The sequence below is a fragment of the Nostoc sp. DedQUE04 genome, from assembly GCF_034530995.1.
In the GTDB taxonomy this organism is placed as follows: Bacteria; Cyanobacteriota; Cyanobacteriia; order Cyanobacteriales; family Nostocaceae; genus Nostoc.
The window spans coordinates 29,823-145,165 of the sequence record NZ_JAVRCA010000004.1 but is presented as its reverse complement, the minus strand read 5'-3'; the positions used below and the strand labels follow the sequence as shown (position 1 = coordinate 145,165).

The window sequence follows — 115,343 nt, the reverse complement described above, 5'->3', positions numbered from 1 at the left end:
CGATTCGGTTGGGTAATAAAATCTTAGCTGCGCTCGAATTTTTCAGCGCTCAAATTTTAGAACCTGACACCAATTTACTCCAAATGATGAGTGCGATCGCCACTCAAATTGGTCAGTTCATTGAGCAGCAGCGAAGCTCGTCATTACTGCAAGAAAGTGAGAAAAAATATGTCAGATTTTTGAAATTCCAGGTGTCTCGATTGGAGAGGAAAATTCTACCATTGTTAAATAGGTGGGTGGGAAAATTTATCGTTGAGATCGAGCAGGAGGGAAAAGAGTTTTAGCCTAGTTAATTTTTCTTTACATAGTTTGGTTTTATTGTGCCGACTTACTTAAAAATTTAATTGATAACCTGAAAGCTCGAGAGGTTACAGATTTGCGACAATATTTGGATGAACAGCAGCAAATAGAAGAAAATCTGCGTCATAGTGAAGCACGCTACCGCTCACTGGCAGAAGCAAGCGCATCCATCGTTTGGAGCGCCGGGCCTTGGGGCAACGTTGTTGACGAGATTCCGACTTGGGAGGCGTTCACTGGGCAAAGTCCCGAACAATACAAAGGATGGGGTTGGGTTGACGCACTACACCCAAATGACCGGACATCTGTAGCTGCCATTTGGAGACAGGCCTTTTTTGGACGCAGCGTTGCAGTTGCTGAGTATCGCGTTCTGCGGCATGACGGCGAATACCGTGACATGGCTATACGTGGTGTGCCTATACTTGACGAATCAGGCGAAATCCAGGAATGGGTGGGAATGTGTGTGGATATCAGCGAACGCAAGCAAGCTGAGGCAGAACGCGAGCAACTGTTGGCGCTACTGAAAACAGAACAGACTCGCTTGGTTGAAGCTAACGTTCTACTTGATACCCTCTTTAATAACGCCCCTGTAGGTATTGGTCTATGGGATGAGAAATTGAGATACGTTCGCTTGAATGACGCTTTAGCTGAGATTAACGGTTTTCCTCAAGAAGCGCATATCGGAAAGACCGTCGCTCAAGTGCTACCTGGGGTAGATCCTGCGGTGATGGAAGCTTTACACCATGCGATCGAGACGGGAGAATCTATTACCCAAGAGACCAGTGGAGAGACACCCGCCGCACCTGGAAAGCAGCGGCACTGGTTGGTAAATTATTATCCGATTAAACTACCAAGTGATATTACTTGGGTGGGTGCAATCTGCCAAGAAATCACGGAGCGCAAGCAAGCAGAAGTCGAGCGGGAACATCTGTTTGAGCGAGAGCAAGCGGCTCGTGTTGAGGCTGAAACTGCCAAAGAGCAAGTTACCAAGATTTTAGAGAGCATAACTGACGGCTTTCTTGCCTTTGATCGTGAGTGGCGCTTTACCTATCTCAATCATGAGGGAAGCAGAACTCTGGGGCGTTCCTGCGAGGATCTGCTCGGAAAAAATTTGTGGTCAGAGTTTCCAGAACTGGCTAATACTAGCTTTGGTCAACTTTATCTCAGCGCAGTTGCTCTAGGAATGCCGCTTGAGCTTGAAGATTATTACCCACCCTTTGATGCATGGTTTGCGGTTCGCGCTTATCCTTCAGCCACAGGGTTATCACTTCATTTCCGTAACGTTAATGTACGCAAGCAGGCAGAAGCAAAACTGCGCGAGAGTGAGGCGTGTTTTCGGCTGCTGGCTGAGAATTCAACTGATATTATTTCCCGCCAGACAGTAGATGGAATTCTTCTGTACATTTCACCAGCTTGCTACACAGTATTGGGGTATCAACCAGAGCAACTAGTCGGTCATCCCAGCCAGGAGTTAGTTCACCCAGACGATTTGGCAGAGATTGCCAGGAATTACCCAGTCAATGCCGATTTACCAGATATTTATACCGTTACTCACCGCGCTCGTCACAAAGACGGGCATTATATCTGGTTGGAAGCAACTATTCGAGCTATTTGCGATCGCCAAACTCAAGAAATTTTAGAGATACAAGCGTCTTCGCGAGATATCACTAAGCGCAAACAAGTGGAAAAGGAGCAGCGTTTCTTAGCTGAAGCTAGTGGGATTTTGGCTAGATCGTTGGACTACGAAACAACCCTAGCAGGTTTGGCGCGTTTAGCAGTGCCGGAAATCGCTGATTGGTGCTTAGTTGATATTATTTGTGACAATCAATTAGTCCGCCGGCTTGCAACAGCCCATGCCAATCCAGAGAAACAAGAATTGGTCGAACAGTTACAAAATTATCCGCCTGATTTGGCACAAACAGCAGGAGTTGCGAAGGTAATACGGACAGGCAAATCACAAATTACTCATTTTATTTCTGAGGAACAGCTCCAAGGGTTAACCCACAACGCCAGTCACTTCAAAATCCTGCAAGAACTAAATCCAACATCTGGTATGAGTGTACCGCTAATCGTTCGAGGACGAGTGCTGGGAGCGATGACTTTGGCATCTTCTTCAGGTCGTTTCTACGATAACAAAAGCCTGATGTTAGCTGAGGAGTTAGCTGGCCGAGCAGCGATCGCAGTTGATAATGCCCGACTCTACAGAGAAGCCCAGCAATCTCAACAGGCGGCTTTACGCGCAGCATCTCGCACTACCCGTCTGCAAGCAATTACCGCTGCCCTTTCTGAATCTTTAACTGCAACACAAGTTGTTGAAGTAATTGTGGAGCAAGGTATAGCAGCTTTGGGAGCTAGTTTTGTTTTTGTCGCACTACTGACTGAAAGCGGTACTGAATTAGAACTTGTCCGAACTGTTGGCGGACAACAAGAAATAGTAGATTCATGGCGTCGATTCTCGATTAATGCATCCGCGCCACTGGCAGAAGCAGTCAGAACTAAGCAGCCTATTTGGGAAGAGCCAACAACAGCGAGGATTGCTCGTTACTCAAATCTTGCCAAGGAGTATGCTCAGTCCAACTACAACGCTTGGATTTCGATTCCATTGCTCATCGAGGGACAAGCTATCGGTGGAATGTCTCTAGCTTTTACCGAAATTCAAAAGTTTAATCAAGACGATCGAGCCTTTATGCTGGCACTAGCACAGCAGTGCGCACAAGCGATGGAACGTGCCCGTCTATACGAGGCAGAACAAACCGCCCGGAAAGTAGCAGAAAACGCCAACCGGATAAAAGATGAGTTTCTGGCAGTACTTTCTCATGAATTGCGATCGCCACTCAACCCAATTTTAGGTTGGTCAAAGCTACTTCAAACCAAAAAGCTTGATGAAAAGACAATTCCTCAAGCGCTGAAGACTATTGAGCGAAATGCGAAGTTACAGGCTCAACTGATTGAAGATTTACTGGATATCTCCCGGATTTTACAAGGTAAAATCAGCTTGAATATCTACCCAGTCGATCTGACATCTGTGATTTCGGCAGCAATGGAGACAGTGCGGCTATCAGCAGAAGCTAAATCAATTGAGATGCACATTAGTCTGGAACCAAATTTGGGACAAGTTTTGGGAGACTCCAACCGATTGCAGCAAATTGTTTGGAACCTGCTTTCAAATGCGGTTAAGTTTACACCAGAAGGCGGACGGGTTGATATTCGACTATCATCATGTTCTAATGTCAACTCAGCACCCAGCACTCATAACTCAGCACTGATTCAAGTCAGCGACACAGGAAAAGGCATCGACCCCAATTTTCTGCCTTACGTGTTTGAATATTTTCGTCAAGAGAATAGCAGCACCACCAGAAAATTTGGTGGATTGGGGTTAGGATTAGCGATCGTCCGTCACTTAGTCGAATTGCATGGCGGGACAGTCCAAGTAGAAAGTGAGGGCGAAGATCGGGGGGCAACTTTTACTGTGAGACTACCGTTAATCCAAAATCAATTAGAAATTAAACAGGAGAGTAGCAATTCTGAGCCATCTTCAAATTTGAATGGCATCAAAATTTTAGTAGTGGATGATGATACAGATACGCGAGAATTTATTGTCTTCTTACTAGAGCAGTATGGGGCAAATGTGACAGCAGTAACATCAGCAAATGAAGCCCTAGCTACTTTAGCCCAATCCTTACCAGATATACTTTTAAGCGATATTGGGATGCCAGAAGTGGATGGCTGTATGTTCATGCGACAGTTGAGAACACTGCCACCAGAGCAGGGAGGAAAAATTCGAGCGATCGCCCTTACCGCCTATGCTGGAGAAATGAACGCTCAACAAGTGCTAAAAGCCGGATTTAACAAGCATATAGCCAAACCAGTAGAGCCAGCCGAATTAGTAGATGCGATCGCTAACTTAATCGCTGAATAAACCTGCCTCTACCTGTTCGCCATTACTTGATATAGTTAAAACTATTTGTCAGGTTTAAATCATATCTGTAAGAATATTTGCGATCGCTTGTTCCTTTCTTGGTTTTTACTTAACCAAACAATAGGCTTAACAAGTTAGTTGAGCAACTTGTTAAGCCCCTTGTTCAAGTTAGGCAAACTTCCGCTACAGTGTAATAGCTAGCCAAGTTAATAGCTGAATAAACCACAAATGACAAATGTGTAATAGCTGAATAAACCTGTCTCTACCTGTTTACCATTACTTGATATTATCAGGTATGCTCGCTTTATATTCTAGATCGGAAAGAATCCCTTGTTTGATATCAATCTTACGCGAGATGACTTTTTCATCAAAATAAAAATCAGCAACGCGCTGCTGTTCGGCAACGATCGCAGGTGTAATTTTTCTCAATTTATAAGTACGACGGCTTGCCACCTTTAGCGCAACTGCTGGATCTAATTTCTGTTCATCAACTAAAATTTTGGCATAATCGCTTGGTTTTTTTTCAGCCGCTTCTCCTACTTTCTGTGCTTCCTCTAAAAACACTCGCACCAATTGCGGATTTTGGGTGACAAATGCACGCCTGCCAATATAAAACCCGCCGAGAGTATTAATTCCTTTTGCATTTCTCAGATTACGAATCGGGGTAGTACTTTCTACAGCAGCTAAAAGCGGATCGCCACCCACCCAGGCGTCAGCCTTGCCTTGAATAAAGGCATCGCGGGCCTCAGTTGGAGTCAAAGCAACGATTTGAATATCGCTAATTTTTAATCCTACTTCTTTCAACGCTTTTGTTAGTAAATACTGTGCATTGGAACCTACCTGAAAAGCAATTTTCTTCCCTTTAAGATCGGCTACTTTCTTAATAGGAGAATTAGCTTTCACCACAATACCTTGGTTTGTACCATCGCTGGGCGTGCGTCCAGTAAGATAGACAACTTCAGGGATGAGGCCTGGGCGTGCGGCTTGGTCAAATATTGGAGGTGTCTCTCCCACATTACCGATATCCACTTTACCTTCATTCAGCGCTTTGATCAATTGCGGCCCTGCTGCGAATGGCCCAACCCAATTCACGGTTATACCCAATGCTTTGAAACGTGGCTCAACAGCTTTTTTAGACTTGACAATATCACCAGAACTTTGATAAGCCAAGTTAATTACTTTAGCAGGCACTGCTTGGGTGGTTTGTATAAGGCTACCAGCCAAGGGAGATAATAAAGTAAACAGTCCCAATGCAGAATATTGGACAACACGCTTTAAGACTGTACGGCGTTGTGGTTGAAATGATTTGTTCATCAGTTGTGATTTTCCTTGTAAGTTTTAACTTTTACGTTGTCAGTCTTACTTTCAAAAGCAAGTAAGATCATAGGAAGTTATTATTTAAACCTCCTAGAACACCAACTTATGGCAAAAGATTGAGATTCTGCTACTTAAACAAATCCCCTTGTACATTTAGTAAATTGGTATTCTAGTTTGTTTAAAAAAACAAACTTCATATCTGATTATTCTCTACTTTTCACTTATCAGTGTTGGTGGAGTAATAGCTGCATATTCTTGAGGCGTAAGTAATGCTTCTTTGACATCAATTTTTTTGGGTAAGATTTTTTCGTTATAGAACAAATCAGCAACATTTTGTTGAGCTTGCATTAGTTCTGGAGTAATTCCTTTTAGCCGATAAGTAGCACGGCTAGAAATTACTTCCTGAATAGGTAGATCAATTTTGAGTACAGGTGCTATGAGTTTCGCTACCTCTTTACGATTCGCTTCTGCCCATTCACCATTTTTCTCAATTTCTTCTAAAATGATCCGAACTAATTCGGGATTTTCCTTAGCAAATTCTCGTGTTCCTACATAGTATCCGCCTGGAGTACCTATATTGGTTGCATCTCTGAGCACACGCGCACCGTGGAGTTTTTCTACCAAAGCTAAATGAGGATCGCCAGTTACCCAAACTGGAATAGTGCCTTGAATAAATGCGCCACGGGCTTCGACATTGGGCATACTTAAGACTTGAATATCACTATATTTTAAACCTACTTCTTTTAAGGCTTGGATGATAAAATAGTGAGAAGCAGAGCCTTTTTGAAAGACTACTTTTTGACCTTTAATATCCGCTAATTTTTTAATTTGAGAGTTTTTCGGAACTGCGATCGCACTACCTTTACCAGAATTAGGGCCAAGTCTTCTCCCAGCTAAATAAATGATTCTTGCACCCGCAGCTTGGGCAAAGATGGGAGGCGTTTCTCCAACAGAGCCAATATCAATTTTGCCCACATTCATTGCTTCCATAAGTTGTGGCCCTTGAGCAAATTGTGACCACTCTACTTTCAAGCCCAAAGGCTCCAAACGTTTTTCTAAAACTCCTCTGACTCTAACTAAATCACCAGAGCTTTGATACCCTATTCGCAGTAGCTTTGTTTTAAAAGTTATAGTCTTAGCCCCTGCTGGCTCTGCTTTCGTAACGCTTCCTGCATTTGTGTTAGATACAGTTGATGTACAACTGATTAAAGTAGTAGATACTACAAAACCAGGTATTATAAATAAGGCTAATTGTTTGATTATTGTTGTCTTAGTTTTCACGAAAATATTAAACATTTTTGCACCTTAATTTTTGATTAACTACTGATTTAAAAGCATTAGCTAATAACGTAAATTTTTCAGTTTATTAAACTTGATTACAGTTATTTACTTATTAGATTTAATTGAATCCGGTGTAAATGCTGCATATTCTTCTGGAGAAAGTACTCCATCTTTGACATTAACCTTTTTTGGTAAAAGCCCTTGTACATACCATAAATCAGCTATTTGTTGTTGTTTTTTAACAACTTCATCAGTAATTGGTAGCAGACCATATACTGCTTTACTATGAATTGTTTTGAGAGTGGGTACATCGATACCAACGTCACTCGTTTCAAGTTCTGCTAACTTATCAATATTTTTCTGCGACCAATCTTCAGCTTTGATAAACTCCTCTAGAAAAACTTTGAGAATATCAGGATGCTCTTTAGCAAATTTACGTGAGCTAGTATAAAAAATACCAATATTCTGAAGTCCTTGCCCATCTATTAATACACGACCAAGATTTTTTTGGACATTTCTAGTAATGTAAGGTTCCCAAATTACCCAAACATCGATTCCTCCCTGACTAAAAGCTACATTTGCATCTGGAGGTGGGAGAAAAAGAGATTTTACATCACTCAGTTTTAGTCCCTCTTTTTGTAATGCTTTTAATAAGACATAGTGAGCAATAGAGGCTTTTTGAAAAGAAACTTTTTTGCCTTTAAAGTCAGCAACACTTTTAATCGGAGAGTTTTTTGGTACTAAAAAAGAAACTCCTTTACCATTAAATCGAGTCGTTGCAATATACACAAGAGGTGTACCTGCGGCTTGAGCAAATATAGGTGGTGATTCAGCTGTGGCTGCGATGTCAAGGGAACCAGCATTTAACGCTTCTAAAGCTTGTGGCCCAGCAGCAAACTCTAGCCACTTGACAGTAAAATTCTTTGCCGCCAAACTTTTTTCTAGAGTTCCTTGCTTTCTCATCACTGCAAGAGAACCAAGCTTAGAAGAAACAACTCGTAACTCTTGTTTTTGGGGAGTATTAGAGACTGTTTTACTTTGAGATTGTGTACTAACTGGGGATAGTTGGTTTTGAGTATTTTTAGTTTCTTGACTACAACCAATTATGCTCATTGGTATAGTGAGAGTGCAAGCAGCAATTAATAAAGATATATGTTTAGGCTCAATTTTATATTTGGCTTCTATAAGTTTAGTATTTAGGCTAGATTCACATACTATCTTGGTATTTTTGATTTTTGATTGCAGAAATTTATTGCTAGACAAACTTAGCCTTTGCAAAGATTTGAAAAGCTCCATAATATTTTTCTAGTTAAATTTAATAATTTTCGTATTAGCGCTTTTAATGAGTGCTAATAACTCTGATTTTCAGTCTAGAGTCTATCAAATTTGGTCTAAAAATAAAGTATTCATGAACACTTGTTTTTAACCAAAAAAATAATTTTTACTATTTTTGATTTACAAGCATAGAGTATGATATTTAGACAAGTTTTATTGGTCAAAAGTCAAGAGTTATTCTGGACTTTTGACCAATAAAAGGTATATTTAAACGCCCATCAACTCAATCTTCTGAGCTATAAATCCTAAAAGGGACGACTACCTGCAAGGCTAACCCGCTTTAATACTCGTCGCTCATTCGGATCGAATGCTTGACGATAATGTAAGGTAGCTTGATTATCCCAATAGACAATATCACCTACAGACCATTTGTGTTCGTAGTAGAACTTGGGTTGAGTTAGATGTTGCCTCAATTGTTCAATTAGTTTAGATCCTTCTTCCGGCTCTAAGCCGATAATTTCCACTTCTGTAGCAGCATCCAAGTAAAGATGCTTTTTCCCACTTTCTGGATGGGTTCTAACTAAAGGATGGGGAAAGATCGGACTGATTAAAGGAATAGTTTTGTCTAAACGATACAAAGACCAGGGTGCATTCCGATCTCGCAAAAATGGGTTGTAGGTAATTAACTGCAAATCTGCAATCCGTTCTTTGGTGGCTTCATCTAATGCCTCATAAGCTAAATTGGTATTTAACCAATAAGTATCTCCACCATGAGTTGGTATTTCCAACGCATAAAGAAGCGAACCACTAGATGGGATAGGAGTCCATTTGTGATCGGAATGGAAAGTGAGTTCTCTAGTACCGGTATAGCCACCATCGACATTGGAAATCGGAATCACCACCGGAGTTTCTCCTGGTTTAGAAGCCAATACTGGAGTTTCATCAGATGGTACAAAAAGCGCGCCAAAGTATAGAGAAAAGTTCAAAAGTTGTTCATCAGAGAGCTTTTGGTCTTTGAAAATTAGGATGTGGCGATCGCGCAAAGCTTCCTTAAGTTGTAATATGACTTCAGGCGCGATCGGTTGACTAGCATCAAGATCGGTAACTATCGCTCCCAAAGGAGCATCAATAGGCCTAATTTTAACCTTTGTCAAAGTCGAGGTAGACATCAATATTCTCCTGAATTTTAGTTTTTTCTTGGGAATAACTACTTATTCGCTAGAACCTCTGAAGGAGTAATTTTGGCGTACTCTTCAGGTGTCAAAAAACCGTCTCTAACATTTACCTTCTTGGGGATAAGCCCTAAGCTATACCACTTATCTGCAACTTCCTGTTGCTTAGTAATAGTTTTATCAGTGATTGGTAGCAACCCATAGTCATATTTTTTATGCATTATTTCTAGAGTTGGTGGATCTAACTGAGTTACAGGAGCAAGCAGTTGTGCAACTTCTTTGGGATGATCCTTAGTCCAAATTTCTGCTTTTTCTAGTTCCTCTAGAAATACTTTGATCGCATCAGGATGAGCCTGATAAAACTGGCGTGAAGTTGAATAAAAGTTGCCAGTATCTCGCAACTTTCCACCATCTGCTAAAACACGAGCTATTTTATTTTGTACATTTCTGGTAGCAAATGGCTCCCAAATATACCAAGCATCCACCTTATTCTGACTAAATGCTGCATTTGCATCTGGCGGCGTTAAAAAAACTGATTGGACATCGCTCAGTTTTAGTCCGGCATCTTCTAAGGCTTTAACTAATAAGTAGTGACCGATAGAAGCTTTCTGGAAAGCTACTTTTTTACCCTTCAAATCGGCAACACTTTTAACTGGAGAGTTTACAGGAACTAAAAGTGAAATAGCTTTACCACTGGGGCGTGTAGTAGCTAGATAAACAAGAGGCGCTCCGGCTGCTTGTGAAAATACAGGAGGCGATTCGGCTGTAGATGCGATATCCAGTCCATTGGCATTCAAGGCTTCTAGCTGTTGTGGCCCAGCCGCAAATTCAGCCCACTGTACTTTAAAACCCAGAGGTTCTAATCGCTTTTCTAAAGAACCCTGTTTTTCTAAAACTGCTAAAGCAGTAAGTTGTTTTGAACGTACAATCCGCACTACTTGCTTCTCAGTTGACTTCTGTGTAGTGCTAGATGCAGCTACAGACTCAGGGGAAGCTGATGATTGCTGAGTGTTATTTTTGGCTTCACCACAACTCGATAAGACCGTCGATAGCATTAAGCAGTAGCCCAAAGCAAACAACAACGAACGACGCGTTATTCTCTGGTTTTTCCTGAATTCAAACTTTCCTTTTGAAGCTGGCATAGGTTATTTCCTTTATTCCTCGATCGGTGGTCAGAACAATTATGATTAATTGCGGTCTCAATAACAAAAAAACTTTTGTTTATTAATAATATAGTTGAAAACTAGACTAATTAAATATATTTTTTAACTGTAAACATCTATCAATAAATCACGGGATTAATTTACGTCAAGCTATCATCATCATTGCTATTAAATTATGCTAATTTCTTAATACTAAATAAAAAATTGCATAATACTGTTGATTGTAAACAGCTATAATAATTTGTAAAATACTTCTCAACTGCATCGAAAAAATAATCCAGTGCTTGGGTCTAAATTTGCGACTGATTGCATTCATAATTATGACTTCTCTTTTAATAAATCAACTCTTAGGTTTCCATACTGCATCTTTGATTTGAAAAGTTTTAGGAATCAGCTTTTGACTGTAGAAAAGTTCAACTACCTGCTGTTGTTCAGCGACAAATTCATCAGTTATATCAAATACCCCTAAGATAGGTCGCCTTTCTAAAGCCCATTTCCAGACTCCTGGTTCTTGTCTAGTTTGCGCTGCTAACAAATTAGCAACTTCATTGGGGTTAGCTTTAGCCCATTCTTCTACTTTTCTTTGTTCTTCCAAAATTATCTTCACTAAGTCGGGGTGATTTGCAGCAAAATTGCGTGTAGCGATATAGTAAGCTCTTTGGGGAGCAACATCAGAACCTTTGGCTAGAACTCGTATTTCATTTGCTCGCTCTTTGCGAGCATAAAACGGATCGCTAGTAGGTAAAACATCAACTCTGGCACTTTCAAAAGCAACCTGACTTTCTGGAATAGTTAAGTAAACAGGTTGAATATCATTGAGAGTTAATCCAGCACTTGCTATAGCTTTCAAAAGCAAATATTGCAGAGCAGTTCCTTTTTGTATGGCAACTTTCTTACCCTTGAGTTCCGCAAGAGTTTTGATTGGTGAATCCTTACGAACAATAACTGCTTGAGCGCCTGCGTTGGAGCCAGTTGCAGCAACATAAACAATGGGATTATCACCAGCTTGAGCAAAAATTGGTGGCAGATTTCCAACGTTGCCAATATCAACACTGTTTGCGGCCATTGCTTCCATCATTGGCGGGCCGCCCCGAAATTCTATCCACTTGATAGCAATACCGTCAGCAGCAAAGCGCTTTTCCAAATAGCCCTGAGCTTTGAGTAGGTTCAGACCTGGTGTACCACTCTGATGGCCAATATTGATAACCTCTAGTTTTTTTGAGCTTGCAGTAGTTGGCTCAACTTGCGGACTATTGTTTTGACTGCTTGGAGAGTTACAGCCTGTAACTAACAAGAAAGTCGTAAATGCTAGCAAAAAATAACGAGCTATATTCGCAAATAACCATGACTTTCTGTAGCTTATGAACATGATTCAATGTAATTTATCGAAGTAAGTGGATATTTTTATTTTTTATTTTGTTGGACTGAATCTTATAGAGGATTCAACTTTTAAAAATATTATATATTAATACATTTTAGCAAAGATTGTTGGTGTAAATGATTGGTTTTTAAAGACGCGATGAATCGCGTCTCTACAAGGGGGGGGTCAATTTTTTGTACGATTTATAGATATTTTGCCCCATTTTATAAAACTAGTTTTATCATATTTAGGCATCATAGATAACATTTTTTTTAATAAATAAAAATATTTTTTGGAAATGTCTAAAATAAAAAAGAGAGTGGGTATTACCCACCCTATAACGACTCGAGGAACTGAGAATTTAAGAGTTGAAAGGAAAAAATTTAGGAAGTGGAGTGAGTAGTACCCACTCCAAGGGGGTGCTAGTGGAAGATTGAAACTTGTGAGTGAAACTCTGTCTTATTCGCGTTCAATTTTGCTAGTGCTTCCAAGCGACTAAAATTGTAGCTTTGAGTTCTTCTGTAAAATGTCCAGACGGCTCAACTGCTAGTAGCGCTTCTCTAAGATCCTTTTCAAATGCTGGGGCGTTATCGCCATAGAAAATTTTCAGAGAGAAGGCTGTAGTGTATAAATAGCCGAGATAGCTATCGACAGTCCAAGATTTTTCAAATAGCACTTCATAGTTTTCTTGACGAGCAAAAGCTGAATTGCCAATTACAACTTCATGAGGAGGATCGAGTGGTTTACGAATGCCTTGTCCTCGTTGTCCAGTCCGGCGTTCTTCACCTAGCCATTTTTTCACTACTCCAACAGCAGCTTGTTTCCAAGGTAGATTGCTTTCCCAAGGATTGTCACCAGTCTGAAGCAGTGCTAATGCACCATCATCAGTTAACAATTCATAAAGGCGTTCAAGTACTAATTCGCGTTCCATCCAGTGGAAGGCTCTACCAATAGTGGCTAACTTAAATTTTCCTAAACTAGAGTCGATGAATTCGGCGCCTTGTTCTAGCCAAGTAATATTATTTGCTCCAACTGCTGCTGCTTGCCGTTTAGCTTCTGCAATCATTTCGGGATCGGGATCGATCGCAACAACTTCCTCAAATTTGGTTCGCAGACCAATTGAAATTAACCCTGGGCCAGTACCTAAATCAAGGAGTCGTCCTTGACCATTGAGATGAAATATTTCGGCTAGTTTATCGAATACAATCGGTGGGTATTTGGTTCTATATTGAGCGTAGCCTTCTGCGGCTCCCTCAAATAAACTTGGGTCGTAGGTAGGAAGTGTTTTGAGTTGAGTCATTGGATTTTAGATTTTGGATTTTAGATTTTGGATTGTAGAGACGCGATTCATCGCGTCTTTAGCTAAGAATATTGCGTGATAACGGGTAATTCATCATTGAGTACCCAATCACCGATCGCCTTCAATTTGTAATCCACAGGATCGTGTAGAGTAAAGGTTCGTAAATCCCGCCAGTAACGGTCAAATCCGTATTTGGTTGCTGTGGCGCGAGTTCCGGTAACTTCAAAGATGCGGTTGGTAATATCTATACCTACACGAGTCGCTAATGCCTTAGATGCGGAAACTGCGATCGCAACTTCTCCCCTCTCCTGATGAGTCAGTTCTACATCTTTATCCCAGGCTGCTTGCACTTTCTCTGCTGCTTGGTCAGCTAGTGCGATCGCAGCTTGAATTTCCACCCAAAAGTCACCGTAATGATGCAGAATATATGGGTCTTGAGTCGCACTATCTACCCCTGATGTAATCCACGGTTGAGTAGTAGTTTTAGTATATTCACGAGCAGCGGCGAAGGCTCCTTTAGTAATTCCTAGATAAACGTTAGTTTTTGTTAGCTGGGCAATAATTCCAAGAAAAGTTGAGAAGGCACTATCATGAGGATTTGGTGGCCCCAAAATCTCATCTTTTTCTACTAGAACATTGTTAAATGTATAACTACCGCTATCAGTGCGACGTTGCCCAATATTATCCCAATCTTGATTAGAAATTAAACCTTCCCTGTCTTTGGGAATTATGAATATGAAAGGCAATTCTACGCCATCTTCCAAAGCGGAGAATACGCGGTAATCTGCAACGGAAATACCTGTACCAAAGCTTTTAACACCATTAACCCGAAAATTCTCGCCTTCTGGGTTAATCTTCAGCCTAGTATCCTTTGTATTAATTGCATTTGCCCAAAATAAGTTATTTTTAGCAGTTTCTCTATAGTATTTTTCCTTTTGGGCTGACGTACCGGAAACGTGACCCAAAGCCGTTAAATTGAGATGATTACCATATAACTGACCAATTGAACCATCTGCTTTTGATAGCTTTCTGACAATTTTTAAAGCATCAATCCAAGTTGCACCAATGCCACCATATTGCTTAGGTACAATCAGTGGCAACAAACCACTTTCACGCAGTTTATTAATTTCCTCTTCTGGAACTCCAGCTTTAGCATCCCGTTCAACTGCGGATTGAGCAAGTTCCTTGGATAGAGAAGTTGCTAGGTCAACGTAATCCTTCGGTTTTGTAATATCTAGCACCATAATCAAACCGTCCTAATAATTCGTAATTCGTAATTCGTAATTCGTAATTAAGGCAAACAAAAATGCTTATGAATATAACCAGTTTCTCTGTGAAAGTGAAACAATGTCTTGTTTCATAATTTGCGATTAGACACAGAATTTAGAGAAATGTAGAGTGGGCCTTGCCCACGCTACAAGTGAACAGAGGAAATGGAACATGGAACGTTGTAATGTCTTTTGTCATTAGTCCTTTGTCCTTTGTCCTTTGCAAATGACCAATGGCTAATGACCAATGACAGTTATTTCTTAGCCGCTAGATATTCGTTTGCGGCTTTCTCAACACCTGTACCTTTGAAGAAGTCTTGATTGAGACTGGTGTACAACTCTAAGGGATGGATTGAGAGGAAGTAGCGGAGGTCTTCTTCGGTAATGATTTCGCGTTCTGCCATTGAGTAGGCGTTGGCTGTAACGGCGGTGATATCAGGCACATCCCAGTGACCGGAATCGGAACCTAAGAAGGCTTTAACGCGATCGCCAAAGGGATTAGCGGCACGATTAAAAGCTTGAGCTACACGGGTATCATCTGATTCTGTACCGAAGTAGAAATGATTCAAGAAGCGATCGCGCACATCTTCTGGTTTCTCTATTCCTGCTAGTTCAAATTCGTCGAGTTCGCCCGGATTTTCTGGAGCTAATAGTTGATGGTGGAATCCTAAACCATCACCAATTTGATCTAAGCGTCCATCTACGAGTTCGCCACCGTAGCAAGTATATAACTCTACTAATGCTTCCTTGTCGATAATCGCAGGATTGTTATTTGACAACAAATGTTGTTTGTTGCGGGTTTCCCAATGCCAAATAATATCAGCGTATAGACTAGCACCCCAAGCCGAACCACCTTCTAAGAAAGCAAACTTTAATTGTGGGAAGCGGCGGGTAACTCCACCAAAGAACAGCGATTTGCATAATGCTTCGGCTGCAAAGGCAAAGTGATTAATGTGATTATACTGAGCGTTGGTGACAGAACGCTGAGTTGTCCAACCTTGGCTAGAAGCGTGAGTTGTGGGTACAACTTTTAGTTCTACGCACTTAGCCCAGAATGGATCGTAATCATACTGGCTATCTAAGCCAAAGTTATCAATCCAAACCACTTCGTTAGCCACTTCTTTGCCGTATTTTTCAAAGGCAGGAATTGGACGACGAACGTAACCAGGAATTTGAATTGCTTTGAGTCCGAGAACATTTACTGCATATTCCAACTCTTCAATCCCTTCTTCGGGAGTATGTAGGGGGATGGCGGCGATAGGTGTTAAGCGATCGCTATAAGGACGGAAAATATCAGCATGGTAGGTGTTAACTGCCCGACAAACAGCCCGCCGCATTTCTTCGTTGCCGATATTCGGGGCCATTGTTGCCAAATTGGGATACACAACGGCAAAGTCTGTACCTGCTTCTTGCAAGCGTTCGTGCAGCAACTTGGGTAAGCTAATGGTAGCCAAATTCAAAGTGTTTTTTGTCGGACGACCCCACCAGTTAGGGCGATTGGTGCGATAAGCAAAACGTTCTTCCCAACTTTGCTTGTACCACTTAAAGCGAGAAGATCCTGGTAAATTTTCTTTGAAACGTTCGACAAGTGCAGTTCCACCAACTTGTTCTAAATAATCCAAGACTGCTGGTTCAAATTCTTGGGTATGTACATCGGTGTCAACGATTGGATAACCAAGTTTTTCCCGAATCTGAGCAGACCTGGTTTTTTGTGGGCGGTCTAGAGCGATCGTCATGATACGTTTACCCTAAATTATTCAAATTGTTTATGGGGATTGACAAAGACACAAGAAACCGCCGTCAAGAATCAATCCTTTGTAGAGACGGCGATTTATCGCGTCTCTTAAACCGAACCGTATTGCCTAGTTTTTAGTCTCTTTTGCAGCCAGAAATTCATCTGCTGTTTTCTCCACAGCCGTACCTTTAAAGAAGTCACGATTCAAGCTGGTGTACAACTCCAAGGGATGAATTGACAGGAAGTATTGCAAATCTTCTTCGGTGATAATTTTGCGTTCTACCATTGAATAGGTATTAGCAGCGATCGCAGTAATATCAGGTACGTCCCAATGACCAGAATCAGAACCCAAAAATGCTTTAACACGATCGCCATAAGGATTAGCTTTCCGGTTAAAGGCTTGAGCTACACGGGTATCATCCGATTCTGTCCCGAAGTAGAAGTGATTCAAGAAGCGATCGCGGATATCCTCTGGCTTGGTAACTCCGGCAACGGCGAATTCATCTAAATCACCTGGTTCTAGGGGAGATAATAAATCAGCGTGGAAACCTAAACCACTACCTAGCCGATCCAAACGACCATGTACTAATTCGCCACCGTAACGGGTATATAGTTCTAGCAATTCTTCGCGATCGATATTGGCGGGATTGTTATTTTCCACCAAATGGTCTTTATTGCGAGTATCCCAGTGCCAAATCAAATCGGTGTACAAACTAGCACCCCAAGCTGCACCTCCTTCTAAAAAGGCAAACTTGAGTGTGGGGAAGCGGTGAGTTACACCACCAAAAAATAGAGATTTACACAGTGCTTCTCCAGCCGATGCAAAGTGACCAATATGGTTGTATTGGTAATTGCTAATGGAACGCCGATTGATCCACCCCATACCGGAAGAGTGGGTGGTGGGTACAACTTTCAGTTCTACACACTTTGCCCAGAAGGGATCGTAATCATATTTACTATCCAAGCCAAAAGTATCAATCCAGATGGCTTCGTTGGCTACTTCTTCGCCATACTTCTCGAAGGCGGGAATCGGGCGGCGGATATGTCCGGGGATTTGAATTGCTTTGAGTCCCAGCACTTTCACCGCATATTCCAATTCTGCGATCGCCTCTTCGGGCGTATGCATGGGAATAGCGGCAATTGGTGTTAAGCGATCGCTATAAGGACGGAAAATATCAGCGTGATACGTGTTAGTTGCACGACAAACAGCCCGCCGCATTTCTTCATTACCGATGTGTGGTGCCATCGTTGCCAAGTTAGGGTACACAACAGCAAAGTCTGTACCAGCTTCTTGTAAGCGTTCGTGTAACAATTTTGGCAAACTAATGGTAGCTAAATTTAGGGGATCGTTAGTGGGACGAGTCCAGAAAGGAGGGCGGGCGGTGCGGTAAGTGCGGCGTTCATCCCAAGATTGCTTGAACCATTTAGAACGAGATGCACCGGGTAAGTGTTCTTGAAAACGCTGTGCGATCGCAGTTCCAGCAACTTGCTCTAAATAGTCCAAGAATGCTGGTGGAAATTCTTGGGTATGTACATCAGTGTCGATGATGGGATAACCCAGCTTTTCCCGAATTTGAGCAGACTTAGTTTTTCTGGGACGGTCTAATGCAATAGTCATAGGTTCTACCTTATTTTTCAATTGGATTGGGTAGATAGTACTGATTAAGAAGGTTGTCTACTTTCTTCTTACCAGCATTTTTTTGAAGAAGTTGGGATTTTATTTACATATAATGTGGCGAGATTAGTAAAGATAAAATCTTGATAATCAGCTTTACCGATCATCTTCCTCTTCACAAACTTGTAGACATTAGCTGCAACAGCAATAGTCATAAAACCTTCCTCAAAACCGAGGAGTATGATTGTGTAAAAAGCTAAAGCAGATAAAATTAACGAGACTGTTCTTTAGCAACCCAATCTGTTAATTTAAAGTCCGATTTTGCTAAACCCTGCGAGACTAAAAATTTCTTTGTTCCCTCTAAAAGTTTCACTCCGTCGGCTGGTAATGGTTCTTCTGAAACCTGTTTGAGTGGGTACGATACTTTAATAATATCGATAGGGTATTTAGTAGTTTGAGCGTGATACTGATAATATTCTTCAGAATTAGCTTTTAAATCCTTAGCTGCTTCTGTGAGAATTGCATTAAATTTCTGCGGAAAATCAGGCTGTTTCGCCAAAAAGCTTTCGGTTGCGACAACTAATGATGTCCCTGACAAACCCTGATGATTTGCCGAAGAATCAATCACTGGAAACCCTTGTGATTTCAGAAAAGGCCCGAGATCGCTGGAAGTTGCATAAGCAGCTACATCACCACGTTCTAAAGCCGCTTTTGCCTCAGTAGTCATTAAGTGAACAACTTTTACATCTTTGGCAATTTTAGCTTCAGCTAATAGACCCAGCAGGTATCTATGCATATAAGAGCCTTTTTGGGTAGCTATTTTTTGACCTTTCAGTTCAGCGAGCGATCGCGCACCATTTTTTTTCGCCACTAACCAGGCGGTTGTATTAAATTGAGTAATTCGCAGCAGTCGCGTTTCCTGACCCCTTGCTCTCAAAATTATGGCTGGTGTATCGCCTAAAGAACCAACATCTAGCTGTCCAGCAACAAGCGCCTCATTTAGATCCGGCCCGTTAGGAAATCTTGCAAAAGTAATGTTTTTAAATCCTGCTTTTTGCAACTCCCGATCTAAAATTCCTTTTTTCTTTGCCCAACCAAGTGGCCCTGTCGGTGCTGAACTACCTACATAACCTATACGTAGTGTAGAAATATTATTGGATGCAGCAACAGTGTTATTGACATTAACAGCCTCAATGGATTGAGCAGATTTAGTTTCGCCTTGGCTACATCCTGTAGTAACTAAGAGTAGGATACAAGCCACAGAGGTTGATAATCTGGAAGTAAATTTATTTTTACTAATAGAACCTGTTACTACTGAAAACGACAGCATAACTTTTTTCTCCGCCGTACTATACGCGGTGTACAACTTTCTCTCAGACCTAACCCCCAACCCCTTCCCTTCTAGGGAAGGGGAGCAGGAATCAAAGCCTCTCTACCTGCGGGGGAGAGGAATGGAAGCGGGGTTCTAAGGATAAGTTGCACATCGCGTTACTATTTCATCTGCTTCAAAATTTGGAATGTTTCATCGGCTTTTGCTGTTGAGGTGCGTTTATGTCCCCAACCAACATTTTCCCGGTAACTACCCAGTAGCCCTACTTCTGCCAATTCTGCCTCGTTGACTGAAGTCGTCACATCGCTTTCTGGTGCAACATAAAGAGCATCAACTGGACAATACAACTCGCACATATAACAGGTTTGGCAGTCACTCTGTCGAGCAATGGTTGGCGGTGCATCAGGTACGCGGTCAAATACGTTGGTTGGGCAAATATTCACGCAGATATTACATTTTATGCACCGCGACTCGCTGACCAACTCAATCACACTGCTGCTCCTATTTTGGATTTTAGATTTTGGACTTCGACTTCGCTCAGTCGAGCGATTTTGGATTGGAAAATATCTTCTGCATTCAGTAAAGGCTGAGTTTTTACCCAGACTCGATCTAATCCGCCACTAATCAAGTGATGTTGCTGGTTAGCATCAAGTTCTGGATAGTCTTGATGTTTGTGCATACCACGAGTTTCTTTACGTTCAATGGCACTGCTGTACATCCATCGCGCTGTGGCTACCATTGCCGCAGCTTCTCGCGCCCTGGGAAGCTCTTTCTCTGATGTTACCTGGCTACTGCGAAGTTCTTGCCAAAGATGATTTAGCTTACTCAAAGACTCGGTTAAGCCTTGTTCTGTACGGAAATAGTTCTTTTCGTAGGGGAATACTTCAGCTTGGACTGCTTGAATAATTTCGTCAGTTGCTAAGGAGCGATCGCTCCCACTCTCTAATACTACCTCTCCAACACCCTTAACTTGTCGTTGAGTTTTCTGTTCTCCCAAACTACGAGCATATTCAGCAGCCGATTTCCCTGACCAATAGCCAGAAGATATTGCCCAAGCCGCGTTGTGACTACCACCGCCAGTAAATCCACCACAAATCAGTTCCCGTGTAGCGGCATCTCCTGCTGCATAGAGTCCCCGCACAGAACTGGCACAACTTTCATCTACAATCCGAATTCCCCCCGTACCGCGTACAGTTCCTTCTAAGCGTAGGGTAACAGGAAAACGTTGGGTAAAGGGATCGATACCTGCACGGTCAAAAGGTAAAAAGAAGTTGGGCTGTGCTAAACGCATGGATGGCCGCATTGATTCCGCCGCTTTGTCTATGATGGCGTAAACTGGCTGTTGCAGCAATGTCTGAGCTATTACTGAACGTCTATGAGAACTTGCCCCCGGAATCACAGTACCGTCTTCGTAGGTGAAAGTTGCCCAATTATAAAACAGGGTTTTGGTAACTGAAGAAAAGGCGGGAGAGATGCCATAAGCATTGGAAAATTCCATACCCGACATCTCAGCTCCGGCTTCTGCCGCCATCAGATAACCATCCCCCGTCAGGACGTTGCATCCTAACGCTTTACTCAAGAATGCACAGCCACCTGTGGCGATAATTGTGGACTGCGATCGCACTATCCATTTCTCACCAGTTTGACGGTTTACACCTGTTGCACCAGCAACAGCACCATCGTCATCAACCAGTAATTCTAAGGCGGGGCTGTTGTCTAAAATCTTGACCCCAGCGCGTTGAATTTGCCGCCGCATCAGCCGCATATACTCCGGCCCTTGCAGCGATCGCCGGTAGGGTTTACCTTCATCGTCGGTAGGGAAGGGATAACCCCACTCTGCTAACTGATTGACGTTTGCATAGGTCTGATCCAGTACTCGATCCATCCAGTTGCGATCGGATAAAAACCCACCTAACGATTCCCGACTTGCCTTTGCTGTTTCTCTTGCTTCGGGATCGGGTGGCACGTACCACACACCATTTCCAGATGCAGCAGCGCATCCAGTTGTGCCGCAATATCCTTTGTCCACCAAGACAACTTTAGCTCCACTTGATGCAGCACTCCATGCCGCCCAAGTTCCAGCCGGCCCACCTCCAATCACAAGTACATCTGCTTCTAAGTCGAGTTCAAAATCGTTTGTTAACGTCTTTAGCATCTACCATTTCCCTCCATCAATAAACTCTTAAGCATCAAGTCTTCACCCCATCCATGCTGCAAAATAAATATTTAAAAATCTAGAAATTGCGATCGCTTAATACAGGTTCTATAGCACAAGCCTTGGTGGTTAGGACATCAACAGACGATAAAACTTAGATACAAAAAGGCTTTTCACCCAGTCCCCAGTCCCTTGCTATAACTAGCTTGACATTAATTAAATACTTTATCTTGATCGATAAACCGTAGTTTTTGACTTAATAAAGTCTTTCACAGTTTTCGGCAAAAAGCAAGTATTTTACCAAACAACTTCAAACGTAAATTTATGTAAAATCAACGGAATTATCTTTCTCAAGAACTTGCTTTGTAACGTCTTTTGTGTAGTGGTCGAATTTTAGTTCATAAGATACTTAAATTCGATAAGTTTGCCATAGTTTAATAAATTTTTCTAAACGGTTTTGTCTAGATAGAAAAGACACGAAATTGAATTGTCTTTGTCTTGCGGCACTAACATTCGCTCCCTTAAGACTCAAGAATCCCCGGACTTTTGATTAAACGAATGTAAGTCCTGTTTTTATTCAGTCCGGGGAGTGCCATTCGGTTAAAACCTAAAGACAGTACGAACCCAAGCAAATAAACTATCAGGATTGCTGGAATCCGAATCAGGTGCAGTAATCCAGATCAAACCTGGCGTAACCTCAATATTATCTCCGATTTTATATTGGTAGAATGCTTCAACGTGCAGAGAAGTATCTCTGTCCGCTTGTCCTAGACCTTTTCCCAAATTTATATTATTACTAAGACTGATGAGTTTTGGCTCCATACCAACTAAAATCCCCCCTAAAGCACCTTCACTAAAAAGATCCGGGAATGCCAGTCCTACCGCCCAATCCATAGCTTCACCATTTCCGCGCCCCAAATAGGTGTGTACCCCATAACTTATCCACCCATTGATTGCCAACTTGGAATTAACTTGATAGAACGCCTGTAAGCCATAAAGGTTGCCTAGAGTTGCTACTCCATCCACAGTGCTGTTTACCAGGTTACTCCCGACTGCTGGGCCGAAATTTGTCCCGCTAAAACCTATTGTCCTTGGTGGGCTATAGGTATTAACGTAAGTTGCAGCTACCCGAAAATTCCGATTACCAGAGTAGTATATTAACTGTGCTAAAGCTAAATATCTGCCTGTAAATAAGCCATTATTAAGTGTCGGATTACCACCGTTTGGTGCGCTATACGCTATCCCGAATTGAAGCTGTTTGCCCAATCCCTGGAGTACAGCAATTCCAGGGCCGCTATCTCCATAGTTATAGACCAAAGACCGCCGTGAAAACCGTGAAATCCCATTAGCACCAGTCGCAGAAGACGATTCAAAATATGGGTTAATGGGGCCAGAAAGACCGATCTCACTAGCTCCGTCAGACAAGGGATAAATGTTGACTTGGGTATTTGGAAAAGGTAGAAACCGATAGCGAACACCACTGAGAATAAGAGTGTTGCGTGGAAAACTAATATTGGCGTTATCAGCAGTTCTCCCCTCATAAGTTCCCAATAATCCACCTGTTGGATTTAGCTGAGTAGGTGGTGCTTGTCCCAATGATTCAATATTTCCACCTCCTATTGTTATACCTAGTGAATCTTTACCGTTAAAACTAGTGTTTAACCGTAGAGTCGTTGAGCCTTGAAGTGTGAGATTGTTAGGTGCTGGTCTCTTAGTGATGACATTATTACCCGCCAGAAGTTCGCCAGCAACAATCTGAACTCGACCTATAAGTTTGGTTGTGGTCGTAAACTGAGTTGATTCTAACTTCGCATTTCGTGCTTCCAGACTATCTACGCGTCCCCGAAGTTGAGCGAGTTCTGGAGAAAATTGTTCTTGTAGTTTTTTGATGGTATCCAAGTCTTCGCGTTTGACTAAATCTGTCGTTGAAGTCGCTATTAGTTCATTGAGGCGATCTAAAGCTGCATTCAACCCAGCGGCAAATTCATAGCGCGTTAGGGAGCGATCGCCTTTAAATGTACCATCTGTATATCCTGCAATTACACCGTAGCGCTCAACTAGAGACTGTAATGCTTGAAATGCCCAATCTGTCGGCTTAATATCTGATAGTTGCGAGACGGATGTAACTTGCCCTGCTGCATTATTTGGAGCTTTTTTGTTAGTTGGCGGTGCAACTTGCAACAATTGTGATACAGGTATCACTCGATCTTGCAGCTCGTTTGGAGCTTTTTTAAGAGTAACTGGTGCAATTGAAGTGTCTACTGTTTGATTGACAACTGCTTCTGGAGCTTTGTTCTCTTCTACAATAGTAGATACATCAGATTTAGGTAATTCAGCCTGACTTTTAGCTGGATGAAAAACCAGTATAGCTAGAATATCTAGCACTGAAAGCAGCAACACTATGGATCTATAATTCCAGCGAAATTTCGACATGACTCCTTAACTCCTCAACCTTAAAGATGAATAAATTCGCCCTTTATTTGACATAAAAGACAAGACAAATCATTGCTCTAATATTTATACAAAACGATTAGAACATAGATTCAGCAAGGCTTTAGCCGCTAAAAAGAGTGCAAAGTTCTGATAAGTATCAAAACCAATACTAAGTAGTTAAATGCCCAATCCAAAATTCGCAGCAACTAAGAATTCTGACGTTTAAAATAATCCTAAAAACATCTAGAATCAGACAATGACTGCCTTAGCAAGGACTTCTCTACTTTTAAGGGAAACTCAACCACACGCTATATGAAATGATCCTTCTAATACATCCTAAAATCCTTTTTTTGGGTTATGCTGTATAAAGTTCATCAATGGCTATTGACATTGACTCAAGCTTGATTTAGATTCGATTATTTGCCAATTAACATTAATTGAAAACACTATTTTCTAATCAGCTATATTTTGACAGCATCAAGCGTTACTGAAGTACGATACTTCTATCGACTTACCGTACATTCGTAGCATTATCTTTGCATAGAGCTTGGTACAATGCAAGACCTAGTACTTTTTCATCTTTAGAAAGTGCAAATTAGCAAGGTTTCTGTCGATGAAACCAGAAATGAACACTTCAAAGTCGCAAAAAGGCGAGTAATTGACACAAAACTTGTATTCTTCACGACAGCTATTGTTGCAAAAAAAGTGTCATGATGATTGGCATTGTGCGTAAAAACTCAATCTTGTGGGCAGTTATTGTTTATGAATCGTTAATCTATACTGGCGTTTTAAATAATTTCCTGTAAAATGCTGACTATAAACTACGGTAATTCGATCGACCTGCCGTAGGATATATACTTGTACCCTGTCTGACACAAATGCAAATTCTCTGGTTTATTCCTACTGGATCTCATGACGGACGCTATTTAGGCACAGATATTGGCTCTCGTGTTGCCACACCTGATTATTTGCAGCAAATTGCCCAAGCTGTGGATAGTTTAGGCTACACAGGCGCATTGTTACCTACAGGGAGTTCTTGTGAGGACGCTTGGATAACCGCCGCCGCTTTTATATCTGTCACCAAGCAGATGAAGTTTCTCGTGGCAATTCGTCCAGGAATTACTTCCCCAGGTGCGGCTGCACGGATGGCAGCAACGTTTGACCGGATTTCTAAAGGAAGATTGTTGATTAATGTAGTGACGGGTGGAGATCCGGTGCAGCTGGCTGGGGATGGTTTGCATCTTAGTCATGACGATCGCTATGATTTAACCGATGAATTTCTCAGAGTTTGGCGGGGTATCGTCAGTGGGGAAACAGTTGATTTTAAAGGAAACTACCTGGATATCAAAGGTGGTAAACTCCTATTCCCACCAGTTCAAAAACCCTATCCACCTTTGTGGTTTGGTGGCTCATCTGCTGCGGCCAAGCGGGTTGCTGCTAAACATATAGATGTTTACCTGACTTGGGGCGAACCTCCACAACAAGTGGCCCAAAAGATTGCCGAAGTTCGGCGACTAGCGGCTGAACAAGGCAGAACAGTTCGTTTTGGGATTCGCTTGCATGTAATTGTGCGAGAAACCGAGTCAGCTGCTTGGGATGCAGCCAATGAGCTAATTAAGTATGTAGATGAGGATGCGATCGCTAAAGCTCAGAAAGACTTAGCTCAATCTGATTCTGAAGGACAGCGGCGCATGAGTCAACTACATAGCGGTAGCCGAGAAACCTTAGAGATTAGCCCCAACCTTTGGACAGGAATTGGATTGGTGCGGGGTGGTGCTGGTACGGCTCTAGTTGGAGATCCCGACACTGTTGCCGCTAGGATGCTGGAATATCGCAATTTGGGGATAGAAACATTCGTTTTTTCTGGATATCCCCATTTAGAAGAAGCGTATCGCACTGCTGAATTATTATTTCCCCGCCTACCTTTGCAAAGTGAACCTGCACCTTTAACACCACCAGTCTTGAGTTCTGTTGGCGAAACCGTCGCCAATGAAAAATTTGCGAAACAACTCACAAGTGCTTCATGACCTAATAATTAGTAATTTGTAATTAAAGAGTAAATTACTAATTTTGTTGGTGATGCTTCTAGATTCATCCTTTGGAACAATCTAAAATCCCAAATTCCATGACTATTACCTTTAAAAGCACCAAAAGCAAAAACAAGATATCCCTGAGCGAGGTGTTAGACAACCCGCAAATCGAGAAAATAGTTCCTTGGATTGTGCCTGTTACCATATTAATTCTTTGGGAACTTGCTTCTAGAACTGGTCTACTTTCAACCAGGATTTTACCAGCCCCTAGTGGTGTAATCGCTACAGCAATTAAACTTGGCTCAACTGGAGAACTGTTCCAACATATAGGAATTAGTGCTGGGCGGGCGATATCTGGTTTTATAGTTGGTGGCAGTATTGGGTTCGGTTTGGGATTGCTCAATGGCTTTTCCCGTGTTGCAGAAAAGTTATTGGATAGTTCCTTACAAATGCTCCGTACTATCCCTAATTTGGCATTAATTCCGCTAGTGATTCTCTGGTTTGGTATTGGCGATCAAGCTAGATTATTTCTAGTATCTATGGGGGTATTTTTCCCGATATATCTCAATACATTTCATGGTATCCGTAGTGTTGACCCTGGACTAATTGAAATGGGAAAAGTCTATGGATTAAAAACACCACAACTTCTGTGGCAAATTATTTTTCCAGGAGCTTTGTCTTCGATTCTCGTTGGTGTTCGTTTTTCGTTGGGGATTATGTGGCTGACACTAATTGTGGCAGAAACGATCGCAGCAGATTCCGGTCTTGGTTATATGGCAATGAATGCTCGTGAGTTTATGCAAACCGATGTTGTGGTTTTGAGTATTGTAATCTATGCACTACTAGGTAAATTAGCAGATGCTGTTGCCAGAGGATTAGAAACAAAATTCTTGGCTTGGAATCCCAATTATCAAAAGTCATAAATGCTAAGTTCACCAAAATCATAGGTTGAAAAATCATGATTTTAAATGTGGGTTCCTTTTTTCAACATCTCATCAAATAATAAAATTCTAATTGTTCTCAAAAGGAGGTTTTGCAAGTGAGTTCAAATGTACAGGGTACACAACTAAGTATTTTGGATTTGACGAAATCTTTTGGCAAAAAAACTGTTTTAAACTCGCTTAATTTAGAAGTTGAAGCAGGTGAGTTTGTCGCTATTGTCGGACGAAGTGGTTGTGGTAAAAGTACCTTATTGCGTCTTGTGTCAGGATTAGATAGAGCAACTTCAGGTGGAATATTACTTGATGGAGAACCACTACATAGACTCAGCCGCTTTGTAACAGTGATGTTTCAAGATCCCCGCTTGCTACCGTGGAAGCGCGTTATTCAGAACGTGGGGTTGGGCTTAGAAGGTAATTGGCGTGAAAAAGCTTTGTGGGTACTCAATAAAGTCGGACTTAAAGATAGAGCTGATGAGTGGCCTTATGTTTTGTCTGGAGGACAACGGCAACGGGTATCATTGGCCAGAGCGTTAGCCAGTCAGCCCCGTTTGTTGTTGCTAGATGAACCTTTGGGAGCATTGGATGCTCTAACTCGCCAAGAAATGCAGCATTTGATTGAAAACTTGTGGCAAGAGCGAAGATTTACTGCGTTTTTGGTTACTCACGATGTGGAAGAGGCTGTGGCGTTGGCAGACCGAGTGATAGTGATCGATCAAGGAAAGATTTCTATGGATTTACCTGTGAAACTTTCACGCCCGCGAGATCGAAGTAGCGAAGTATTTATCAATATCAGAGAAGCTGTTTTAGAACGAGTAATGAGCAATGAAAATACTCAAGTAAACAACCAGTTATTACAGCTTAGTAGTTGAAATTTAAGCTTTTAGTAGTCAATCAATATTCAACTTGAGGTAGCTGCGGTAAATAGGCTACTTCGAGATTAAAACTTGCCTATAGCAATAGAAAATTATTTGTAGGGACTAGGGACTGGGGACTGGGGAATGGGAAGAAGGAATAAAGGTGTACCTAGCCTCGCAAAAATCAAATATGAGTCCTATATGAACACTCAAAATACCTCCCAACTATCCTCTGTACTGGTCTGGGTAATTCTTTCTATATTTACGAGCTAGATAAACTAAAATATAATCTACATTGCTTTATTGAAAATTAAATAATACACAAGTATCTATTACTTATATTTAATTTAATGATTGTCAAAAAATTAACAAAGGCTGATGCAGAAGATTATAGACAGATCAGATTAGAAGCTTTAGAGAAAAATCCAGATTCATTTGGCACAACATATCAAGAAGAAGTAATTAAAACTATAGAACAATTTCGGGATAGAATTCCAGTAGATAACAACAATTTTATTTTGGGATGTTTTGAGGATAAACATTTAATTGGAATAGTCGCATTTAACCAAGAATCCAGAATAAAACTTCGGCATAAAGCACATATTAATAGCATGTATGTTAAACAAGAATATCGGGAAAAAGGTATAGGTAAACTCTTATTGAATAAATTAATTGAAAGCGCGAAAGCTATTAACGAAGTAGAAATTTTATTACTTGATATTGTTAAAAGCAATTTTTTAGCAAAACAACTTTATTTATCATTGGGCTTTCAAATATATGGAACACAGAAAATGGCGTATAAATTTAATACCCAATATTTTGATTTAGAGTTTATGTATTTACAGATTAAAGAATAAACTTTGAAATCTTACTAAATATCATCATAATGTGTGCCAAGTAAAAATGGCACTTAGTTTTTTGTCAAGCAGAAGCAATTTACAGATATAGCCTTGTAAATAAAGAAGAGGTAATCTACAATGAAGCTCATTTTGCCGCTCGATTTGGTTGCTGACATTGAGCCACATCTACCACCTAATACACAGATTGTACGAGTAGATGTTGAAGGAAATCTAGATGGGGATGCTAGCGATGCTGAAGTTTATTTCAGTTGGTTTTTATCGAGAAGTCCGACACTACATAAAATACTAGAATCAGCACCGGCATTGCGTTGGCATCACGCACCAAATGCAGGGGTGAATCACATCCTGACACCAACTTATTTGCAAAGAGATATTATCCTCACTAATGGGGCTGGAGTACATGGAATTCCGATCGCAGAATTTGTCATTACTTACATACTGGCTCATGCCAAGCATCTACAAGAATTATATGCTTTACAAGCAGAACGTCACTGGAAAAGAGGCTTTGCTATCCAAGAATTAACAGATGCAACCTTGCTAATTATTGGCGCTGGTGGTATCGGTCAAGAAATCGCTGCCCGTGCTAAACCCTTCGGCTTAAGAATTATTGGCAGTCGCCGTCATCCCCAAGAGCTAGCAAATTTTGATAAAGTAGTAGGTGCTAATGAATGGCGATCGCTCCTGCCAGAGGTAGATTATATAGTTATTGCAACACCTCTAACTCCTGAAACCAAAGAATTTATTGATGAATCTGTATTGCGATCGCTCCCAAATCATGCCTACCTTATTAATATTGCTCGCGGTGGCGTAGTCGATGAATCGGCATTAATAAAAGCGCTCACAGAAGGTTGGATTGCAGGTGCAGCATTAGACACAGTTAACTCAGAACCGTTACCACCAGAAAGCCCTTTGTGGTCACTTCCTAACATCTTTATCACTCCTCATACTTCCGGTCATTCACCCAAGAGTAAACAGCGTTCAATAGCTCTATTTATCGACAATCTAAAGCGTTACCAAGCTGGTCAGCCATTACGAAATGTAGTAGATAAAGAAGCAGGATACTAAACATTGGGTATTGGGCATTGGGCATTGGGCATTGGGCATTGGGCATTGGGAATTGGTAAAGAATTTAACTTTTAATCTTCTGTCTTTCTGCCCTAATACCCAGTCCCTTTGAAAATTCAAAATGAAATGGAAGACTAACAAATGGTGAAACTAATTTTACCCGATCATCTCATTGCAGATATAGAGCCACACCTACCATCTAATATCGATGTAGTAGAGGTGGATAGTGAAGGTAATCTCGATGGTGATGCCAGTGATGCAGAGATTTATGTCAATGGATTTTACCTGAAAACCTCTACCCTTGACAAAGTATTGACAGCAGCACCCGCGCTGCGTTGGCAGCAGTCACCGAGTGCTGGCGTAAATCACATCCTCACGCCAACTTTTTTGCAAAAGGACATCATCCTCACTAATGGTGCAGGAGTTCATGCAATTCCAATTTCGGAATTTGTACTGGCATTTATGCTCTATCACGCCAAGAATCTGCGGAAATTGCAAACTTTGCAGAATGAGCACACTTGGGTAAGAGGAGTGTTTCTTGAAGAGTTGGCAGACGCAACTTTATTAATTCTCGGCACAGGAAATATCGGTCAAGCGATCGCATCTCGTGCCAAAGCCTTTGGAGTCACAGTTTGGGGTAGTCGCCGCCATCCCGAACCCCTACCGAATTTTGACAAAGTTGTAGGCGCTGATGAGTGGCGATCGCTCCTCCCAGCCGCAGACTATGTAGTGATTGCCACACCATTAACCCCAGAAACTAAAGGCTCGATCAATGAAGCTGCGTTGCGCTCTATGCGTCAGTCTGCTTACCTAATTAACATTGCTCGTGGTGCGATCGTAGATGAAGCCGCATTGCTGACTGCACTACGTGAGGGCTGGATTGCGGGTGCTGGATTAGACACTGTTGCAACCGAACCTCTGCCGCCAGAAAGTCCCTTATGGTCGCTACCGAACGCTTTTATCACTCCCCATTGTTCAGCCTTGTCGCCACGCCTGAGAGAGCGCATAGCACAACTATTTATCGATAATCTTCAACGCTACCAAAACGGTCAGCCCTTACGGAATGTTGTAGATAAGCAAGCTGGATACTAAATATTGGGGATTGGGGATTGGGGATTGGGAATTGGGCATTGGGCATTGGGCATTGGGAAGATGAGAGACAAGGTGACTCTAATGAGAACTTGCAACAAGTCTTCCCCCATACCCCATACCCCATGCCCAATCACTTAACTTTCAACACAGACTTTCCTAAAGATTGGCAAATAACATCATTTTGTGGCGTATGTATACGGCTGCATAAAACGTCACGGTAGTGACGCTCTAAAGGATTTCTTTTTAATAAACCAGGATTGCCAGTTAGTTCCAAGGCAATTTCTACAGCACGAATCGAGTTTGTTGTGGTAAGGTATTTAACAGCCTGTGCCTGTAATCCTACGTTAGGTTCATATTCGTCCTTGTCAATATCTTGAGCCAAACTATAAATCAATCTATTATTAGCAAACAGCAGTGCTTCTATCTCACCCACGGCAGTTTGGAAGCGTGGCAAAGTTGCCAGTGGCTCTTGGAGATTAGAAGGCGATCGCTCCCAAAGATATTTAACAAGCCAGTCTCGCGCACTACTAGCAACACCCAGATATAAGGCACTCACTGTCAAACTGCCCCAAGTGGAAATTAGCGGATCGAAAGATGGTGCAACTGATATGGGGTTGATATTTAGAGCATACTCTGAGGGAATTGATACATTCTCTAAAATGAGGTCATGGCTGCCCGTAGCTCTCATCCCCAGGTGATCCCAGGTTTCGACAATTCGCAAACCTGGCAAATCGCGCGGAACCAGAAAATTCCCAACTTGTGGTTCATCTTCAGTTGTGCGTGCCCAAACAACAAAATAGCTGAGGATAGGACTGCCTGTGGTGTATTGCTTATGTCCTGTTAAACGCCAGCCCTCTGTTGTTCGTTCGGCAATTGTCGCTGGCAATCCGCCTCTGGCTGGCGTTCCTAGCTCTGGTTCAACACGGGCAGCATTCAGCAGCGCAATGCCTTCAATTGATTCACGACACAGCCGCTTATACACTTCTGGATGCCAGCGACGGCTACGGGCTGCATGAGCATGTTGAAGATAGTGCATTGTCAGTACTAATGCGGTCGAAGCATCGCCACGTGCTATCCCTTCAATCACCCGACAGATAGTTGCCAAACCCAAATCCTGACCACCAAATTCACGTGGAATGGTGAGGTTGAGTAATCCTGCCTTATGCAAAGCTGTAAAATTCTCGAAGGGAAAGGAAGCATCTCTATCGTGTGCCCCTGCGCGGGTGGCGAAATCTTTGGCCAGAGCCTCAACTTGGTCGAAAATATTGGGGAGAGTTTCTAGGCCTTGGGCTACAAAGGTGTTTGGCACTGCTTGCTCCAACTGTGACATAAGTACTCCTTCGTAATTCACTGTACTACTAAATCAGAGATGTTTTTCAATATGGAAGCATCTTAAGTTTGCAGGAATATCAATTTTTCGCACGACACCAGTCTCCCCTCACCCCCAATCCTCATTGCCCTAACTGTATTACTTCTAATGCTTCCTAATGCCCTGAAAATACTACTTAAAATCGACCGAGATTTAGTAATTAGTGGTTTTTGTAAGTATGACACAAACTCCTTTCATCGAGCAAGCCAAGGGGAAAATTCAGCGATCGCGCCACAATTTAGGAACTGAATTCCTTACCGGTTTAGGACTTACGGAAAATATCTCTCAAACTCTGATTTCTCTGTGTTCTCTGCGCCTCTGCGGTTCGTTATTTCGTAACTTGTGCATAAGTCCTATGGTCTTTTAAGCTAATTACCATTTAAATTAAATCTTTGCGTTTGGAACCAAGCACGAAGAAACAAGCATTTAAATATTCTCTGTTGAGAGTAATATAAAGATCCCTAGATTACATAGGGGTAATTTTCTCATCAAGTAGATTTTCCAATGGATAAATATACAGCAACAGCATTGGCGATCGCAACCAAAGTGATATTGGTTGCTTTTATAGCGGTTCCTCTGCAACTGAGGTATAACTGGACTGGATATATTTTTAACTTTGAGGATGTACCTTATCTGATTAAGAACCGCTATGGATGATTTTCTATATTTTACCAAATCGATGGTGTTACACTTTGTCAGGGCACTGGCTCTATAACCACCATTCAATTTATCCATTTATTACTTGACTCGATCGGATGGTAATCTTAGGTTTTAAAAGACGAATTTGCGATTTATTGTCATTTTTTGAACTATAGACTCATTTAAACATGATGGTTATTTCTCAACTTCTATCAAGCTGTAATATGTATTGCTGCTATACCCTTGATGGAAAAAATGCTAAGATTGCCTTAGTCAACTAGTGTGTGTGCCCGATCACAACATTAATGTGTTTTACCTCACAGCTAATTTAAACAACTTAAATATTACCTTTAAGCAAACAATAGTCGCCGTTATGACTAGCATCATGTTATGCCACCTCGCTATTTAAAGATTTAATGTATAAATGGTTGTTAAATATATTTTTTTTGTTAAATATCATCTATTAGGTGACTTGTCAGAAAATTTACATTAAGAAACTACTAAAATATCTAAATTTAAGAACAGAAAGAGTGTAAGCTAATTATGTAAATATCATGTTTGTATGTAAATATGATGATGTTCGCAAGTCTCTTTTAGTCACTTGCATTTGTTACACTATAGGAGGTATAATACAAACGTTAAATAACTTGCTAGATGCTCCCTAAAAGATACTAAGCAGTGCTGGAAAAAGATCCATTCTGGAATCTCCAAGCAAACTCAAGCAATATTTGTTTAAGTGTAATTTAGCTTAATTGGTAAAATACTACTTAAACAAAATTACGATGTGCTTTTATAGCTTTATAGTTTTTATAGTCTTCTGTTTCTTGTAGCCTACTCAAAATCTTCTTTTGTTCCAGGTTGCACGAGCGGGATGAAGCTATCCCGGAGACTATCCCCTAGACTCGCCAAAGTACTAGGGAATATGCTGGGAGCTAATTGCACATTGTGTAAATTTCTGATTAACACTACAACGTTAGTCAGATTTGTAGTTGTGTTTTTTTTGCTGTCAGGCTTTGTTCACACAACTGCTAATGAATTACGTTTTCACATAATTTACGAATCAATGCAATTTCTAACTACAATTATGTCACACCATTTAAGTCAAGACAAGGCTGTTAAAAAGTTAGGAATGTTTGAAAACATTCTTTTAAAAATTCTTCCGAGTCAGGTGTTGTTCGAGAGCATGAAATAACTTTCAGCCATAACATTGTCCTGAACTAAAAAAAACTTCTGTTTGTGATTGAGGAATGAAATACTTTGCATAGCTCTTGCTGCATACAGCAAATTAGATTGCGAAAATAATTCCTCTTAACGATCGCTTACAACCACTGCTGATTGCAAAAATGAGCAATCCATATTTGTGCAGAGGCTGTCAATGCAGTTAGTCGCTTTTGAAGCTAAATGTCGTTAAACAAAGCTCTAGCTCGATATTCTAGCATTTACACTAGTTATTGCCACATCAATAACTCGCTGCAACAACTTCTTGTAGATTGCCCACTCAATAAAAATACCTTGTATGTAAAAGATAGATGCTTTGCTAGCATACTGTTTCTTTCTCAACTCTACTTTAATAAAGCTGAGAGTTTCCTCGGTGAAAATACGGGATTAAATAATATTTTTAATGAAGTTTTGAATTGGATTCCGACTGATAAGTAAATTTTTTTTGTGGAGATGAAAAAATGCCATCAGTGCTTTCTGAGCAACATCTGGGTGAAAGAATTTTGTACACCTTAGATACAAAACTCTCAGAAAAAGAATTAGAGGACTTCTTGGCAGAAATGGAGATTGTGGAGCCACCATCAGCAAAGCAATTCTGGGAATCTGCACAGGCGAATCCTGGTATATATATTATTCTTACAGGTAAAGTCCGACTATTAGATAGCTCTGAGAATTTAATTACTACCTTTGGTGCATGGTCTGTTTTTGGTGAATTGACCTTGTTTCCCGAAGCTAACTTTAGTCCTTATGTAGTTAGAGCTTCGACAAGCTTGAAACTTGGCTATTTCAGTCAAGAAGCATTGCAAAGGTTGATAGACAAGTATCCTAACATTCGCGATCGCTTATTTGCCCGTGCAGAACTTTGGGATTTGTTGTTGTTATGTCGCCAAGTATCACAATTCCCCCGCCATACATCACAAGTTTCAGGAATGCTCAAAGCCTTATCTTTGTTTGAGCGACACCAGTTAGAAACTGGCTCTGTAAGTCCACAAATATCCCAAGATTCACAGTTGTGGCTATTGTACAAAGGTCAACTGCGGCATTCTGAAGGCGATTTTTTGACACCAGGTACAATCTTTGCTCAACCAAAACAAGGAGATTGGCAAACAACGCAACCAACGATTGCTTACATTCTGAAAAACGACCAAATGCAAACAGCACTAGAATACTTCCCGGAGTTAGGGGAGTGGTCTTTTGGCATGAGTGTCAGCGAAACGGAATTGGAGACTGAGGACGCAACGACCGGCTCAGTGCGTCGCAGGGGATTAGGTACTAGAGAAAAAACTTTCCAATCTCCAAAATCTAAAATTATTCCTTTTCCCCAAAGAGAGAAGCCGTCACAACAACAGCCAACAAAAAAATCACGTTTTTACTTTCCCAGTCCGAAAGTACAAATGGGGCATTGGTGGAAGCGGATTACCAAAAGCTATCCCTTCTATGCCCAACAAAGTGCAGCTGATTGTGGTTCTGCTTGCTTGGTGATGATTGGTAACTATTGGGGCAAACATTTTAGTATCAATCGCCTACGGGATATGACCAATGTCACTCGCAACGGTGCATCCCTAAAAGCGATGGCAGCAACAGCAGAATACCTGGGTTTTGCCACCCGTCCAGTGAAAGCTACTCTTGATAAATTAGCAGAACAGCCTTTACCTGCAATTGCTCACTGGGAAGGTAAACACTTTATTGTTGTCTATGAAATCACTCCTAAGCGGGTGATTGTATGTGACCCGGCTCTTGGTCAACGGAGTCTGACAAAAGCTGAATTTCAAGCAGGTTGGACTGGTTATGCATTGTTACTGCAACCGACAGCTCTACTAAAAAGTGCTAAAGACGAAAGTAGAAGCTTCTGGAAATTTTTTGAGCTAGTCAAACCTCACTATCGAACACTGGTAGAAATTTTCATAGCTTCAATAGTCATTCAATTATTTGGGTTAGTAACGCCAGTATTTACCCAGTTGTTGCTCGACAGAGTACTTGTGCAACGCAGTGTTCCAACCTTAAACGCCATTGGTTTGGGAATGATTGTTTTTGGGTTGTTTGGTGTTGCTGTCAACGGTGTACGGCAATATCTCTTATTTCACACTGCTAACCGCATTAGTATCGCCTTACTCGTAGGCTTTATCAAACATACCTTCCGTTTACCCCTTGCTTATTTCGAGTCGCGTTTCGTTGGGGATATAATCTCGCGCATCCAAGAAAACCAGAAAATTCAGCACTTCCTTACTGGTCAGACACTCTCGATTGTATTGGATATGCTGACATTAGTGGTTTATCTGGCTTTGATGTTCTCCTATAGCTGGCGGATGGCATTATTCGTGCTGTGTACTGTACCGCCATTTTTTATCTTGGCGCTGGCCAGCACAAGTATTTTGCGCCGCATCTCCAGAGATATTTTTAATGCAGCTACCAAAGAACAAAGCTATCTCATAGAATCCCTAAGCGGAATTCGTACTGTCCGCTCATTAGCAATTGAACAGACAGTGCGTTGGCGTTGGGAGGAACTGCTAAATGATTTAATCAAAAAAGACTTTAATGCTCAAATAATTGACAATCGCTTGCAGATTATCAGTGGCGTCATCCACACCTTTGTAAATACTTCATTGCTGTGGTATGGAGCAACCCAGGTAATTAATAACGAACTAACTATTGGACAACTAGTTGCTTTCAATATGTTGGTGGGTAACGTCTTGAGTCCTTTCCAACGGCTAGCTTTGCTGTGGAATGAATTACAGGAAATCGTGATTTCTACCGAACGGATTAATGATGTATTGGAGGCGGAACCAGAAGAAGACTTAGCAATTAAACCCCGCAAATCGTTGGGTAAACTTCGCGGTAACATTTGTTTTCAAAATGTTACTTTTCGTTATCACTCAGAAAGCGACACTAACGTATTAGAAAATCTCAACTTTGAAATTCAGCCAGAACAGATGGTTGCAGTCGTAGGGCGCAGTGGTTCTGGAAAAACAACTCTCAGTAAATTAATTTTAGGTTTATACCCACCGACAGATGGCAAAATACTCATTGATGGTCACGATATCACCAGTGTATCTATGCGATCGCTCCGTTCCCAAATCGGCGTTGTAGACCAAGATACTTTCCTATTTGGTGGGACTGTTCGTGAAAACATTGCGATCGCTAATCCAAATGCTTCTTCAGAAGAAATTAGCCAAGCAGCAAAATATGCTGGAGCGGATGAATTTATTCAAAAACTACCCCTGGATTACGAATCCGAAATTGGTGAAAGCGGTGGTATGCTTTCTGGTGGACAGCGCCAACGCCTAGCTATTGCTCGTGCTTTGCTTGGAAATCCCCGGTTATTACTGTTTGATGAAGCCACTAGTCACCTAGATTCAGAATCAGAACGAATTATTCAAAACAACCTCAAAACAATTCTTAAAGGACGCACAAGTGTAATTATTGCCCACCGCCTCTCTACAGTCCGCAACGCGGACTTAATCCTGGTTTTAGATCAAGGTATTTTGGTAGAAAGCGGTACCCACGACGAATTAATCGCTAAAAAAGGTCATTATTACTACCTGAATCAACAACAGATGTCTCAAGTTAGTTGATGGGGCATTGGGCAGTCTTTTTCTTCTTTACGAGACTCTACACGAACAATTTTGAATTTTGAATTTTGAATTGATTTCTCCCTCACTCCCCATCTACTGTTATCGGAAATAAAACCATGCCACATCCCAACAGATCGTCCCCACTTCCCCCAGATGAGCAAGATGAATATCAAAGTTACAAACAGCAAGAGGAATCGGTATTTGACGAGCAAACAGAGGTAGAAAATGAAAGTCAAGATTTGTACTACGGTACAGAAAAACTACTCGATGCCTTACCTCGAATTTGGACTCGTGGTTTGTTATATACGCTCATCGGCTTTGCTGGTCTATTTTTGCCTTGGGCAACTCTTTCAAAAGTCGATGAAACTGGTAGCGCCAGAGGGCGTATAGAACCTAAAGGCGCAACTCAAAAATTAGACGCTCAAGCTGGTGGAAGTGTCAAAGCAGTTACGGTTAAAGAAGGAGATACAGTTAAAGCCGGCCAGGTTTTACTAGAACTGGATTCTGAGTTGCTGCAAACGGAACTGCAACAAGTCCAGAGCAAATTGCAAGGGCTACAAAATCGGCAATCCCAACTGGAAGTGCTGAAAAATCAACTCTTAATGTCAACGAGTCTTTTAGAACAACAAAATAAATCCCAAGAATTAGAAAAATTGGCTCAACTCAACCAGGTGCAGCAAAACTTGGATGCCAAACTGAGTAGCTATAACCTCCAAAAGTTAGAAAAAGAATCATCAGTTAAACAAGCAGAGCAGCAAATTTCCAGCAGTCGCGACGATCAAGAATCGGCTAAAAAACTTTTGGGTATAGATTCTAAGCAAGTTGAAACTTATAGCAAACTCGTTCAAAAAGGTGCAGTGGCTACAGCCCAAGTCGATCAACTCAAAAAACAAGAGGAAGAAAGCAAACGACTTTATAAAAAGTCTCTATCAGATATTAAACAAGCCGAATTGCGTTTAGCCCAAGAGCTAAATAATTATCAGGTAACTATCAAAACCTTAGAGTCTGATATCAAACAAGCAAAACTCCGACTGCAAGAAGAACAAAGTAGTTATAAAAGTGCCACGCAAGCCGGACAACTAGCTGTAATGAAAAATCAGGAGCAGCTAAAAGATTTACAGGCACAAATAACAGCAACGCAATCAGAAATCGCTCAGACAAAAAGCCAGCTTCTATCTACAAGATTGCAAATTCAGCAGCGCGTGGTGCGATCGCCGCTTAATGGGGTGATTTTTGAATTACCCACAACTAAACCAGGAGCAGTGGTACAAGTCGGTCAAAGGATTGCCCAAATTGCACCCGCAACAACAGACTTCGTACTCAGAGCCAATATGCCTAATCAGGATAGCGGTTTCTTGAAGGTAGGAATGCCAGTAAAAGTCAAGTTTGATGCCTATCCCTTCCAAGAGTATGGCATCGTGCCAGGAAAAGTTACTTGGATCTCGCCTGACTCAAAAGTTAGCCAAACACCCCAAGGCAACATCGAAACCTATGAATTAGAAATCACCTTAGACCAGCAGTATGTCCAAAATGGCAACAAACGTATTCCATTAGGTGCCGGTCAGACAGCAAATGCTGAAGTGATCATTCGTCAACGCCGAGTAATTGACTTTGTTCTAGATCCGTTCAAAAAACTGAAAAAGGGCGGTTTGGAGATGTAGTTAAAGATATCGCATCCAAATCAGGAAATAGGACAAGGGAGATTGGAGGAATAATTAATGCCGCGTGCTCACTTGCCCTGAGCGACTTGTGCCAAGCGTTGCGAAGTAAGCCGTTCGCCTAGCGTCTCGCAGAGAAGGGATACCCAATCCGCTTAATTATTGGAGATATAGTGTTATGCCCCACAATCTGACCATTTCTACCTCAGATATCATTCACAGTCTTAAACTCTCCTGTCAGATACCTGCTGTTGTGGAGGCGATCGCGTCGCAAAGTATTATTACCGAAGCAGCTCAAGCGGCAGGAATTACAGTCACGCCAGAAGAACTACAGCAAGAAGGAGATAACTTAAGGTTCGCCAAGAAGCTTGTCAAAGCTAAAGACACCTGGTCATGGCTAGAAAAACATCACCTCTCTGTGGATCAGTTTGAAGAATTAGCCTACAACAACATCCTTTCGCGGAAGTTAGCGAATCATCTATTTTCCGATCAACTGCAAAAGCACTTTTACGAACATCAGCTAGATTATATCGCCGCCGTTACCTACGAAGTTGTCTTCGAGGATCGAGACTTGGCTTTAGAGCTTTTTTATGCTCTAGAAGAAGGTGAAATCAGTTTTCCAGATATTGCTCGTCTATATATCTCAGAACCAGAAGCTCGTCGTGCTTATGGATACAAAGGACTCCGATACCGCAAAGATTTTCGTCCAGAGATTGCAGCCGCCGTATTTGCTGCTGCACCACCAGAAGCTCTCAAACCGATAACGACTCCCAAGGGAGTGTATTTAATTTGGGTGGAAGAAATCATTCAACCCCAATTAGATGAACAGTTGCGCCAAAAAATCATTACAGAATCATTTTCTGATTGGTTAAAGCAACAAATTACCACGATGAAAATAGTTACTCAAATAGACTCAGACGGCTCACAAGAGGAATTAATAGATATGTTATACACCAAGACTAAATAATTTCATAATTTTCAAATGTTTTTGTCGCAAAGTATCTACCTAAGTTATGGGAGATTCGTTGAAGCTTCAAAAATGTTGCAGATACAGATTTTATATACTTAAAACTTAATATTTTTTCCTTTTTAGTGTTTTGTGAATATATCTACAAAGTGCTGTATTTGCGTTATTTCAAAGTTAAATTCAATCGCTATAACTCTTGCTAGGCAGTAATTATTTCATTTCTGCTCAAATTTGTTATGCAGTTTTTTCTAACTTCAAATAGGACTATATATAATGATTTTTCAACACAAATACATTAGTTTTTTTAATCAAAAATTCCTCAAAAAAGCATTGACTTTTTTGAGGAATAAAGTATATTAGATGTATAGCCAAACAAAACAAGTTGGTTAGACCAAATATTCCCAACAACAGTTACAAATTTTAGGAGAACTCAAATGATTATTTCTGATCTTAACTACTTGGAAAATACCACTGAAGAAATTATTGGTGGTACTAAGGGTAAGGTAATCGTCATTGTTGTGCCCAAGCCCAAGCCCCCCAAATTCAACAGCGTTGCACAAGCTGATGCAGATGCTTCAGCAAGTGGCGGCCTCAACAACGTAGCTGTAACCTTTACTAACGCCACCGTTACTCCTAATAGCGCTACTGCTTCGTCATCAAGCTATGCTTCTACTTCTAACTAACAAGTAGTAATAATTAAACTCTACTTACAAAAAGTATTAACTTCTGCAAGTAGAGTTAGGCTCGAAAGCTTAGTATATTGATAAATGCCGAAGGCTCTTTGCTCATTTGAGCCTTCGGCTTTTACCAAAAATACACCCTTTGGTCTTAAAAAAATGTTTTTGCAATAAAGTTTTACAACTTAGAACATTTAATCCTCAACCCAATTACAGCCTGTGTTATTTACCCGCCCTGAATTAAAACTCTGGGCTAATAGTCATAAGAGAAAGATTTTACCGTAGCCTTAAGCTTCTCTTAGACCCCCGAAAGGTAGAGAAGAGTAAAATTTCTGTTAATTAAGTTTAAGAAGTAACCAAGCAGACATGATATCAATCGATATCAGTTATAAGTTTCAAAAGCTTGAGTTCCTTGCAGATATAGCAATCTGATTTGATTTCTGAATTAATCTTAGGGACTAGGGACTGGGGACTGGGAAGAAGGAATAAAGCTGTACTGAGTTTTTTTCACGCAATAAAATATGAGTCCTATATAGGAACAAAAGACATTTTAAATAAAAAAGATTGTATTTATAGCCCATAAAAGCCCATAAATGAAAGGATATAAGCTCCTAAATCTATGAATGGGGATTGTTAATTTTGAATTTGGAGCAAAGCGACGTGACGACAATTCCTGATGCTCTCCAACTCGCAAGTCAATATTATCAAAGTAAGCGCTTCACCCAAGCCGAAGAGATTTATCGTCAAATTATAGACTTAGATTCCCAGCAGTCAGAAGCATTATATGGATTAGGTCTGCTGGCGCAGCAACGGGAACAATATCAAAATGCAGAACAATTTTTTCAAGCAGCCCTGCAATTACAACCTGAAGCAGGGGCAATATATAACAGTTTGGGGTTTAGTCTGCAACAACAGGGTAAGCTAGAAGAAGCGATCGCCTGTTATGAAAAAGCACTCTTAATTCTCCCAGACAGCATAGAAGTACAAATTAATATCAAAAATATTCTTCACATTCAAGGTAAGCTGTCACCAGAAGAACAAGCCCACTATGCAGAGTTGAACGAGCAGTTTGCTTTAGGTAAGCAAAAGGCAGGCGATTTCAAGATAGCAGAATTATATTATCGCCAAGCTATTGCATTGCAGCCAGATTTGGTATCATCTCATACTAATTTAGGAGAAGTACTCCAAAAACAAGGGCGATTCAATGATGCCATCGATTCTTACCAACAAGCACTGAAAATTAAACCAGACTATCATTACGCCTATCACAACTTAGGGTATCTTTTCCAGGAAAAAGGAAAATTTGCAGAAGCAATAGAAGCTTATGAAAAAACTTTAAGTATTCAACCTAATTTTGCAATCACCTATAACAACTTAGGAAATATTTTCAGGGCGCAAAATAAATTTGATGCTGCCATAGAATCCTATCAAAAAGCGATTAAAATTCGACCTGATGTTGATTATATATATTCCAACTTGGGAACAGCATTGAGAGATGATAACCAAATAGAAGCAGCAGTCCAGGCATTTGAGCAAGCCGTAAAAGTGAACCCAAACTATAATATGGCTAAATTTGGTGCTTGTATGAGCCAACTACCAGTTATCTATTCTAATGTTGATGAAATTGCATTCAGACGAAATCAGTATCAACAGTATTTGCAAGATTTAGCTAAATATTATGAATTAACTAATCGGGAAGGACGGGCAAAAGCATCGGAAGCTGTGGGAGCATTTCAACCTTTTTATTTGACATATCAAGGTTTAAATGACCGAGATTTACAGCGAACTTATGGAGAAATGATTTTCCAAATTATGTCGAGTCGTTATCCCCAAGATTGCCAGCCGCTTGCTCTGCCAAATTTAGATAAAAATCAAAAGGTTCGTATTGGGATCGTTTCTGGGTTTTTATCTAGTCATTCTAATTGGAAAATCCCGATTAAAGGTTGGGTAGAAAATATAGATAGAAGTGAGTTTGAATTATTTGGTTATTATACTGGAGACAAAAAAGATTACTCAACAATGAGTGCCACCAAAACTTTTGATAAATTTGTTCAAGGTGTTCGCTCAACTGAACAATGGTGTGAGGTAATTACAAAAGATCGATTACATATCCTGATTTTCCCAGAATTTGGGATGGACCCAATGGCGCTCAAACTGGGTTGTCTGAGATTAGCGCCAATTCAAATGACATCTTGGGGACACCCTGAGACTAGTGGACTGCCAACAATTGACTATTACTTGAGCAGTGACTTAATGGAACCCGAAAATGCTCAAGAACATTATACAGAAAAATTAGTTAGATTACCCAATCTATCTATTCATTATATGCCTTTAGCAATTCCACCCGAAGAAATTAAGAAACCAGATATAGGTTTAAAAGAGGATGATATTTTCTTCTGGTGTTGTCAATCATTATATAAATATTTGCCTAATCATGATGATGTTTTTCCTTCTATTGCTAAAGAACTAGGAAATTCTAAGTTTGTGTTTATTAAAAGCAAAAGTGAAGAAATAACAGAAAAATTTCGCCAGCGCTTAAATCATGCTTTTGCAGAATTAGGATTAGATTATCAAAATCACTGTTTGTTTTTGTCTTTCCTTAATGACAGGAAGTTTGCTGGAACTACAGCTATAGCAAATGTCTTCTTAGATAGTATTGGTTGGTCTGGATGTAACTCCACGCTCGAATCTATTGCTCATAATATTCCGGTCGTAACTTTACCTGGAGAACTGATGCGATCGCGCCATTCTCTAGCAATTTTACAGATGATGGGTATCGAAGAGACGATCGCTTCAAATAAATCAGAATATGTCCAAATCGCCATCCGTCTGGGGAAAGATGCTAAATATCGGCAATATATTTCTCAGCAAGTTGCAGAAAATAAACATAAATTATATGGCGATTTAAAGCCAGTCAGAGCGCTGGAAGATTTTATTTTGCAGCTGGTTAATAAACCAAGACAATTTAATGCTAAAGAAGTTGCTGAACTGTTTCAACTTGCACTTCAGGAGCATCGAGCTAATCGCCTAGATACAGCCGAACAGCTATATCGTCAAGCGATCGAAAAACAACCAGACTATTCAGAAGCATTATACAATTTAGGGATGCTGCTACAGCACAAAGGTGAATTGCAGGAAGCTCAGAAGCATTTGAGTGCAGCTTCGCAAGTTCAGCCTAACTCCGTGAAAATTTGGTTTAGTTTAGGCAATTTGCTGCAAGGCCAAGGACAGTTACCAGAAGCTGAAGCAGCTTACCGAAAAGCTATTGCTTTGCGACCAGATGCAGGGACAATATACAACAATTTGGGCTACACCTTGCAACAACAAGAGAAGTGGGAGGATGCGATCGCATCTTATGAAAAAGCTCTGGAATTTCAGCCCAACTGCATAGAAGCAGAAATCAATTTAGCAAATGCGCTGTTTGCTCAAGGGAAGCTTTCACCAGAGAAACAAGCCTATTATGCAGAATTGAATTATCAGATGGGCTTTGCCCACCAAGAAGGAGCTGATTGGCAAACTGCTGTTGTTTACTATCGAACTGCGATCGCAATACAGCCTGATTTGGTAGAAGCCCATTATAACTTGGGGGTGGCACTGCAAGAACAAGGGGAGCTAGAAGAAGCGATCGCTTGCTATCAAAAAGCTTTAGAGTTCAATCCCCAACACCAGGAGGCCAATATCAAATTAGGAGAGATTTACCAAAACCAGCAACAACAAGTTACACAAGTGGACTCACTAAAAGTTTCTCGCTAAACGGGTTAGTTGACGCGATCGTCAATTAACATCAATCTAAACTTCAACTTTCAAATTAAGGGGGTAAAATTTATGTCATTAACAATTTTCGAGAAAGTTAAAGAGTTCATAGTCAGATTAGTTAAAGAGGAGGCTTTTTACACTCAATTGATGAGTGATAAGGTTGAGGAAGTGATAAAAGTCATGGAAGAAGGTGGCTATAATTTTTCTCAAGAAGAATTTGAAACAGCCTCAATTAAAATCTTGGAGTTAAAAGAACTAGGCCAGTTTGACGACCTTAGTGAAGACGAATTACTAGGAGCCTTTGGCGGGCTTACAAACAATAAGGATTCAGTCCTTCAGCCATTGTATGGTGTTGTAGTCTCACCTCCCGAAGAAGGTGGAAAACCACCAGTTAAAAAATGTAAATGGATTCCTAAACCAAATCCAAAGCCATGGCCACTTCCCATAGGAAAAATTCCACCTGTACAACCGTTATATGGAGCAGTTCTTAGTTCAACAGAAGTACAATAACCCGATAAAGCGATGAAGAAATAGAATTCGTTCGTTTATTTCGAGGGTTGAGATTGAGAGTTAACCTATGACATATCAGCGCAAAAGCTACGCAGTTTGGGAAATTACCTTGAAGTGCAATCTAGCATGTAGTCACTGTGGTTCCCGTGCAGGACATGAGCGCGCCAAAGAACTTTCCCCAGAAGAAGCTTTGGATCTCGTCAAGCAGATGGCAGAAGTTGGAATTAAAGAAGTTACTCTCATTGGTGGTGAAGCATTTCTGCGTCCAGACTGGCTGGAAATTGCCAAAGCTATCAACGAGGCGGGAATGTTATGTGGTATGACTACAGGCGGTTATGGCATTTCCTTAGAAACCGCCCAAAAAATGAAGTCAGCGGGAATTCGTACCGTCTCTGTTTCTATTGATGGCTTGGAAGCAACTCATGACCGCCTGCGGGGAAAGAAAGGCTCTTGGAAATATGCATTTAAGACCATGAGTCATCTGCGAGAAGTAGGTATTCCTTTTGGTTGCAACACCCAAATTAATCGCCTCTCAGCGCCAGAGTTTCCGTGCATCTATGAGTGCATTCGTGATGCAGGTGCGCGTGCTTGGCAAGTTCAGCTAACTGTACCAATGGGAAATGCAGCCGATAACGCAGATATCCTCCTCCAACCCCATGAACTGCTAGATATATACCCCATGCTTGCGCGTGTGGCGCGTCGTGCTTACCAAGAAGGCGTGCAACTTCAGGCGGGAAATAACATTGGTTACTACGGCCCTTATGAACGACTGTTGCGGGGACGGGGAAAGGAGGATGACTTCTCATTTTGGCAAGGTTGCGGTGCAGGACTTTCCACTTTGGGAATTGAAGCTGACGGAGCGATTAAAGGTTGTCCCTCACTGCCGACTACTGCCTATACAGGTGGTAACATTCGAGAACATACCTTGCATGATATTATCGAGGGTGCAGAAGAACTACGCTTCAATCTAGGAGCAGGCACACCTGAAGGCACAAAACACCTATGGGGTTTCTGTAAAACCTGCGAATATGCTGAACTTTGTCGTGGGGGTTGCAGTTGGACTGCCCATGTTTTCTTTAATAAGAGAGGTAATAATCCTTACTGTCATCATCGCGCTCTTGTTCATGCCAAACAAGGTATGAGAGAGCGTGTAGTTCCCAAAGTAAAGGCGCAAGGATTGCCATTTGATAATGGCGAATTTGAGCTAATTGTCGAGCCTAGAGATACTTTATTGCCAGCAAACGACCGATTACACTTTACTGCTGACAGCATTCAGTGGTCGGAAAGTTGGCAAAAAGAACCCGATCATTATTACTCTCTCGTGAGATAATAAATTATGGCAGAAAATTCCGAAATTAACACAATTTCAGAGGAAAAAACTGACCTTGAGTCATCACCATCTCAAGAATTAGAGAAAATCCCACTACTTCCACGTTCCGCTTGGAATAGTCAACTAACCTATTTCAAAGTACTGTTAAAAGCGAAGCAAATCCTGGATAAAAGCTAACAGGTTTATTAGGGATATCAAGAGATTTAGCTCGTAAATTAGGAGAGAATTACTCCCCAAATATTTACGCGCAAATTTGTTAACTCACAAAATCAACACAGTTTTTTTATGGCATCAAGAGTAAGTCTAACACTGACAGTTCCAAAGTTACTTTCTTTTAATGGTAGAACTAATCTCAACAATAGACCCGATCCCAAGCCCGATCCTAGTCCTAATTTTGTTACCGCTGAAGGGGATGCTACTTTTTCTAACTATAGTGAAAGTGCTGCAAGCATTTTAACTACTACTCAGGCAGATACCTTAGTTAAAGGTGGTATAACTGCTGCAATTGCTGAGGCTCAAGCAAGTTTTGATCCAACTTTTTCATCACTTTTCACTAAGGCTGCTGTAGTTGGATTAAGTGGTCAATTTGAAGGTACTTCCAACAGCGAAGCAAAAGTACTTGCTAGTTTTGCGGTTGGTCGTAATGACAGCTTCTCTTTTGATTTTTCAGCAAATTTAAAATTGGCAGCTAAAGAAATTGAAAATCCTGACGTTGAATATAACAAGGGCCAGTCGACAACAACTTTTTTGGTATTAGATACCACAAATCCTAATCGGGCCAGAGTTTTAGATTATTTTGGCATCCAAGGTAAATTAGTCTCCTCCGACCAAATCGGGGATCTAACATTTGGTCGTAGTCGCAATGTCACAATCGAGAGTCGTGACAAAGATGATGATATTGATGGCGACAATGGTACTGATTTCCTCAATGGTAGTGCTGTTGGTACTTATGAACGGAATTTTAATCGTAATACCAACTTAACTATAGTTAAAATTAATACTACTTCTGTTGAATTGGCAGGAGACACTTTAATCGGCAACCTGGGTAGAGATGTTATCTACGGCACGATTCGCAAGGATAATCTGACGGGAACCAACGGGGCAGACAAACTTTATGCTAGCTTAGGGGATGATAAGCTATCTGGAAAAAGAGGTAATGATAACCTCGACGCCGGCCAAGGTAATGATTCGCTAGATGGTGCCGAAGGCGATGATACACTCTATGGCGGTAAAGGCAATGATACACTCTATGGTGGTAGTGGTAATGATGTCTTAATTGGTGGCGAAGGTAATGACACATTTACTTTCAAACGTAGCGATTCTTTGTTGAAAAAAGATTTTGATGTCATTCAAGATTTTCAGGTTGGTGTTGACAAGCTTGTATTAGATGGCTGGGGAAGTCGAGGTAACATCACAGATACCAGCGATGGCGCTCTTCTCACCTTAAATTCTTTGTCTCTCGGTAATACTTTGTCTATTGGTAACACTTTGTCTATCGGTAATAATCCTCAACAAAGCATACTATTTTCAAACGTGAGTGCAAGCGATATCAGTTCGATAATATAATTTGCTTCAGGTTAATTGCTTGTTTCATTTCCTAACAGACTCTGACTTACAAGCATCTCAGTCAAAACAATCGGGTGCCTAAAAAAAATCTGATTGTACAATAAAATTTCGATACCTTTTCTGGGAGAGGTTTTGCCAACAGCAAACACTATGGTGTACGCACTGAAATTACTTGACTTGGTAATGTTCGATCGCTAGCTTCAGGCTTATTTCTCGTCCATACTGTTGACAAAATCTCTCCCTTATTTTAATTAAATAGCCTTGCTTGATTAACAGGCAAAAATAGGGAAAATATTTTATTAATAGTTATCACTTATCTTCTGAAATTATAGTAATCTATAACAATATAATATCAAATTCAAATATAGTTATAGATACTACAGAGTTATGAATGCTACAAATATTTCAGCATCTAGAGTTAAATCTTTTATTCAAATTGCGATACAAAAGCATCAGTCAGGTGACAAGGATGAAGCTGAATCGCTAAATCAAACAGAAGTAGCTGAAATCCTTGAACTAGCAGTTCAACAGCAACGAGATAATAGTTTATTGGAGGCAGAGCTGCTGTATAGTCAAGTTCTGGAAAAACAGCCCGATAACCATGAAGCTTTATATGGTTTAGGGATGTTAGCACAGCAGATGGGGCAACTCAAAACTGCTGAACAGTGGCTAAGTGCGGCTTCACAAATTCAACCAAATTCTGTTAAAACTTGGTTCAGTTTAGGTAATTTGCATTTAGTTCAAGAACAGTTTTCCGAAGCAGAGAAAGCTTATCGGGAAGCTTTAGTTTTATTACCTAATTCATTACCAATTTACAACAACTTGGGCTATACTCTGCAACAACAAGGATTATTTGAAGAAGCAATTAACTATTATCAAAAAGCTCTAGAGTTAAAGCCAGACTTTATCGAAGCAGAGACTAATTTGGGTAATGCGTTACACGCTCAAGGTAAGCTCTCGATCAATCAAAAAATATACTATGCACAATTAAATAATCAATTGGGTGTTGCACGCAAAAAAGCAGGGGATTTGAAAAATGCTGTTACTTGTTACAAGCAAGCGATCGCACTACAACCAAATTTGTTAGAAGCCCATTATAACTTGGCTTTGGCGCTGCAAGAACAAGGAGAATTAGAAGAGGCGATCGCATCCTACCAAAAACTCTTAGAACTTCATCCCAAGGATGGAGAAGTATACCTCAATTTAGGCAAAATTTACCAACAACTCAACCAATGTCAGAAAGCTGTTTCTGCCTATCGACAAGGATTAAAACTAATTAATCCTCACTATGCCAAAGCATTAGTATCTAGTGAGGATGCTGAAATTCCTCAACAAGTACCAGTCACGCCCTCAATTCCCCAAAGGGAGGTAATTGTAGGGGAATACAGCTTTCCGACTATTCCAACCGTAGCAAATACAGGTAAGCGTCCTTTCTGGAGTGTGGTGGTAACTGTATATAACCGCATAGATTATCTACTCGAATGCCTTGTTAGTGTATTGACCCAATGGCAAGGAGAAGAGCAGATGGAAATCATCGTCATGGACGATGCCAGTACAACGCCAGTATTTGAACTGGTGAATAGTATCGGACAAGGCATAATCAACTACTATCGCAATCCGCAAAATCTCGGTTTGCCAGGAAATTGGAATGCCGGAGTTGCTCTAACTCGCGGTCATTGGATTCATTTACTGCACGACGATGATTATATTCTCCCAGGTTTTTATTCTCGGCTACAAGAAAGTCTAGAAGGGTGTTCGGATTCTATAGGAGCCGCTTTTACAGGTTATGAAAATATTAACGAGAAAGGGGAAGTAATTTTCAGCCAACAAGTCTATGGAGAGCAGCGAGGAATTGCCCAAAATTGGTTGCAAATTATTGGAGTTAGTAACTCATTGAATATGCCTGCGGTAGTGATTCGTCGAGAAGCACACGAACAATTGGGCGTATATCATCCTGAACTGACCTATACAAGCGATTGGGAAGTTTATAAACGCATTGCCTCTGTTTATGATTGGTGGTATGAACCAGAAATTTTAGCTCGTTACCGCGAACATGCTAACAATGTCACCAGCCAACTGTTACTCTCTGGGAAACAGATGATATCCATCCGCCGTGCAATTGAAATTTCAAAGAGTTATTTTCCTATTGAATACTCGGCACAAATTACCGCCCAATCTCGGAGTCATTATTTTCTTTATTGTCTAGAATCGCTGATAATTCCCCTACAGACTGGGAATATGGCTGGAGTTTGGCAAGGGTTAGAAGAAGCTTTAAAAATAGATCGTAGTTCGGAAGCAGTGGCAAAGTTATTCCGATGGTTAACACAAGAAAAAGCAGCTCCTCTGCGTGAAGAAATTGCCTCAAGATTTATCTCACTTCCTTTATAAAGACTTGTTTAGGAAAAAGCAAAAATTTTCTAGTTTTGGACTAAAAAACTATGTCAATTAGTCAAGTAGAGCATCCTACTATAAATGCTTCATCTTTTGAGCCACAAAATCGACAAGATGGGATCAGCGGTCTGATGCGAGTTCGTAATGAAGAGGAGTTTTTGGCACCAACAATCGAATCTTGGATTGATTATGTTGATGAATTGGTAATAGTGTTTCATCAGTGTACAGACAAAACTCCTCAAATAATAGAGGCATTTGCACAAAAATATCCTCAGAAAATACGGGCTTTTCATTACTTACCTCACGTCTATTCGTTTAGTACAAAAGAACAAGTTGAATTGGATGTAAACAACATTCATTCTTTCGTTTTTTATTCTAATTTTGGTCTTAGTCAGACGCAGTATAAAATTTGCGTTTATATCGACGGCGATTCCATAGGTATTCCCGATAAATTAAAAATTATTTATAATTATTTGAAGCAAAATCATCTGCAAAATACAGCCTTATTTTTTTCAGGAGTAAATTTATATCAACGTCCAAACGATCCCAACTACTACACAAATTTAAAATGTGTTGCTTCTGGTGATGGAGATGTGGCATATTGGACAGTTTCACCGCAAAATATTTTCGATAAAAATGCCAAAATTCCATTTTGTGAAGCAATTCAATTTGAAGGCATCACAGCTTATTATTTAGGCTTTATTTTCTGGCATACACATTGGTTAAAGAAGAACGCATTTTCGAGAAATGGCGGCAGAGAATTAGATGGTGAGCTTTTAGAAAAACTGAACGATATGGAGAAAAGGAATAGAGATAAGGAATTAATTTTACTATCTCCAAAATTTAAGCAAGAAAATAAAAACTTTCAAAATATTCCTTACCAAAAGTTTCTCTTGTATTTCGATTTTGCTTCTCTGCCTGATGTAATAGCCCTAGAGTCAAAGCTAGTAGCAATGCATAATAACTTGGGTTATACTTTGGAACAACAAGGTAAGTTTGATGAAGCAGTTACTTGTTATCAAAAAGCCTTAGAACTCCAGCCCAACTTTGCCGAAGTAAAAGTTAACTTAGGCAACGCCCTGAACGCGCAAGGTAAACTATCAAAAGCTCAACAAGCAGACTACGCGGATTTGAATCAGAAATTTGCACATTCTTGCACGATCGCAGGGGATTTTAAGAAAGCAATTAATTATTATCGTCAAGCGATCGCTCTTGACCCAAATTCGCCAGAGACATATTATAGCTTAGGCAACATCCTGCAAGAAGAAGGTTTATCGGAAGAAGCGATCGCCTCATATCGCCAAGCCCTAAAACTCAATCCCTTAAACTGGAAAATCTACGTCCGTTTGAGTCAGGTTTACCAAGCTCAAAACAAGAGAGCAGAGGCGATTTCTGTGTATCGTCAGGCATTAACTTTACTCAATCCTCACTATGCCAAAGCCGTATCTGCTTACTTTGATGCTGCCATCACTCCAGAAATGCTCGTTACTCCCTCCATTCCTCAAGCTGAGGTTACTGTTGGCGACTATCAGTTTCCAGCGATTCCACCTGTAATAGAGCCAGAGAAACCTCGACCATTTTGGACTGTAGTGATTCCGGTATATAACCGCACCGATTATCTCCTGGAATGTCTGGCTAGCGTCTTAGTGCAATGGCCTGGGGCAGAGCAGATGGAAATTCTGGTAATGGATAATGCCAGTACAACACCGTTGTTCGATCTAGTAAACAGTATTGGGGGAGGAGTAATCCGCTACTACCGCAATCAAGAAAATATCGGTGGAGCGAGAAATTATAACGCCGGGATTGCCCTGAGTCGCGGTCAGTGGGTGCATGTTCTCCATGATGATGACTGTGTACTTCCAGGTTTTTATGAACGCCTCCAGCAAAGTCTGGCAACTTGTCCAGATACAGTTGGAGTTGGTTGTACCGGTTTTGAATATATTAACGAAAAAGGAGAAACGATCAACACTGGAGAAGTAGTTTCGGTGTATGGAGAACACAGGGGCATCATGACAAATTGGCTGTCCAACATTGGTGTCTGTGGTCTAGTAACCATACCTGCAATAGTCATTCGTCGAACCGCTTACGAACAGTTAGGAGGGCATTACCCGCACTTAACTGAAATTTCTGACTGGGAAATATTTAAACGCTATGCTGCTAATTACGATTGGTGGTACGAACCAGGCATTTTGGCACGTTATCGCGAACATACCCAAAAATTGACATCTGCAAATTGGCTTTCTGGAAAGATGCCAAAAGCTATCCGCCATGCGATTGAAATTTCTGATACCTATTTTCCCATTGAGCAGCGCGCCAAGATTACCAGAGAAGCTCGCAGCCAAAATTTCAACTATTGTCTGACACGAGCAGCAATTCCTCTTCAGGTGGGCAATATCGCCGGAGCTTTGTCTATACTGCAAGAGTCCCTCAAAATAGATCGCTCCCCACAAGCAGTAGCAAAGTTATTCGCTTTGTTGACTCAAGATGAAGCCGCTCCCCTACGCGAAGAAATCATTGCTAAGTTGCTATTAGCACCTATAGACAATATTCCTACTGAATTAAAACCCCCACAAACTGCGATCGCACTATAGGATATGAAAATACTTGTAACTGGAACTGAAGGCTATATCGGCTCATTATTAGCTCCCCTGTTGATCCAACAAGGTCATGAAGTTATTGGTTTGGATACTGGCTTTTATAAAGTAGGTTGGCTATATAACGGCACCAAATTAACTGCCAAAACCCTCAACAAAGACATCCGCCACATTACAATAGAAGACCTACAAGGTGTAGAAGCAGTAGTTCACATGGCAGAACTCTCTAACGACCCTTTAGGTCAGTTAGCTCCTGATATCACCTACGATATCAACCACAAAGGCTCAGTACATATAGCGAAACTGGCGAAAGCAGCAGGAATCCAACGCTTTGTCTATACATCATCATGCAGTGTCTATGGTTTTGCCACTGAAGACTACGTTAGCGAAGAGTCTACCATCAATCCCCAAACAGCTTATGCCAAATGCAAAGCACTTGTCGAACAGGATGTGAAACTCCTTGCTGATGATAGCTTTTCTCCCACCTTTCTCCGAAATGCCACAGCCTATGGAGCCTCTCCGAGAATGCGCTTTGATATTGTCTTAAACAATCTAGCCGGTTGGGCATGGACAATTAAAGAAATCAAGATGAACAGTGACGGTACACCTTGGCGTCCCCTAGTGCATCTGTTGGATATCTGCAAAGCAATTATCTGTACCTTAGAAGCTCCGCGCGATCTAATTCACAACCAAATTTTCAATGTCGGCGATACAAATAGCAACTATCAAGTCAAACAAATTGCTCAAATAGTTGCAGAAGTTTTTACAGATTGTCAATTGAGCTTTGGTAAACACGATCCTGACAACCGCAGCTATCGAGTTTTATTTGATAAAATTAACCAAAATTTACCAGGATTCAAATGTGAATGGGATGCCCAACGCGGTGCTCAACAACTATATAATGTCTTCCAGCAAATTGATATGGATAAAGGAACATTTGAGTCTAGAGGTTTTACTCGCCTGAAACAACTGGAATACCTCATTCGCACCCAGCAAATCGATCGAGATTTCTTCTGGCAGACTGTTTAAAATATAAATTATGAATTTATCAAAATCAACAAATAATCAACTAATAACTGGTAACTGTCTGTTCTGTGGAACAGGGTTGCGCCATACCTTCGTAGATTTAGGGATGTCTCCTCCCTGCGAAAGCTATCGCAGTCTCAAACAACTCAATGAAGTGGAGCCATTTTATCCTCTGCATGTCTATGTTTGTGAGGAATGTTTTTTAGTTCAACTCCAAGAATACATTAGCCCGGAAAATATTTTTAGTGACTACGCTTATTTCTCTTCCTACTCTGATAGCTGGTTGCAACACGCTAAAAAATACGTTGATTTGGTAGTAGAACGTTTACAATTAAACCAGGAGAGTCAAGTAATAGAAATTGCTAGCAATGATGGTTACTTGCTGCAATACTTTGTTGCCAAAAATATCCCAGTGCTGGGAATAGAACCAGCAGCAAATGTTGCTGAAGTAGCAATTAAAAAAGGTATTCCTACAGTTGTCAAGTTTTTTGGACAGAAGACAGCCCAAGAACAGGTTGCTCAAGGCAAACAGGCAGATTTATTACTCGGAAATAATGTCCTTGCTCACACACCATATCTCAATGATTTTGTCAAAGGGATGAAAATTATCCTCAAACCGTATGGTGTAATTACTATGGAATTTCCCCACTTGATGCGGTTAATCGAGGAAAATCAGTTTGATACTATTTACCACGAGCATTTCTCTTATTTTTCCTTTCTTACCGTAGACAAGATTTTTGCTGCTCACGGTTTGACAATTTTTGATGTAGAAGAATTAACTACTCATGGTGGTTCTTTGAGAATTTATGCTCGCCACAATGAAGACTCTTCTAAACCCGTTAGTCATCAAGTATCAGAACTGAAATCTAGAGAAGAAGCGGCTGGTTTTACGCAATTAGAATACTATTTTTCCTTTGGAGAACAGGTTAAAGAAACTAAACGCAAGTTATTAGATTTTTTGATCGAAGTTAAGCGGGAGGGAAAATCGATTGTTGGTTACGGTGCTCCAGGTAAGGGAAATACTCTTTTAAACTATTGTGGTATCCGCACAGATTTTCTTGACTATACAGTAGACCGTAACCCTTACAAACAGGGTCAATTTTTACCAGGAACTCATATTCCGATTTTTCATCCAGACAAAATTACCGAAACAAAGCCTGACTATCTACTAATTTTGCCCTGGAATCTGAAAAATGAAATTATGGCACAAATGGCTTATATTCGGGATTGGGGAGGTCAATTTGTTGTACCAATTCCTGAAGTGAATATCTACTCTTAAGTATTTGATATTTTTTTATCAAAAAGAGGTAAGTAACATGAAAGTAGTTTTATTTTGCGGTGGTTTAGGAACTAGAATGAGAGAGTATTCAGAAAGTATTCCTAAGCCAATGGTGAATATTGGTTATAGACCAATATTATGGCACGTAATGAAATACTATGCTCACTATGGGCACAAAGATTTTATCTTATGTCTTGGTTACAAAGCTGACCTAATTAAAAGCTATTTTTTGAATTACAATGAATGGCTTTCTAATAACTTTAGCCTTTCCAATGGCAGCAACATTCAGTTGTTTAATCGGGATATTCAAGACTGGAATATCACATTTGTAGATACAGGGTTAACTGCCAATATTGGACAAAGATTCAAGGCAGTAGAAAAGTATCTAGAAGGAGAAGAAGTATTTTTAGCTAACTATAGTGACGGTTTGACAGACTTGCATCTGCCAACGTATATTAATCATTTTTATGAGCGTGATAAAATTGGTAGTTTTTTGTGTGTTAGACCTAGCCAAAGTTTTCACCTAGTTGATATGGATGAGGATGGTTTGGTAAAGGATATCAATGAGGTCAAGCAACGTGATATTTGGATTAATGGAGGATATTTTATCTTTAAAAAAGAGATTTTTAACTATATTAATCGTGGCGAAGAACTTGTTCTTGAACCTTTTCAAAGACTGATTGCCAAAAAAGAACTTTTTGCGTATCGATACACTGGCTTTTTCGGGGTAATGGATACGTTTAAAGAGAAGCAACAGTTAGATGATATGTATGCTCAAGGCGAAAGACCTTGGGAAGTATGGGGAGATGAACAACTAGAAGTTAGCCATCTATGATCCAACTTACCTTGAACAAGACAGAAGAATCTGAGTACAAAATTCTTTGTCTAGGTTCTCATTGCGATGATATCGAGATTGGTTGTGGAGGCACAATCTTAAAGCTAATAGAAAATTACCAAGATGTTGTTATCTATTGGGTTGTCTTTAGTTCCAACGAGCAAAGAGCGCAGGAAGCAACCATAAGTGCTAATCTCTTCTTAAAAGGAATCCCGGTCAAGAAAATTATCATTAAGAATTTTCGAGATGGCTTTTTGCCTTTTGAAGGGATAGAGGTGAAGGAGTGCTTTGAACAGTTGAAGCAGGAATTTTCACCAGATATAATCTTTACTCATCATCGAGACGATCGCCACCAAGATCACCGCTTAATTTCTGACTTGACTTGGAATACCTTTAGAAATCATTTAATTTTAGAATATGAAATACCCAAATATGACGGTGATTTGGGTATTCCTAATTTCTTTGTTCATTTAAATGAAACACTCTGCCATCGAAAAATTCAATATATTTTGGATGCGTTTGCTACCCAAAATAATAAGCAGTGGTTTACAGAAGAGACTTTTCGTGCAATTCTCAGAATTCGTGGGATTGAATCAAATTCACCGAGTAAATATGCTGAAGCATTTTACTGTCGAAAAATGTTTTTCTAAAAAATTAGAAAGAATTTTAATTTCTTTTCATAATTTGTAATATTTATGATTTTCACTGAAACTAAAATAAAAGAAGCATTTATTGTTGATTTAGAACTGCACCAAGATAGTCGCGGCTTTTTTGCTCGGAGTTTCTGTACTCAGGAATTTCAAGATCGTGGCTTAAAACCTACTATTGCCCAATGCAATTTATCTTTTAACTATAAAAAAGGAACGTTGCGGGGTATGCATTATCAAATACCTCCTTCTCAGGAAACAAAATTGGTGCGTTGTATCAGGGGAGCTATTTATGATGTAATTATCGATTTGCGTCCAGATTCTCCTAGCTATTTATCTCATATTGGTATAGAGTTAACTGCTGAAAATCGTCTTGCTCTCTATATCCCAGATAGGTGTGCTCACGGTTTTCAAACTCTCAGCGATGAGACGGAGGTGATGTATCAAATGGGTGACTTTTATGCACCAGAATATGCTGGTGGATATCGCTATGATGACCCAGCTTTTGGTATTGAATGGCCTCTATCTGTGACTGAAATTTCGGATAAAGATCGGGCTTGGAGTTTATTTGAATCGAAAGAAATTGTAACCCCTACGGTAATGTCAGACTTTTAAGAGTAAGAGCAATTTAAAAATATATAGTTGCTGAGTAAATATAGGATTAGGAACGCACAGAGGCGCACAGACACAGAAAATCAAAATTTGAAAAATTAAATTTTGATTTTCATACTTAATACTGTGTTCAAACTTTGTTACAGCAAATGAGGGCGAAGTGAGTACAATTTATTTTGATTCGATTTTTAGTGATGAAATCAGACGCAAGCATCTTTATGATGGACAAGTGTTTGTCTTTTCTCCTTGCGCCAGTGCGATCGCTCTATGCGATTTTGCTCGTGGCATGGTTGAAGAAGCATTTGCCCCTTTAGATCCAAGAGATGCACAACATAGCTTGCCTGTAGAGAAATACGTTGAGATTTTAGCACAACTCAAGCCAGCTTTTATCCATCACCCTGAATCTAAACAACTCATTCAAGGCATCTTGAAAGAAAGTGGATGTGACTTAAACAAAACCTATTTCGATGTACCTCGCCTGAGAACAGCAACCAGCGATCGCTATCTGACTGCTGGCATTGCTTACGCTTTCCATCCTCATCGTGACACCTGGTACTCTGCTCCTCAGTGCCAGATCAACTGGTGGATTCCCGTCTACGATATTACCCCAGAGAATGCGATGGCATTCCATCCCCGCTACTGGAGTCAACCAGTTAAGAATACCTCAAGGGATTATGACTACGCTCAGTGGACTAAAGAAAGTCGCAAAAATGCGGCACAGCATATTAAAACAGATACGCGCAAGCAACCCCATGCAGAAGAAACTTTAGAAATGGAGCCGCAATTGCGGTTAATTACACAAGTCGGTGGCATGATTCTCTTTTCAGGAGCGCAGATGCACTCCACTATTCCCAACACATCAGGCTATACCCGTTTTAGTATTGACTTTAGAACTGTACATTTTGATGATGTCATAGCTCAAAAGGGTGCGCCAAATATTGATTCAGCTTGTACAGGAACTTCTTTAGGCGACTTCTTACGAGGCACTGACTTCTATCCGATTACTGACACATTGTTGTTGTCTACAACAAACAATCTCTTGTAGAATAACTTTTGTTTTCCCAACTCCAGTCTGTATAAATGGTGAACTCTGTTGAAAAATTGTCTGGACAAACAATACTAATTACAGGTGCTAGCGGATTTCTAGGATCTCATTTAGTCCGTCATTTATGCCAGAATGGTGCAGAAGTACATGCTGTTTCTCGCAGTTTTCATACTTCTGATATCAGCTGCTTGCGATGGTGGCACGGTGACATGGAAGACATTAAGTTTGTTCAAAACCTTTTCCACAGCATTAAACCTGACCTGATCTTCCATTTATCCGGTCTTGTGACAGCAGTTCCTAATCTAGAGTTCATATTGCCTACCTTTCACAGTTTACTGACTAGTACTATTAACTTGTTGACGGTAGCTGCCGAAATTGGCTGTAGTCGCATTGTGTTAATAGCTTCTTTAGAGGAACCAGAACAAGATCGTCCTGAAGTAGTTCCTTCTTCTCCTTACGCTATTGCTAAATTTGCTAGTAGTACTTATGGTCGGATGTTCCATCGACTCTATCAGACACCTGTAGTTCTTGTTAGACCCTTTATGACCTATGGGCCAGGACAAAATGTGTATAAAATAATTCCTTCTGTTATTCTTTCCTTGTTGCAAGGGCAAGCTCCAAAACTTAGTAGTGGAAAGCGTCAAGTTGATTGGATTTATATCGATGACGTAATTGCAGGACTTCTGGCTGTAACACAAGTTCCTAGTGTAGAGGGTTGTACATTTGACTTAGGTTCGGGAGAACTAGTACCCATTCATGCAGTTGTGTCCCAGCTTGTTAATCTGGTTAACCCTCAAATCCAGCCTCTATTTGGTGCTTTACCTGAGCGACCGATGGAAAGAATAAGAGTAGCTGATACCGCTTATACATACGATAAACTGGGTTGGCAACCTTCAATTCCTCTAAAGAAGGGCTTAGAATTGACTGTAAATTGGTATACAAAACATCAACAAGAGATTAAATACACCAGTTAACAAGGATTCTACTTATGGTTGCAGATAGACTTCAGAATATTAATTTAGTTGATCCAAAAACCTCTTTTAATTTAAAGGATATCAGTCTAGAAATTTACCAACTAATTTCTGATTTATATCCCATTTGCCGTAGTATTACAGGTGATGGTTTTAGAGAAACTTTAAAAATTATCCAGCAGTACATTCCTTTGTCAGTTCATGAAGTGCCAACAGGAACAGAGGTATTTGATTGGACAGTTCCTAATGAGTGGAATATTAAAGATGCCTATATTAAAAACTCTCAAAGTGAAAAGATTGTAGATTTTACTAATTCAAATTTGCACGTTGTTAACTATAGTATTCCTATACATCAAAAAATATCTCTTCAAGAACTTAAATCGCATCTATTTACACTTGCCGATTATCCTAATTGGATTCCTTACCGAACTTCATATTACAAGGAAAGTTGGGGTTTTTGCCTGACTCACAATCAGTATTTGCAACTAAAAGATGAAGAATATGAAGTATGTATTGATTCTTCTCTGCAACCAGGTTATTTGACTTATGGTGAGTATTATATTCCTGGAGACAGTACTGATGAAGTCTTGATTTCTTGCCATGCCTGTCATCCTTCACTATGTAATGATAATCTTTCGGGAATTGCGATCGCTACTTTTCTGGCTAGATATTTAAGTCAAACGACATCAAGATATTCCTACAGATTTCTCTGGATTCCCGGAACCATTGGCTCAATTACATGGTTGGCTCTTAATGAAGCTCAAGTCAATAACATTAAACATGGCTTGGTATTAACTTGTTTAGGAGATGCAGGCAACTTTACCTACAAAAAAAGCCGTAGAGGTGACACTGAAATCGATAAAGTTGCTGCTTATGTACTCAAAAACTCAAAACAAGATCACAAAATTATAGATTTCTTCCCCTATGGCTATGATGAGCGACAATATTGCTCGCCAGGATTTAATTTAGCTGTAGGTTGCTTCATGCGATCGCCTCATGGTAGTTTTCCTGAATACCATACCTCAGCAGACGATTTAAATTTCGTTCAACCCCAATATCTAGCCGAGTCATTCTTTCAATGTCATTCAATGTTGCATATCCTCAACAATAACGAAATCTACTACAACCAAAATCCTAAATGTGAGCCACAGTTAGGTAAAAGAGGAATATATCGAGCAGTTGGTGGTAATAAAGATAGCGGACTAAATGAAATGGCAATCCTGTGGGTTTTAAATTTATCTGACGGTCAGCATACTCTATTAGATATTGCAGAAAAGTCGGGAATGTCATTTGATGTAATTAAATCTGCTGCCGATACATTATCAACACATGACTTATTGAAGAAGAATTCAGAAGTCATAATTTAGGAGCAAAGCCGGAGACGCTCCGCCTCCGGTCAGAATCAATGTTAACAATTAAAACCAACTAAGCACAGCTAACCCTGAGTTCGTAGCCAATAGACTCAAAACTTACTTTGCGCTCCTTTGCGCTATACTCTGTGTCCCTCTGCGTTTAAACGTTCTGTGAGAATACTTATTTTGTATTCATATATTTAATATTATTTTTACATCCTATTTATAATTACTGCCTAGAAAGTAGCTTAACTTTATAATCTAGAATATACTTCATATTTTCGCTATTGCTGGGAAAAATATCCTATTTAACTTCATGATTACTTGAACTAAATGTCATTACTTATACCATTGTAAGAGCAGTTTAGATGATTGATATTAGAGAAGTAGTTTCAAAAACATACCTTATCTAGTACATGAATAAAAAATGGGCTGTTAAACGACTTACAATCAATCTCACATCAGGCGAGGCACAGAAGCTTGAACAATACTGTTCAACGACAGGCAGACCAGCAACTGATGTAATTCGGGAGTTAATTCGCTCTCTTTATCCTAAAGATGAAAAAGCCTCTGAAAGCTCATGAATTAAACTGCAAAAAAGTGAAACAGAATAAGTACATTTTAATTTGTCAGTGAAATATGCTGCTTAACAGTTATCAGCTAACAGTGAATCCCTATAAGTAAAGTTAGGGAATTTAAATAAGAATACTCTCTTACAAAGTTCAGAGCCGAGGAAATCTTCGCTCTGATTTTTGCTTTGGATATCGTGCAATCATTTTGATACACTTGCATAATTAAAAATATCAAATTAGCAGAATACCCTTCTTGTATCTGGCTCTGCTCCTGAGCTATTTTTTGACAACTAGTAATATTACTGATCTTTCCAGAACAAATTTAAGTTAGATATGGTACTTACCACTTATTTACTTATACTTTCCAAAGTATTAAGAATTTAATCCCTAATTTATTTAGTTACAAATAATGCTTAGAAAAACCTTGGTTATAAATCAGCCAAAGGTAAGCAAGTCCTTGGGCAAACTGAGGATTGTTGCTGGATTTATAACACTCAGCTTTGCGATCGCCCCAATATTGTGCAACTATCAAAATGCAATCGCCCAAACTCCTGAACCTCAGACATTACCCCCAAGTCGGTTAGATGATATTCCTGACACTCCGTTACCGTCGGATGTGCTACCCAAGCCACCAGACGAGAATCAATTGCTTCCATCTCTAAAACTACAGAATCAGCCAATTCTGGAGCAGAATGACCCTAATACCAAATTTCGGGTCGATCGCATTGAAGTTTTGGGCAGCACAGTTTTCAAAGCAGAACAGTTTGCCGCTGTCACAAATCCTTTTGTGGGACGGGAACTGACATTTGCAGAGTTGTTGCAAGTTAAAGATGCCATCACCAAGCTTTACACTGATAACGGCTATGTCACCACAGGCGCATTGATTACACCACAGACAATAGAAGCTGGGACAATCAAAATCCAGGTGATTGAGGGTAGTTTGCAAGAAATTAAGATTATCGGTAATAGGCGATTACACACTCAATACATTCGCGATCGCATCAAACTTGGTGCAGGCAAACCCCTAAATATACCACGTTTAATAGAAAAGCTGCAACTACTCCGCCTCGATCCGCGGATTCAAAACCTGTCAGCCGAGTTACAGACGGGCGTGCAACCGGGAACCAATGTATTGCAAGTGGAGGTTGAAGAAGCAGAAACTTTTAAGCTGACAGCAAGCCTGGATAATGGGCGATCGCCAAGTGTCGGCAGTTTTCGCCGGGGAGTGGATCTGCAAGAAGCCAATTTATTGGGTTTGGGCGATACCCTGAGCGTGGGATACGCCAATACCGATGGCAGTAATACAATCAATGCCAATTACACCCTGCCGATTAATGCCCACAATGGGACTGTATCCTTCGGTTTTAGCCAGGGATGGAACCACGTGATTGAAAAACCGTTCAGTGTCCTTGATATCCAGTCAAATACTCGCTCTTACGAATTGAGCTATCGGCAACCACTGCTGCAAAAACCAACTCAAGAGTTAGCGATCGGGTTATCATTTTCGCGCCAGGAAAGCCAAACTGAGTTGGGTATTGATAACATTGGGCCGTTTCGACTCTCTCCAGGTGCGGATGCGAATGGAAAAACCAATATTTCGGCTCTGCGCTTTTTTCAAGAATATACTCAACGAAGTAATCAGTATGTATTTGCAGCGCGATCGCAATTAAGTTTTGGTGTAGATTGGTTCGATGCTAATGTCAGTAATAATGAACCAGATAGCCGCTTTTTCGCGTGGCGGGGACAGGCGCAGTGGGTGCGACAATTAGCACCAGATACTCTATTTTTAGCTAGGGGCGATTTCCAATTGGCAGCAGATTCCTTAGTGCCTTTGGAGCAATTTGGTCTTGGCGGACAGCTAAGTGTACGAGGGTATCGCCAAGACGCATTACTCACAGATAATGGTCTGTTATTTTCGGCAGAATTTCGAGTCCCAATTGTCCGCGCTGCCAAAATTGGCGGAGTGTTGCAACTGACACCCTTTATTGATGTAGGTAAAGGCTGGAATGTCAAAGGCGAAAATCCATCACCGAGTACCCTTGTTAGTACTGGGTTGGGGCTGTTGTGGAAACAGGGTGATGACTTATCGGTTCGCTTAGATTGGGGCATTCCCCTGATCTCGGTGGAGGGTGATAAGCGATCGCTCCAGGAAAATGGATTGTACTTTTCGGTACGCTATTCGCCGTTTTAAGGCGATCGTTTCAAAACTATACCGTTTGGGGCAACCTAAAATGCAAGGTATAAATAAAGGCTTGGCAATGACAACGAACTCTATTTGGTTGGTTCTGTGCGGTGGAATAGTGCCGTTGATGGTAATGCCTGTGAGTGCCCAAGTAATTCCTGATAGCACATTGAATACTAACGTCTCTCAAAGTGGTGATAATTTTACCATCATCAACGGTAATCGAGTTGGCAACAATTTATTCCACAGCTTCAGCCAATTTTCAGTTCCTAGCAACGGCTCGGCTTTTTTCAACAATGCCGCAGATGTACAAAACATCTTCAGTCGCGTCACTGGAGGCGGTGTTTCCAACATTGATGGTTTAATTAAAGCCAATGGTAGCGCTAATCTGTTTTTGCTCAATCCCAGTGGGATTATTTTTGGTGCGAATGCCCAACTGAATATTGGCGGCTCCTTTGTTGGGACAACTGCCCAGAGCATTAAATTTAGCGATGGTGCTGAATTTAGCGCAATTAGTCCCCAAAATGCTCCATTGTTGAGCATGAATGTTCCCATTGGTTTGCAATTTGGTAGTAATCCAGGTGCAATTGCTGTTCAAGGGTCAGGACACAATGCCCAATTAGGCGACTCACTTCAGGTTTCTGGATTAAACCTCGGTACGAGAGGATTACAGTTGCAATCTGGAAAGACGCTGGCATTGCTGGGTGGGAATGTTGCTTTAGATGGAGGATTGCTCTCTGCACCAGGAGGGCAAATAGAACTGGGTAGCATCACTAACGGAAGCGTCGCCCTCAATTCCATCCCTGAAGGATTTAAGCTGAGTTATCCTAATGCTTCGAGTTTTGGCGATATTCAGATAACTCAACGAGCTTTAGCATCTACACGCGACCTCAGTGGGCAAAGGGGAGGAGCCATCCAAATTCAGGGTAAACAGGTCAGCATCCGAGATGGTTCACTGATATTAGTGCAAAATCGCAGCAATCAAACTGCTGGTGATATTGCCATCAATGCCACCCAGTCCCTCCAGATGATCGGCAAGTCTCCTGATTTTAAAAGTTCCAGCAGTTTAATTAATGAAACTATATCCCCAGGTGCGGCAGGCAATATTATCGTTACCACCCCACAGTTGAATATTGACGGGGGTGGGTATATCTTAAACCGTACCTTTAGTACAGCATCGGGTGGCAATATTGCAATAAATACTGAGGAAATGCGGGTGAATGGTTTTGCATTTGGCGATCCTTCTCCTTTTCGAGCAGTCAGCCAGATATTAGCTGCTTCCTATGGAGCTGGGAAAGGTGGAAATGTTGACATCTCTACTCAAAACCTGTCTGTTTTAGCTGGCGGCAATATAGCAGCAAGACCCTACGCTTCAGGCAATGGCGGCGATCTCATCGTCAAGGCAGATACAATTCAAGTGACAAATGAGGGAGCGCCAAAGGGTTTTTATTTTAGTTTGCTGTCTACTGCCACATTCGGATTTGGTAATGCAGGGGATTTGAAAATCGATACCCGCAAGCTGTCGGTTCAAGCTGGCGGCAGAGTGTCAGCTTCTAGCATAGTTTTAGGAAATGCGGGTTCACTGACTATCAATGCGTCTGAATCGATTGATGTGAATGGTGTCAAAGATGCAGCAAATCCCAGCTATATTGGTACTGCTGTTCGTCCTGTTTTTGGAGTTTCTAATGCTACTTCAGGTAACACCACGATTAACACCCCACTTCTTAACATCAGTAATGGTGCAACAGTTTTTGTCCAAAACCTTGGCTTTGGTAAAGCTGGTACTCTAAACATTCAGGCGAACACCTTACGACTCGACAATGGGGCCAGTATTTCAGCATCCACAAAAGCAGGCGGTGGCGGTAACACTAATTTACAACTGCGGAATCTACTACTGATGCGTCATGGCAGCTTTATCAGTGCAGAAGCAGGTAGCAGTGGTAATGGTGGCAATATTACGATTAATGCTCCCAACATTGTGGGTTTAGAAAATAGTGACATTATTGCCAATGCTGTGAAAGGAAAGGGTGGCAATATTCAAATCGCAACCCAAGGGATTATCGGACTCAAGTTCCGTCCCCAACTCACTCCCGAAAATGACATTACCGCTAGTTCGGAATTTGGGGTTAGCGGTACTGTTCAAATCAATAACATTGGTGTCGATCCAAACTCTGGGTTAGTTCAACTACCAACCAATGTAACCGATCCATCGCAACAAATAGCCAGTGGTTGTTCTGCAAACCAAGGCAGTCGATTTGTGGCAACGGGACGGGGTGGTGTGCCGCAAAATCCCAATCAAGATGTGACGAGCGATGTCTACGACGGGCTACACCTAAACACTTGGTCTGATGTCCGTGATATCTCTGAATACCGCAAAACTGGCGCAGTCACAGCACAAATGTCTCAATCTTCAGAAGTTCTTGTCCAAGCTACTTCCTGGCATCGCAACACCCAAGGCAAAATTGAGTTAATAGCGGCTCAACCAACCTATGTACAACCAAATTTAACCTGTGGTGCAACGAACTAAAGTTCCAGCAATTGCAATGCCTGCGGCAAGTTTCGTTTTCAGAAAGCTACACCAAGATGACTACTAAAACTTTAGATGCTGTTCAAACACAATACCGTTTAGGGAACCCTATATATATTAAGTATTGATAGAAAGTGAGCGATGAAAGCACCCTCTGTTTGCTGGGGTTTGATCGATATAATGCTAACAGGTGGGATGCTCCTTTGGTGTACCTCCGTGAGTGCCCAGCTAACTCCTGATGGCACCCTTAATACTACTGTTTCCCAAAGCGGTAATAACTTTACCATTACTAACGGTAGTGCCGCCAAAAGTAACTTATTTCACAGTTTCCAGAAGTTTTCGGTTCCCACTGGCGGTTCGGCTACTTTTGATTTAACGAACACGCCCAACATTTCTACCATCTTCAGCCGTGTTACTGGCGGTAATATCTCTAACATTGATGGCTTGATTCAGACGATTAACGGCAACAACCCCGTTAGTCTCTTCTTGATCAACCCTAGTGGAATCATCTTTGGAGCCAATGCCCAACTAAACATTGGGGGTTCGTTTATTGGTAGCACTGCCAGCAGTATTAAATTTGCCGATGGCGCTGAGTTTAGCGCAATTAATTTCCAAGCTACCCCGTTGTTGAGTATCAATGTTCCCATTGGCTTGCAACTGGGTAACAATCCTGCACCTATCAACATTCAAGGTACAGGACATACTTTGAGGAATGTCAGTGGGTTGGCTCTGCTTCCGCCGATTCAGACTCTCAGTTCTACAAAACTGCGGGTACAGCCAGGAAACACCCTAGCCTTAGTGGGTGGCGACATAAATCTAAATGGGGCAAACCTGATCGCTGAAAGAGGGCGAGTGGAATTGGGTAGTGTAAACGGTACAGCATTGGTAAACCTGATACCAACCGCACAGGGTTATACACTGGGATATGGCGATGTACAAAGCTTTGGGGATATTCAATTGGCACAGCGATCGCTCTTAGATATCAGCGGTGTGAATGCAGGTTCCGTTCAAATTCAGGGTAGGCAAATTCAATTCACCGATGGCTCTCTGGTACTGGCGCAAAATTTTGGCAATCTCCCCGGTGGTGATATTCGCCTTCAGGCCACAGAGTCCATTAATCTGATTGCCAAAACAGCTGATGGCACAATTCAGAGCGGAGTGCGTAGTAATGCTTTTGGTATAGGAGCTAGTGGGAATATCAGCGTTATTACTCCCAACCTCACTATCAAGTCAGGAGCGGGGTTGAATAGTACAACTTATGGAGCAGCTCCGAGTGGCAATATTTATATTGATGCAACCGCCATTGAACTGTCTGGCTTTTCACCCAATAATCCTGCTGACGTCACCATACTCAACACTACTACACTAGGCACTGGGAATGCTGGTGATGTTTTCGTCAATAGTAATAGTCTACTAGTATCAAGCGGTGCCTCACTATCTTCGGCTACCTTTGGCAGTGGTTCTAGCGGTAAAGTGACGATTCGCAACACCAACACCACGGTGATGGGAGAAAGTCCCTCTGGACTTTACAGCAACATTAGCTCAACTACATTTGCAACCGGAAGTGCCAAAACCTTGACCCTGAATACTGCGAAATTGCAAATTTTGGATGGGGGAGCAGTTGCGACTACCGCATTTTTTGCAGGTAATGGGGGAGATTTGAGGATCGATGCTACTGAAGCGATCGTCATCAGTGGTCAAGGTCGGGCAACTAATAGCACCATTAACGCCTCTACCATCCGACCCGATCCGTCATTGCGGAAACGATTTGGTCTACCAGATATATTAACAGCGAATGCTGGCACTGTGAGCATTACCACACCGAACTTAACGCTGACGAATGGCGGGACAGTCAGTGTCACCAGTCAAGGCAGTGGAAATAGTGGCAATATTAACATCAATGCAGCCAGCATCCAATTAAAAAATCAAGGGTTTATTCAAGCACAAACAGAATCCGGTAATGGTGGCAATATTAAATTGTCCGCTAAAAACCTGTTACTTCTGCAAGACAATAGCCAGATAACCTCAACAGCTGGCGGATCGGGGAATGGAGGTAATATAAACATCAATGCACCCATCATCGTCGGCTTAAAAAACAGCGACATTATTGCTAATGCAGTGCAAGGCAGAGGTGGTAATATCCAAATCACTACTCAAGGCATCTTTGGGCTGAAGTTCCGCAACCAACTCACTCCTGATAGTGATATTACTGCCAGTTCCCAATTTGGGGTAAGTGGCACGGTTCAAGTTAATACTATCGGTATCGATCCAAATTCGGGTTTAGTCGAATTGCCTGCAAATGTCACCGATCGATCCCAGCAAATTACTACAGGCTGCGCGGGCAGTGAAGGCAGCCGCTTTGTGGCAACGGGACGAGGTGGTGTGCCGCAAAATCCTAATCAGGTGACGAGTGATGTCTACGATGGGCCACGCCTACGTACCTGGGATGATATACGAGATTTATCTGCTTACCGCAAAACTGGCGAAGTGATAGCCCAAATACGCACAAAAGAGGCAGTTATTGTCCAGGCTACAGGTTGGCGACGTAATACACAAGGAAAAATTGAGTTAATTACAGATAAATCTCCTACTCAGGCGCAACAACCATTAACCTGTGCTGCTGTTCCTAAAAGTTAATGATGTTATAAATAATGCTCTAAAGGGGAACACTAACTTGAAATCAGGTTAAGGAAGTTTTTTGTGATGAGAGCCGTACCCTTTCTATTGATATTAATAACTGGGTTATTCACTCCAGAGATAATGCTAAAGGCAATACTCCCTTGGAGTGGCTCCGCCAACGCACAGGTGACATCCGACGGTACAACGAACACCATTATTAACTCAAATGGTAATAATTTCACAATTCTGAATGGGAGTGCAAAAGATAATAATTTATTTCACAGCTTCAATAATTTCTCTGTACCTACAGGTGGTTCAGCCAGATTTGATTTAATTAACACACCAAATATTACAACTATATTCAGTCGGGTTACAGGTGGAAATGTTTCCAATATTGATGGGTTAATTAGCACGCTTAATAGTAGTAACCCGGTAAGTTTGTTTTTGATGAATCCTGCGGGGATTGTGTTTGGGGCAAATGCCCGCTTGAATATTGGTGGCTCCTTTGTGGGGACGACGGCGAATAGTATTAAGTTTGCCGATGGGACGGAATTTAGTGCTGTAAATGCTTCGGGTACTCCTTTGCTGACTATAAGTGTACCTATAGGTTTGCAACTTGGGGCAAATGCTGGAGCGATACAAGTTCAAGGGGCAGACTTGCGAGTTAAAACCGGACAAACACTAACGTTAGTTGGTAGTCAAATCGACATGACAGGGGCAAAACTGACGGCACCAAATGGACATATCGAACTATGGGCTGTGCAGAATGCTGGGATTAAAATGGAAAATCAAGCTCAATGGCAACTGACGAGTCCTGTGGCTACAACAAATTGGGGCACAATTACGTTACAAAAAGCTTCATTGGTTGATGCAAGTGGAATTAACGGGGGTGCAATTAACATCCGTGGACGTGGGTTGACGGTGCAGGATGGATCAAATATTAGTTCTACTACCTTTGCTGGGCAAGGTAAGGGAATTACTGTCAACACCACAGACTTTGTTGATCTGCTGGGTGTTTCTCTCCCAGGACAAATTAATCCTGGCATTGGAACTTCTTTAGGTACCTTTTTTGGGCCTCCAGCAACTGGACGAGCTGGAGATGTAACAGTAGAGACAGGACGCTTAAAGTTAGCAAATGGAGCTTGGCTTCAGTCCTTTTCTAATGGCAACAATTCTCGATCGGGAGATATAACTGTTCGGGCTTCAGATGTAGAGGTGGTAGGTTCTAATCCATTTATTCAAATCCCCACCTCGATTACCACCACTCTCTTTGGTGGCAAGAACAATCAGAGTGGAAATATTTCCATCGAAACAAATCGAATGCGGCTGCAAGATGGTGGAATCGTCAGTACATCTTTGATACCCTTTAACGGTATCTCTCCTCCCACGGGCAAGGCTGGAAATATCTCAATCCGAGCAACTGAGAGCCTTGATATCTCAGGATACACACCCTCTCTACTACTGTCTGGAGTGGGTACGAGAATTGGTCAAACAGAAGGAGACGCGGGAAATATCTCAATCGATGTTGGACGTTTGCATCTCTTTAATGGCGGGTCTATCCGCAGTACTTTATCAGGAAAAGGGAAAGCGGGAAATATCACCATTCACGCGCAAGAGGTAGCAGTTAGCGATCCAGTAATTGATGTTATCAGCAAATTACCTGGTGGCATTACTGTTTCCGTGGGTGATAATTCAGTAGGTTCAGGTGGAAATATCGCCTTAACTGCTGACAACCTACGGCTTTTTAATGGAGGACAGATCACCTCTTCCAGCCAGGGTCAGGCAAATGCGGGCAATATTAACTTACAAGTTAAAAACATTGATATCCAGGGTATGTCTCAACCTTTAACTAACGGTCAAATTGTGCCCAGTGCGATCGCAGCATCTTCGACAACTAATTTTAACGCCGGAACGATAAAAATTACATCTGATACAGTTAACATACGCAATGCTGCGGAAGTGACCGTGAGCAATACAGGAGGCGGAGATGCAGGTAATTTGAATATTACAGCCAATAATATTTTCCTCGACAATAAAGCCAGTCTGCGATCGGAAGTCAAAGGAGGCAGTCAAGGTAACATTCACCTCCAAGCAAATGATGTTTTGCTGTTACGTCGTGGCAGTAATATTACAACTAATGCCACTGGTACTTCTACCGGAGGTAACATTGATATTACTGCTGGAGCTATTATTGCCGTTCCTGACGAAGATAGCGATATCGTTGCCAATGCGGTACTCGGAAGCGGTGGAAATATTCAAATCACCACCCAAGGCATCTTTGGGCTGAAATTCCGTCCTCAACTCACCCCAGAAAGCGACATCACCGCCAGTTCCCAATTTGGAGTGAGTGGCATTGTTCAAGTTAATACTATTGGTATCGATCCAAATTCCGGCTTAGTCGAACTACCAGCAAATGTCACCGATCCATCCCAGCAAATTGCGACAGGCTGCGCGGGCAGTGAAGGCAGCCGCTTTGTGGCAACGGGACGGGGTGGTGTGCCGCAAAATCCTAATCAGGTGACGAGTGATGTCTACGATGGGCCACGCCTACGAACCTGGGATGATATACGAGATTTATCTGCTTACCGCAAAACGGGTGAGAGAAATGCCCAGATTCCAGCATACTTAAAGGTTCTCGTTGAAGCTACAACTTGGCAGCGCAACGCTGACGGTAAAATTGAGTTAATTGCAGTTCAACCAGCGTATATACAACCATCTTTAACCTGTGCTGCAATGCCAAATTAATCAGTCCTAAGAGTTCACCATACAACCGTAATTTATTAGTTAAAACAAATAGGTTCTAAAACTTTGTTAGGTTGCGCTTTACTTCAACCCAACCGACAATTTTTCTTAACTGAACTGGATTTAGACGCACTCCCATCTACGCAAGAGCGCTCAAAGAGTTTCTTTGTCCCTGCTGTTAGCAGCAATACCATTTAGGGAATATTAAAATTGCCACCCAATCTACTGCAAATAAACAGCCGCAGTTAACTTGTGCATCTGTTCCAAAAAGTTAAATTGCTCAGGAATTCTCTAAGCAATCCTATCAAGATTAAAGTAACAGAATATGGAAACTCCTAAATATGTATACTGAGAACTACTGATGATTTTCCCAATTAAACAACGTCGTTGGCTATATATTAGTCTCAGTATTTTGAGCTTGTGTTTGGCAGTAACCATCACACCTGCTAGAGCATCTTTGCAAATACCAACAACTTCTACCCTAAATGTGTCAGTATCAACTTCCCAGCCTAGCAATTGGCTAGAACAGGGACGAAAACTTTACCATTCAGGACGCTTTGCTGAAGCAGTGACGATTTGGCAAACAGCAGCACAACAGTATCATACCCAAGGCGATCGCTTGAACGAAGCTCTAAGTTTAAGTTACCTCTCACTAGCACAACAGGAACTTAATCAATGGCAAGCAGCCCAACAGTCTATTGAGCAAAGTCTGAAACTGTTGCAAACAGGTAAACCCCCTGCTGATGCAATTCTTTGGGCACAAGCACTTAATACGCAAGCAAATTTGCAATTGCACACTGGCAAAGCCGAAACTGCCCTCGACAGTTGGCAACAAGCTCAAAAATATTATGAGCAAGCAGGCGACACAATGGGAAGCTTAGGTAGTCAAATCAACCAGGCACAAGCTTTACAAACTTTAGGATTTTATCGTCGTTCTAAACAACAGTTAGAAGCACTGACTCAAAAACTCCAAAGGATGCCGGATAATGAAGTCAAAGTCAGTGGACTGCGATCGCTTGGTTTGGCTCTGCAAATAATTGGCGATAGTAAAAGTCAACAGGTTTTAGAACAAAGTTTAGCGATCGCTCGCCAAATTTCAGCCCAACCTCAGTTAAGTTCTATTCTGATCGCCCTGGGCCAAACTGCCGTTGACTTGCAAGATCCAGAAGCCGCATTAGATTACTTTGAACAGGCTCAACTCTTAACAACTAACCCAAGCGATCGATTACAAGCGCGTTTAGCTCAGTTCAAACTTTTCCTCAATTACGACAAACTGGAGTTTGTTAACCCACTCGCACCTCAACTACTCCAACAACTCCGGGAACTGTCCCCCAGTCACACCTCACTCTACGCAGCGATCAATTTTGTTGCCACTCTCAACCACCAGTCAAATTCTGAGCAAATTCTACCTCTGAAAGATTTGGCGCAACTAATGGCAATCACAGTCAAATCTGCACAGCAAATCCAGGATACTCAAGCCGAAGCTCATGCACTAAATCAGTGGGGAAAACTCTATCAGCGTACACAGCAGTTATCCCAAGCACAGGAGTTAACTCAGAAATCCCTTAACATTGCCCGCCAACTCCAAGCTAACGATATCATTGCTCAATCTGCTTGGCAGGTGGGACAGTTGTATAAACAACAAGGCGATCGCTCAAAAGCGATTACTGCCTATACAGAAGCAGTCAACGCCTTAAAGGCACTGCGGGGAGATTTGGTGGCTATCAACCCTGATGTCCAGTTCTCTTTTCGCACCAGTGTGGAGCCAGTCTACCGAGAACTGGTTGATTTACTTCTAGAGAATCAACCGAGTCAAGCAGAACTTATACAAGCTCGTGAATTGATTGAAGCACTCCAAATTGCCGAACTCGATAACTTTTTTCGGGAAGCTTGTTTAGATAGAACTCAACAGATCGATCGGGTCGATCCAACTGCAACGGTCATTTATCCGATTATCCTGCCAGATCGTTTAACAGTAATTCTCTCCAAAGCAGGGCAACCACTGCGTTCCTATGTCACTCACAAATCTCAAGCTGAAATTGAGCAGACTCTAGACAATTTTTTGGTTGCTCTTAACCCTGTCTCAGATTCTAAAGACCGAGATCGATTATCTCAACAAATTTATGGTTGGTTAATTCGTCCAGAGTCAGCAGAGCAAGCATTTATTGATACCAAGACATTGGTGTTTGTTTTGGATGGTCGATTGCGGAACATTCCCATAGCAGCTCTTTTTGACGGTAAGCAATATCTGATCGAGAAGTATGCTGTGGCACTCTCACCAGGATTGCAACTAATGGCGACGCGATCGCTTCATCAAAACCACATCAGTGCGATCGTCGGTGGCATTAGCCAATCTCGCGCTGGCTTTAGTGCTTTACCTGCTGTGGAATCAGAAGTGAAACAAATCTCCAAGGCGGTATCTTCTTCTAGGATATTACTGAATCAGGAATTTACCAGTCAAGCCCTTGCTGAACGTGTGAAATCTAGTAGTGCAGGTATTGTCCACCTAGCAACCCACGGACAGTTTAGTTCCCGCCTCGAAGACACCTTCCTGCTCACTTGGGATGGACAAGTCAATGTTAAAGAATTATCTGAACTCCTGAAAAATCGCGGTAGCGATCCATCGAAAGCCATCGAGTTGCTGGTACTAAGTGCTTGCGATACTGCCGCAGGCGACGATCGCGCCGTCCTGGGACTGGCGGGGTTGGCTGTCAAATCCGGCGCTCGCTCAACGATCGCCACCCTATGGCCCGTCAAAGATCGGGCAGCCGCGATGCTCATGACTCGCTTCTATGACCAACTCCGACAACCCAAAATCACTAAAGCTGAAGCACTAAGACAAGCACAAATTAGCTTAATTCGCCAAACTGATTTCCACGAACCGTTCTTTTGGTCTGGCTTTGTTTTGATCGGCAACTGGATTTAACTAAGTAATACAACGGAGTTTATTGTAATTAAATTAGACCATTTTTTACAGTATTTATTCTCAATTTCGCCTATACTGTTAGTAGAAGTTCCTTGATTTTACTCTTAAATAGACTGAATATCTGAGCTTCTGAACATAGTCGAAAGAAACGTATTTTGTTTGTATCATATTTCAACGACATAGGTAAAAAGATCGTGAAACGTCGATATTTAGCTAGTACATTGAGCGTCATCGCTCTGATCGCTAGCAGTACATGGACTACTGCCCATGCTGTTACATTTACCCCACCCCCCAACAGTAGCTCTCCTAGACAATCAACTGGAGGAGCTTCTCGCGGCAACCTCTTTACCCCTGCTGTCGGCAAAGGTGCGCCCAGACAAGCAACTGGAGGAGCTTCTCGCGGCAACCTCTTAACCCCTGCTGTCGGCAAAGATGCGCCCAGACAAGCAACTGGAGGAGCTTCTCGCGGCAACCTCTTTACCCCTGCCCCTGGCAAAGGTACGCCCAGACAGGCAACTGGAGGAGCTTCTCGCGGCAAGCTCTTTACACCTGCCCCTGGCAAAGGCGCTCCCCAACAAGCAAGTGCAGGAGCTTCTCGCGTTGGTAGTTACTACTTGAATCCATCGACTACAAATACAACGCAACCAGCAGCGCTAATCGCCCTCTTGCCCCAAAATTTCTATGGCACAACAGTATCTGAACGTCCCACAATCTTGGTGTATCTTCCAGCTTCCAATGCCGAAGAAGCAGTGTTCAGCCTCAAAGATGAAGCTGGCAATATGCAACATCAGATGAACATTTCAGTTGCAGGAAAAACCGGAGTAATCGCGATCGAATTACCAGCTAATGCACCCGCTTTAGCCGTTGGTAAAAACTATCAATGGTTCTTAGCACTGAAAGTAGATGGGCAACTCAGTCCAAGTACGCCTTACGTCGATGGTTGGGTTCAGCGTATCCAGCCCAGTGCTGAGTTGGCAACAGCAATCCAAGAGCAAGATGCTCTGAAGCGGGCTACTATTTTGGGTAAAAACGGTGTTTGGTATGACTGTGTGGCAACACTTGCATCGGTATACACCACTCAACCTAACAATGCAACTCTCCGCAAACAATGGGAAGAACTTCTATCCTCAGTGAGTTTGAAGGAGATTGTAACAGCGAACTTATTAGCATCTACTAACTAATACCAATTTGGGCATTGGGTATGGGAAGAGACAAGCTAGACAAAGGAGAGGGGGAGACAAAGAAGAAACTTGTTCAATAATTCCCCCTTATCCCCTTTGTTTCCCTCTTTTTACTTCCACACAGTCACCATTACTTCTTATCCCCAGAGGGAACCCTACCTTTCCCAATCCCCATTGCATGACACAAATATGTGGCGCAGATTCCAGGCTTTGATCCAACGCACTCGCAGCGTTTTGATTATTACTCCTAGCGTTGCCTTAACTGTTATGGTTGGGCAATCTTTGGGACTTTTCAATTTACCGGAATGGAAAATTCGCGACGAATGGGTTCGCCAGCGATCTTCACAGGCGATGCCTATGGCGGGCTACGCCTACGCAGATGAGATTGTGATTGTTACAATTGATGAGCGCGATATCCAGTCAGTGCGTAAATGGCCAGTTCCCGACTGGGCGCTGGCACGATTACTAGAAAAAATCCGAGCGCAGCAGCCCCGCGCCATTGGTTTGGATCTTTATCGAGATTTACCGGAAGGAAGCGGACACGAGCAACTTGTTCGAGTCTTTCGCAACACTCCCAATTTAATCGGAGTTGAGAAAATTACTGGCGAACGCGTCAATCCCCCGCCGGAATTGAAAAAACAGGATCGGGTAGGATTAGCAGATTTAGTCTTGGATGGCGATCGCTTTGTACGTCGCGCCCTCTTGACATCTGAAGACGCCAAAGAGAAAAACACCATTAAAGCCGGACTAGCAACCCTTGTAGCCTTAAAGTACCTCGAAGCTGAAAAAATTAGCTTAGAAAGCATTGACCCCCAAAAACAAAAGTTTCAGTTGGGCAAAGAAATTTATTTACCACTGCAAAATCAAGAAGCAGGTTATACCGATGCCGATTTAGGAGGCTATCAAATTCTGTTGAATTGGCATGGAACAGAAGCCGCATTTCGGACAGTTGCGATGCGCGATGTGTTAGCAGGGAAAATTCCGGTAGATTTGATGCGCGATCGCATGGTATTTATTGGATCGATTGCTTCCAGTACCAATGATTTCTTCAGCACACCCTTCTCTTCTTGGGTATCTGCCCAAAAACCGACTCCAGGTGTGGTTGTTCATGCCAATATTGCTCATCAACTAGTACGAGGAGCAAAAACAGGAAATGCCAGTCTGCACGGTGTTTCTGGCATTTATTTATCACTCTGGATTGTTTTGTCGTCTGTCATTGGTTCTACAGGCAGTTGGTTGTTATCCAGTAGCAAGCTGCGGATTCCTGGCGGCAAAATTCTTTGGGCAACTGTAGGTATTAGTGGAGCCTATATATGGGGTGGCTATGGGATGTTTTTGTATGGTGTTTTAATTCCGGTAACACCCACCTTAACTGCGTTTATCGGTAGTGTGATTGCAACAACTAATGCCTATAAACAGCGCAAGTTAGAAGAAACAAATCGCCAACTAGAAATTGCCAACAGTCAACTATTGGATTATTCCAAAACCCTAGAGACAAAAGTCGAAGAACGCACTCATGAATTAGTGGAGGCAAAGCAAGCTGCCGATGCTGCCAATCAGGCCAAGAGTGAGTTTCTCGCCAACATGAGCCACGAACTACGTACACCTCTCAATGGCATCCTTGGTTTTGCCCAGGTACTAGAAGGATCGCCAAATATGACAGCTAAAAACCTAGAAGGAGTCAGCATTATCTACCAATGCGGTTCGCATCTTTTGATGCTGATTAATGACATTCTCGATCTCTCGAAGATAGAAGCAAGGAAATTGGATTTGGTTCTTACTAGCGTGCATCTGCCCAGTTTCTTACATGGTGTGACTGAGATTTGTGGTATCCGGGCTGAACAGAAAGGGATTAAATTTAATATCTTAATTAGCGATCGCCTACCACTTGCTATTGAAACTGATGAAAAACGACTGCGACAAGTGTTAATTAACTTACTGGGCAACGCGATCAAATTTACAGATAGCGGTAGCGTAACCTTCACAGTGGAAGCCATTAGTGATTCGTCACTTGTACTGAGCGAAGCCGTTGGCGCAGCCTCTCATAGAGAAGTATTGGTCATTGGTCACGAGTCTAAACAAATGACACATCAGAAAATTCGTTTTCAGATTGAAGATACAGGCATTGGGATGTCACCAGACCAACTGGAGAAAATCTTTTTGCCCTTTGAGCAAGTGGGTGAAGCAGGGCAACGATCTGAAGGTACTGGCTTGGGATTGGCGATTAGCCAAAGAATTGCGGCATTGATGGAAAGCCAAATTCAGGTGCAGAGTCACCTGGGTGAAGGAAGTCTGTTTTGGCTGGATTTGACAGTATCGGTACCACTCGCTCATGACTGGCGTGGAGGAGCGATGTCTACAACGGATTACACGCCAACTCCCCAGAAAATTACCGGGATTCAGGGTAGTGCGCCTCAAATTCTGATTGTCGATGACGATCGCAACCACTGTTCTATGTTGACCAATTTGCTGCAAGAAATTGGCTGTCGAACCTTGGAAGCAACCGATGGCAAACATGGGCTACAAGTAGCAATTGAACACAATCCAGATGTGATTCTACTCGATTTAGCGATGCCTAATATGGATGGTTTTGAGCTAATGGTTCACCTGCAAGCGAATCCACAAACCTGTTCTATTCCGATTATCGTCTCTAGTGCCAGCGTTTTTGAGTCAAATCGTCAGCGGAGTTTAGAGGCAGGGGCAACAGCATTCCTACCCAAACCTCTCCAGATTGACGAACTACTCAATAGACTGCGATCGCTCTTGGGAGTGGAATGGATATATGCCGAATCTTCGCCTTCCAAAGATGAGCAGATAACTAGTAGTGAATGGGTTCTACCATCCCAAGATGTTTTGCAACAACTCTATCATCTGGCAATGATGGGAGATATCTCGGCAATTGAGGGAATGTTAAGAGAACTAATTGAGGAAAACAGTCAACTAACTCCCTTCGCAGCAGAGTTAAGCAAACTCACTGCCAATTTCCAAACCGGAAAAATCCGTAAGTTACTCAAATCATTTGTCACAACGGAGTTACATCCATGATCGCTGTTCCGATCTCGAAACCCATACATATTTTGTTAGTGGATGACAATCCAAACAATCTCAAGGTGCTATCTGAAGCGATTCAGAAGTGTGGCTGGAAAGCTCTCATGGCAACAGATGGAGAGTCAGCGATCGAACAAACAGAATATGCTCATCCCGATCTGATTCTTTTGGATGTGATGATGGCAGGTATTGATGGATTTGAAACTTGTCGCAGACTGAAAACCAATCCGATCACCCAGAATATTCCAGTAATTTTCATGACTGCCCTATCTGATTCTACAGACAAGGTGGCCGGACTGGAAATAGGTGCAGTTGACTACATTACCAAACCCTTCCAACACGAAGAAGTTATTGCCCGTTTAAAGTTACACCTCAAGATTTCTCATCTCACCCGCACACTAGAAGAACGCGTGCAAGAACGCACCAGAGAATTAACTCAATCTCTACAGCAATTACGGCAAACCCAACTACAAATGATCCAGAGTGAGAAAATGTCCACATTAGGGCAGTTGGTTGCAGGTATTGGTCATGAGATTAATAATCCGGTTGGTTTTGTTGGCGGAAATTTATCTTATATTGAGGAATATGTAAATAATTTACTTCGCTTAGTAAGCCTGCAACAGCAGAAGCTAACGCAGCCAGACTCGGAAATTCAAGAGCTTGTTGAAGAAATCGACTTGGAGTATCTGACAGAGGATCTGCCAAAACTACTGGCATCAATGCACCAAGGAATTACCCGTCTGAAAGATATCAGTCTTTCTTTAAGAACTTTTACTCGCGCAGATATTTCATCTCAGGTGGAGTTTCAGATTCACGAAGGAATCGATAGCACCTTAATGCTGTTGAAACATCGACTCAAAGGCAATGGCGATCGCCCTAAAATCCAGGTTGTCACACAATACGGTGAGTTACCTCCAATCAGTTGCTATCCCGGACAACTCAACCAGGTATTTATGAATATCATCGCTAATGCCATTGATGCATTTGATGAACTCCATCAAAACAATTGCGATCGAAATATTCCTGCTTGCCCAAGCATAATCACTATCACCACATCGCTCGATCCTCAACAACAAACCGTCACAATTTGCATCCAAGATAACGGGCCCGGTATGCTTGCTGAGGTACAATCTCGAATTTTTGAGCAATCTTTCACAACCAAGGCTGTGGGCAAGGGAACCGGGCTAGGATTAGCGATCAGCTACCAAATTATTGTTGACAAACACAACGGACAAATCAAATGCTTATCAACACCTGGTGAGGGGACAAAATTTATTATTACTCTGCCAATGTAATTGAATATACATTATTTTTATCAGAAATCCCGCAACTCAATATAACCCAATACAGTTCATATAAGCTCAGATAAGCCCAAAACACTTGTAAAGACGGCTATTTATCGTGTCTAAAAAAACCAAAATTTTTGCAGTAGCCCTTAACCCAAGCGTATTCTCAAATAATCCATAACAGCAATTAATCTAATTTTATTCCTTAAGATAGATGAATTTTTTAATTAAATTAAGTTTTTTTAATACAGTTTTCAATTATAAATTTAATACTATTTTTATTATTTCCATAAATTTTTTCAATATCTAAAACTCTAGTTTTAAGTAGCAAATAAAATTACAATAAACTGTTAATTGCTGGATGTAGCAATTTGTACTTGATTAAATCAAATTTGAAAGTTATTAGGTTAGGTAAACCGAAAAGTTTAAGTAGGTCTTGTACCTTTTGGCTTTACCTTACCCAATAAACTTGGTGAACTATTAGGTATCAAGAAATAATGTTGAAACGTCGCACAATACTAGTTGGTTTAGCTGCGCTTGGCTTAACGTTAGCTGTTAGTACACAAGTTCATAGACAATCTACTAGCGGGCTAGAAGCTTGGCAAAGTGTCTACAATGAGGCGGCTGCTGGGGCAACAACGATAGTTACAGTTCCACTTTTGAACTCCTTATTATCATCTATCTTGCAAGTAGTCTTCAAATTGGCAGGTTATTGGGGTGGTTAACCCGCATTTCTCATACTCAAACAGAGAAAGAGCCTAAAAGAGCCTAAATAAAGACAGGTGCAATGTAATTTTTGAGTAATTCCTGCGGTTGCGATCGCGTTTCGCACGCTGTAGGCGAGTGCCTGACTATATCTCTTACTTGAAGAGTGCAGATTTTCCTATAGCTAAATATTCCAAAAACCGTGAGGAGTATTCTTTCCATGTTCAAACCTCGCCCAATTTTTAGCGCCTTAGTTGCAATTATCCTAGCGTTTGTCATAGGTACACAGATACATAAACAACCCGCCATTGCTACTGGAGGGGGTTGTAATCCAACGGCGCATAACCTACCTATATGTCCAAGCACAGCACCTTCAGAGTCAGCTAGTTTCATTGACCCAACTGCAACAATCAGAAATCCAACAAATATAAGCTTGGGCAAAAAAGTCTATGTTGCACCATTTGCCAAGTTAGACGCTACTACTGCTCCCATTAGCATTGCAGAAGATTCTAATGTCCAAGACCAAGTGAAAATTACAGCTTCGGGAACGGGAGTAGAGATTGGGCGACGAGTTATTTTGGCACACATGGCCATTGTCAAAGGTGCAGCCAAAATCGGTACTCAAGGTTCTACTGGGCCTTTTACCGACCCGATTACCAATGCTCAGTTCAACAACAATATTCCAGAGACATTTCTCGCTTTCAACTGTGAAATAGACGGTGCAACTGTAGAAAGAAACACGGTAATCAACTTTCTCTCACGGGTTGGCCCCGGTGTTACCTTGCCTGCCGGGAAAGTAGTGCTGCCAGGTAAAAACGTCACAAATAACTTTGAAGCTACTAGCGGCAGTTTGGGGAAAGTGGCAAACCTGACCCAAGCCGACGTTGCATTAATGGAAGGCATTATTGAAGTCAATGATGCACTTGCCAAAGGTTACACAGAATTAGCTAGAGCAGATTTGACAAATGTACGAGGCATAAATCTCGCTCCAGTCACAGCTTTTAACCCTGGAGGTCTGCCGCAGATAGGTGGGATTGTTACTCGCGATCCAAACTTTCGTAACCGCATCATCGGCAATCTCGTTCTGAAAGATTCTTTAGCAAGCCTTACTAAAAAAATAGGTAATAGAATTTCGCTGCGTGCTGATGAAGGTCAACCTTTTAATGTCGGCAAAATTGCTGGTATGGCAAACGATGTTGTGTTTCACGCTTTAACAACAACTAGCCTGACTCTTGGTAATGGAGTTGGTTATGGGCCTCGCGCTCTAGTTCATGGCGGTAGGCAGGTTGTCAATGGTGTTGCTAATGGCCCTGAAACTAGCATAGGTGATGCCGTAGGGCTAGGGCCGAACTCTGTTATATTGCGCGCCAGCATTGGCAAAAACTCAGCAATTGGGCAAAAAAGCGCAGTCTTCAATTCTACATTAGCTCCCAAAACAGAGGTGCGTTCTCGAACAATCTATGCCGACAATGGCAGTATGATTCTACCTGTGGAGTGGTAAAAGGAGACCGCTTTCACTCCTATACCAGCCGTATTTTTATCTGCTCGTTGTGTAGCGTGGATCTCTTTTATGACGGCTGGTATCTTCTTTCTTAGCTTGTGCCTAAGCAATTAACTTTTGCATAATTTATGAATCTGAAAATCTTGTCGTTAGTGCAATTACAATGCCTACGATTAATGCTGCTGTTAACTTTGATATTCGGGTTGATACTAATTGTTGATGATGGTTCATCTATAGCTGCACAGAAGGTTGGGCAACCAGGATTTATAAACCCTGTAACTGCTGATATCACCTCCAGTCAGCCTCAAGTGGTACAACCTTCAGTCATCGGACTTGTGTCTACATTGTCGGATGAAGTCGAGGAATTACCAGCCCAGTTAGTTCGCTGGTCGACTTACTGGCAACTTTGCTGGGAAGCATATCCTGAAGCTGAAGCATACGAACTACAAACGGTGCTTATGGAAGGCAAGTCTCCCAAGTTGAAACGACAAAGCGATCGCTGCTTTCGGATACAAGCTGCATCTAATGAAAACCAAAAATCACAAGGATTACTCAACCGTGATTTAATCTTGTTAATGCATAAAATTCAGCTTGGTTATCGAGTGCGAGCTGTCTTAGATAACAACCGCGTCAGTGAATGGTCTCAAGTAATGGCAGTTGGTGCAACTACTACCTCTTAATTAAATGGTACTAATAACACCTGTAATAGTGCTTGTGGCATCAAAGATAGCATCAGGAGTGAGTTTTTCTAATGTTTGTGGTGTAATCCCAGCGCGAGGATACCTTAATAAAGGTGCTTGTCCTTCATAAAGGATTGATATACGTGCAGGGAGATTTTCTCTGATGAGAATAGCTTGTGCCATTTGGGAGCGCAATGGATCAATGAGATTTGCAACACTTTGGCTATCCATTCGGTTGAATAGTGGAATTTTAGCTTTTAAACTCATCATGAAAAACGGAAAGATTGACAAGAGTCCCCTGAATTAGTTCGTCACACATACTGGTGTCGTTAGTGCACCATGAATGTCTAACTCAATATACAAATCTCAGACAGTATTAGTTATGCTTCCCCTTGAACAATTGTTTTGTCCTTGTTGTACTCCAGCCATATTGCATTTGCTAACTCAATCCGAGCTGACTCAGCATATACTCCAATTAAAAACGGGGTCAGTTTCTGCGGCTATCAGAAGGAATCAAAAACAGCAGGAGCTTTAAATGAGTATTTGTCTTGAACTACCATTTTTTTGACAGATAGTTATCATCAGATGCTAGAGACAATAACTTTACAATGACAGCCATCTGGCTTCATACTCTTTTTTTGGCGAAGGTATTGTTACAACAAATAAATTATCCAATCTTGTCAGATGGAATGAAAAGCCCGCATTTGGATACGGGCAGGCGAGATACCCACCCTAATTAGGCAATTTCAATTTGGATAGCTTATTTCAAAGCGCAGAACTATCAAACGCAGTTTTGTAAGCATCAGCAGTTTCTATGCCAAAACCTCCAGCTTCGATATGACGAACTAGCGATTGAATAATGGGTGTAGCAATACTAATACCAAATAAAGCATTGAAGCCTGCAACAACAACTGGTGCTGACAAAATAACTGTAAATTCTGGAAATAAAGCTAACACAGCCACCAAGACTAAAAAAACAATTGGTGTCGCAATACCTGCTGCCTTTGCTGCTTCAAAAATTAGATTTTTATACTCTTCAACAGTAATGTCATCTCGATAAAGATCCAAAGAGTAGGAAATCGCCGTGACTACAACCTGAGTAAGAATAGCTGTTCCCGTTGCAGTAATCCCAAGTTTCGCGATCGTCCCAGAATTGCTGACAATAGAATCTACCGCATTATAAACTCGAATATAAAACTGTTCGCCAACGGTCATTACTTTGGCTCCTCGGCGAAGATTATCAACACCTACTTCCCAAAGAATATTATCAGCAGCATTCGAGCCACCTTGGGAACGTGGATTGATGTGGCTACCATGCTTATCTCTAAGAAATTGACGAATTGTATATTCTTTACCTCCAAGCTTTGATGTGCCAGGAATTTTCTCAAAAAGCTTCATGACATCTGCATCAGAGCGAGGTAAGTCTCCTACCCGAACACCAGCACGATATCTCAGCCGATTTGCAATCTTGGGCATCTCTTGGGCTAATTCGGCAGCTGTCTTTGGTAAATTTTGCAAAGCATCAGCCATAACCATGCTAGATGCGGCAACTCCAACAGCAGTTTGTTGAAATGTTTGACTAACATTTTGAACAGTTTGAAAACTTGATTGTGTTGCGATAGTTGACAAACTTTGTAAATCATTGACTGCATGAACACTTGAAGTAGTCATCTCGCTAGTAGCGTTCTTGATTCCATCAACTACCTCATTCATCCCGTTTACTACATTGTTGGCTGCTTCTTGAGCTTTATCTCTAACTGTATCTGCCAACTTTTGTGCTTCGTTAATAAAATCCATGTTTTATGCCGTGGAGTGTTTGCTCCAGTTTCTCTTTCTCAAACTAAGAAGCACCTCAGCATTCATGACGAATTTGCTTCCAAAAATTTTAAAGATATAGTAATCATTTTATATTGTTTGTGTATGTTATTTTTAAAAACTTCACTGTCCGATTATGTACAGCAGATGATGCCATGCAGTCTCAGCCATAAAGTTACAAGTATACTAACAGTAATGGTCATACCAATTACTAAAAAATAGCCTCATGGTTTGAGGTTTAGCGATTTAATAAAAGATGCACCATTTGTTTTTAGTTCTTCAGATGATGGGGTTATTATTACAGCTTCAACAGCATAATTTTTCTTCATACAAAGCAGACTTCTCTGATATAATAATTTATTATTTATATTCAATCCTTTTTTCTTAATTTCTTCTTGCAAGGAAGTACTGGGTTTGCCCATTAAAGTAAAGTCTTGACAGCTATATCCACTTTGATTAACGGAAGACTGAGATATTTGTTTACCTTGAATAAAATTTGTTTGATTAGCAGTTTTAACTAGAAGCTGTAAAACTTTTGGAATTCTCTGCGGGGCTATTTCTTTGGGAAGAGTTGAATGGGTCACTGAATATATAGATTCACTCTTAATAGTTGCCCAATTTCGGTTATTAATCCCTTTTGTTGGAGAACTAGCTTCTTCTAAAATAGTCCCTGGCATTAAAATACTAAAATTTCCTTCTTTGGATGTTAAAAGTTTTTCTTGGGATGATGCAGGTGTGCAAGCCGATAAAACAAATATCCCGAAACAATTAATTATCCAAAAACGTTTAAGAATGTTGATAAGTAAATCCATAAGTGTTACTGTTTAATAATTTTTATTTAAAATGTCAAGTTATTCTTTCAACTCATGCACAGGCTGTTGTAATTTTTAGCGTTTGGCTGACGAATTACAGCCAATATCTTCAACACAAGGTCTTGTTTTAAGTTTTCCCCTAAAAGTGGTTTTTGTAACACAAAAGCTGCCAAATTAAATCTTGACTCAATATTTCCCAACAAAACGGCACTCATCATTTCAATAACCCACATCAGCAAGGCTTTCGGTAATTTTGAGAAAATTGATTGTTACTGCGATGGACTACACCCCGCCTTCTTGCGATGTCTACAACAGGCTGCGCCTACGCGTCCTTCCTTTATCCCCAGCTTTCCTTAATACTAAGGAATTTGTCACTTACGCCGCTAAAAAAGGTGACTCGGAAAATACGATTAAATTGAGCTTCCAAACTCGGAACTTGAGCTTTAGAACTTGAGATTACGAGTTCTCTACTCAAACTCCGAGTTTCTAAGCTATAACTTTCAACCTTTTAAGCAAAATTGCCGATAGATTTTCTGCACTATTGATGCCTACGGCTGCACTTTTCCAGATTTACAGATGAAATTGCGCCTCGATCAATTTTTAGTTTCTACCTTTGAAAGAGTTTAACCATTCTTGAACTTGCTCTCTTGCAATATCGCGTCCCCCAAGACCAAAGGCTAGGGCAATAGCAACTGCGATCGCACCTAGTAAAAGTCCAAAGGCTAAATTCACAATATCACTGGCAACCCCAATCTGTTGCAGTGCCATTGCCGAGACTAAGGCAATAATTGCAATCCGTGCCACTTGTCCCAAAATCTGGGCTTGGCGATCGCCTGAACTGGTAATGATGTTAAAAGCCAAATTTGCCAGGAATAAGCCAATGGCAAAGATTACCAATCCGGCCAAAATCCGCCCGAATATAATCACAATCCCAGACACTAATGCTGTCAGGGCTGGAATATTCAAGATATTCACCGCCGCCACTGTAGCAAACAGCATGATCCCCACTAAAGCAACAATGCCTACAACTTCTGATGGAGTGCGGGTTGGAATCGGTGGGGTTGCTGATTCTGTGGAAATGACGATTCGTCGACCGGGTGTAGTCAGACCCAAAATAGTGAAAATGTTATTAAACCCTAAATTGGTGAGGATACTTGTAACTAAGTCCGCGATAAACCGCCCAATGAAATAAGCAACAATCAAAATTGCTGCGGCTGTAAAGATGGCAGGTAAGGCGTTGAGAATCTGTTGCAGCATAGCGATCGCCGGGACAGATATCGCATCAATTCGCAAGGCATTCAGCGCTGCGATCGCTACAGGAATCAAAATCAAAACATAGACAATTGTGCCGATAATACTCGATAGAGGTTGTACCCCTGCACTTGTAGATAATCCCAAGCGACTACCTAAATGGTCAAGACCAGTTGTCGCCAGCAAGTTTGTCACAATCCGCCGTACTACATTAGCGATGAACCAGCCAACTACAGCAATCAAGATCGCCGCTAAAATGTTCGGCAGAATTAGCAGAACTTCTGTAATTAGAGCTTGTACTGGTTGTAGAGCCTGCTGTAGTCCGAGAGTATCCAAAATTGGAGCGAGAAACAGTAAAAATATAAACCAATACAGAGCGTTGCCAATCGTCTCACTTAGAGACAGCTGATTGAGGCTGGGTGCTCTGTCTTCTGGTTCTGGATTCAAACGCTCATCCAGGTTAAATGCCTGTAATGAGCGCACAGTGATAATCTTCACAATCGTCGCCAAAAACCAGGCTGCTACCAAAATGATTCCTGCACCAACCAACTTTGGCAAAAAGCCAATAAGTTGATTGAGAAAATTATTCAGGGGTCGAGAGGCTATCTCCAGATCCAATGTCTGTAAAACAGCAACCGCCGTTAACAGGATAATGCTCCAAAAAACTAAACTGGAGATTAATTTCTCCACTTGGGGAACATCTTGACGACCCGTTATCCCAGCAGCAATGCGGTTATCTATGTTTGTGCGCTTGAGGATTCCTCGCGTCACTGCTGCTGCGATCGCTGCAATCAGCCAACCTACTAGTAAGATTGCTACTGCCCCTAAAAGACGAGGCGTAAATAGAATCAACTGTTGAACAATACCTTGCACATCAGCGATTCCTTGATTCACTGCTGGTTGTATTGGTTGCAGGCTGGGCGATGATTGTGCCAAAAATTGCTGCACCTTTGTGGATAAACCAACTCCATAGGCGTAGCCCGTCGTAGACATCACCTGGGTTATTTCTTGCCAAGTTGTGTTCATGGTTTTCGGGAATTATGCTTAAGTATTCGCCGCAAACACTGAGTCAGTGTTTTGCCTATCAATTTACCAGTAAAAACATACATATTTACTCATATTTGATTTAATATACGAGCATTGGGCATTGGGCATTGGAGAAAGACTTACTGCAACTTCTCCTCTCCTCCCCTGCTCCTCTGCTCCTCTGCTCCTCATCTCCCACTTTGCTGAATTTTGCGTTACTCTAATTGCAGCAACAGCACTCAAGATGTGGAATGTCCCAAGTTTTGGAACAATCGATTCAAATTAATGCTACAGCTACAGTGGTGGAGCGCTGTATTAGCGATTTAGCTCTTATGCACCGTTGGCTCAACCCCGTTCTTCGTTGCGAACCTGTAGGCGAAGCTTGGAGTACCGATGTCGGCAGTAAAAGTCGTTTTATTATTCAAATTCCTCTACTGAAACCCACCTTGAATAGCGTAGTTGTAGAACGACAACCGGGTTTGGTAGTCTGGGAATTTCAGGGGTTTTTTCAAGGGCGCGATCGCTGGGAATGTCAGCCAACAGAAAAGGGAACGCTTTTACTCAACCGCTTTGAGTACGATATCCCTAACCCTTTAATTAGTTGGGGCTTCAACACTTTTGCTGCATCTTGGACAAAAGAAGATATGCAAGCCCAACTCCGCCGCCTCAAACGAGTTGCAGAAGAACAAAATTAGTCATTAGTCATTTGTCATTGGTCATTTGTCATTGGTCATTGGCTTACTAAAATTTTCCCAGTTCCTAGTCTTTATTCCCTACTTGTCTTTACCCAGTTCGGTAAGTAGCCGCTGAATCACAGATGCATCTTCGGCGTCGGGAACTTTTGCTAAATAATTTTGTAAGTCGTCTACGGCTTGGGGGTAGTAACCGAGTTGATAGTAGATCAAGCCGCGATCGCGCAATTCTAAGGTTAAACCAGGAAACAACAACAAAATTCGTTCGACTGCTGCCAGCGTTTTTTCTAACTCTTGCTGTTTGAGGTAAATAAATTTTAAATTTGTCAACATCCGGGCCAAAAATTGCCGATTACTAACTACAGCCAAAAATTCTGGTTGTAGCGTCACAGGTTGCTGATAAAGTTGAGATAGGCGTTCTTCGCAATCTTGGGTAAATATTATTTCACCACCATCGAAAGCATCCACAAAAATCTCTATATCAGGAATATCTGGGCGGATCAGGAAATGTCCTGGCATACCTATACCGACCATCGGAAAATCAATACGTCGAGCAACTTCCAGGTAAACCAGCGCTAAGGTAATGGGAATCCCTAATCGGCGATCAATTACATCATTGATAAAGCTGTTACGGGGATCGTAATAGTTAATTTTATTACCAGAAAATTTTAAATCATCGTAGAGATACTGATTAATAGTTTGAACTATTCGCAAAGGATAACGTGAATCAGGCAGGCGTTCTTGAAGCTCCCATGCCATTGTATCAAGGGCGTTGAGATATTCCTCTGGGTCTAACTTGGGATATTCTTCTTGTGCAATGTACAAAGCTGCCTTTGCTAGGTCAATTTGCTCGTCAGACTGCTGAATCTCCTGGTAAAAATATTGTCGTGCTGACGAGAAGTTCATAGGCTATTGCTCGGTGTAAGTGTGAGGATGAAGCCGCAGGTACGCCCAATTCAAGCATCGCGGCTTGGCTAAAAACTGTTTTTGTATCTATCTTTCTTTATCTTATGGATATTCAGAAGTTTTGGAAATGTAGTTTATGGATAGCTTTATATATCTATTACTAACTAACTTTTAGTAAATGCTGCCTTGGTGATGTATTTTATGGGCTGTAACCACGCAAAATATATGACGTAATACAAATATGCATTATTTTAAGACCAAAGTTTAGATATCAAAATATCTGCTTTTTGCCTGCAAGTGTAAATATTTAGGGAAGTTAGAATAATAGTATGTTTTGATACAGTATAGGAAAATTAGGGCGATCGCATTTGAAAAATGAAATTAAGATAAACTTGAGCGTATTCTGTCAATCTGGTCAGGATCGGGACTACAACCCCAACCACCAAACTCCTTTTTAAGGAATTACTAAGAGAGTTATGTCCCCGTCCGATGCTAGAGTGAAAGGTGACATTTCTTATTCTTATGTCTTCTCCGACCTTATCTGAAATCTAGCTTCACTCATTAGGCGCAGCATGGTCACAACCGCAGAAAAAACAAACATTGGCTACATTACCCAAATCATTGGCCCAGTTGTAGACGTTAAATTTCCCGGCGGGAAATTGCCACAAATCTACAACGCTTTGAAAATCGTTGGCACCAACGAAGCTGGACAGGAAATCAACATCACCGTTGAAGTACAGCAACTGCTGGGCGACAACCAAGTGCGGACTGTTGCGATGAGTTCCACCGAAGGCTTAGTGCGCGGTTTTGAAGTCACCGATACAGGCGCTCCCATTAACGTGCCAGTTGGTAAAGCCACTTTGGGTCGAATTTTTAACGTCCTTGGCGAACCTGTGGACAACAAAGGCCCTGTAAATGCTGAGGCAAGTTTACCCATCCACCGCTCTGCTCCCAAATTCACCGACCTGGAAACCAAACCTTCCGTGTTCGAGACTGGGATTAAAGTTGTTGACCTTCTGACTCCCTATCGACGCGGCGGTAAGATTGGTCTATTCGGCGGTGCTGGTGTTGGTAAGACCGTAATCATGATGGAATTGATTAACAACATCGCTACTCAGCATGGTGGAGTATCCGTATTTGCTGGCGTGGGTGAACGTACCCGTGAAGGCAATGACCTTTACAACGAAATGATTGAATCTGGGGTTATCAACAAAGACAACCTCAACGAATCAAAAATTGCTCTAGTTTACGGTCAAATGAACGAACCACCCGGAGCAAGAATGCGGGTTGGTCTTTCAGGATTGACAGTAGCAGAATACTTCCGCGATGTGAACAAGCAGGATGTGCTGTTGTTTATTGACAACATTTTCCGGTTTGTACAAGCAGGTTCGGAAGTATCGGCGTTACTCGGTCGGATGCCTTCAGCGGTGGGATATCAGCCCACATTGGGAACCGACGTAGGTGAACTGCAAGAGCGGATTACCTCGACTACCGAGGGTTCGATTACCTCCATTCAAGCAGTGTACGTACCAGCGGATGACCTCACCGACCCCGCACCTGCTACCACCTTCGCCCACTTAGACGGAACTACAGTACTATCTCGTGGTTTGGCTGCTAAGGGAATTTATCCCGCAGTTGACCCCCTTGGTTCAACTTCCACCATGCTTCAGCCCAATATTGTCGGTGACGAACACTACAATACGGCGCGGGCGGTGCAATCAACTCTGCAACGTTATAAAGAACTCCAAGACATTATCGCCATTCTCGGTCTAGATGAATTGTCTGAAGAAGACCGTCTGATCGTAGCGCGGGCGCGGAAAGTTGAGCGTTTCTTGTCTCAGCCGTTCTTTGTGGCAGAAGTATTCACCGGTTCTCCTGGTAAGTACGTGAAGTTGGAAGATACCATCAAAGGGTTCCAAAAAATTCTGTCTGGTGAGTTAGATGCTCTGCCAGAACAGGCTTTCTACTTGGTTGGCGATATTAACGAAGCGATCGCTAAAGCTGACAAAATCAAAGGTTAGTCATTAGTCATTGGTCATTGGTCATTGGTCACTGGTCATTAGTCATTGGTCATTAGTCATTAGTTCAAGGCTAATGACTAATGGCAATTACAAATGACAAAGCGCAAAGTCTGAGCGCCGACTTCCGGCGTTGGCGCAGCCCGCCGTAGGCATCAGAACTTTGTAAGAGAGGACAAAAGACAAAAGACAAAGGACAAAAGACAAAGGACAAAGGACAAAAGACAAATGACATTAACCGTTCGTGTAATTTCCCCAGATAAAACAGTCTGGGATGCCCCGGCTGAAGAAGTAGTTTTGCCTAGCACCACTGGTCAACTAGGTATCCTCACTGGACACGCACCCCTTTTAACCGCTCTGGATACTGGTGTAATGCGAGTTCGCGCCGCTAAAAATCAGAATTGGGAAGCGATCGCCCTTTTGGGTGGCTTTGCCGAAGTCGAAGAAAATGAAGTGACAATTCTGGTTAACGGCGCTGAACGTGGCGACAAAATTAACCTTGATGAAGCTCGTACTGCTTACAACCAAGCAGAAACACGTCTAAGTCAAGTTTCCGCAGACGATCGCCAAGCCCAAATTCAGGCAAACCAAGCCTTCAAACGCGCCCGCGCTCGGTTTCAAGCGGCTGGCGGTTCGGTCTAATTTAACTTTCTATTTCAACTTTGTAGGTTGGGTAATGTCCAACCTACAAATTATTTATGAAGAACTCAGGAGTCAGGAGTCAGAAATCAGTATTAATTATGTATGGGTGCTAAAACTTTCTCCGTAAATGGATGGAGTATTCTGAATCCTGAATTCTGAATTCTGAATTCTTGTTTATTAAATTTTAAAAAAATTACGTCAAGTTTAAGAAATCGAGGCAAGCCTTAGTGAAGTGTTAACTTAGCTAATTAGTTGCCCAGATGGGCACAGATTATGAAAAGCCTTTCATCTTTGCTTGGTACTCGTAAACAAAATAAGGTAGCTCGTTTTGCAGCATCGATCGTAGCAACCTTAGCGATGGCTTCGCCAACGTCTTTGACGATCGCTGAAAGTATTCACTCTGCCAATGCCACGCCTGTAAAAACAACTACTGCATCAGTCCAGCTAAATCAGACCAAACCAAATATTGCTCAGTTACAAATTAGCAGGACTCAATATCAAGCTGCTGGAATTAATCCTGTTGTAGTGGTTCCAATTCTACTTGTGGGCGGTTTAGTTATATTTGTACCCTTATTCTTTGGCGGACTTGTAGTAATTGGCGAACGTGAAGTCGGTATTGTAGTTAGAAAATTTACCCTTTCCGGGCGCGGACTCCCTGCCGGCAGTTTGATTGCCCTCAACGGCGAAGCTGGCTTGCAGGCAGATACTTTAGCTCCTGGTTGGCATTGGGGTTATTGGCCTTGGCAGTATTCTGTAAAAAAAGAGCCAGTGGTTGTCGTCCCCCAAGGAGAAATCGCTTTGATTGTGGCAGCAGATGGTCAACCCAACCCACCAGAGCGGATTTTGGGTAAAATTGTCAGTTGCGACAACTTCCAAGATGCTCGAAAATTCCTCACCGAAGGCGGTGAAAAAGGGCGGCAAATGGGTTTTCTCACCGCAGGTACGTACCGGATCAATACCGCCCTGTTTAAAGCGATCGTGGCAGCAAATGCCAGCGCTCATGGCATGACACCAGAACAGTTGCGGGTGTACAGTCTGGCATCGGACAAAGTTGGCATCGTTACTACCTTAGATGGTGTGCCAATTTCTGCCGGCGAACTTGCAGGCCCCATAATTGAGGGACACGACAACTTCCAAAATGGTCAGAAATTTATTAATGGCGGTGGGCGGCGGGGCTTACAAGAGCAAACCTTGCTTTCTGGTTCTTGGAACTTAAACCCTTGGTTTGTCCAGGTTGAACAAGTGCCGATGACGGAAATTCCCATTGGGTATGTGGGTGTGGTAATTTCTTTTGTGGGTAAGGCACATCAAGATGTCAGTGGTGCAGCTTTCACCCACGGGAACTTGGTGAATCCTGGACATAAGGGCGTGTGGGTCGAACCGCTATATCCTGGTAAGCACCCGATTAATTCCCGGATCATGAAGATGGAACTGGTGCCAACGACCAACATTGTCTTAAATTGGTCAGATCGCACCGAACGCCACAGCTATGATGCTCAACTGGCTTCCTTGACAGTGCGATCGCGAGATGGGTTTGCTTTTGATTTGGAAGTAGCGCAAATTATCCATGTGGGTGCTTTAGATGCTCCGAAGGTAATTTCTCGCGTTGGTGCAATGCAAAATCTGGTAGACCATGTATTAGAACCAACTATCGGTAATTATTTCCGCAACTCAGCCCAAGACTATACTGTACTAGACTTTCTTACCGCTCGGAGTGAACGACAATCTGAGGCTGCTGAGTATATTAAAACAGCATTGCGGGCTTATGACGTGCAAGCGATCGACACCCTGATTGGTGATATTCAGCCACCAGCATCGTTGATGCAGACACAGACAGACCGGAAAATTGCTGAAGAAGAACGCAAGACTTATGAAGTCCAGCAGATGGCGCAAACCCAACGGCAGCAGCTTGTCCGAGAAACGGCACTGGCTAATATCCAGCAAGAAATGGTGAAATCAGAGCAGAGTGTGCATATTGCTGAACTAAAAGCTCAAGCCCAAATCAAAGAGGCGAACGGTGAAGCTGAGGGGACAAAACTCCGGGCAATTGCTGAGGCTGAAGGTATACGGGCCACAGGTAACGCCAAAGCTGAAACCTACCGCGCTGGTGTGGAAGCCTTGGGTTCACAAGGTTATACAGCAATGCAACTAATGCAGATTATCGGCGATCGCAATGTCCGCTTGATTCCAGATGTCTTAGTTGGCAGTAATGGCAGCAATAACGGCTTAGTGGATGGGCTACTATCCATGATTTTATGGAATCAAACTGGTAAAGGTGAATTGACACCAACACCTTTGCATCCACAACCAGTAACCAAAGCACAACCAACCCCAGAAAACGGTCATCCACCGATAGTTGTGAATTTTCCTGTAGATAAGTAACATCAGGAAGATCAGGTAGGGGCATAACATTGTTGTGCCCTTACAAAAAACAACGATAGTATCTTATTGTGGGCAAAATGCCCACCTTGTAGGTAAATTTTGCTTTTACAAGAACGTTATCGTTTAATCAAGCACATTGGTAAAGGGGGATTCTGTAAAACCTTCCTCGCTGTAGATGAGGGTGAGTTTCCTCCAATTCCTTGCGTCGTTCAAGAATTATCGCAATACGAGACTTTTATTACTTTTGAGCAAAAGGCGCAACAACTAGAAAAATTAGGGAAGCATCCCCAAATTCCCGCATTACTAAATTATTTTCAGCAAGATGGGCATTTCTATTTAGTGCAAGAGTTTATTGTAGGCACTAATTTAGCTCAGGTGGTTGAAGAAGAAGGCGCTTTTAATGAAACTCAGATTTGGCAACTTTTAGAAGATGTGTTGCCAGTTTTTCAGTTGATGAGCGATCGCCACATCATCCACCGCGATATTAAACCCCAAAATATCATCCGTAGATCCCCAATTACCAAGAAGGGGGATTTCGTCATAGTCGATTTTACCACTGCGAAAATCGTCACAGAAATCGATCGGCTAACATCTGAAACCAGTATCGGTAATCCAGAATACGCTGCACCAGAGCAAGTGAAGGGAAAAGCGGTTTTTGCTAGTGACTTATATAGCTTGGGTGTAACTTGTATTTACTTACTTACCCAAATTCCTCCCTTTGATTTATTTGATATTGCCAATAATTGTTGGGTTTGGCAACAATATCTTACGACCAAAGTTAGCGATGTCTGGCGACAAGACTCAAAGAGTCTACGCTTGGCCCAAATCCTCGACAAGCTGCTGCAAAATGCTGTTAACCGTCGCTTTCAATCAGCTGATGAAGTTATGCAAGCAATGGGTATAGAATGTAAAACTCAAAATTTTAAATTACCAAATCCTCCTTGGCGATGTTTACATACCTTAACTGAGCATTCTGGGACATTTAGTAGTGTGAATGCCCTTGCCATTAGTCCTGACGGTTACACTTTAGCCAGCGCTAGTGATGACAAAAACATCAAATTGTGGGATTTAAATACTAAAAAAGTCCTAGCTAGCTTGTCAGGACATTCCCAAGCTGTAAAATCAGTTACCTTCAGTCCTAATGGTCAAATTCTGGCAACTGCTAGCAATGATAAAACTATCAAATTGTGGCAGGTTGAAACATTAGAGGAAATCTGCACCCTCTTGGGACACGCACAGGCTGTAAAATCAGTTGCTTTCAGTCCAGATGGGCAGATTCTCGCTAGTGGTAGCTGGGATAAGACAATCAAACTCTGGGATGTCAATACTGGCAGAGAAATTTGCACCATAGCTGGACACCAATTAAAGATAAATTCAGTAGCATTTAGTCCCCAAGGACAGCTTTTAGCCAGCGCTAGTTATGACAGAACGATTCGCCTGTGGCAATTGAGAGCATTTGGAGGCTTTGAGGAAAAATTTGAAAACCGCCCATGCTATAGCTTGTTAAGCACCCTTTCAGGTCATGCATGGGCGGTTTTGACAGTCGCTTTTAGTCCTGATGGTCAAATTTTGGCGACGGGTAGTGATGATAACACTATTAAGTTGTGGGAGGTAAACACTGGTCGGCTAATTTGCACGCTTGTAGGCCATTCTTGGTCTGTGGTGGCTGTGGCTTTTACTGCCGATGGCGAAACGCTCCTAAGTGCAAGTTGCGACAAAACAGTTAAACTTTGGAGGGTAAGCACAGCAGAAGAGATTGTTACTCTCTCTGGTCATGTAGACTCAGTATCTGCTGTTGCTGTGAGCAAAGTTACACAATTAATTGCAAGCGGCAGCCGGGACAAGACTATCAAACTGTGGCAGCTTGTAGAACAGGACAATAGCTAATTTTGTAATATCAAGCGCTACCTGTAAAGGCAACTTCTGGAAATTTCAACTGAGCTTCTGCCATTGGACGGTTTCTGCCTTCCTCTTGCCAATAGTTAATCACTTCTGTTGCTTTGTTAAGCAACTCAACACGATCCAGATCGGTAATCCAATGTTTGGACTCTAATTCCTTTTTTAACTCTTCCCAGGCATCATTTCTGGGCCAAAAAAAGTACTTAGTCAAGGGACTGGTGCCTTTGCCTACAACTTGGTCGACTGCGAGAGCAACGTTCTCGTCTAACCACAAAATTTTCAAAATAAACTTGGTCAATCACACCTCCGGGAATTTCCGGGCATTATTTAACTAGGATAGCGATCGCTTATTTTAACGCAATACCTTATCAAATGACCAAACTGTAATTAGATTGGGCTAGCATAAGGTATAGTCGGCGCTAACTAAAGAGGCTTATGACTGCCCAACTGCCCCAATCTCAAACAACATCTGGTTCAGATTTGTATGAGCAAGACTTTTACCTGTGGATTCAAACCACGGCAGAACTGCTCAAACAAGGTCGGCTCACAGAACTGGATTTAGAGAATTTGATTGAAGAAATTGAAACGATGGGCAGGAGTGAAAAGAAAGCACTGAGAAGCAATTTGGAAGTGCTGCTGATGCATCTATTGAAGTATAAATATCAAGCCGAAAAGCGCTCTGGTAGTTGGCGAGCAACAATTCGTGAGCATCGAAAACTCCTCAGACAAGCTCTAGAAGAAAGTCCTAGCCTTAAACCCTATTTTGATGAAGTTTTCGGGCTGTGTTATGACGATGCTAGACTCTTGGCTGCTGATGAAACGGAATTGCATTTGGCTACCTTCCCGGAACACTCTCCCTTCACGCCAGAGCAAGCCCTTAACCCCGATTTTTTACCTGAGCCATAATCACACCCTGATTTAGAAAATTTTGCTGTTAATTTTGAATTCGGAGCGAAGCGACGTGACTGCCCAATTGCCCCAATCTCAAACAACATCTGGTTCAGATTTATATGAGCAAGACTTTTACCTGTGGATTCAAACCACAGCAGAACTGCTCAAACAAGGTCGGCTCACAGAACTGGATTTAGAGAATTTAATTGAAGAAATTGAAACGATGGGCAGAAATGAAAAGCGGTCATTGGAGAGCAATCTGGAAGTCTTGCTGATGCATCTGCTCAAATATCAAATTCAAACTGAAAGACGGTCAAAAAGTTGGCAGTACACAATTCTGGAACACCGCAGGCGAGTCCAAAAGGCACTTCAGGAAAGTCCGAGTTTGAAACCTTACTTTGAGCAAGTTTTCGATGAAAGCTATCAAACCGCTAGACGACTGGCTGTGATTGAAACTGGATTAGCGATCGCTATCTTCCCCGAACAATCTCCTTTCACGCCAGAGCAAGCCCTCGACCCCAATTTTTTACCTGAGTTATGATCTCACGTTTTATGATGATTTAAAACTCTTTTGCTTCCTACCCCATGACCCCACAAACTTCTACAAAGGCGATCGCTATTTTCGATATTGATGGCGTTGTACGCGATGTTAGCGGTTCCTATCGTCGTGCGATCGCAGATACCGTAGAATATTTTACCACCCAAGCATATCGTCCAACCCCGCTAGATATTGACCAACTGAAGTCTGAAGGCGTGTGGAACAACGATTGGGAAGCATCGCAGGAATTAATTTACCGTTATTTTGAAAGCCAAGGACAGAGCCGCGAACAACTGCAATTAGATTACAGTGCGATCGTTGCTTTTTTTCAATCGCGTTACCGCGGCCTAGATCCAAACAATTTTACAGGGTATATCTGTAATGAACCTTTATTATTACAACCTAGCTATTTAGAACAACTTACTCAAGCTGGGATTGCTTGGGGATTTTTTAGCGGTGCAACTCGTGCTTCTGCGAACTATGTCTTAGAAAAACGCTTGGGTTTGGAATCTCCGGTGTTGATTGCGATGGAAGATGCACCAGGTAAACCAGACCCCACCGGACTTTTCGCTACAGTTCGTGAATTAGATAATGGAATTGAGCAAAAATTAGCGATCGTGTATGTGGGAGATACGGTAGCAGATATGTATACCGTCGAGAAAGCGCGGGGTCTAGATTCTTCTCATACTTGGATTGGTGTAGGAGTTTTACCTCCCCACGTACAGGAAACAGCAGCGCGTAGTCATGCTTATGGTGAGACACTAATAGCAGCAGGAGCAGCAGTAGTTTTGCGTAATGTCCAAGAATTGACTCCAAGGCAGATTCAAGAATTGGTGAGTTCATCTGCTTGATCTGTGGTCTAAGATTAATCAAGCTAGGGGTGCATGAATAACTGGCTGATAACAATCTTGCTTTAATCATTGGGAGATTAATAAAAATGTCTGCACTTAAACTTCCTAACGGCCCTCAAACTCACCCTTGGGTACAAACGTATCAGTGGCTAACTAATCCCTTAGAATACATGGAAGACTGTGCTAAAAGCTATGGTGATATCTTCACTCTCCGAATTGGCCCAGTTTTTACGCCTCAAGTATTCATTAGCAATCCTCAAGCGATTCAGCAGATTTTTACGACAGATCCCAAACAGTTAGATTCTGGTGCAGCAGCAGGTTCAGGAACCCCTTTATTGGGGCAAAATTCTCTACTATCCTTAGAAGGAAAAACTCACCAACGCCAGCGTAAACTGCTGACACCTCCTTTACATGGGGAAAGAATGCAAGCTTATGGTGATTTAATTGGCGAGATTACCAAGCAAGTAACTAGCGAGTGGCCTATCGGGGAAACCTTTACAGTCTTATCATCTATGCAAGAAATCTCCTTTGAGGTGATTTTGAAGGCTGTATTTGGTCTAAAGGACGGACTTCGTTATGAAAAACTCAAAGAAATCCTAATTGCTATCCTGAATCCAAAAAGACCTATTTTGCGGGCAATATTCCTCCTGTTCCCATTATTACGGCAGGATTTAGGGCCTCGCAGTCCTTGGGGAAGTTATCTACGTTTGCGGCAGGAAATGGACGATCTCATCTATGCTGAAATTCAAGAAAGGCGATCGCTTGCTGACCAGTCTCGAAGTGATATTCTGTCTTTAATGATGGCGGCTCGTGATGAAGCAGGTGAGCCGATGACAGACATAGAATTACGTGATGAATTGATGACTTTGTTGATTGCAGGTCATGAAACTACCGCTAGTTCCTTAGCATGGGCACTGTATTGGATTCATCATCAACCTGAAGTCCGTGAAAAACTGGTGCAAGAATTGGATAGCCTGGGTGAGAAAAAAGACCCGAACGCCATTTTCCGATTACCCTATTTGAATGCAGTTTGTTCGGAAACAATGCGCCTGTATCCGGTGGCGATGTTGGGATTAAATCGATTGGTTAAATCGCCTCTAGAAATTGCAGGCTACAAATTTGACTCTGGGACTATATTAGTTCCTTGTATTTATTTGAGCCATCATCGAGAAGATTTATACCCCAATTCCAAGCAGTTTAGGCCAGATCGTTTTCTAGAAAGACAATTTACTCCAGCTGAATTTTTGCCCTTTGGTGGCGGGAATCGTCGCTGTATTGGCATGGCATTTGCCCTGTTTGAAATGAAACTGGTATTGGCAACTATACTATCTGATTGGCAAATGAAACTAGCTGATACAAAGCCAGTACTGCCAGTTCGCAAAAGCTTCCTGTTAGCACCAGGCGGTGGTGTACCAATGGTGGTAACTGGAAAGCGTCAGCAAAATCAGCGAGTTCTTGAGACTAACTCAGTGTAAAAACTTGCACAATTAGGTAGGAGCGATCGTTTCGCTTCCCCTGTTATTTACCTGCTAATTACTGGATTTTCAAGAACTTATCCAAAGCAGTAACTAGGCTGGGAGGCCAACGGCGGATATTTTTTACCCAGTCGATATCCTTGTAGCGGTTATCAAGTCCATAAGCTGCTACCCAGTTGCTTTCGGCTTCACCTTGTTCTCCATTTACCCAATATGCAGCTGTGAGGGCGGCACGCACATCAGCAAATTTGGAGTATTTACGGGCGATATTTCGCATTTCACGGATTGCTTGCTCTTTTTGACCGATTTCATACAAAGCCAAGGCGTAGTTAGCACGGGCGAAGGCAAAATTTGGGGCTATCTCATTAGATTTTTTATAGTCTGCGATCGCCGAATCCCATTTTCCTAAACCTGTTTTGGCATTTCCGCGATTGTTATACGCCATCGCATCATTAGGATCGAGTTCTAAGACATGATTATAATCTGCGATCGCATCTTCCCATTTTCCCATCCCTTCCAACGCCGCGCCCCGATTTAAATATGGATCGGTGACATTTGGTGCTAGTTCTATGGCTTTGTTATAATCTGCCAGCGCCTCTTGTAACTTATTCTGACTCACCCGCGAATTTCCCCGGTTACTCCACGCCCCTGCATTAGTGGGAAATTGCTCAATAATCTTTGTCCAGTAAGTTTCAGCTGTAGCAAAATCACCTTGATTCGTTGCTATAAACGCTTGATTGGCCCACTCATCGCCTTGTTTTAACTGTTCTTCAGTAATAGGCGCTTGAGATTGTGCCATGACTGGCGCACCCCAGCCAAACAGAATTAACAAACTGAGAAAAATACTAATCAACTTAATCATCTAGGTTTACCTGTTTATCTTGAAGATGGGGAGTGGGGAGTGGGGAATGGAGTTCAAAGACTCATCGTCGAGTATTAAAGACTCATTAACGGAGTTCAAAGACTCATTCACGAGTATCAAAGACTCGTCGTCGAGTATCAAAGACTCATTCACGAGTATCAAAGACTCATTCACGAGTATTAAAGACTCATTCACGAGTATCAAAGACTCATTCACAAGTATCAAAGACTCGTCGCCGAGTATCAAAGACTCATTCACGAGTATCAAAGACTCATCCCCTATTCCCATTGCCCAATGCCCAATGCCCAATTTCCCATAATTACAATAATGACAACTGTTCATTAGGCGGTGTAAAGCCCAAATGCTTGTATGCTGCCTTAGTCGCCATCCTGCCGCGATGAGTCCGAGTTAAATACCCAATCTGCATCAGGTAAGGTTCGTACACCTCTTCAATTGTTTGGGTATCTTCACCCGTGGCTGCTGCCATTGTTTCTAACCCCACTGGCCCGCCATTAAATTGTTCAATTATTACACTCAACATCTGGCGGTCTGTCCAATCTAAACCGCAAGGATCTACTTGGAATAGTTGCAATGCCTCAGATGCAATATTTTCATTAATCTCCCCAGATTCTTTTACTTCCGCATAATCACGCACACGCTTCAGTAATCTATTAGCAATCCGTGGTGTTCCGCGGGAACGACGGGCAATTTCTGTAGCACCATCTTCTGTAATAGGGGTTTTGAGTAATTGAGCGGTTCGCAGTACAATTTGAGTCAGTTCGTCAACTTCGTAAAATCGGAGTTTTTGAATCAAACCGAAGCGATCGCGCAGTGGTGAAGTTAAAGCACCAACACGGGTTGTAGCCCCTACTAGAGTAAACTTTGATAGCGGCAAACTTCTGATCCGAGCGCTAGAACCCTTACCAATAGTAATATCTAAGCGATAATCTTCCATCGCTGGATAGAGAATTTCCTCTGTCATCCGCGAGAGGCGATGAATTTCATCTACAAATAAGATATCTCCAGGCTTGAGATTTACTAGTAACCCAACAATATCTCGTGGACGTTCTAGGGCTGGCGCACTAGTAATTTTGTAATTTACCCCCATTTCCGATGCTAAAATCATTGCCATTGTGGTTTTGCCCAATCCCGGCGGCCCATACAGCAGCAAGTGATCCAACACCTCACCACGAGACTTAGCTGCTTTAATGGCAATATCTAGCACATCCTTTAAATCTTTTTGCCCAATGTAATCAGCAAAGCGGTGTGGTCGAATACCTTCTTCTTGCTGTTCTTGCTCATCAATAGCAGCTTCAGGCTGCAAAATATTTTCTGTGGATGGTGCTTTCGCGGACTCTCGACGCTGCTTTGGTTCGCCGTTGGGTTCTGGAGGCTGTTTTTTCGATGAGATTATCGCCATAATTCAGCTATCTATGTTTAAGGGACTGGGGACTGGGGACTGGGAACTGGGGACTGGGGAAGGGAATAGGTTACAGGTTATAGGGTACAGATTATTCATCTATAACCTGTAACCTATAACCTAATTCCAATGCCTCATTCCTCATACTTGTGAAAATTTTCGTTTGAGAATACCCGCGCCAATTTAAAATTTAAATTCCGGCTAATTACCCAGAAGTACAAAAGTTATTATGTTATCTAAAAGAATCTTACCGTGCTTAGATGTGAAGGCGGGACGGGTTGTAAAAGGAGTTAACTTTGTTAATCTCCAAGATGCAGGCGATCCGGTAGAGCTGGCCAAGGTTTACAACGAAGCCGGTGCTGATGAGTTAGTATTTCTGGATATTACAGCTACTCATGAAGACCGAGCTACAATTTTAGATGTGGTCTACCGCACTGCTGAACAGGTCTTTATTCCATTGACTGTAGGTGGTGGCATTCAATCCTTAGAAAATGTTAAAGCTTTGTTACGGGCGGGCGCAGATAAGGTTAGTATTAATTCTGCGGCAGTGCGGGAACCAGACTTGATTAATCGGGCAAGCGATCGCTTTGGTAATCAGTGCATAGTTGTTGCTATTGATGCCAGACGCAGAAATAACCCGGAGAATCCAGGTTGGGATGTGTATGTGCGGGGTGGCAGAGAAAATACAGGCTTAGATGCCCTATTGTGGGCACAGGAAGTTGAAAAACGGGGGGCCGGAGAACTGCTAGTCACAAGTATGGATGCTGATGGAACCCAAGCTGGGTATGACATTGAGATTACACGGGCGATTGCCAATGCTGTAGAAATTCCAGTTATTGCTTCTGGTGGTGCAGGTAATTGTGAACATATCTACACTGCCCTTACTGAAGGCAAGGCTGAAGCCGCATTACTCGCGTCACTCTTACATTACGGGCAATTAAGCGTAGCAGAAATTAAAAGTTACTTGCGCGATCGCAACGTGCCAGTCAGAACATTCTGTTGATCCACCATTACTCATTTAATGACATCTATCTAAGGTTAGACACACTTCCTGAAAAGGGTGTTAATATTATTTTACAAGTATTAACAAATATTAAGAAATATGTTGCTTCCTATTTTACTTTTTGATGTCGCCCTGGTAGCGTGGTCGCTGCACTTAATGGAAAAAGCCTACGAGAGTAAAGAATTTTCTCTAATGTTAGCTGGTACCTTGGTTGCTCTGGCTGCTGCTGCCATGTTAGTAGTTTACTTTTTGATGGGGCATTGTATGACCTATTTGTTGCAAGTATCCTAGAGAGTGCTGACTGCTAGAGGGGATATTTAAAATTTAGTTTCCAGAAAGCTTAACAAAGTAATAATAACTAAGCAATTATATATAGCTGATTTTAAGAGGATGTTTTAAAAGTATCCGAAAGTATAATTTTTGCCTTCTGGAATAAGTAAGTGCAAGGATAAATATGGCTGACCAAACCTAATTTATACATCACTTTTTGAGTTTTACTTTCTGGAGTAATTCATCTTTAATCCGGTTAAGAATTGAAGTCTCATCCAAATTTGTCAAAATTCGATTAATCACTGCTTTCGGCCCATCAGGCCCCCAAGTTGCGCCATTGGCTAAATAAACTTTGGTAACTTGTCCAATACCGTAAGAAGAAACACCAGCTACTCCTCCTTGGGTAATCGCCACCGATATATAAGGGCCTAGTGCAATGCCACCCGTAGCTGTTGCAGAAATTCCCAGTAAAGTTTTTAATCCACTCAAGCCTAAATTTGCTAACAATTCACTAGCACCGATACCGCCCATACTCAGGGCGATTTTTTGTAGCAGCTGTACAGCCCCAGCTTCGGTCATAGAGAAGCCATAGAGTTTAGATAAACCCAAAATCAGAGCAATATCAATTACCACACTACTCAGAATATCTACCACAGTTAGAGGATTGAGTGCGATCGCTAATGCCTTAGTCATCACAGCTTTCCAAATCAACTGATTGGCATTCTGTTCCCGAATCATCAGTTTTCGTTCAACCAATTGCTCATTTACAATGTCGGCATAAAGCATGGTATTAAGGGCAACCAAGGCTTTACCTTCACGATGCAGAATTTCCAATATTTTCAGCTTCAGTTCCTCGACTTGGGCATTCCCTGTACGCAACTGTATGCCCCTCGTACCATCAGGGCGACGAATCGCCGTCTTCACCAATGGCGATGCCGCAGCCATAACAATTTCCAAAGGTGTGAGTAATTCCCGCACCCTTTCATCCCGGATTTTGTGATAAATTGCCATCCGGTCTGCTTCTGGATACTGGTCTACTTTGTTAAACACCAAAACAATCGGTTTACCTGCTTCCCGCAACTGAGAAAGGGCTATGTATTCCAGTTTTGTCATATCGCCAGAGATCACAAACAGAATCAAATCTGCTTGTTTTGCAATTTGTTCAGCCAAGGCGGCACGAGTTGCACCATCTACTTCATCTAACCCAGGAGTATCAATTAATTCCACCTGGGATTGACCTACACCAGGAAGAGTCACACGCAAAGCACGTTCAGTTTCCCCAATCATCTCCTCGCTAATACTCCAATTAACTGTTTGTGCAGTACGGGTGACACCGTGCAGCGGCCCAGTTTCAAATACCGTTTGCCCAACCAAAGCATTTAGTAGCGAAGACTTACCACGTCCCACCATGCCAAAAGCCGCAATCTGCACCACCATGCGGTCTAACTTCCCTAGCATAATTTCCAAATCAGCAATTTCTGCCTCCAATCCGGTTTTTTCCTGGGGAGTAAGATCGAGATTGGCTACCAAGTTTCGCAACGCTGTTTGTGCTTGTTTATAGTTCAGTTCCGTCTGAATGTCTTCAAAACTGAAAATAGCACTATCCAATTCTTCCTCCCAGCTGAGAGAATTTGCGTCAGTGTTAGCGGAATCGCTTTGATGAGGTTCAGGCACGGGCAATGTCGAAGTCATATTAATTTTAGATTTTAGATTTTAGATTTTAAATTTTAGATTTTAAATTTTAGATACAGTTCATTTACTATCCTAGTTATTTTTATGAGGGGTTTGGCGAGACGATGCAGACAAAGGAGACAAGGGGCAAGGGGAATAAATATGCCCAATGCCCAATGCCCAATGCTCAATACTTCGACTACGCTCAGTACAAGTGCCCAATGCCCAATGACTAATGACTAATGACTAATGACCAATGGCTAACAAAACGTCATAAACTGAAAAATGCATCTAATATAACGCGTTAGGATCTTGACTAAATTACCTGTGCGGAAAATCGTTATTGCCGGCAACTGGAAAATGTTTAAAACCCAGGCAGAAACCCAAGAGTTTTTACAAGGATTTCTGCCTCATTTAGAGGAAACCCCCCAAGGGCGAGAAGTGATATTGTGTCCTCCTTTCACTGATTTAAACGTTTTGTCCAAGACCTTGCACGGTAGCCTCATCCAACTGGGGGCACAAAATATCCATTGGGAAGAATATGGAGCCTATACGGGTGAGATTTCTGGCCCAATGCTGGCAGAAAGTGGTGTGCGCTTTGTGATTGTCGGTCATAGCGAACGACGGCAATATTTTGGAGAAACGGACGCCACCGTTAATCTGCGCCTCCGAACTGCTCAAAGGTTTGGTTTGACTCCAATTCTTTGTGTTGGCGAAAGTAAACAACAACGAGATGCGGGAGAAACTGAATCACTTATTGCTCTCCAACTCGACAAAGCCTTGGTAGATATCGATCAAGATAATTTGGTGATTGCTTACGAACCGATTTGGGCGATTGGCACTGGCGACACTTGTGAAGTAGAGGAAGCTAATCGAATAATTGGCTTAATTCGTAGCCAGTTGACTAATCCGAATGTATCAATTCAATATGGCGGCTCAGTCAAGCCGAATAATATTGATGAGATTATGGCTCAACCAGAAATTGATGGTGTCCTCGTGGGAGGAGCAAGTCTAGAACCTGAGAGTTTCGCTCGGATTGTGAATTTTAAATCAGTGTGATGTGCTTTTTTCTCGTTCCCATGCAGAGCATGGGAATGCCTAATGTAGATAAGAAGAATTCAGAACTCAGGAGCAAAGCCGGAGACGCTCCGCCTCCGGTCAAAATTCAGAATTGAATTTTGTACGACTGTTTTTAATGACAAATGTTCCAGATATTAAGTATTCAGAAGTTGGAAATCTTTATTTCCCACCCACTTACTTACCCTAATAGATGTTGCATCCAAATGAGAACCGCTATATATATATTCCAAGACCAGATCAAATTTAAGTTCATCTATGATCGCAAAGCCTTGGGATGCTCAACTTGCTTACTGGCTAATTAAACCTCTAAAAGACAGTTGGGTAAATCCCAATCATCTTACTACAGTGCGACTTTTGACAGGGTTGGCGGCTGCTGTCGCCCTCGCAGTTGGCGATCCCATTTGGGTTAATGTTGGAGCATGGTTATTTGCTTTATCTAACTTTCTCGATCATACAGACGGTGAATTAGCTCGTTTGAGTGGGAAAAGTAGCAAATGGGGACATCAATATGACCTTACTAGTGACGCTATCATCCATATTCTATTGTTTGTGTGTATGGGATATGGTCTTAGGGAGGGAAAATTTGGTTGGTGGGCGTTGGTGATGGGGATAATATCTGGCGTGTCTGTTGCTTGCATCTTTCATTTGCGAAACCAAATGGAACAACGTTTAGGTAAAGATGCCAGCCGTCAACCAAATTTCGCCGGCTTTGACATTGAAGACGTGCTATATTTGTTTCCCATAGTTCCCTTACTGAATGGACTAGAGCCGTTATTAATGGCAGCGACAATTGGCGCGCCAACCTTTGCAGTATGGGTAATTTGGCAATTTTGGACACTCCCGCAGCCGGAATCAAACTAGATAAGGAAGCAGTGAGAGAATAAATAATTATCAATGGAGCTTCAAACTGAAATTGATAAAGCTATAGCAGCCGTTGATTACCAGAAACTTCAAGCTGAGTTTCAAGCTCAAAATGAATTTTTGGTGGTTGAAAACTTTGTCCCTAGCTGCATCATCGAGCAGTTTTTGGCGCTGTTGCCATCTTTGCAACCTGCTATCAACCGCAACTATATTCCCAATCATAAAAAGGGCGGTAGTATCAGCCGCTATAGCTTAGATAGCCTTGCTCCGATTTTCGGAGAGTTTTATCAACTCAGTGCCTTTTTCGAGTTCCTGAACAAAATTACGGCAGAAAAGCTCCTTCCCTGTCCTGATTCCGATCCCCACACTTATGCGCTGTACTATTACACTGAGCCTGGAGACCATATCCAGTATCATTACGATACTTCTTACTATCGCGGGAAACGCTATACAGTGTTGCTTGGTTTGGTTGATAATTCATCCAGTAAGCTGGAATATCAACTCTACAAAGATATTCCAGAACGGGAGACGGAAATGCGATCGCTCTCCATAACCCCTGGTACTCTAGTATTATTCAATGGTGACAAACTTTACCACAGAGTTACTCCTTTAGGTGACAACGAAAAGCGCATTGTTTTGACTTTGGAATACGTTACCGACACCCGCATGGGTATGCTAAAACGTTTTGTCTCAAATATGAAAGATGCGATCGCCTATTTTGGTTTTCGCCAAGTGTTTCGCTCTTAGCACTACCATTTTCCCTTCTGCCTCACTTCGACTACGCTCAGTGACCACCTGCCTCCTCTATGTTAAGAATTAATTAACAAATATTGTCTTGAGCAAAAAACAGTCATTATAAAATACTGGGAAAATTTCCAGATTTCCTGGTGTCTAAGCTACTGTTGGTGATTTGACGATGAAGGCAATTATCTTAGCTGCTGGCGTTGGACGACGCTTAGGTAAAGATGGGCAAATCCAACCCAAATGCTTACTGAATTTTAACGGCAAATCTTTACTAGAGCGCCATTTTAACAATCTCCGTCATTACCAAATTGATGAAGTAGTGATTGCTGTGGGTTATCAAGCAGAAAGAATTCAGGATGAAATCAAAGCATTAGGAGCCGAAAGTTGGGTCAGTACAATTTATAATCCTGACTACACCAAAGGCAGTGTAATCAGCCTTTGGACTGTACGTCAGCATTTAGTTGCTGGCGATGACATATTATTAATGGATGCAGATGTATTGTGCGATCGCCGCATCATCGAACGATTGGTAAAGACAAATATCCTCAACAGCTTTTTATTAGATCGGGATTTTGAACCGGGAGATGAACCCGTAAAGCTTTGTGTTAGAGATAATTATCTCGTGGAGTTTCGTAAACAACTAGCTCCTGGTTTAGCTTATGATTTTGCGGGTGAGTCAGTAGGATTCTTTCATTTTGAAAGTGCTGTTGCTCGCCGTCTTGCGATTCGCACAGAACAATATGTTGCAGACGGACGGGATAATGAACCTTATGAAGAAGTAATTCGGGATCTGCTCTTAGAAACTCCAGAAACATTTGGCTACGAAGACATTACTGGTTTACCTTGGCTCGAAATCGATTTTCCCCAGGATATTCAACGCGCCCAAAACGAGATTTTACCTCAGATAGAAGTCGCAGAACATGTCTGAAAATATCTTCATTTATAGCGGTTTTGGTTTGGATGCATTACAGTTTGACCTCTCTCCTAAAAGGAGAGAGGCTTTGAATTCTTACCCCCCTTCCCTTGTAGGGAAGGGGCTGGGGGTTAGGTCTGTATTCCATGTAATTGAGAATCGCAATATTATATAGGTTGAGAAAAGCAGAATAAATGCATCAAATATTTGCACCCAATGATACCTCTGCAAAATTAAATAAGTGTGCCCAATTAAGGTTATTACTAGAATCGCCTCAACTCGACTTCATTATGGAAGCTCACAATGGGATTAGCGCCCGGATTGTGGAAGAGGCTGGATTTAAAGGAATTTGGGCGAGTGGACTAGCCCTTTCAGCTCAGTATGGCGTTCGAGATAATAATGAAGCCAGTTGGACTCAAGTTGTAGAAATGCTAGAGTTCATGTCTGATGTCACCAGCATCCCGATTTTATTAGACGGGGATACTGGTTATGGCAACTTTAATAATATGCGCCGCCTGGTTAAGAAGTTAGAACAGCGAGGTATTGCTGGAGTTTGTATTGAAGATAAGCTTTTCCCCAAAACCAACAGCTTTATCAATGGTAGTCGCCAAGCTTTAGCTGATATTGATGAATTCTGCGGCAAAATTAAGGCGGGTAAAGATAGTCAAACAGATGCAGATTTTTGCATTGTCGCCCGACTCGAAGCTTTGATTGCTGGCTGGGATCTTTCGGAGGCTTTGCGCCGAGGTGAAGCTTACCACGCCGCAGGAGCAAACGCGATTTTGATTCACAGTAAATCATCGCGCCCCGATCAAGTGCTAGCCTTTGCTAAAGAATGGGCAGGTCGTTCCCCGTTAGTGTTTATACCGACCAAATATTACAGCACACCTACTGATGTTTTTCGCAAAGCGGAAGTTAATTTGGTCATCTGGGCAAACCATCTGATTCGAGCTGCTGTTGCTAGTATGCAAGCGATCGCCCGCGAAGTAAAAGCCAGCGAAACTTTAATCAACATTGAAGATGATATTGCACCCGTAAAAGAAATCTTCCGGCTACAGGGCGCGGATGAACTTATAGAAGCTGAAAAACGCTACTTTAACAACGGACGACAAAATACCCAAGCGATCGTTTTGGCTGCTACCAGAGGCCAAGAATTAGCCGGATTGACGCAAGATAAACCAAAAGTAATGTTACCCCTTGGAGGTAAACCTCTACTCAGGTTGTTGGTAGACAAATTCAAGAAACTTGCTATCAATGATATTACGGTTGTCGCCGGTTACAAAGCAGAAACCATCAATGTTCCGGGGACTAAAGTCATCCGCAACCCAGATTATGAAACAACGGGAGAATTAGCATCCTTAGCCGTAGCTCAAGCTAGTTTTGGCGAAGAAATGCTGGTGCTTTACGGCGATTTACTATTTAGAAGCTACATCCTGCGAGATTTATTAGAATGTCCCGGAGAAATTGTGGCTGTAGTTGATTCTGTGGCGAACAGCAAGTCTGTTAGCGGTTCACCTGACTACGCCTATTGCTCAATTACAGACGATCTTTCTCTGTTTGGACAGGATGTCAACCTGTTGAACGTTTCTAAAACGACACAAACGCAATTAGGAAACTCTAGCGGACGCTGGATTGGGATGTTGCGCTTGCGGAGTCAAGGTAGACAATGGGTTAGTGAAGCACTCAATGAGTTGCAAAAACGACCGGAATTCAATAGTCTGGGTTTGCCAGAATTATGCAATTATTTAATCGAGCAAGGCAAACCGATCAAGGTACTTTATATTCGCGGTAACTGGTTAGATGTTAATTCTTTAGACGATCTTGACCTTGCTTTTCAATTGAAACAATAGAAATGGGGCATGGGGCATGGGGCATTGGGCATTGTGAGGTCGGAGTTTTGAGTGCAAAGGCTGAAGTTTCGAGTTCAAAGGCTGAAGTTTCGAGTTCAAAGGCTGAAGTTCCGAGTTCAAAGGTCGAAGTTTCGAGTTCAGAAGTCGGAGTTTCAAGTTCAGAAGTCGGAGTTTCGAGTTCAGAGGTCGAAGTTCCGAGTTCAGAGGTCGAAGTTCCGAGTTCAAAGGTCGAAATTCCGAGTTCAAAGGTCGAAGTTCCGAGTTCAAAGGTCGGAGTATCGAGTTCAGAGGTCGAGGTTCCGAGTTCAAAGGCTGAAGTTCCGAGTTCAGAGGTCGAACTAATAATCTTTCCTCCCCACTCCCAACTTCCCACTCCCCATTTCAATCGTTTAAATACCTGAAAATAGCTGTAAATTTATAATTATGATTCAGGCAGAAGAATTTGTAGAAGCTGCGCGTAATCTTGGCTTTGGGTGGTACACTGGCGTACCCTGTTCTTTTCTCACGCCTTTTATTAACTACGTCATCAATGACGTTCAACTTAAATATATCTCCGCAGCCAATGAGGGAGATGCAGTAGCGATCGCAGCTGGAGCCGCAATTGCTGGAAAACCCGCAGTGGTGATGATGCAAAACTCTGGTTTGGGAAATGCAGTTAACCCGCTAACCTCCCTCACTTATATCTTTCGGATTCCATTACTGCTGATTTGTACTTTAAGAGGCGATCGCTTGTTGCAAGATGAACCGCAACATCAATTAATGGGGCAAATCACAGAGAAATTGCTGCAAACAATGACTATACCTTGGGAATATTTTCCTACAGATGCAGCAGAAATAGAACCAGTTCTGCAAAGAGCCACAGCCTATATGCAACAAGAACGCTGTCCTTATGCTTTAATTATGCGTAAAGGAGCGATCGCCCCCCATGCACTCACTCGTTCTTCTATCCCCGAACGAGAAAATAGTCATAGCGCTCATATTCAGCAAAGCTTTTTTCGGGATAACAAAGAACAACGCATTTCTCGCAGCGAAGCATTAGCTCGGATTGTGGAACTTACCGATCCAGAAAACACTGTAATAATTGCCACCACCGGATATACGGGACGGGAACTCTTCGCCAGTAAAGACAGCGCCAATCATCTTTATATGGTCGGCTCGATGGGCTGCGCTTCCTCAATGGGATTGGGATTATCCTTAGCGCGGAAAGACCTGAAGGTAATAGTAATTGATGGTGATGGGGCAGCATTAATGCGAATGGGTAATTTTGCGACCATCGGCACTTATGGCGGTGCTAACTTGACCCATATTCTGTTAGATAATGAAGTCCACGATTCCACAGGCGCACAAGCCACCGTATCTGCGGGTATTTCCTTTGCCAAAATTGCCGAAGCGTGCGGTTACGGCGTGACATTAGCCGGAGATGATCCTTCGATTTTAGATGCCTTATTTACCGCAGATAGCGACACTAGACCTAAATTCGCTCATTTGAAAATCCGTCCCGGAACTCTAGAAAAGCTACCCAGACCCAACATCACCCCAGAAGCAGTTTTACAACGCTTCATGAAACACATTGGTAATTCGTAATTCGTAATTCGTAATTCGTAATTAATAAATTCAAAGTACAAACTCTTTATTTATTAATGACCAATGACAAATGACCAATGACCAATGACAAATGACAAATGACAAAATGATTTTACTAAATCCCGGTCCCGTTAATTTGAGCGATCGCGTCCGAAACGCCTTATTACGTCCTGATTTATGCCACCGTGAAGTAGAATTTTCTCAACTTCAAAGCAGAATCCGCGAACAGCTACTTCAAGTTTATGGGCTTGGAAAAGATCGTTGGGCAGCAGTTCTCCTGACCGGTTCTGGAACCGCCGCGATGGAAGCAATGATTAGTAGTTTAGTACCCACAAACGGAAAATTACTAGTCATTGAAAACGGTGTATATGGCGAACGACTATCCAAAATCGCCAAAATCCACGGCATTGATTACATCACACTTTCCCATCCTTGGGATGGCGAAATAGATATCAATGCTTTAGTCAAACTCCTAGATGAAAACACCGACATCACCCACCTTGCTGTCGTCCATCACGAAACTACTACCGGCCGCTTAAATAATTTGGCAGAACTTGCGCCAATTTGCCAAGAACGCCGTATCAAACTATTAGTAGATGCAGTCAGCAGCTTTGGTGCTGAGGAATTAAATTTTGCAGATTGGGAAATCACTGCTTGCGCTGCGACAGCGAATAAATGTCTGCATGGTGTTCCCGGAACGTCCTTTGTTATTCTGCAACGGGATGCACTGCCATCAGTAGACACGATCCCCCGCACCTTATATTTAGATTTAGCAACTTATTACCAGCAGCAAGAACGAGGCGGCACACCTTTTACGCAATCAGTACAGACATTTTATGCTTTAACAGAAGCTTTGCAAGAAATGGCAGAAGCAGGGGGTTGGCGTGCCAGACACAACCATTACAACCAACTTGCCAGCTTAGTTAGAGACGGGTTAGCCTCAATCGGAATTAAACCCCTACTTCCTCTTGGCAGTTCATCCGTTGTCTTGAATGCCTACTACTTACCAGACGGTTTCAGCTATGAAGAATTTCACGACCAACTGAAAGCACGAGATTATATAATTTATTCTGGACAGGGGAATTTAGCTCAATCAATCTTTCGAGTCTCGACAATGGGAGCCATTACCCAAGCCGACATGGAACGCTTTGTTGGCGTTGTTAAGGAAATTATTCGTTAAACTGACTTGAAGCGTAAGTTTTACCCCTCCCTAACCCTCCCCTTGCAAAGGGGAGGGAACCGGATTTTTCTTGTTTCCCCCCAATACATCGGGGGGATTAAGGGGGGTAATTCGACTTATGTGTACACCAGAGAGGTTATTTTCCCTACTCCCCATTCCTTAAATACTGTGCGATCGCATTTACCAGTGGGAATCATAACAAACAGATTTACCACAGTAAATAACCAATGGCTTACCAAAATATTACAGGCTCCCTTTCCCCAGCAGATATCCAAGAAATTAAAGCAGCGTTTGCGACTATCCAAGCGAAGATGCCTTTTCTCGTAACCCTGAGTGTAGAAGAACGACGCAAGTTATTTAAGATGGGCGATAAAAGCCTAGCTTTCGTCAATACCAGCCTGACTGCGGCCCAGTCTAACCGAGATATTCTCCCAGCCAGCTTTGATGTCGATGAATTTGTGCGGGATTATCAATTAGCAATCACACTTACTGAGCTTTTGATTGGATTGCGACAACTGACAGAACAAGTAGATGATACCTTAATGGCTGTCGGTAGCGAAGCAATGGGCAGCAGCTTGACAGTTTATGATTACGTCAAGACTGCTGCTAAGAAAACTCCAGGGTTAAAAAGTCTTGCCGAACAGTTAGGCGATCGTTTTAAGGCTATTAAAAGTAAACCTGCTAAAGCTGCTTCTAATTCATAAGCTGTAGTTCAACGCACAAGATAAGATCCCCGACTTTTCAAAAAAGTCGGGGATCTGGCATTTAAACGCAATTTTAATCTTGTAGTGCAATATGTAAATGAATGAGTCTTTGATACTCGTCGGCGAGCCTTTGATACTCGCGCGAGAGTCTTTAATACTCGTGGGCGAGTCTTTAATACTCGTGGGCGAGTCTTTTATACTCGTGGGCGAGTCTTTGATACTCGTGGACGAGTCTTTGATACTCGTGGACGAGTCTTTGATACTCGTGGGCGAGTCTTTGATACTCGTGGACGAGTCTTTTATACTCGCGCGAGAGTCTTTGATACTCGTGAGCGAGTCTTTGATACTCGTCAATCAAAATTAAGGCATTTCCAACTAAAAAATATTTAACTATTCTTGTGGGATGGGCGTCTCGCCCGTCCTATGAACTGTGACGGCTAGACAGTTTACCCCATAACATCCGACTTTCTCAATCAGGAATTAGGAATTGCAAGCTTGTTGTTATACTCATAACCGCGTGCAATCTGCCGCCTTGCCCTGATTTATGCTCACAACTCCCTGTCACACTAACAAGCTTTCGCTCTTTTTCCTTTTCTGGTTTACCCTACTCTTGACTCTCTTCCTCTCTCTACCTTGGGTAAACGCTGAAGAAAAACCTAAGTTGGAAGCATGGCAGATTAACGGTATCGTAGCAGCCCTGAAAGACCCAAGACCCGAAGTCAGGGATACAGCAGGGCAAAACTTACAGAAATATCAGCTAGATAACCCTAAAACCCAGATAAAAAACTATGATGAGCTTGTAAAACAGTTTGCCAAACAGTTGCAGGATAAAGATTCAGCAGTCTCCCGTAAAGCAGCAGCAGAGGCACTAGGGCAAATGCAAGCCAAGGAAAAAATTCTACTAGTTGCTAAACTGCTCAAAGATTCTGACGGTGGTGTCCGTGGTGCAGCAATAGAGGCACTAGGGCAGATGCAAGCCAAGGAACAAGCTCCACAAGTTGTCCTGCTGCTCAAAGATTCTGACAGTGGTGTCCGTAAAGCAGCAGCAGAGGCACTAGGGCAGATGCAAGCCAAGGAACAAGCTCCACAAGTTGCTAAACTGCTCACAAATCCTGACGGTGGTGTCCGTGGTGCAGCAATAGAGGCACTAGGGCAGATGCAAGCCAAGGAACAAGCTCCACAAGTTGTCCTGCTGCTCAAAGATTCTGACGGTGGTGTCCGTGGTGCAGCAATAGAGGCACTAGGGCAGATGCAAGCCAAGGAAGTAGTTCCACAAGTTGCCCTGCTGGTCACAAATTCTAACGTTGATGCCCGTTATGCAGCAATAAAGGCACTAGGGCAGATGCAAGCCAAGGAACAAATTCCAAAACTTGTCCAGCTGCTCGAAGATTCTCAAGGTGTTATCCGTGATGCAGCAGTAAAAGCACTAGGGCAGATGCAAGCCAAGGAAGTAGTTCCACTAGTTGCTAAACTGCTCGAAGAAGATCCTGAAACCTATATCCATAAAGCAGCAGCAGAGGCACTAGGGCAGATGCAAGCCAAGGAACAAGCTCCACAA

Annotated in this window: 88 protein-coding genes (1 of these 88 only partly in view); 61 read left to right on the top strand and 27 right to left on the bottom strand. The window is 42.0% G+C overall.

The genetic code is table 11. The features are described from left to right. Positions 1–284, top strand: partial view of a GAF domain-containing protein gene (locus RM049_RS04280; protein ID WP_322703288.1) — the 3' end only. 469 nt of this gene lie to the left of the window's left edge; 284 of the gene's 753 nt are visible here — the last part of the coding sequence; its start codon lies beyond the left edge, outside the window; it ends in the stop codon at positions 282–284. A gap of 92 nt (positions 285–376) precedes the next feature. Next, entirely contained in the window at positions 377–4,216 is a 3,840-nt protein-coding gene (locus RM049_RS04275; protein WP_322703287.1) for a PAS domain S-box protein, read from the top strand. A gap of 276 nt (positions 4,217–4,492) precedes the next feature. Here the strand turns inward: RM049_RS04275 and RM049_RS04270 are convergent, their stop codons facing one another. The 14 genes from RM049_RS04270 to RM049_RS04205 form a co-directional block, all read right to left on the bottom strand. Beyond that, positions 4,493–5,530: an aliphatic sulfonate ABC transporter substrate-binding protein gene (locus RM049_RS04270; RefSeq protein WP_322669977.1), complete on the bottom strand. Its 1,038-nt coding sequence runs from the start codon at positions 5,528–5,530 to the stop codon at positions 4,493–4,495. 213 nt (positions 5,531–5,743) lie between these two features. Beyond that, positions 5,744–6,829 (bottom strand): sulfonate ABC transporter substrate-binding protein, encoded by a 1,086-nt coding sequence (locus tag RM049_RS04265; protein WP_322703286.1) that lies wholly within the window; start codon positions 6,827–6,829, stop codon positions 5,744–5,746. Positions 6,830–6,919: 90 nt separating this feature from the next. Further along, entirely contained in the window at positions 6,920–8,110 is a 1,191-nt protein-coding gene (locus tag RM049_RS04260) for an aliphatic sulfonate ABC transporter substrate-binding protein (RefSeq protein WP_322703285.1), read from the bottom strand. Between the two features lie 284 nt (positions 8,111–8,394). Next, positions 8,395–9,258, bottom strand: a complete 864-nt coding sequence (locus RM049_RS04255) for a TauD/TfdA family dioxygenase (RefSeq protein WP_322703284.1) — start codon at positions 9,256–9,258, stop codon at positions 8,395–8,397. A gap of 38 nt (positions 9,259–9,296) precedes the next feature. Next, positions 9,297–10,403, bottom strand: coding sequence for an aliphatic sulfonate ABC transporter substrate-binding protein (locus tag RM049_RS04250; protein ID WP_322703283.1), 1,107 nt, complete (start codon positions 10,401–10,403; stop codon positions 9,297–9,299). 361 nt (positions 10,404–10,764) lie between these two features. Beyond that, the gene (locus tag RM049_RS04245; RefSeq protein WP_322703282.1) at positions 10,765–11,793 is read right to left on the bottom strand and encodes an aliphatic sulfonate ABC transporter substrate-binding protein; all 1,029 of its coding nucleotides are present in this window, start codon (positions 11,791–11,793) and stop codon (positions 10,765–10,767) included. A gap of 469 nt (positions 11,794–12,262) precedes the next feature. Further along, a complete protein-coding gene (locus tag RM049_RS04240) occupies positions 12,263–13,084 on the bottom strand; it encodes a class I SAM-dependent methyltransferase (RefSeq protein WP_322703281.1) in 822 nt (273 codons plus the stop codon). 62 nt (positions 13,085–13,146) lie between these two features. Then, positions 13,147–14,328: an acyl-CoA dehydrogenase family protein gene (locus RM049_RS04235; RefSeq protein ID WP_322703280.1), complete on the bottom strand. Its 1,182-nt coding sequence runs from the start codon at positions 14,326–14,328 to the stop codon at positions 13,147–13,149. A 278-nt stretch (positions 14,329–14,606) separates the two neighbouring features. Then, entirely contained in the window at positions 14,607–16,088 is a 1,482-nt protein-coding gene (locus RM049_RS04230) for an amidohydrolase family protein (protein ID WP_322703279.1), read from the bottom strand. A gap of 126 nt (positions 16,089–16,214) precedes the next feature. Then, a complete protein-coding gene (locus RM049_RS04225) occupies positions 16,215–17,705 on the bottom strand; it encodes an amidohydrolase family protein (protein WP_322703278.1) in 1,491 nt (496 codons plus the stop codon). Between the two features lie 268 nt (positions 17,706–17,973). Further along, on the bottom strand, positions 17,974–19,032 hold the full coding sequence (locus RM049_RS04220) for an ABC transporter substrate-binding protein (RefSeq protein ID WP_322703277.1): 1,059 nt from the start codon (positions 19,030–19,032) through the stop codon (positions 17,974–17,976). Between the two features lie 161 nt (positions 19,033–19,193). Further along, positions 19,194–19,523 carry a ferredoxin family protein gene (locus RM049_RS04215; protein WP_322678249.1) on the bottom strand — a complete coding sequence of 110 codons (330 nt, stop codon included), beginning with the start codon at positions 19,521–19,523 and terminating at the stop codon, positions 19,194–19,196. Beyond that, positions 19,520–21,187 carry an FAD-binding protein gene (locus RM049_RS04210; protein ID WP_322669989.1) on the bottom strand — a complete coding sequence of 556 codons (1,668 nt, stop codon included), beginning with the start codon at positions 21,185–21,187 and terminating at the stop codon, positions 19,520–19,522. Before RM049_RS04210 ends, RM049_RS04215 begins: the two co-directional genes overlap by 4 nt. A gap of 600 nt (positions 21,188–21,787) precedes the next feature. Then, positions 21,788–23,620 carry an iron uptake porin gene (locus RM049_RS04205; RefSeq protein WP_322703276.1) on the bottom strand — a complete coding sequence of 611 codons (1,833 nt, stop codon included), beginning with the start codon at positions 23,618–23,620 and terminating at the stop codon, positions 21,788–21,790. 878 nt (positions 23,621–24,498) lie between these two features. On the opposite strand from RM049_RS04205, the gene ssuD reads away from it, so the two are divergent. The 6 genes from ssuD (at position 24,499) to RM049_RS04175 (ending at position 30,462) form a co-directional block, all read left to right on the top strand. Then, complete coding sequence (gene ssuD / locus RM049_RS04200) at positions 24,499–25,647, top strand: FMNH2-dependent alkanesulfonate monooxygenase (protein WP_322682425.1); 1,149 nt, start codon at positions 24,499–24,501, stop codon at positions 25,645–25,647. A 98-nt stretch (positions 25,648–25,745) separates the two neighbouring features. After that, complete coding sequence (gene ssuC, locus RM049_RS04195) at positions 25,746–26,573, top strand: aliphatic sulfonate ABC transporter permease SsuC (RefSeq protein ID WP_322669992.1); 828 nt, start codon at positions 25,746–25,748, stop codon at positions 26,571–26,573. Positions 26,574–26,689: 116 nt separating this feature from the next. Beyond that, complete coding sequence (locus RM049_RS04190; protein ID WP_322669993.1) at positions 26,690–27,460, top strand: ATP-binding cassette domain-containing protein; 771 nt, start codon at positions 26,690–26,692, stop codon at positions 27,458–27,460. A gap of 335 nt (positions 27,461–27,795) precedes the next feature. After that, positions 27,796–28,302, top strand: a complete 507-nt coding sequence (locus RM049_RS04185) for a GNAT family N-acetyltransferase (protein WP_322703275.1) — start codon at positions 27,796–27,798, stop codon at positions 28,300–28,302. Positions 28,303–28,422: 120 nt separating this feature from the next. Beyond that, entirely contained in the window at positions 28,423–29,370 is a 948-nt protein-coding gene (locus tag RM049_RS04180; RefSeq protein WP_322703274.1) for a D-2-hydroxyacid dehydrogenase, read from the top strand. Between the two features lie 141 nt (positions 29,371–29,511). Beyond that, complete coding sequence (locus tag RM049_RS04175; RefSeq protein WP_322703273.1) at positions 29,512–30,462, top strand: D-2-hydroxyacid dehydrogenase; 951 nt, start codon at positions 29,512–29,514, stop codon at positions 30,460–30,462. 130 nt (positions 30,463–30,592) lie between these two features. On the opposite strand, the gene RM049_RS04170 is transcribed toward RM049_RS04175, so the two are convergent. Further along, positions 30,593–31,792: an acyl-CoA dehydrogenase family protein gene (locus RM049_RS04170; RefSeq protein ID WP_322703272.1), complete on the bottom strand. Its 1,200-nt coding sequence runs from the start codon at positions 31,790–31,792 to the stop codon at positions 30,593–30,595. A gap of 217 nt (positions 31,793–32,009) precedes the next feature. Here RM049_RS04170 and RM049_RS04165 point away from each other — a divergent pair, with 217 nt between their 5' ends. From RM049_RS04165 to RM049_RS04005, 33 genes are all read left to right on the top strand, one after another. Further along, entirely contained in the window at positions 32,010–32,198 is a 189-nt protein-coding gene (locus RM049_RS04165; RefSeq protein ID WP_322703271.1) for a hypothetical protein, read from the top strand. Between the two features lie 137 nt (positions 32,199–32,335). Continuing rightward, positions 32,336–32,488 carry a hypothetical protein gene (locus tag RM049_RS04160; RefSeq protein WP_322669999.1) on the top strand — a complete coding sequence of 51 codons (153 nt, stop codon included), beginning with the start codon at positions 32,336–32,338 and terminating at the stop codon, positions 32,486–32,488. A 1,661-nt stretch (positions 32,489–34,149) separates the two neighbouring features. After that, positions 34,150–37,260, top strand: coding sequence for a peptidase domain-containing ABC transporter (locus RM049_RS04155; protein ID WP_322703270.1), 3,111 nt, complete (start codon positions 34,150–34,152; stop codon positions 37,258–37,260). 116 nt (positions 37,261–37,376) lie between these two features. Next, positions 37,377–38,921: an HlyD family efflux transporter periplasmic adaptor subunit gene (locus RM049_RS04150; protein WP_322703269.1), complete on the top strand. Its 1,545-nt coding sequence runs from the start codon at positions 37,377–37,379 to the stop codon at positions 38,919–38,921. A 175-nt stretch (positions 38,922–39,096) separates the two neighbouring features. Next, positions 39,097–39,885: a peptidylprolyl isomerase gene (locus RM049_RS04145; RefSeq protein ID WP_322703268.1), complete on the top strand. Its 789-nt coding sequence runs from the start codon at positions 39,097–39,099 to the stop codon at positions 39,883–39,885. A 434-nt stretch (positions 39,886–40,319) separates the two neighbouring features. After that, positions 40,320–40,568, top strand: a complete 249-nt coding sequence (locus RM049_RS04140) for a hypothetical protein (RefSeq protein ID WP_322689495.1) — start codon at positions 40,320–40,322, stop codon at positions 40,566–40,568. A gap of 654 nt (positions 40,569–41,222) precedes the next feature. Next, on the top strand, positions 41,223–44,315 hold the full coding sequence (locus RM049_RS04135; RefSeq protein ID WP_322703267.1) for a tetratricopeptide repeat protein: 3,093 nt from the start codon (positions 41,223–41,225) through the stop codon (positions 44,313–44,315). Positions 44,316–44,387: 72 nt separating this feature from the next. Further along, on the top strand, positions 44,388–44,828 hold the full coding sequence (locus RM049_RS04130) for a Nif11-like leader peptide family natural product precursor (RefSeq protein WP_322689497.1): 441 nt from the start codon (positions 44,388–44,390) through the stop codon (positions 44,826–44,828). 67 nt (positions 44,829–44,895) lie between these two features. Further along, a complete protein-coding gene (locus tag RM049_RS04125) occupies positions 44,896–46,158 on the top strand; it encodes a nif11-class peptide radical SAM maturase 3 (RefSeq protein WP_322703266.1) in 1,263 nt (420 codons plus the stop codon). A gap of 6 nt (positions 46,159–46,164) precedes the next feature. Beyond that, positions 46,165–46,335: a hypothetical protein gene (locus RM049_RS04120; RefSeq protein WP_322703265.1), complete on the top strand. Its 171-nt coding sequence runs from the start codon at positions 46,165–46,167 to the stop codon at positions 46,333–46,335. A gap of 108 nt (positions 46,336–46,443) precedes the next feature. Continuing rightward, complete coding sequence (locus RM049_RS04115; RefSeq protein ID WP_322703264.1) at positions 46,444–47,724, top strand: calcium-binding protein; 1,281 nt, start codon at positions 46,444–46,446, stop codon at positions 47,722–47,724. A gap of 387 nt (positions 47,725–48,111) precedes the next feature. Next, positions 48,112–50,112: a tetratricopeptide repeat protein gene (locus RM049_RS04110; RefSeq protein ID WP_322703263.1), complete on the top strand. Its 2,001-nt coding sequence runs from the start codon at positions 48,112–48,114 to the stop codon at positions 50,110–50,112. Between the two features lie 50 nt (positions 50,113–50,162). After that, on the top strand, positions 50,163–52,706 hold the full coding sequence (locus RM049_RS04105) for a glycosyltransferase (protein WP_322703262.1): 2,544 nt from the start codon (positions 50,163–50,165) through the stop codon (positions 52,704–52,706). A gap of 3 nt (positions 52,707–52,709) precedes the next feature. Beyond that, on the top strand, positions 52,710–53,738 hold the full coding sequence (locus tag RM049_RS04100; RefSeq protein WP_322689502.1) for an SDR family oxidoreductase: 1,029 nt from the start codon (positions 52,710–52,712) through the stop codon (positions 53,736–53,738). 10 nt (positions 53,739–53,748) lie between these two features. Continuing rightward, positions 53,749–55,014 carry a class I SAM-dependent methyltransferase gene (locus RM049_RS04095; RefSeq protein WP_322703261.1) on the top strand — a complete coding sequence of 422 codons (1,266 nt, stop codon included), beginning with the start codon at positions 53,749–53,751 and terminating at the stop codon, positions 55,012–55,014. Positions 55,015–55,051: 37 nt separating this feature from the next. Then, positions 55,052–55,849, top strand: a complete 798-nt coding sequence (locus tag RM049_RS04090; RefSeq protein WP_322670013.1) for a sugar phosphate nucleotidyltransferase — start codon at positions 55,052–55,054, stop codon at positions 55,847–55,849. Then, entirely contained in the window at positions 55,846–56,499 is a 654-nt protein-coding gene (locus tag RM049_RS04085; protein ID WP_322703260.1) for a PIG-L deacetylase family protein, read from the top strand. Before RM049_RS04090 ends, RM049_RS04085 begins: the two co-directional genes overlap by 4 nt. Before the next feature lie 45 nt (positions 56,500–56,544). Further along, the gene (rfbC, locus tag RM049_RS04080) at positions 56,545–57,111 is read left to right on the top strand and encodes a dTDP-4-dehydrorhamnose 3,5-epimerase (protein ID WP_322703259.1); all 567 of its coding nucleotides are present in this window, start codon (positions 56,545–56,547) and stop codon (positions 57,109–57,111) included. A gap of 157 nt (positions 57,112–57,268) precedes the next feature. Then, positions 57,269–58,153, top strand: a complete 885-nt coding sequence (locus tag RM049_RS04075; protein WP_322703258.1) for a hypothetical protein — start codon at positions 57,269–57,271, stop codon at positions 58,151–58,153. Positions 58,154–58,188: 35 nt separating this feature from the next. Further along, positions 58,189–59,127, top strand: a complete 939-nt coding sequence (locus RM049_RS04070; RefSeq protein WP_322703257.1) for an NAD(P)-dependent oxidoreductase — start codon at positions 58,189–58,191, stop codon at positions 59,125–59,127. A gap of 14 nt (positions 59,128–59,141) precedes the next feature. Then, positions 59,142–60,491 (top strand): DUF4910 domain-containing protein, encoded by a 1,350-nt coding sequence (locus RM049_RS04065; protein WP_322703256.1) that lies wholly within the window; start codon positions 59,142–59,144, stop codon positions 60,489–60,491. Between the two features lie 401 nt (positions 60,492–60,892). Continuing rightward, a complete protein-coding gene (locus RM049_RS04060) occupies positions 60,893–61,060 on the top strand; it encodes a CopG family transcriptional regulator (protein WP_322662451.1) in 168 nt (55 codons plus the stop codon). Positions 61,061–61,457: 397 nt separating this feature from the next. Next, positions 61,458–63,239 (top strand): ShlB/FhaC/HecB family hemolysin secretion/activation protein, encoded by a 1,782-nt coding sequence (locus RM049_RS04055; RefSeq protein WP_322703255.1) that lies wholly within the window; start codon positions 61,458–61,460, stop codon positions 63,237–63,239. 67 nt (positions 63,240–63,306) lie between these two features. Continuing rightward, complete coding sequence (locus RM049_RS04050; protein WP_416212610.1) at positions 63,307–65,757, top strand: filamentous hemagglutinin N-terminal domain-containing protein; 2,451 nt, start codon at positions 63,307–63,309, stop codon at positions 65,755–65,757. Between the two features lie 141 nt (positions 65,758–65,898). Further along, positions 65,899–68,394 carry an S-layer family protein gene (locus RM049_RS04045; protein ID WP_322703254.1) on the top strand — a complete coding sequence of 832 codons (2,496 nt, stop codon included), beginning with the start codon at positions 65,899–65,901 and terminating at the stop codon, positions 68,392–68,394. Positions 68,395–68,460: 66 nt separating this feature from the next. Further along, positions 68,461–71,121, top strand: coding sequence for an S-layer family protein (locus RM049_RS04040; RefSeq protein ID WP_322703253.1), 2,661 nt, complete (start codon positions 68,461–68,463; stop codon positions 71,119–71,121). A 358-nt stretch (positions 71,122–71,479) separates the two neighbouring features. Next, entirely contained in the window at positions 71,480–74,044 is a 2,565-nt protein-coding gene (locus RM049_RS04035) for a CHAT domain-containing protein (protein ID WP_322703252.1), read from the top strand. Between the two features lie 194 nt (positions 74,045–74,238). Then, on the top strand, positions 74,239–75,225 hold the full coding sequence (locus RM049_RS04030) for a DUF928 domain-containing protein (RefSeq protein WP_322703251.1): 987 nt from the start codon (positions 74,239–74,241) through the stop codon (positions 75,223–75,225). A gap of 189 nt (positions 75,226–75,414) precedes the next feature. Continuing rightward, positions 75,415–78,270, top strand: a complete 2,856-nt coding sequence (locus RM049_RS04025) for a CHASE2 domain-containing protein (protein ID WP_322703250.1) — start codon at positions 75,415–75,417, stop codon at positions 78,268–78,270. Beyond that, entirely contained in the window at positions 78,267–79,568 is a 1,302-nt protein-coding gene (locus RM049_RS04020) for a response regulator (RefSeq protein WP_322703249.1), read from the top strand. Before RM049_RS04025 ends, RM049_RS04020 begins: the two co-directional genes overlap by 4 nt. Positions 79,569–80,056: 488 nt before the next feature. Continuing rightward, positions 80,057–80,284, top strand: coding sequence for a hypothetical protein (locus RM049_RS04015; RefSeq protein WP_322703248.1), 228 nt, complete (start codon positions 80,057–80,059; stop codon positions 80,282–80,284). A 200-nt stretch (positions 80,285–80,484) separates the two neighbouring features. Next, positions 80,485–81,765, top strand: coding sequence for an acetyltransferase (locus tag RM049_RS04010; protein WP_322703247.1), 1,281 nt, complete (start codon positions 80,485–80,487; stop codon positions 81,763–81,765). A 128-nt stretch (positions 81,766–81,893) separates the two neighbouring features. Next, entirely contained in the window at positions 81,894–82,445 is a 552-nt protein-coding gene (locus RM049_RS04005; protein WP_322703246.1) for a hypothetical protein, read from the top strand. Here RM049_RS04005 and RM049_RS04000 read toward each other — a convergent pair whose 3' ends face one another. The 5 genes from RM049_RS04000 to RM049_RS03980 all read right to left on the bottom strand — a co-directional run bounded on the left by RM049_RS04000 (position 82,446) and on the right by RM049_RS03980 (position 87,349). Further along, positions 82,446–82,715, bottom strand: coding sequence for a hypothetical protein (locus RM049_RS04000; RefSeq protein ID WP_322703245.1), 270 nt, complete (start codon positions 82,713–82,715; stop codon positions 82,446–82,448). It abuts the gene before it with no gap. A 495-nt stretch (positions 82,716–83,210) separates the two neighbouring features. Then, positions 83,211–84,242 (bottom strand): HNH endonuclease, encoded by a 1,032-nt coding sequence (locus RM049_RS03995; protein ID WP_322703244.1) that lies wholly within the window; start codon positions 84,240–84,242, stop codon positions 83,211–83,213. Positions 84,243–84,484: 242 nt separating this feature from the next. Beyond that, positions 84,485–85,072: a hypothetical protein gene (locus tag RM049_RS03990; RefSeq protein ID WP_322670025.1), complete on the bottom strand. Its 588-nt coding sequence runs from the start codon at positions 85,070–85,072 to the stop codon at positions 84,485–84,487. 47 nt (positions 85,073–85,119) lie between these two features. Continuing rightward, on the bottom strand, positions 85,120–85,290 hold the full coding sequence (locus RM049_RS03985; RefSeq protein ID WP_322703243.1) for a hypothetical protein: 171 nt from the start codon (positions 85,288–85,290) through the stop codon (positions 85,120–85,122). A 382-nt stretch (positions 85,291–85,672) separates the two neighbouring features. Further along, complete coding sequence (locus tag RM049_RS03980) at positions 85,673–87,349, bottom strand: mechanosensitive ion channel (protein WP_322670027.1); 1,677 nt, start codon at positions 87,347–87,349, stop codon at positions 85,673–85,675. A 251-nt stretch (positions 87,350–87,600) separates the two neighbouring features. Here RM049_RS03980 and RM049_RS03975 point away from each other — a divergent pair, with 251 nt between their 5' ends. Then, positions 87,601–88,044 carry an SRPBCC family protein gene (locus RM049_RS03975; RefSeq protein ID WP_322689514.1) on the top strand — a complete coding sequence of 148 codons (444 nt, stop codon included), beginning with the start codon at positions 87,601–87,603 and terminating at the stop codon, positions 88,042–88,044. A gap of 78 nt (positions 88,045–88,122) precedes the next feature. Here the strand turns inward: RM049_RS03975 and RM049_RS03970 are convergent, their stop codons facing one another. Next, positions 88,123–88,947 carry a SirB1 family protein gene (locus RM049_RS03970; protein ID WP_322703242.1) on the bottom strand — a complete coding sequence of 275 codons (825 nt, stop codon included), beginning with the start codon at positions 88,945–88,947 and terminating at the stop codon, positions 88,123–88,125. Positions 88,948–89,519: 572 nt separating this feature from the next. Between RM049_RS03970 and atpD the strand changes: the two genes are divergently transcribed. The 4 genes from atpD to RM049_RS03950 all read left to right on the top strand — a co-directional run bounded on the left by atpD (position 89,520) and on the right by RM049_RS03950 (position 95,876). Further along, positions 89,520–90,968 carry a F0F1 ATP synthase subunit beta gene (gene atpD / locus RM049_RS03965; RefSeq protein WP_322670030.1) on the top strand — a complete coding sequence of 483 codons (1,449 nt, stop codon included), beginning with the start codon at positions 89,520–89,522 and terminating at the stop codon, positions 90,966–90,968. A 225-nt stretch (positions 90,969–91,193) separates the two neighbouring features. Further along, on the top strand, positions 91,194–91,607 hold the full coding sequence (gene atpC / locus RM049_RS03960; RefSeq protein ID WP_322703241.1) for an ATP synthase F1 subunit epsilon: 414 nt from the start codon (positions 91,194–91,196) through the stop codon (positions 91,605–91,607). A gap of 273 nt (positions 91,608–91,880) precedes the next feature. Continuing rightward, on the top strand, positions 91,881–93,989 hold the full coding sequence (locus RM049_RS03955; protein WP_322703240.1) for a flotillin family protein: 2,109 nt from the start codon (positions 91,881–91,883) through the stop codon (positions 93,987–93,989). Positions 93,990–94,088: 99 nt separating this feature from the next. Then, the gene (locus RM049_RS03950) at positions 94,089–95,876 is read left to right on the top strand and encodes a serine/threonine-protein kinase (protein WP_322703239.1); all 1,788 of its coding nucleotides are present in this window, start codon (positions 94,089–94,091) and stop codon (positions 95,874–95,876) included. Positions 95,877–95,886: 10 nt separating this feature from the next. Here RM049_RS03950 and RM049_RS03945 read toward each other — a convergent pair whose 3' ends face one another. Continuing rightward, complete coding sequence (locus RM049_RS03945) at positions 95,887–96,186, bottom strand: 30S ribosomal protein PSRP-3 (protein ID WP_094333099.1); 300 nt, start codon at positions 96,184–96,186, stop codon at positions 95,887–95,889. Between the two features lie 137 nt (positions 96,187–96,323). Between RM049_RS03945 and RM049_RS03940 the strand changes: the two genes are divergently transcribed. From RM049_RS03940 to RM049_RS03925, 4 genes are all read left to right on the top strand, one after another. Further along, positions 96,324–96,794, top strand: a complete 471-nt coding sequence (locus RM049_RS03940) for a DUF29 domain-containing protein (protein WP_322703238.1) — start codon at positions 96,324–96,326, stop codon at positions 96,792–96,794. A 55-nt stretch (positions 96,795–96,849) separates the two neighbouring features. Next, positions 96,850–97,320: a DUF29 domain-containing protein gene (locus RM049_RS03935; protein WP_322682390.1), complete on the top strand. Its 471-nt coding sequence runs from the start codon at positions 96,850–96,852 to the stop codon at positions 97,318–97,320. Between the two features lie 44 nt (positions 97,321–97,364). Then, a complete protein-coding gene (locus RM049_RS03930) occupies positions 97,365–98,168 on the top strand; it encodes a TIGR01548 family HAD-type hydrolase (RefSeq protein ID WP_322703237.1) in 804 nt (267 codons plus the stop codon). Positions 98,169–98,254: 86 nt separating this feature from the next. After that, complete coding sequence (locus tag RM049_RS03925; RefSeq protein WP_322703236.1) at positions 98,255–99,643, top strand: cytochrome P450; 1,389 nt, start codon at positions 98,255–98,257, stop codon at positions 99,641–99,643. Positions 99,644–99,701: 58 nt separating this feature from the next. Here the strand turns inward: RM049_RS03925 and RM049_RS03920 are convergent, their stop codons facing one another. Together RM049_RS03920 and ruvB are read right to left on the bottom strand one after the other, a co-directional pair. After that, positions 99,702–100,505 (bottom strand): tetratricopeptide repeat protein, encoded by an 804-nt coding sequence (locus RM049_RS03920; RefSeq protein WP_322703235.1) that lies wholly within the window; start codon positions 100,503–100,505, stop codon positions 99,702–99,704. A gap of 319 nt (positions 100,506–100,824) precedes the next feature. Continuing rightward, positions 100,825–101,925: a Holliday junction branch migration DNA helicase RuvB gene (gene ruvB, locus RM049_RS03915; RefSeq protein ID WP_322703234.1), complete on the bottom strand. Its 1,101-nt coding sequence runs from the start codon at positions 101,923–101,925 to the stop codon at positions 100,825–100,827. A 229-nt stretch (positions 101,926–102,154) separates the two neighbouring features. On the opposite strand from ruvB, the gene hisF reads away from it, so the two are divergent. Beyond that, a complete protein-coding gene (hisF, locus tag RM049_RS03910) occupies positions 102,155–102,928 on the top strand; it encodes an imidazole glycerol phosphate synthase subunit HisF (protein WP_322675124.1) in 774 nt (257 codons plus the stop codon). A gap of 99 nt (positions 102,929–103,027) precedes the next feature. Beyond that, positions 103,028–103,219: a hypothetical protein gene (locus RM049_RS03905; RefSeq protein ID WP_094348875.1), complete on the top strand. Its 192-nt coding sequence runs from the start codon at positions 103,028–103,030 to the stop codon at positions 103,217–103,219. 189 nt (positions 103,220–103,408) lie between these two features. Here RM049_RS03905 and RM049_RS03900 read toward each other — a convergent pair whose 3' ends face one another. Then, positions 103,409–104,890: a GTP-binding protein gene (locus RM049_RS03900; RefSeq protein WP_322682385.1), complete on the bottom strand. Its 1,482-nt coding sequence runs from the start codon at positions 104,888–104,890 to the stop codon at positions 103,409–103,411. Positions 104,891–105,196: 306 nt separating this feature from the next. Here RM049_RS03900 and tpiA point away from each other — a divergent pair, with 306 nt between their 5' ends. The 5 genes from tpiA (at position 105,197) to aepX (ending at position 110,317) form a co-directional block, all read left to right on the top strand. Next, entirely contained in the window at positions 105,197–105,928 is a 732-nt protein-coding gene (tpiA, locus tag RM049_RS03895) for a triose-phosphate isomerase (protein ID WP_322675149.1), read from the top strand. Positions 105,929–106,204: 276 nt separating this feature from the next. After that, positions 106,205–106,810 (top strand): CDP-alcohol phosphatidyltransferase family protein, encoded by a 606-nt coding sequence (locus RM049_RS03890; RefSeq protein WP_322703233.1) that lies wholly within the window; start codon positions 106,205–106,207, stop codon positions 106,808–106,810. 33 nt (positions 106,811–106,843) lie between these two features. Further along, positions 106,844–107,557, top strand: a complete 714-nt coding sequence (locus tag RM049_RS03885; protein ID WP_322703232.1) for a 2OG-Fe(II) oxygenase — start codon at positions 106,844–106,846, stop codon at positions 107,555–107,557. Positions 107,558–107,726: 169 nt separating this feature from the next. Continuing rightward, on the top strand, positions 107,727–108,482 hold the full coding sequence (locus RM049_RS03880; protein WP_322703231.1) for a phosphocholine cytidylyltransferase family protein: 756 nt from the start codon (positions 107,727–107,729) through the stop codon (positions 108,480–108,482). A 179-nt stretch (positions 108,483–108,661) separates the two neighbouring features. Beyond that, positions 108,662–110,317, top strand: a complete 1,656-nt coding sequence (aepX, locus tag RM049_RS03875) for a phosphoenolpyruvate mutase (protein WP_322703230.1) — start codon at positions 108,662–108,664, stop codon at positions 110,315–110,317. Here the strand turns inward: aepX and RM049_RS03870 are convergent. Then, a complete protein-coding gene (locus tag RM049_RS03870; RefSeq protein WP_322703229.1) occupies positions 110,271–110,690 on the bottom strand; it encodes a hypothetical protein in 420 nt (139 codons plus the stop codon). The genes aepX and RM049_RS03870 overlap by 47 nt on opposite strands. A 50-nt stretch (positions 110,691–110,740) precedes the next feature. Here RM049_RS03870 and aepY point away from each other — a divergent pair, with 50 nt between their 5' ends. From aepY to RM049_RS03855, 3 genes are all read left to right on the top strand, one after another. Beyond that, complete coding sequence (gene aepY, locus RM049_RS03865) at positions 110,741–111,901, top strand: phosphonopyruvate decarboxylase (protein WP_322703228.1); 1,161 nt, start codon at positions 110,741–110,743, stop codon at positions 111,899–111,901. Between the two features lie 91 nt (positions 111,902–111,992). Beyond that, positions 111,993–113,081 (top strand): 2-aminoethylphosphonate aminotransferase, encoded by a 1,089-nt coding sequence (locus tag RM049_RS03860; protein ID WP_322703227.1) that lies wholly within the window; start codon positions 111,993–111,995, stop codon positions 113,079–113,081. A gap of 227 nt (positions 113,082–113,308) precedes the next feature. Next, positions 113,309–113,785, top strand: a complete 477-nt coding sequence (locus tag RM049_RS03855; RefSeq protein WP_322703226.1) for a hypothetical protein — start codon at positions 113,309–113,311, stop codon at positions 113,783–113,785. A gap of 172 nt (positions 113,786–113,957) precedes the next feature. On the opposite strand, the gene RM049_RS03850 is transcribed toward RM049_RS03855, so the two are convergent. Then, positions 113,958–114,143 carry a hypothetical protein gene (locus RM049_RS03850; protein ID WP_322703225.1) on the bottom strand — a complete coding sequence of 62 codons (186 nt, stop codon included), beginning with the start codon at positions 114,141–114,143 and terminating at the stop codon, positions 113,958–113,960. A 252-nt stretch (positions 114,144–114,395) separates the two neighbouring features. Here RM049_RS03850 and RM049_RS03845 point away from each other — a divergent pair. Beyond that, positions 114,396–115,343: HEAT repeat domain-containing protein (locus RM049_RS03845; RefSeq protein ID WP_322703224.1), on the top strand; the 948-nt coding region annotated here is incomplete at its 3' end.

What these genes read in the sequence shown, in the direction of transcription:
- ssuC (WP_322669992.1), top strand. Translation starts at nt 25,746, where the DNA reads ATGACTATTACCTTTAAAAGCACCAAAAGCAAAAACAAGATATCCCTG.
- ssuD (WP_322682425.1), top strand. Translation starts at nt 24,499, where the DNA reads ATGCAAATTCTCTGGTTTATTCCTACTGGATCTCATGACGGACGCTAT.
- RM049_RS03905 (WP_094348875.1), top strand. Translation starts at nt 103,028, where the DNA reads ATGTTGCTTCCTATTTTACTTTTTGATGTCGCCCTGGTAGCGTGGTCG.
- RM049_RS04145 (WP_322703268.1), top strand. Translation starts at nt 39,097, where the DNA reads ATGCCCCACAATCTGACCATTTCTACCTCAGATATCATTCACAGTCTT.
- RM049_RS04090 (WP_322670013.1), top strand. Translation starts at nt 55,052, where the DNA reads ATGAAAGTAGTTTTATTTTGCGGTGGTTTAGGAACTAGAATGAGAGAG.
- ruvB (WP_322703234.1), bottom strand. Translation starts at nt 101,925, where the DNA reads ATGGCGATAATCTCATCGAAAAAACAGCCTCCAGAACCCAACGGCGAA.
- atpC (WP_322703241.1), top strand. Translation starts at nt 91,194, where the DNA reads ATGACATTAACCGTTCGTGTAATTTCCCCAGATAAAACAGTCTGGGAT.
- RM049_RS04210 (WP_322669989.1), bottom strand. Translation starts at nt 21,187, where the DNA reads ATGCTAAAGACGTTAACAAACGATTTTGAACTCGACTTAGAAGCAGAT.
- RM049_RS04005 (WP_322703246.1), top strand. Translation starts at nt 81,894, where the DNA reads ATGAATCTGAAAATCTTGTCGTTAGTGCAATTACAATGCCTACGATTA.
- RM049_RS04065 (WP_322703256.1), top strand. Translation starts at nt 59,142, where the DNA reads ATGGTTGCAGATAGACTTCAGAATATTAATTTAGTTGATCCAAAAACC.
- RM049_RS04255 (WP_322703284.1), bottom strand. Translation starts at nt 9,258, where the DNA reads ATGTCTACCTCGACTTTGACAAAGGTTAAAATTAGGCCTATTGATGCT.
- RM049_RS03860 (WP_322703227.1), top strand. Translation starts at nt 111,993, where the DNA reads ATGACAAATGACAAAATGATTTTACTAAATCCCGGTCCCGTTAATTTG.
- RM049_RS03900 (WP_322682385.1), bottom strand. Translation starts at nt 104,890, where the DNA reads ATGACTTCGACATTGCCCGTGCCTGAACCTCATCAAAGCGATTCCGCT.
- RM049_RS04240 (WP_322703281.1), bottom strand. Translation starts at nt 13,084, where the DNA reads ATGACTCAACTCAAAACACTTCCTACCTACGACCCAAGTTTATTTGAG.
- RM049_RS04140 (WP_322689495.1), top strand. Translation starts at nt 40,320, where the DNA reads ATGATTATTTCTGATCTTAACTACTTGGAAAATACCACTGAAGAAATT.
- RM049_RS04165 (WP_322703271.1), top strand. Translation starts at nt 32,010, where the DNA reads ATGACACAAACTCCTTTCATCGAGCAAGCCAAGGGGAAAATTCAGCGA.
- RM049_RS03975 (WP_322689514.1), top strand. Translation starts at nt 87,601, where the DNA reads ATGTCCCAAGTTTTGGAACAATCGATTCAAATTAATGCTACAGCTACA.
- RM049_RS04100 (WP_322689502.1), top strand. Translation starts at nt 52,710, where the DNA reads ATGAAAATACTTGTAACTGGAACTGAAGGCTATATCGGCTCATTATTA.
- RM049_RS04265 (WP_322703286.1), bottom strand. Translation starts at nt 6,829, where the DNA reads ATGTTTAATATTTTCGTGAAAACTAAGACAACAATAATCAAACAATTA.
- RM049_RS04150 (WP_322703269.1), top strand. Translation starts at nt 37,377, where the DNA reads ATGCCACATCCCAACAGATCGTCCCCACTTCCCCCAGATGAGCAAGAT.
- RM049_RS04110 (WP_322703263.1), top strand. Translation starts at nt 48,112, where the DNA reads ATGAATGCTACAAATATTTCAGCATCTAGAGTTAAATCTTTTATTCAA.
- RM049_RS04095 (WP_322703261.1), top strand. Translation starts at nt 53,749, where the DNA reads ATGAATTTATCAAAATCAACAAATAATCAACTAATAACTGGTAACTGT.
- RM049_RS03930 (WP_322703237.1), top strand. Translation starts at nt 97,365, where the DNA reads ATGACCCCACAAACTTCTACAAAGGCGATCGCTATTTTCGATATTGAT.
- RM049_RS04225 (WP_322703278.1), bottom strand. Translation starts at nt 17,705, where the DNA reads ATGACTATTGCATTAGACCGTCCCAGAAAAACTAAGTCTGCTCAAATT.
- RM049_RS04055 (WP_322703255.1), top strand. Translation starts at nt 61,458, where the DNA reads ATGCTTAGAAAAACCTTGGTTATAAATCAGCCAAAGGTAAGCAAGTCC.
- RM049_RS04115 (WP_322703264.1), top strand. Translation starts at nt 46,444, where the DNA reads ATGGCATCAAGAGTAAGTCTAACACTGACAGTTCCAAAGTTACTTTCT.
- RM049_RS04085 (WP_322703260.1), top strand. Translation starts at nt 55,846, where the DNA reads ATGATCCAACTTACCTTGAACAAGACAGAAGAATCTGAGTACAAAATT.
- RM049_RS04010 (WP_322703247.1), top strand. Translation starts at nt 80,485, where the DNA reads ATGTTCAAACCTCGCCCAATTTTTAGCGCCTTAGTTGCAATTATCCTA.
- RM049_RS04130 (WP_322689497.1), top strand. Translation starts at nt 44,388, where the DNA reads ATGTCATTAACAATTTTCGAGAAAGTTAAAGAGTTCATAGTCAGATTA.
- RM049_RS03985 (WP_322703243.1), bottom strand. Translation starts at nt 85,290, where the DNA reads ATGATGAGTGCCGTTTTGTTGGGAAATATTGAGTCAAGATTTAATTTG.
- RM049_RS03925 (WP_322703236.1), top strand. Translation starts at nt 98,255, where the DNA reads ATGTCTGCACTTAAACTTCCTAACGGCCCTCAAACTCACCCTTGGGTA.
- RM049_RS04045 (WP_322703254.1), top strand. Translation starts at nt 65,899, where the DNA reads ATGAAAGCACCCTCTGTTTGCTGGGGTTTGATCGATATAATGCTAACA.
- RM049_RS03990 (WP_322670025.1), bottom strand. Translation starts at nt 85,072, where the DNA reads ATGGATTTACTTATCAACATTCTTAAACGTTTTTGGATAATTAATTGT.
- RM049_RS04220 (WP_322703277.1), bottom strand. Translation starts at nt 19,032, where the DNA reads ATGCTGTCGTTTTCAGTAGTAACAGGTTCTATTAGTAAAAATAAATTT.
- RM049_RS04020 (WP_322703249.1), top strand. Translation starts at nt 78,267, where the DNA reads ATGATCGCTGTTCCGATCTCGAAACCCATACATATTTTGTTAGTGGAT.
- RM049_RS04000 (WP_322703245.1), bottom strand. Translation starts at nt 82,715, where the DNA reads ATGATGAGTTTAAAAGCTAAAATTCCACTATTCAACCGAATGGATAGC.
- RM049_RS04235 (WP_322703280.1), bottom strand. Translation starts at nt 14,328, where the DNA reads ATGGTGCTAGATATTACAAAACCGAAGGATTACGTTGACCTAGCAACT.
- RM049_RS04035 (WP_322703252.1), top strand. Translation starts at nt 71,480, where the DNA reads ATGATTTTCCCAATTAAACAACGTCGTTGGCTATATATTAGTCTCAGT.
- RM049_RS04160 (WP_322669999.1), top strand. Translation starts at nt 32,336, where the DNA reads ATGGATAAATATACAGCAACAGCATTGGCGATCGCAACCAAAGTGATA.
- RM049_RS04260 (WP_322703285.1), bottom strand. Translation starts at nt 8,110, where the DNA reads ATGGAGCTTTTCAAATCTTTGCAAAGGCTAAGTTTGTCTAGCAATAAA.
- RM049_RS03980 (WP_322670027.1), bottom strand. Translation starts at nt 87,349, where the DNA reads ATGAACACAACTTGGCAAGAAATAACCCAGGTGATGTCTACGACGGGC.
- hisF (WP_322675124.1), top strand. Translation starts at nt 102,155, where the DNA reads ATGTTATCTAAAAGAATCTTACCGTGCTTAGATGTGAAGGCGGGACGG.
- RM049_RS04155 (WP_322703270.1), top strand. Translation starts at nt 34,150, where the DNA reads ATGCCATCAGTGCTTTCTGAGCAACATCTGGGTGAAAGAATTTTGTAC.
- RM049_RS03880 (WP_322703231.1), top strand. Translation starts at nt 107,727, where the DNA reads ATGAAGGCAATTATCTTAGCTGCTGGCGTTGGACGACGCTTAGGTAAA.
- RM049_RS04015 (WP_322703248.1), top strand. Translation starts at nt 80,057, where the DNA reads ATGTTGAAACGTCGCACAATACTAGTTGGTTTAGCTGCGCTTGGCTTA.
- RM049_RS04105 (WP_322703262.1), top strand. Translation starts at nt 50,163, where the DNA reads ATGTCAATTAGTCAAGTAGAGCATCCTACTATAAATGCTTCATCTTTT.
- RM049_RS04245 (WP_322703282.1), bottom strand. Translation starts at nt 11,793, where the DNA reads ATGTTCATAAGCTACAGAAAGTCATGGTTATTTGCGAATATAGCTCGT.
- RM049_RS04125 (WP_322703266.1), top strand. Translation starts at nt 44,896, where the DNA reads ATGACATATCAGCGCAAAAGCTACGCAGTTTGGGAAATTACCTTGAAG.
- RM049_RS04230 (WP_322703279.1), bottom strand. Translation starts at nt 16,088, where the DNA reads ATGACGATCGCTCTAGACCGCCCACAAAAAACCAGGTCTGCTCAGATT.
- RM049_RS03885 (WP_322703232.1), top strand. Translation starts at nt 106,844, where the DNA reads ATGGAGCTTCAAACTGAAATTGATAAAGCTATAGCAGCCGTTGATTAC.
- RM049_RS03855 (WP_322703226.1), top strand. Translation starts at nt 113,309, where the DNA reads ATGGCTTACCAAAATATTACAGGCTCCCTTTCCCCAGCAGATATCCAA.
- rfbC (WP_322703259.1), top strand. Translation starts at nt 56,545, where the DNA reads ATGATTTTCACTGAAACTAAAATAAAAGAAGCATTTATTGTTGATTTA.
- RM049_RS03995 (WP_322703244.1), bottom strand. Translation starts at nt 84,242, where the DNA reads ATGGATTTTATTAACGAAGCACAAAAGTTGGCAGATACAGTTAGAGAT.
- RM049_RS04170 (WP_322703272.1), bottom strand. Translation starts at nt 31,792, where the DNA reads ATGTCACAGTTGGAGCAAGCAGTGCCAAACACCTTTGTAGCCCAAGGC.
- RM049_RS04250 (WP_322703283.1), bottom strand. Translation starts at nt 10,403, where the DNA reads ATGCCAGCTTCAAAAGGAAAGTTTGAATTCAGGAAAAACCAGAGAATA.
- RM049_RS04050 (WP_416212610.1), top strand. Translation starts at nt 63,307, where the DNA reads ATGACAACGAACTCTATTTGGTTGGTTCTGTGCGGTGGAATAGTGCCG.
- RM049_RS03920 (WP_322703235.1), bottom strand. Translation starts at nt 100,505, where the DNA reads ATGATTAAGTTGATTAGTATTTTTCTCAGTTTGTTAATTCTGTTTGGC.
- RM049_RS04175 (WP_322703273.1), top strand. Translation starts at nt 29,512, where the DNA reads ATGGTGAAACTAATTTTACCCGATCATCTCATTGCAGATATAGAGCCA.
- RM049_RS03940 (WP_322703238.1), top strand. Translation starts at nt 96,324, where the DNA reads ATGACTGCCCAACTGCCCCAATCTCAAACAACATCTGGTTCAGATTTG.
- RM049_RS04185 (WP_322703275.1), top strand. Translation starts at nt 27,796, where the DNA reads ATGATTGTCAAAAAATTAACAAAGGCTGATGCAGAAGATTATAGACAG.
- RM049_RS03970 (WP_322703242.1), bottom strand. Translation starts at nt 88,947, where the DNA reads ATGAACTTCTCGTCAGCACGACAATATTTTTACCAGGAGATTCAGCAG.
- RM049_RS04060 (WP_322662451.1), top strand. Translation starts at nt 60,893, where the DNA reads ATGAATAAAAAATGGGCTGTTAAACGACTTACAATCAATCTCACATCA.
- RM049_RS04205 (WP_322703276.1), bottom strand. Translation starts at nt 23,620, where the DNA reads ATGTCGAAATTTCGCTGGAATTATAGATCCATAGTGTTGCTGCTTTCA.
- RM049_RS04025 (WP_322703250.1), top strand. Translation starts at nt 75,415, where the DNA reads ATGTGGCGCAGATTCCAGGCTTTGATCCAACGCACTCGCAGCGTTTTG.
- RM049_RS04180 (WP_322703274.1), top strand. Translation starts at nt 28,423, where the DNA reads ATGAAGCTCATTTTGCCGCTCGATTTGGTTGCTGACATTGAGCCACAT.
- RM049_RS04120 (WP_322703265.1), top strand. Translation starts at nt 46,165, where the DNA reads ATGGCAGAAAATTCCGAAATTAACACAATTTCAGAGGAAAAAACTGAC.
- RM049_RS04070 (WP_322703257.1), top strand. Translation starts at nt 58,189, where the DNA reads ATGGTGAACTCTGTTGAAAAATTGTCTGGACAAACAATACTAATTACA.
- RM049_RS03955 (WP_322703240.1), top strand. Translation starts at nt 91,881, where the DNA reads ATGAAAAGCCTTTCATCTTTGCTTGGTACTCGTAAACAAAATAAGGTA.
- RM049_RS03890 (WP_322703233.1), top strand. Translation starts at nt 106,205, where the DNA reads ATGATCGCAAAGCCTTGGGATGCTCAACTTGCTTACTGGCTAATTAAA.
- aepX (WP_322703230.1), top strand. Translation starts at nt 108,662, where the DNA reads ATGCATCAAATATTTGCACCCAATGATACCTCTGCAAAATTAAATAAG.
- RM049_RS04040 (WP_322703253.1), top strand. Translation starts at nt 68,461, where the DNA reads ATGAGAGCCGTACCCTTTCTATTGATATTAATAACTGGGTTATTCACT.
- aepY (WP_322703228.1), top strand. Translation starts at nt 110,741, where the DNA reads ATGATTCAGGCAGAAGAATTTGTAGAAGCTGCGCGTAATCTTGGCTTT.
- atpD (WP_322670030.1), top strand. Translation starts at nt 89,520, where the DNA reads ATGGTCACAACCGCAGAAAAAACAAACATTGGCTACATTACCCAAATC.
- RM049_RS04270 (WP_322669977.1), bottom strand. Translation starts at nt 5,530, where the DNA reads ATGAACAAATCATTTCAACCACAACGCCGTACAGTCTTAAAGCGTGTT.